At 65.9% G+C, this 111169-nt stretch carries 105 protein-coding genes and 1 pseudogene (2 of these 106 cut by a window edge); 39 read left to right on the top strand and 67 right to left on the bottom strand.

The window, feature by feature from the left end:
- The 3 genes from IB274_RS13545 to IB274_RS13535 all read left to right on the top strand — a co-directional run.
- Positions 1-380, top strand: partial view of a gamma carbonic anhydrase family protein gene (locus tag IB274_RS13545; protein WP_151188917.1) — the 3' portion only. 163 nt of this gene lie to the left of the window's left edge; 380 of the gene's 543 nt are visible here — the last part of the coding sequence; its start codon lies off the left edge, out of view; the stop codon is at positions 378-380.
- A 217-nt stretch (positions 381-597) separates the two neighbouring features.
- The gene (locus IB274_RS13540; protein WP_192432451.1) at positions 598-1737 is read left to right on the top strand and encodes a hypothetical protein; all 1140 of its coding nucleotides are present in this window, start codon (positions 598-600) and stop codon (positions 1735-1737) included.
- Between the two features lie 85 nt (positions 1738-1822).
- Complete coding sequence (locus IB274_RS13535; RefSeq protein WP_192432450.1) at positions 1823-2467, top strand: HAD family hydrolase; 645 nt, start codon at positions 1823-1825, stop codon at positions 2465-2467.
- Between the two features lie 281 nt (positions 2468-2748).
- On the opposite strand, the gene argE is transcribed toward IB274_RS13535, so the two are convergent.
- The 5 genes from argE to IB274_RS13510 form a co-directional block, all read right to left on the bottom strand.
- Positions 2749-3900: an acetylornithine deacetylase gene (gene argE, locus IB274_RS13530; protein WP_192432449.1), complete on the bottom strand. Its 1152-nt coding sequence runs from the start codon at positions 3898-3900 to the stop codon at positions 2749-2751.
- A 98-nt stretch (positions 3901-3998) separates the two neighbouring features.
- Complete coding sequence (locus IB274_RS13525) at positions 3999-4673, bottom strand: DUF1028 domain-containing protein (RefSeq protein WP_192432448.1); 675 nt, start codon at positions 4671-4673, stop codon at positions 3999-4001.
- Positions 4674-4772: 99 nt separating this feature from the next.
- A complete protein-coding gene (locus IB274_RS13520) occupies positions 4773-5183 on the bottom strand; it encodes a RidA family protein (RefSeq protein WP_015474916.1) in 411 nt (136 codons plus the stop codon).
- A gap of 3 nt (positions 5184-5186) precedes the next feature.
- A complete protein-coding gene (locus IB274_RS13515; protein ID WP_192432447.1) occupies positions 5187-6515 on the bottom strand; it encodes a flavin-containing monooxygenase in 1329 nt (442 codons plus the stop codon).
- 391 nt (positions 6516-6906) lie between these two features.
- Entirely contained in the window at positions 6907-7827 is a 921-nt protein-coding gene (locus IB274_RS13510) for a LysR family transcriptional regulator (protein ID WP_192432446.1), read from the bottom strand.
- A gap of 152 nt (positions 7828-7979) precedes the next feature.
- On the opposite strand from IB274_RS13510, the gene IB274_RS13505 reads away from it, so the two are divergent.
- The 3 genes from IB274_RS13505 to IB274_RS13495 all read left to right on the top strand — a co-directional run bounded on the left by IB274_RS13505 (position 7980) and on the right by IB274_RS13495 (position 11311).
- A complete protein-coding gene (locus IB274_RS13505; protein ID WP_081518871.1) occupies positions 7980-9326 on the top strand; it encodes an aspartate aminotransferase family protein in 1347 nt (448 codons plus the stop codon).
- Positions 9327-9638, top strand: coding sequence for a cupin domain-containing protein (locus IB274_RS13500; protein WP_192432445.1), 312 nt, complete (start codon positions 9327-9329; stop codon positions 9636-9638).
- A gap of 176 nt (positions 9639-9814) precedes the next feature.
- Positions 9815-11311 carry a CoA-acylating methylmalonate-semialdehyde dehydrogenase gene (locus IB274_RS13495; protein WP_024766243.1) on the top strand — a complete coding sequence of 499 codons (1497 nt, stop codon included), beginning with the start codon at positions 9815-9817 and terminating at the stop codon, positions 11309-11311.
- A 107-nt stretch (positions 11312-11418) separates the two neighbouring features.
- Here the strand turns inward: IB274_RS13495 and IB274_RS13490 are convergent, their stop codons facing one another.
- The 21 genes from IB274_RS13490 to IB274_RS13390 form a co-directional block, all read right to left on the bottom strand.
- Complete coding sequence (locus IB274_RS13490; RefSeq protein ID WP_192432444.1) at positions 11419-11844, bottom strand: GNAT family N-acetyltransferase; 426 nt, start codon at positions 11842-11844, stop codon at positions 11419-11421.
- Positions 11845-11949: 105 nt separating this feature from the next.
- Positions 11950-12264, bottom strand: a complete 315-nt coding sequence (locus IB274_RS13485) for a DUF2845 domain-containing protein (protein ID WP_192432443.1) — start codon at positions 12262-12264, stop codon at positions 11950-11952.
- Between the two features lie 72 nt (positions 12265-12336).
- Complete coding sequence (locus tag IB274_RS13480; protein WP_192432442.1) at positions 12337-13143, bottom strand: NYN domain-containing protein; 807 nt, start codon at positions 13141-13143, stop codon at positions 12337-12339.
- Between the two features lie 89 nt (positions 13144-13232).
- A complete protein-coding gene (gene siaD, locus IB274_RS13475; RefSeq protein WP_225614844.1) occupies positions 13233-14021 on the bottom strand; it encodes a biofilm regulation diguanylate cyclase SiaD in 789 nt (262 codons plus the stop codon).
- A 5-nt stretch (positions 14022-14026) separates the two neighbouring features.
- Positions 14027-14407 carry a biofilm regulation phosphoprotein SiaC gene (gene siaC, locus IB274_RS13470; RefSeq protein WP_192432441.1) on the bottom strand — a complete coding sequence of 127 codons (381 nt, stop codon included), beginning with the start codon at positions 14405-14407 and terminating at the stop codon, positions 14027-14029.
- Positions 14408-14432: 25 nt separating this feature from the next.
- Positions 14433-14975: a biofilm regulation protein kinase SiaB gene (siaB, locus tag IB274_RS13465; RefSeq protein WP_192432440.1), complete on the bottom strand. Its 543-nt coding sequence runs from the start codon at positions 14973-14975 to the stop codon at positions 14433-14435.
- 10 nt (positions 14976-14985) lie between these two features.
- Positions 14986-16974: a biofilm regulation protein phosphatase SiaA gene (siaA, locus tag IB274_RS13460; protein WP_192432439.1), complete on the bottom strand. Its 1989-nt coding sequence runs from the start codon at positions 16972-16974 to the stop codon at positions 14986-14988.
- 188 nt (positions 16975-17162) lie between these two features.
- Positions 17163-18218, bottom strand: a complete 1056-nt coding sequence (locus IB274_RS13455) for a protein-glutamate methylesterase/protein-glutamine glutaminase (RefSeq protein WP_192432438.1) — start codon at positions 18216-18218, stop codon at positions 17163-17165.
- Positions 18219-18233: 15 nt separating this feature from the next.
- On the bottom strand, positions 18234-18827 hold the full coding sequence (cheD, locus tag IB274_RS13450; protein ID WP_192432437.1) for a chemoreceptor glutamine deamidase CheD: 594 nt from the start codon (positions 18825-18827) through the stop codon (positions 18234-18236).
- Positions 18827-19669 (bottom strand): CheR family methyltransferase, encoded by an 843-nt coding sequence (locus IB274_RS13445; protein WP_192432436.1) that lies wholly within the window; start codon positions 19667-19669, stop codon positions 18827-18829. Before IB274_RS13445 ends, cheD begins: the two co-directional genes overlap by 1 nt.
- Before the next feature lie 286 nt (positions 19670-19955).
- Positions 19956-21980 (bottom strand): methyl-accepting chemotaxis protein, encoded by a 2025-nt coding sequence (locus tag IB274_RS13440; protein WP_192432435.1) that lies wholly within the window; start codon positions 21978-21980, stop codon positions 19956-19958.
- A 21-nt stretch (positions 21981-22001) separates the two neighbouring features.
- Positions 22002-22487, bottom strand: coding sequence for a chemotaxis protein CheW (locus tag IB274_RS13435; protein WP_192432434.1), 486 nt, complete (start codon positions 22485-22487; stop codon positions 22002-22004).
- Positions 22474-24369, bottom strand: a complete 1896-nt coding sequence (locus IB274_RS13430) for a chemotaxis protein CheA (protein WP_192432433.1) — start codon at positions 24367-24369, stop codon at positions 22474-22476. The genes IB274_RS13435 and IB274_RS13430 overlap by 14 nt, the downstream gene beginning before the upstream one ends.
- An 11-nt stretch (positions 24370-24380) precedes the next feature.
- Positions 24381-24746, bottom strand: a complete 366-nt coding sequence (locus IB274_RS13425; RefSeq protein ID WP_192432432.1) for a response regulator — start codon at positions 24744-24746, stop codon at positions 24381-24383.
- A gap of 170 nt (positions 24747-24916) precedes the next feature.
- Complete coding sequence (locus IB274_RS30135) at positions 24917-25669, bottom strand: methyl-accepting chemotaxis protein (RefSeq protein ID WP_401087813.1); 753 nt, start codon at positions 25667-25669, stop codon at positions 24917-24919.
- Positions 25670-26524: 855 nt separating this feature from the next.
- Positions 26525-27883 (bottom strand): 8-oxoguanine deaminase, encoded by a 1359-nt coding sequence (locus IB274_RS13415; protein ID WP_192432430.1) that lies wholly within the window; start codon positions 27881-27883, stop codon positions 26525-26527.
- 152 nt (positions 27884-28035) lie between these two features.
- On the bottom strand, positions 28036-28719 hold the full coding sequence (locus tag IB274_RS13410) for an SDR family oxidoreductase (protein ID WP_192432429.1): 684 nt from the start codon (positions 28717-28719) through the stop codon (positions 28036-28038).
- Between the two features lie 41 nt (positions 28720-28760).
- A complete protein-coding gene (locus IB274_RS13405; protein WP_192432428.1) occupies positions 28761-29561 on the bottom strand; it encodes an ABC transporter permease in 801 nt (266 codons plus the stop codon).
- Complete coding sequence (locus IB274_RS13400; RefSeq protein ID WP_192432427.1) at positions 29558-30175, bottom strand: ATP-binding cassette domain-containing protein; 618 nt, start codon at positions 30173-30175, stop codon at positions 29558-29560. The genes IB274_RS13405 and IB274_RS13400 overlap by 4 nt, the downstream gene beginning before the upstream one ends.
- A gap of 190 nt (positions 30176-30365) precedes the next feature.
- Positions 30366-31673 (bottom strand): MFS transporter, encoded by a 1308-nt coding sequence (locus IB274_RS13395; RefSeq protein ID WP_192432426.1) that lies wholly within the window; start codon positions 31671-31673, stop codon positions 30366-30368.
- Positions 31674-32023: 350 nt separating this feature from the next.
- Entirely contained in the window at positions 32024-32815 is a 792-nt protein-coding gene (locus IB274_RS13390; protein WP_192432425.1) for an AraC family transcriptional regulator, read from the bottom strand.
- A gap of 578 nt (positions 32816-33393) precedes the next feature.
- On the opposite strand from IB274_RS13390, the gene IB274_RS13385 reads away from it, so the two are divergent.
- The 4 genes from IB274_RS13385 (at position 33394) to IB274_RS13370 (ending at position 36220) form a co-directional block, all read left to right on the top strand.
- A complete protein-coding gene (locus IB274_RS13385) occupies positions 33394-34230 on the top strand; it encodes an outer membrane protein OmpK (protein WP_192294201.1) in 837 nt (278 codons plus the stop codon).
- Positions 34231-34419: 189 nt separating this feature from the next.
- The gene (locus tag IB274_RS13380; RefSeq protein ID WP_225614843.1) at positions 34420-34803 is read left to right on the top strand and encodes a hypothetical protein; all 384 of its coding nucleotides are present in this window, start codon (positions 34420-34422) and stop codon (positions 34801-34803) included.
- 158 nt (positions 34804-34961) lie between these two features.
- Positions 34962-35633, top strand: a complete 672-nt coding sequence (locus tag IB274_RS13375) for a TetR/AcrR family transcriptional regulator (RefSeq protein ID WP_192432424.1) — start codon at positions 34962-34964, stop codon at positions 35631-35633.
- Positions 35630-36220, top strand: coding sequence for an IMPACT family protein (locus IB274_RS13370; protein WP_192432423.1), 591 nt, complete (start codon positions 35630-35632; stop codon positions 36218-36220). Before IB274_RS13375 ends, IB274_RS13370 begins: the two co-directional genes overlap by 4 nt.
- A gap of 475 nt (positions 36221-36695) precedes the next feature.
- Here IB274_RS13370 and IB274_RS30130 read toward each other — a convergent pair whose 3' ends face one another.
- The 5 genes and pseudogenes from IB274_RS30130 to xdhA all read right to left on the bottom strand — a co-directional run bounded on the left by IB274_RS30130 (position 36696) and on the right by xdhA (position 43345).
- On the bottom strand, positions 36696-37424 hold the full coding sequence (locus IB274_RS30130) for a methyl-accepting chemotaxis protein (RefSeq protein WP_412548425.1): 729 nt from the start codon (positions 37422-37424) through the stop codon (positions 36696-36698).
- Positions 37425-37562: 138 nt separating this feature from the next.
- Positions 37563-38585: pseudogene (locus IB274_RS30125) on the bottom strand (cache domain-containing protein); the annotation flags it as partial.
- A gap of 146 nt (positions 38586-38731) precedes the next feature.
- On the bottom strand, positions 38732-39592 hold the full coding sequence (gene xdhC / locus IB274_RS13360) for a xanthine dehydrogenase accessory protein XdhC (protein ID WP_192432421.1): 861 nt from the start codon (positions 39590-39592) through the stop codon (positions 38732-38734).
- The gene (gene xdhB / locus IB274_RS13355) at positions 39589-41928 is read right to left on the bottom strand and encodes a xanthine dehydrogenase molybdopterin binding subunit (RefSeq protein WP_192432420.1); all 2340 of its coding nucleotides are present in this window, start codon (positions 41926-41928) and stop codon (positions 39589-39591) included. Before xdhB ends, xdhC begins: the two co-directional genes overlap by 4 nt.
- A complete protein-coding gene (xdhA, locus tag IB274_RS13350; RefSeq protein ID WP_192432419.1) occupies positions 41921-43345 on the bottom strand; it encodes a xanthine dehydrogenase small subunit in 1425 nt (474 codons plus the stop codon). Before xdhA ends, xdhB begins: the two co-directional genes overlap by 8 nt.
- 466 nt (positions 43346-43811) lie before the next feature.
- Between xdhA and ahpC the strand changes: the two genes are divergently transcribed.
- Positions 43812-44375 carry an alkyl hydroperoxide reductase subunit C gene (ahpC, locus tag IB274_RS13345; RefSeq protein WP_017517843.1) on the top strand — a complete coding sequence of 188 codons (564 nt, stop codon included), beginning with the start codon at positions 43812-43814 and terminating at the stop codon, positions 44373-44375.
- A gap of 260 nt (positions 44376-44635) precedes the next feature.
- Positions 44636-46201 carry an alkyl hydroperoxide reductase subunit F gene (gene ahpF / locus IB274_RS13340; RefSeq protein WP_192432418.1) on the top strand — a complete coding sequence of 522 codons (1566 nt, stop codon included), beginning with the start codon at positions 44636-44638 and terminating at the stop codon, positions 46199-46201.
- 162 nt (positions 46202-46363) lie between these two features.
- Here ahpF and cls read toward each other — a convergent pair whose 3' ends face one another.
- The 14 genes from cls to zur form a co-directional block, all read right to left on the bottom strand.
- Positions 46364-47797 (bottom strand): cardiolipin synthase, encoded by a 1434-nt coding sequence (gene cls, locus IB274_RS13335; RefSeq protein WP_192432417.1) that lies wholly within the window; start codon positions 47795-47797, stop codon positions 46364-46366.
- Positions 47798-47839: 42 nt separating this feature from the next.
- Complete coding sequence (locus IB274_RS13330; RefSeq protein ID WP_192432416.1) at positions 47840-49237, bottom strand: amidase; 1398 nt, start codon at positions 49235-49237, stop codon at positions 47840-47842.
- A gap of 106 nt (positions 49238-49343) precedes the next feature.
- Entirely contained in the window at positions 49344-49925 is a 582-nt protein-coding gene (locus tag IB274_RS13325) for an alpha/beta hydrolase (protein ID WP_192432415.1), read from the bottom strand.
- A 118-nt stretch (positions 49926-50043) separates the two neighbouring features.
- The gene (locus IB274_RS13320) at positions 50044-50697 is read right to left on the bottom strand and encodes a gamma-glutamylcyclotransferase (protein WP_192432414.1); all 654 of its coding nucleotides are present in this window, start codon (positions 50695-50697) and stop codon (positions 50044-50046) included.
- Positions 50698-51066: 369 nt separating this feature from the next.
- Positions 51067-51468 carry an ExbD/TolR family protein gene (locus IB274_RS13315; RefSeq protein ID WP_024766994.1) on the bottom strand — a complete coding sequence of 134 codons (402 nt, stop codon included), beginning with the start codon at positions 51466-51468 and terminating at the stop codon, positions 51067-51069.
- Between the two features lies 1 nt (position 51469).
- Positions 51470-52186, bottom strand: a complete 717-nt coding sequence (locus IB274_RS13310; RefSeq protein ID WP_192432413.1) for a MotA/TolQ/ExbB proton channel family protein — start codon at positions 52184-52186, stop codon at positions 51470-51472.
- Positions 52187-52235: 49 nt separating this feature from the next.
- Positions 52236-53057 carry an energy transducer TonB gene (locus IB274_RS13305; RefSeq protein ID WP_192432412.1) on the bottom strand — a complete coding sequence of 274 codons (822 nt, stop codon included), beginning with the start codon at positions 53055-53057 and terminating at the stop codon, positions 52236-52238.
- Positions 53058-53384: 327 nt separating this feature from the next.
- Positions 53385-54167 carry a MetQ/NlpA family ABC transporter substrate-binding protein gene (locus IB274_RS13300; RefSeq protein WP_192432411.1) on the bottom strand — a complete coding sequence of 261 codons (783 nt, stop codon included), beginning with the start codon at positions 54165-54167 and terminating at the stop codon, positions 53385-53387.
- Between the two features lie 41 nt (positions 54168-54208).
- Positions 54209-54874, bottom strand: a complete 666-nt coding sequence (locus IB274_RS13295) for a methionine ABC transporter permease (protein ID WP_192432410.1) — start codon at positions 54872-54874, stop codon at positions 54209-54211.
- Complete coding sequence (locus IB274_RS13290; protein WP_192432409.1) at positions 54871-55881, bottom strand: methionine ABC transporter ATP-binding protein; 1011 nt, start codon at positions 55879-55881, stop codon at positions 54871-54873. Before IB274_RS13290 ends, IB274_RS13295 begins: the two co-directional genes overlap by 4 nt.
- Before the next feature lie 194 nt (positions 55882-56075).
- A complete protein-coding gene (locus tag IB274_RS13285) occupies positions 56076-56462 on the bottom strand; it encodes a hypothetical protein (protein WP_081518833.1) in 387 nt (128 codons plus the stop codon).
- 37 nt (positions 56463-56499) lie between these two features.
- Positions 56500-57288: a zinc ABC transporter permease subunit ZnuB gene (znuB, locus tag IB274_RS13280; RefSeq protein ID WP_017521234.1), complete on the bottom strand. Its 789-nt coding sequence runs from the start codon at positions 57286-57288 to the stop codon at positions 56500-56502.
- The gene (gene znuC / locus IB274_RS13275) at positions 57281-58081 is read right to left on the bottom strand and encodes a zinc ABC transporter ATP-binding protein ZnuC (RefSeq protein ID WP_192432408.1); all 801 of its coding nucleotides are present in this window, start codon (positions 58079-58081) and stop codon (positions 57281-57283) included. Before znuC ends, znuB begins: the two co-directional genes overlap by 8 nt.
- Entirely contained in the window at positions 58081-58587 is a 507-nt protein-coding gene (zur, locus tag IB274_RS13270; protein ID WP_015474971.1) for a zinc uptake transcriptional repressor Zur, read from the bottom strand. Before zur ends, znuC begins: the two co-directional genes overlap by 1 nt.
- Before the next feature lie 70 nt (positions 58588-58657).
- On the opposite strand from zur, the gene IB274_RS13265 reads away from it, so the two are divergent.
- The 3 genes from IB274_RS13265 (at position 58658) to IB274_RS13255 (ending at position 62927) form a co-directional block, all read left to right on the top strand.
- Entirely contained in the window at positions 58658-59587 is a 930-nt protein-coding gene (locus IB274_RS13265; RefSeq protein ID WP_192432407.1) for a zinc ABC transporter substrate-binding protein, read from the top strand.
- 488 nt (positions 59588-60075) lie between these two features.
- The gene (locus IB274_RS13260) at positions 60076-62223 is read left to right on the top strand and encodes an adenosylcobalamin-dependent ribonucleoside-diphosphate reductase (RefSeq protein WP_192432406.1); all 2148 of its coding nucleotides are present in this window, start codon (positions 60076-60078) and stop codon (positions 62221-62223) included.
- Positions 62224-62240: 17 nt separating this feature from the next.
- Complete coding sequence (locus IB274_RS13255; protein ID WP_017521239.1) at positions 62241-62927, top strand: NrdJb; 687 nt, start codon at positions 62241-62243, stop codon at positions 62925-62927.
- A gap of 254 nt (positions 62928-63181) precedes the next feature.
- Here the strand turns inward: IB274_RS13255 and IB274_RS13250 are convergent, their stop codons facing one another.
- Together IB274_RS13250 and IB274_RS13245 are read right to left on the bottom strand one after the other, a co-directional pair.
- Positions 63182-64132 carry a homoserine kinase gene (locus tag IB274_RS13250; RefSeq protein WP_192432405.1) on the bottom strand — a complete coding sequence of 317 codons (951 nt, stop codon included), beginning with the start codon at positions 64130-64132 and terminating at the stop codon, positions 63182-63184.
- A gap of 34 nt (positions 64133-64166) precedes the next feature.
- Positions 64167-64454 (bottom strand): DUF2782 domain-containing protein, encoded by a 288-nt coding sequence (locus IB274_RS13245; protein ID WP_192432404.1) that lies wholly within the window; start codon positions 64452-64454, stop codon positions 64167-64169.
- Positions 64455-64528: 74 nt separating this feature from the next.
- Between IB274_RS13245 and polA the strand changes: the two genes are divergently transcribed.
- On the top strand, positions 64529-67279 hold the full coding sequence (gene polA / locus IB274_RS13240) for a DNA polymerase I (RefSeq protein ID WP_192432403.1): 2751 nt from the start codon (positions 64529-64531) through the stop codon (positions 67277-67279).
- 277 nt (positions 67280-67556) lie between these two features.
- Here polA and yihA read toward each other — a convergent pair whose 3' ends face one another.
- Positions 67557-68219 carry a ribosome biogenesis GTP-binding protein YihA/YsxC gene (yihA, locus tag IB274_RS13235; RefSeq protein WP_045213409.1) on the bottom strand — a complete coding sequence of 221 codons (663 nt, stop codon included), beginning with the start codon at positions 68217-68219 and terminating at the stop codon, positions 67557-67559.
- 180 nt (positions 68220-68399) lie between these two features.
- Between yihA and IB274_RS13230 the strand changes: the two genes are divergently transcribed.
- From IB274_RS13230 to IB274_RS13195, 8 genes are all read left to right on the top strand, one after another.
- Positions 68400-68690, top strand: a complete 291-nt coding sequence (locus tag IB274_RS13230; RefSeq protein WP_017521244.1) for a c-type cytochrome — start codon at positions 68400-68402, stop codon at positions 68688-68690.
- Between the two features lie 46 nt (positions 68691-68736).
- Positions 68737-69342 (top strand): c-type cytochrome, encoded by a 606-nt coding sequence (locus tag IB274_RS13225; protein ID WP_192432402.1) that lies wholly within the window; start codon positions 68737-68739, stop codon positions 69340-69342.
- A gap of 179 nt (positions 69343-69521) precedes the next feature.
- A complete protein-coding gene (locus IB274_RS13220) occupies positions 69522-70163 on the top strand; it encodes a thiol:disulfide interchange protein DsbA/DsbL (RefSeq protein WP_081518825.1) in 642 nt (213 codons plus the stop codon).
- Between the two features lie 12 nt (positions 70164-70175).
- Positions 70176-71048 carry an endonuclease/exonuclease/phosphatase family protein gene (locus IB274_RS13215; RefSeq protein ID WP_192432401.1) on the top strand — a complete coding sequence of 291 codons (873 nt, stop codon included), beginning with the start codon at positions 70176-70178 and terminating at the stop codon, positions 71046-71048.
- Positions 71045-73087, top strand: coding sequence for a GGDEF domain-containing protein (locus IB274_RS13210; RefSeq protein ID WP_192432400.1), 2043 nt, complete (start codon positions 71045-71047; stop codon positions 73085-73087). Before IB274_RS13215 ends, IB274_RS13210 begins: the two co-directional genes overlap by 4 nt.
- Before the next feature lie 138 nt (positions 73088-73225).
- On the top strand, positions 73226-73996 hold the full coding sequence (locus IB274_RS13205) for a DeoR/GlpR family DNA-binding transcription regulator (protein ID WP_192432399.1): 771 nt from the start codon (positions 73226-73228) through the stop codon (positions 73994-73996).
- A gap of 15 nt (positions 73997-74011) precedes the next feature.
- Positions 74012-75847: a glutamine--fructose-6-phosphate transaminase (isomerizing) gene (glmS, locus tag IB274_RS13200; protein WP_192432398.1), complete on the top strand. Its 1836-nt coding sequence runs from the start codon at positions 74012-74014 to the stop codon at positions 75845-75847.
- 503 nt (positions 75848-76350) lie between these two features.
- A complete protein-coding gene (locus tag IB274_RS13195; RefSeq protein WP_192432397.1) occupies positions 76351-77655 on the top strand; it encodes an MFS family transporter in 1305 nt (434 codons plus the stop codon).
- Between the two features lie 15 nt (positions 77656-77670).
- Here the strand turns inward: IB274_RS13195 and IB274_RS13190 are convergent, their stop codons facing one another.
- The gene (locus tag IB274_RS13190) at positions 77671-79143 is read right to left on the bottom strand and encodes an MDR family MFS transporter (protein ID WP_263866336.1); all 1473 of its coding nucleotides are present in this window, start codon (positions 79141-79143) and stop codon (positions 77671-77673) included.
- Positions 79144-79484: 341 nt separating this feature from the next.
- Here IB274_RS13190 and cfaB point away from each other — a divergent pair, with 341 nt between their 5' ends.
- Together cfaB and IB274_RS13180 are read left to right on the top strand one after the other, a co-directional pair.
- A complete protein-coding gene (gene cfaB / locus IB274_RS13185; protein ID WP_192432396.1) occupies positions 79485-80669 on the top strand; it encodes a C17 cyclopropane fatty acid synthase CfaB in 1185 nt (394 codons plus the stop codon).
- Positions 80670-80799: 130 nt separating this feature from the next.
- A complete protein-coding gene (locus IB274_RS13180) occupies positions 80800-81276 on the top strand; it encodes a GNAT family N-acetyltransferase (protein ID WP_192432395.1) in 477 nt (158 codons plus the stop codon).
- Here IB274_RS13180 and folE2 read toward each other — a convergent pair.
- A complete protein-coding gene (gene folE2 / locus IB274_RS13175; RefSeq protein ID WP_192432394.1) occupies positions 81273-82160 on the bottom strand; it encodes a GTP cyclohydrolase FolE2 in 888 nt (295 codons plus the stop codon). The two genes, IB274_RS13180 and folE2, sit on opposite strands and share 4 nt — an antisense overlap.
- A 69-nt stretch (positions 82161-82229) precedes the next feature.
- Positions 82230-82631 (bottom strand): hypothetical protein, encoded by a 402-nt coding sequence (locus tag IB274_RS13170; protein ID WP_192432393.1) that lies wholly within the window; start codon positions 82629-82631, stop codon positions 82230-82232.
- Between the two features lie 116 nt (positions 82632-82747).
- Between IB274_RS13170 and dksA the strand changes: the two genes are divergently transcribed.
- From dksA to IB274_RS13155, 3 genes are read left to right on the top strand one after another with little or no spacing between them, the layout of a single operon-like run.
- A complete protein-coding gene (dksA, locus tag IB274_RS13165; RefSeq protein ID WP_192432392.1) occupies positions 82748-83152 on the top strand; it encodes an RNA polymerase-binding protein DksA in 405 nt (134 codons plus the stop codon).
- Between the two features lie 29 nt (positions 83153-83181).
- On the top strand, positions 83182-84396 hold the full coding sequence (gene zigA / locus IB274_RS13160) for a zinc metallochaperone GTPase ZigA (protein WP_192432496.1): 1215 nt from the start codon (positions 83182-83184) through the stop codon (positions 84394-84396).
- Positions 84396-85028 (top strand): DUF1826 domain-containing protein, encoded by a 633-nt coding sequence (locus IB274_RS13155; protein WP_151188959.1) that lies wholly within the window; start codon positions 84396-84398, stop codon positions 85026-85028. Before zigA ends, IB274_RS13155 begins: the two co-directional genes overlap by 1 nt.
- A 137-nt stretch (positions 85029-85165) precedes the next feature.
- On the opposite strand, the gene IB274_RS13150 is transcribed toward IB274_RS13155, so the two are convergent.
- Complete coding sequence (locus IB274_RS13150; RefSeq protein WP_192294118.1) at positions 85166-85522, bottom strand: NADH:ubiquinone oxidoreductase; 357 nt, start codon at positions 85520-85522, stop codon at positions 85166-85168.
- A 77-nt stretch (positions 85523-85599) separates the two neighbouring features.
- Here IB274_RS13150 and IB274_RS13145 point away from each other — a divergent pair, with 77 nt between their 5' ends.
- Positions 85600-86562 (top strand): CobW family GTP-binding protein, encoded by a 963-nt coding sequence (locus tag IB274_RS13145; protein WP_192432391.1) that lies wholly within the window; start codon positions 85600-85602, stop codon positions 86560-86562.
- An 85-nt stretch (positions 86563-86647) separates the two neighbouring features.
- Entirely contained in the window at positions 86648-87679 is a 1032-nt protein-coding gene (locus tag IB274_RS13140; protein WP_192432390.1) for an energy transducer TonB, read from the top strand.
- A 142-nt stretch (positions 87680-87821) separates the two neighbouring features.
- Here the strand turns inward: IB274_RS13140 and IB274_RS13135 are convergent, their stop codons facing one another.
- Positions 87822-88331 carry a nucleoside 2-deoxyribosyltransferase gene (locus IB274_RS13135; protein WP_192432389.1) on the bottom strand — a complete coding sequence of 170 codons (510 nt, stop codon included), beginning with the start codon at positions 88329-88331 and terminating at the stop codon, positions 87822-87824.
- 2 nt (positions 88332-88333) lie between these two features.
- Positions 88334-89416, bottom strand: coding sequence for a calcium:proton antiporter (locus IB274_RS13130; protein ID WP_192432388.1), 1083 nt, complete (start codon positions 89414-89416; stop codon positions 88334-88336).
- Between the two features lie 191 nt (positions 89417-89607).
- Here IB274_RS13130 and IB274_RS13125 point away from each other — a divergent pair, with 191 nt between their 5' ends.
- From IB274_RS13125 to IB274_RS13115, 3 genes are all read left to right on the top strand, one after another.
- The gene (locus tag IB274_RS13125) at positions 89608-90558 is read left to right on the top strand and encodes an adenosine deaminase (RefSeq protein ID WP_192432387.1); all 951 of its coding nucleotides are present in this window, start codon (positions 89608-89610) and stop codon (positions 90556-90558) included.
- A gap of 189 nt (positions 90559-90747) precedes the next feature.
- Positions 90748-91428, top strand: coding sequence for an SDR family NAD(P)-dependent oxidoreductase (locus IB274_RS13120; protein ID WP_192432386.1), 681 nt, complete (start codon positions 90748-90750; stop codon positions 91426-91428).
- A gap of 79 nt (positions 91429-91507) precedes the next feature.
- Positions 91508-92437, top strand: a complete 930-nt coding sequence (locus IB274_RS13115; RefSeq protein ID WP_192432385.1) for an AEC family transporter — start codon at positions 91508-91510, stop codon at positions 92435-92437.
- A gap of 204 nt (positions 92438-92641) precedes the next feature.
- Here IB274_RS13115 and IB274_RS13110 read toward each other — a convergent pair whose 3' ends face one another.
- The 6 genes from IB274_RS13110 to IB274_RS13085 all read right to left on the bottom strand — a co-directional run bounded on the left by IB274_RS13110 (position 92642) and on the right by IB274_RS13085 (position 100010).
- Positions 92642-94171, bottom strand: a complete 1530-nt coding sequence (locus tag IB274_RS13110; protein ID WP_192432384.1) for an APC family permease — start codon at positions 94169-94171, stop codon at positions 92642-92644.
- Positions 94172-94280: 109 nt separating this feature from the next.
- Positions 94281-95297: a heme-dependent oxidative N-demethylase family protein gene (locus tag IB274_RS13105; RefSeq protein WP_192432383.1), complete on the bottom strand. Its 1017-nt coding sequence runs from the start codon at positions 95295-95297 to the stop codon at positions 94281-94283.
- A gap of 14 nt (positions 95298-95311) precedes the next feature.
- Complete coding sequence (locus IB274_RS13100) at positions 95312-96280, bottom strand: PDR/VanB family oxidoreductase (protein WP_192432382.1); 969 nt, start codon at positions 96278-96280, stop codon at positions 95312-95314.
- A complete protein-coding gene (locus IB274_RS13095; protein WP_192432381.1) occupies positions 96277-96876 on the bottom strand; it encodes a dimethylamine monooxygenase subunit DmmA family protein in 600 nt (199 codons plus the stop codon). Before IB274_RS13095 ends, IB274_RS13100 begins: the two co-directional genes overlap by 4 nt.
- 579 nt (positions 96877-97455) lie before the next feature.
- The gene (locus IB274_RS13090; RefSeq protein ID WP_192432380.1) at positions 97456-98892 is read right to left on the bottom strand and encodes a sigma-54 interaction domain-containing protein; all 1437 of its coding nucleotides are present in this window, start codon (positions 98890-98892) and stop codon (positions 97456-97458) included.
- Positions 98889-100010: a PAS domain-containing protein gene (locus tag IB274_RS13085; protein ID WP_192294094.1), complete on the bottom strand. Its 1122-nt coding sequence runs from the start codon at positions 100008-100010 to the stop codon at positions 98889-98891. Before IB274_RS13085 ends, IB274_RS13090 begins: the two co-directional genes overlap by 4 nt.
- A gap of 372 nt (positions 100011-100382) precedes the next feature.
- Between IB274_RS13085 and IB274_RS13080 the strand changes: the two genes are divergently transcribed.
- Positions 100383-100745 carry a PilZ domain-containing protein gene (locus IB274_RS13080; RefSeq protein WP_192432379.1) on the top strand — a complete coding sequence of 121 codons (363 nt, stop codon included), beginning with the start codon at positions 100383-100385 and terminating at the stop codon, positions 100743-100745.
- A 48-nt stretch (positions 100746-100793) separates the two neighbouring features.
- Here the strand turns inward: IB274_RS13080 and IB274_RS13075 are convergent, their stop codons facing one another.
- Genes IB274_RS13075 through IB274_RS13045 form a run of 7 tightly spaced genes read right to left on the bottom strand, consistent with a single transcriptional unit; the run spans position 100794 to position 107066 of the window.
- A complete protein-coding gene (locus IB274_RS13075; RefSeq protein WP_192432378.1) occupies positions 100794-102890 on the bottom strand; it encodes a flagellar biosynthesis protein FlhA in 2097 nt (698 codons plus the stop codon).
- 2 nt (positions 102891-102892) lie between these two features.
- Entirely contained in the window at positions 102893-104026 is a 1134-nt protein-coding gene (flhB, locus tag IB274_RS13070) for a flagellar biosynthesis protein FlhB (RefSeq protein WP_192432377.1), read from the bottom strand.
- Positions 104019-104819: a flagellar biosynthetic protein FliR gene (gene fliR / locus IB274_RS13065; RefSeq protein WP_192432376.1), complete on the bottom strand. Its 801-nt coding sequence runs from the start codon at positions 104817-104819 to the stop codon at positions 104019-104021. Before fliR ends, flhB begins: the two co-directional genes overlap by 8 nt.
- Positions 104820-104823: 4 nt before the next feature.
- Positions 104824-105096, bottom strand: coding sequence for a flagellar biosynthetic protein FliQ (locus tag IB274_RS13060; RefSeq protein ID WP_138519859.1), 273 nt, complete (start codon positions 105094-105096; stop codon positions 104824-104826).
- Between the two features lie 10 nt (positions 105097-105106).
- Positions 105107-105859: a flagellar type III secretion system pore protein FliP gene (gene fliP / locus IB274_RS13055; RefSeq protein WP_192432375.1), complete on the bottom strand. Its 753-nt coding sequence runs from the start codon at positions 105857-105859 to the stop codon at positions 105107-105109.
- The gene (locus IB274_RS13050; RefSeq protein WP_192432374.1) at positions 105859-106230 is read right to left on the bottom strand and encodes a FliM/FliN family flagellar motor switch protein; all 372 of its coding nucleotides are present in this window, start codon (positions 106228-106230) and stop codon (positions 105859-105861) included. Before IB274_RS13050 ends, fliP begins: the two co-directional genes overlap by 1 nt.
- Entirely contained in the window at positions 106227-107066 is an 840-nt protein-coding gene (locus IB274_RS13045; protein WP_192432373.1) for a FliM/FliN family flagellar motor switch protein, read from the bottom strand. Before IB274_RS13045 ends, IB274_RS13050 begins: the two co-directional genes overlap by 4 nt.
- A 474-nt stretch (positions 107067-107540) precedes the next feature.
- On the opposite strand from IB274_RS13045, the gene IB274_RS13040 reads away from it, so the two are divergent.
- The 4 genes in view from IB274_RS13040 to IB274_RS13025 are tightly spaced (at most 23 nt apart) and all read left to right on the top strand, a layout consistent with a single transcriptional unit that may run on beyond the window.
- Positions 107541-108920, top strand: a complete 1380-nt coding sequence (locus IB274_RS13040) for a sigma-54-dependent transcriptional regulator (protein WP_192432495.1) — start codon at positions 107541-107543, stop codon at positions 108918-108920.
- A 23-nt stretch (positions 108921-108943) separates the two neighbouring features.
- Entirely contained in the window at positions 108944-109279 is a 336-nt protein-coding gene (locus IB274_RS13035) for a flagellar hook-basal body complex protein FliE (RefSeq protein WP_192432372.1), read from the top strand.
- A 9-nt stretch (positions 109280-109288) separates the two neighbouring features.
- Positions 109289-110989 carry a flagellar basal-body MS-ring/collar protein FliF gene (gene fliF, locus IB274_RS13030; RefSeq protein ID WP_192432371.1) on the top strand — a complete coding sequence of 567 codons (1701 nt, stop codon included), beginning with the start codon at positions 109289-109291 and terminating at the stop codon, positions 110987-110989.
- Positions 110967-111169 carry the 5' end (the start) of a FliG C-terminal domain-containing protein gene (locus tag IB274_RS13025; RefSeq protein WP_045213334.1) on the top strand. 838 nt of this gene lie beyond the right edge of the window, so the window shows 203 of its 1041 coding nt (coding positions 1-203); it begins with the start codon at positions 110967-110969; its stop codon lies beyond the right edge, outside the window. Before fliF ends, IB274_RS13025 begins: the two co-directional genes overlap by 23 nt.

The raw sequence follows: 111169 nt of genomic DNA, 5'->3' as shown, positions 1-111169 counted from the left end.
GCACCAGCGTGCAGGACGGCAGCGTGCTGCACATTACCCACGCCGGCCCCTTCAATCCGGACGGCTTCCCGCTGACCATCGGCGACGAAGTGACCATCGGCCACAAGGTGCTGCTGCATGGCTGCACCATCGGCAGCCGCATCCTGGTGGGCATGGGCTCGATCGTCATGGACGGCGCGGTGATCGAGGACGAGGTGATCCTCGGCGCCGGCAGCCTGGTGCCGCCGGGCAAGACACTGGAGAGCGGCTTCCTCTATGTCGGCAGCCCGGTGAAGAAGGCCCGGCCGTTGACCGACAAGGAGCGGGCGTTCTTCAGCTATACCGCCGGGAACTACGTGAAGTTGAAGGACCAGCATATTGCCGAGGGCTATGCGGGCTGACCGCGCCCGCCCTGTCGTGGGCGGTTCGCCGATGCTCCAATGGCGGATAACGCCCGAGGCGTTATGCGCCCTACAACCAGGTCGTCCCGCCAGACGGCCGGCCATGCAGGGTCTGGCGCCCTATACTGACCGGAGGTGACCGGACGCCAGCGCGTGCCCGGCCGGGTTCAGCAGCAGGCGGCCAGCCATCGTGGCGCCGCCGAGCCGGCGAGCGGCCATGAACAGTCTGTGCTCTCCCAGCGCCACCGTTTCGTCCTGGTGGCGCGGCGGTGTCATTGCCCTGCTCCTGATGGCGCTGAGCGCTTGCGCCCATCATCCTGCCCAGCCTGCCGCGCCACTCACCGAAGCCACCTGGCACCAGGTCGACGCCGATATCGGCGCCGCTTCGCTGGCCGCCACGTCCCAGGCCCGCGCCTATGCCGAACAGGCCATGCAGCAGTGGATGGACCTGGTCTACCAGCGCACCGACGAGAAATTCCTCCCCTGGTTCTCCAGCTACTGGACCCAGGAATGGCTGAGCATGAAGGTCGCCTGGTACAAGATGGGCTCCCACGGCGACCTCGATCCCACCGTCGACAAACTGGCCGTCTACCTGCAGGAGCAGTACCGCAAGCAGGTGCTGATACCGGTCGCGAAACAGGTCGACCCTGACGCGGTGATGGAAAAGGCCACCCGGCATTACATCGAGCTGCTGAGCGTGGCGGTGAAGGAAATCCCCCAGCGTCGCGGCATCCCGCAGAAGGCTTTCGACGAGCACCTGATGGGCATCCCGGCGATCTCCCTCGGCACGCCCTCCAGCCGCGATGCTTCGCTGTACGACGTGGTGTACGCCAAGGACATCGGCAAGCTGCCGGCCTTCGCTGCGCTGATGCAGGACATCCGCACGGCGGCGGGCAAGGCGGGCGCCGGCACAAAGGTCAGCGGCGTCTCGCCAGTGGCCCAGCGCACCAGCGCCAAGCTGGTGAATGAGCTGCGCAATCGCAGCATCGCCGGGGTGGTGGCGAGCGCGGCGGGCAAGGTTGCCGGCTCGGTCATCTCGGTGGCCTTCACCCTGTTCAGCATGGCCGGCAACGACCACGAACGGCCCGAAGTGGAGACTCAGTTGCGCAAGGAAATCAACGCCGCCTTCGACGAACAGTGGCTGGCGCTGATGCGCGATCCGGACGGCGGGGTGATGTCCGGTGTCGATCATCTCGGTGCCCGCGTGCAGCAGAGCCTGACCGGTCGGCTGGCGCAGCCGCAGGATGTACCTGAAGACGACTCCACCGCCCGGACCTACGGTGCCGGCGAGGCCGAGCCGGTGGGCGTCAGCGGCGGTTTCCGCGTGCTCAAACAGGGGCAGGGCGCGGCGCCCTGAGGTGTCGTTCGGCGATCCGCGCTTCGCGCGGGCGGCCCTGCGCAGTATCCTTCCCGCCCGACTTTCGCGGCCGGACGCTGATCCCATGCATTACCAGAACATCCTTTTCGACCTCGACGGCACCCTCACCGACCCGCGCGAGGGCATCACCCGCTCGATCCAGTACGCCCTCGCCCAACTGGGCATCGACGAGCCCGACCTGCGCCAGCTCGAACACTTCATCGGCCCGCCGCTGCTGCAGTGCTTCATGAGCACCTACGACTTCGACGAGGCGCGCGCCTGGGAAGCGGTGAACCACTACCGCGTGCGCTTCAAGGACACCGGGCTGTACGAGAACAAGGTGTTCGACGGCGTCGCCGAGCTGCTGCACATGCTCGGCGGCCAGGGCCGCACGCTGTTCATCTGCACCAGCAAACCGACGGTGTTCGCCGCGGAAATTGCCCGCCACTTCGACTTCGCCAGGCACTTCAAGGTGATCTACGGCAGCGAGCTGGACGGCACCCGCACCAACAAGGTCGAGCTGATCGAGCACCTGCTGGGCATCGAGCAACTGGACCTGAAACAGACGCTGATGATCGGCGACCGCAAGCACGACCTCATCGGCGCGCACCGCAATGGCCTGTCCGCTGCGGGCGTCGGCTATGGCTTCGGCAGCCGCGAGGAGCTGATGGCGGAAAGCCCGGCGCATTACTTCGCGAGCCTGGATGAGCTGCGGGCGGCGTTTGCCTGAGGTTCCTCGACCGGGGGTGGTTCGCGAGCAAGCTCGCTCCTACAGGGTGCATGCGCTCTTCGTAGGCGAGCCTGATCTGAAAGCACATGCCCTCATCCCGGGATCGTAGGGCGGATAACGCGCCAGCGTTATCCGCCGCGAGGGATTCGGCGGATAACCCGTTCCGGGTTATGCGCCCTACGAGCGGATTCATCCGCGATCGATTTCCGGCCGCTCCGAGCGAGCCGGATGCATCGCGGACAACGTCCGCTCCTGCGCAGCGGGGTAAGCCGCGCTGTGAATCAGCCGCGCAACCACTCCGTCAGCCGCCCCATCATTTCATCGCACTTCGCCAACTGCTCCAGGCTGACGAACTCGTCCGGCTTGTGGCCCTGATCCATGCTGCCCGGCCCGCAGACCACGGTGGGGATGCCGGCCTGGTGGAACAGCCCGCCCTCGGTGCCATAGGCGACAGTGGTGAAATCGCGTGAGCCAGTCAGCTGCGCAATCAGCTCGGCAGCCTGGGCCTGCTGGTCGGTGACCAGCGCCGGGTAGGCGGAAATTTCGCTGAAGCGGATGTCCGTCTCGGCCTTCACCGCACGCATCTTCGGCAGCAGCTCGGCTTCGGCGAAGGCGCGCAGGTCGTCGGCGACCTGTTGCGGATCGTCGCTGGGCAGCGCGCGCACCTCGAAATCGAACTGGCATTCGGCAGGCACGATGTTCAGCGCGCGGCCGCCGCTGATCACGCCGGTCTGCACGGTGGAGTAAGGTGGATCGAAGCGCGGGTCATGGCGCTCGGGTGCAGCCAGGCGGGTACCGATCTCGCCGAGGCGGCCGATCAGTTTCGCCGCGTACTCGATGGCGTTCACACCCTGCGGTGCATAGGCCGAGTGGCACGGCGCGCCATGCACCTGGCAGCGCATGGCGAGCTTGCCCTTGTGGCCGAGCACCGGCTTGAGTTCGGTGGGTTCGCCGATGATGCACAGCATCGGCTTGTGTTCGCGATGCTCCAGCGCGGCGAGCAGCGAGCGCACGCCGAGGCAGCCGACTTCCTCGTCGTAGGAGAAGGCCAGGTGCACCGGCAGGCGCAGCGGTTGGGCGAGGAACGCGGGCACCGCCGCCAGCACGCAGGCGATGTAGCCCTTCATGTCCGCGGTACCGCGCCCGTAGAGGCGGCCATCGCGTTCGGTCAGCTCGAACGGCGGGACCGTCCACGGCTGGCCATCGGTGGGCACCACATCGGTGTGGCCGGACAGGCACACGCCGCCGCGATCCTGCGGACCCAGCGTGGCGTAGAGGTTGGCCTTGCCGCCTTCGGCATCGTGGAACAGCTCGCAGGCGATGCCGAAGCCTGCGAGGTAGTCGCGGATGTAGTGGATCAGCGCCAGGTTGGAGTTGCGGCTGACGGTGTCGAAGGCGATCAGGTCGGCGAGGATTTCACGGCTGGAAGGCATGGTCGGGTCCTGCATGAAAGCTTTTGTAGGAGCGGGCCATGCCCGCGATCGGCGAAAGAGCGCTTCGCGGGCATGGCCCGCTCCTACAGGAGAGTCACTTACTCGTCGCCCGGCACACCGTAGCTGGGTGCCTTGGTCGGGTCGAGGGCGCGCACGAGGTAGTCTTCCAGCTGCGGCTTGTAGGCCACCCAGAGTTGCTCCAGCTCATCGATGGGCGCTTCGTCCGCCCAATCCACACGCAGGTCGACGATCGGCCAGACGAGGTCGCCGACCACCTTCAGCGCGGCCGAATGCACCGGACCGGCTTCGCCACCGGCGGCCATCGCTGCCTGCATCGCGGCCAGCAGGCGCTCGGCCAGGCAGCCGTTGGCGCCTTCGAAGGCCTGGGTCATGGCTTCGATCACGGCCGGGGACGACAGCAGGTTGCCCGCTGCCACGCAGTTTTCCCCGGCCACGGCGTTGTACACGCCCAGCGCTTCGCTGCCGGTGAACAGCGCGACCTTGCCGTGCTGGTCGATCACCGTCACCTGGCGGTACTGGCTGTAGCCGTTGCTGGAGAGCGCCTTGTCCAGCGCCGCACCCGGCTCAAGGCCGGCTTCGAGCTGGTCGAGGATCTGCGGGCCGAGGGCGGGCAGGGTGATGTTCTGTGTCGAGACGGCGCCGACGCCAGCGCGTACCCAGGGGCAGCGGGCGCCCACGGCGATGCTCGAGGAGCTGATGGCGATACCCAGTTGTCCGGTTTCGGCGCAGCGGCCGACGATGGAAAAGGTCATGGTGGCTCCTTTGCTTGTTCTAGTCGCGCAAACCTGCACAAACGACGAAGCGGCGAGGCAGGAAGTCCCGCGTCGCCGCACCGTCTTTCAGTTCATCGATCAGTCCGGAATGACCGCGATGACGTCGATTTCCATCAGCCACTGCGGCTGGCCGAGGGCCGAGACCACCAGGCCGGTGGAGATCGGGAACACGCCCTTCAGCCACTTGCCGACTTCCTGGTACACCGGCTCGCGGTAGCGCGGGTCGATCAGGTAGGTGGTGGTCTTGACGATGTGCGACAGGTCGCTGCCGGCTTCTTCCAGCAGTTGCTTGACGTTCTTCATCGCCTGCTCGGCCTGAGCACGCGGGTCACCCAGCCCTACCAGGTTGCCCTCGAAGTCGGTACCGACCTGGCCGCGCACGTACACGGTGTTGCCGGCACGCACGGCCTGGCAGAGGTCGTTGTCCAGGGTCTGGTTCGGGTAGGTGTCCTTGGTGTTGAACATGCGAATGCGAGTATGGGTAGGCATCTCTTACTCCCAGGATGCGGCTTTGGGTACGGAGCCTTCGCGCTGCGAGGCGTCCTGATATTCGACGTAACGGCGCTGGGTGGCGATGTGGCCGGCCACGTGCTTGGCGTCATGCCAGACGCCCCAGATGAAGGTGGAGCCGCGGCGGGACAGCCACGGCAGGCCGACGAAGTACACGCCCGGCTCGCGGGACACGCCGCGCTGGTGCTTGGGCTTGCCCTTGTCGTCGAAGGCATCGACCTGCAGCCAGTTGAAGTCCACGGCGTAGCCGGTGGCCCAGATGATCGCGGTGATGCCGGCGTCGGCGAGGTCCAGCTCCTGGATCGGATTGCGGATGCACTCGGCATCGGCGAAGACCTTGCGGGCCTCCGGCTCCAGCGGCAGGTCCAGGCCGTTGCGCTCGATATAGGCGTCGGCGGCGTCGAGCAGGCCGAGGTAGTTGTCGTCGCCGGCTTTCAGGTTGGCCACCAGGTCGTCCTGGAAGCTCACCTTGCCGTCGGCAAAGGACTTGGTGAGGCCGGTAAGGGTGATGCCCTCGTTGGCCAGGCGACGGAAGTCGATGGTCTCGCCACCACGGGCACCGCTCACGGCGATGGTCACGTGCTCGCGACCCGGTTGCACTTCCTCGGCGTCCCACAGGCCGAGCACGCCCAGCCACCAGACGAAGTCGCGGTTGCGGTAAGCGCGCGGCGGACGGTCATGGGCGCCCACGGACAGGTAGGTCTTCTTGCCCGCGCGGTTCAGCTCGTCGGCGATCTGCACGCCGGAAGAGCCGGCGCCGATCACCAGCACGGCGCCTTCGGGCAGTTGCTGCGGGTTGTAGTACTTGGCCGAGTGGATCTGGTACAGGCCTTCGTCCTTCGGCGCAATGGCCGGGATCACCGGGCGCTGGAACGGGCCGGTGGCGGAGACGACGCGCAGGGCCTGGATAGTGCCCTCGGAGGTTTCCACGGTGAAGCCGGGGCGGCCTTCGTTGCGGGTGACCTTCTTCACTTCCACGCCGGTGCGGATCGGCGCGTTGAACTGCTTGGCGTAGGCGACGAAGTAATCCGCCACCTGCTCCTTGTGCGGGAAATCGTCCGGGCCGACCGGGAATTCCATGTTCGGGAAGCGGTCGTGCCAGGCCGGGCCGTTGGCGACCAGCGAGTCCCAGCGACCGGTGCGCCAGGCTTCGGCGATGCGGCTCTTTTCCAGCACGATGTGCGGCACGCCCTGCTGGGTCAGGTGCTCGCTCATGGCCACGCCGGCTTGTCCGGCGCCAACGACCAGCGTGTCGATTTCCAGGTTATCAAGCGACTTCTTGCCGAAGGCGCCTGGATTCAGGTCGGTCATGGCTTGCTTCCTCAGACTCTGATCACGTTTGTTCTTGTTGCGGCTAGCGATGAGGTGTTGGCCGCATTCTGTTCAGAGGCTGGGATTAGCGAAATTATGTTTTTTGTAGTCGCAGGCTAGGGAAAAGCTGCACCCACGCAAACCCCGCGGCCCGCGGGCTGCAGGGCAGGGGCTATAGGATTTTTGGTGGCTGGGGCGACAAATTGGATAGGCAGGATGTGGTTTCTGCGCGTCGGATCAAATCGTAGGGCGTACAACCGTTCGCGGTTGTACGCCGTTGCGCCGTGACTTGCTGCTGATGCCCAGGCAGAGCGCGGAGTGCCTTGTAGCACCGGTGTAACGGCGGATAACGTCGAACGTTATCCCCCCTACGCCGGCCTTCTCGATTGGCTCAACGGCTCTGGGCCACCGCCTCGAGGAACCGCTCCAGCACCAGGTTCGGCCGGCGGCCCTTGCGGGTCACCACGGTCAGCGGGATGTCGTAGTGGAAGCGCTCCGGCCGCAGCGCGCGCAGGCGACCCTGGGCGACCCAGTCGGCGGCGTAGTGGTCGGGCAGGTAGCCGATATAACTGCCCGTGAGAATCAGGAAAGCCATGCCCTCGCGGTCGGAGGCGGCGGCGTTGCCGGAGAGCTCCTGATGCCGCTCCTGCGCCTCGGCCGGGATGCGGTAGCTCGGCGCCACCGCGTCGCAGGCATGGATCTCCTGCACGGTGATGCCCGCATCTTCACGCCCGAACAGCGGGTGTTCCTGGCTGCAGAACAGCAGCGAACGCTCCTCATAGAGAGCGGAATACTCCAGCCCCGACAGCGGACTGATGAGCGGTACCACGCCCACATGCAACCGTCCGTCGAGAACTCCCAGCTCGATCTCGTTGGGCGTGGTCATGCCGATGTTGATCCGCACGCCCGGCCCGCTGGCCTTGAGCGCACGCAGGGCGTGGGTGATGCGCATCTGCGGCAGGGTCACCAGGTTGTTGATGATGCCGATGTTCAGCTCGCCGCGCAGGTGCTGGTGCAGCTCGTTCACTTCGGCGCGGAAGCCCTCCAGCGCCGCCAGCAGCGACTGGGTCGCGCGGTACACCTCGCGGCCCTCGTCGGTCAGCGCGAAGCCTGCACGGCCGCGCTGGCACAGGCGCATGCCCAGGCGCTTTTCCAGGTCGCCCATGTGCAGGCTGATCGCCGAGCGGCTGATGCCCAGCGTGCTCTCGGCGGCCGAGAAGCTGCCGCACTCGACTATGGTTTTGAAGATGCGCAGCAGGCGGATCTCGAAGTCGCTGACCTGGCCCAGGGAAGGCGCTCGTTGTTTCGCCATTTTAGTTTTACCAATCCGAAACTGAACGTAAGAAGAATAAGCTTTAACTCACGTTAAGTCAGGCCCACTCTTAATCCACAAGAGCAGCTCCCATCGCACCAAAAACGATGCGGCCTGCAAGCCCAACAAGACTGTCTTCGAGGACAAGCTGCATGAACCAGCAAGTGAACGTCACCCCGTCGGTGGCCAGCGAACTGAACCTGAAGGCCCACTGGATGCCCTTCAGCGCCAACCGCAACTTCCATAAAGACCCGCGCATCATCGTCGCCGCCGAAGGCAGCTGGCTGGTGGACGACCAGGGCCGCAAGATCTACGACAGCCTGTCGGGCTTGTGGACCTGTGGCGCCGGTCACTCGCGCAAGGAAATCGCCGACGCGGTCGCCAAACAGCTGACCACCCTCGACTACTCCCCGGCCTTCCAGTACGGCCACCCGCTGTCCTTCAAGCTGGCCGAGAAGATCACCCAGCTGACCCCGGCCGGTCTCGACCACGTGTTCTTCACCGGTTCCGGCTCCGAGTGCGCCGACACCTCGATCAAGATGGCCCGCGCCTACTGGCGCCTGAAAGGCCAGGCACAGAAGACCAAGCTGATCGGCCGCGCCCGTGGCTACCACGGCGTGAACGTCGCCGGCACAGCTCTGGGCGGCATCGGTGGCAACCGCAAGATGTTCGGCCAACTGATGGATGTCGACCACCTGCCGCATACCCTGCAACCGGGCATGGCCTTCACCAAGGGCATGGCCGAAACCGGCGGCGTCGAGCTGGCCAACGAACTGCTGAAGCTGATCGAGCTGCATGACGCGTCGAACATCGCTGCGGTCATCGTCGAGCCGATGTCCGGTTCCGCCGGCGTGCTGGTGCCGCCGAAGGGCTACCTGCAGCGCCTGCGCGAAATCTGCGACCAGCACAACATCCTGCTGATCTTCGACGAAGTGATCACCGCCTTCGGTCGTATGGGCAAGGCCACCGGCGCCGAGTTCTTCGGCGTGAAGCCGGACATCATGAACGTCGCCAAGCAGGTCACCAACGGTGCCATTCCCATGGGCGCGGTGATCGCCAGCAGCGAAATCTACGACACCTTCATGGGCCAGAACCTGCCGGAATACGCTGTCGAGTTCGGTCATGGCTACACCTACTCCGCGCATCCGGTCGCTTGCGCCGCCGGTATCGCCGCGCTGGACCTGCTGGAAAAAGAGAACCTGATTCAGCAATCGCTGGAGCTGGCTCCGTACTTCGAGAAGGCTCTGCACGGCCTGAAGGGCGCGAAGAACGTCATCGACATCCGCAACTGCGGCCTGGCCGGCGCGATTCAGATTGGCGCCCGTGACGGCGATGCCATCGTGCGTCCGTTCGAAGCCAGCATGAAGCTGTGGAAAGAAGGCTTCTACGTGCGCTTCGGCGGCGACACCCTGCAGTTCGGCCCGACCTTCAACGCCAAGCCCGAGGACCTGGACCGCCTGTTCAGCGCCGTGGGCGATGCCCTCAACGGGGTCGCGTAAGTGGGTGAGCGTCCGAAGGCCGTCCCGACGGTACAGATCGATAACGACAAGGTCCTGGTCACCGAGTGGCGCTTCGCCCCCGGCGCCGAGACTGGCTGGCACCGCCACGGCATGGAATACGTCGTGGTCCCGGTGACCAACGGCGAACTGCTGCTGGAAACCCCCGAGGGCGAGCGGCGCGCGCCGCTGGTCCTGGGTGCGAGCTACACCCGTCAGATCGGTACCGAGCACAACGTGATCAATCCCTGCGATCACGAAGTGGCGTTCATCGAGATCGAGCTCAAGAGCGACGACCACCCGCACAGCCCCTGAGTGCGCGGGCACGCGAGAAGGCGTAGCCGGGAAACTCCTTTTAAAGTGCAGTTCCCGGCGAGCCACGCGGCTTTGTCCACACTCCGAACAAGCCCCCTCTCCCCTTAGGGAGAGGGTTGGGGAGAGGGGCTCTTGAAGCCCTTCACCCGAACCACTCAAGCGAGAAGAGACTTCCCATGACCACCGTCAAGCACCTGATCGGCGGCGAGATGATCGCCGACACTGGCCGTACCGCCGACGTCTTCAACCCGTCCACCGGCGAAGCCATCCGCAAGGTCCCGCTGGCCAGCCGCGAAACCGTCCAGCAGGCCATCGACGCCGCCAAGGCCGCCTTCCCGGCCTGGCGCAACACCCCCCCGGCCAAGCGCGCCCAGGTGTTGTTCCGCTTCAAGCAACTGCTCGAAGCCAACGAAGCACGCATCAGCCAGCTGATCAGCGAAGAACACGGCAAGACCCTGGAAGACGCTGCCGGTGAGCTCAAGCGCGGCATCGAGAACGTCGAATACGCCAGCGCTGCCCCGGAAATCCTGAAAGGCGAATACAGCCGCAATGTCGGCCCGAACATCGACGCCTGGAGCGACTTCCAGCCGATCGGCGTGGTCGCCGGCATCACCCCGTTCAACTTCCCGGCCATGGTGCCGCTGTGGATGTACCCGCTGGCCATCGCCTGCGGCAACACCTTCATCCTCAAGCCGTCCGAGCGTGACCCGAGCTCCACCCTGCTGATCGCCGAACTCTTCGAAGAAGCCGGCCTGCCCAAAGGTGTGCTGAACGTGGTGCACGGCGATAAGACCGCCGTGGACGCGCTGATCGAAGCACCGGAAGTGAAGGCGCTGAGCTTCGTTGGCTCGACTCCGATCGCTGAATACATCTATTCCGAAGGCACCAAGCGCGGCAAGCGCGTACAGGCCCTGGGCGGCGCCAAAAACCACGCCGTTCTGATGCCCGACTGCGACCTGGACAACGCCGTCAGCGCCCTGATGGGTGCGGCCTATGGCTCCTGCGGCGAGCGCTGCATGGCCATCTCCGTGGCCGTTTGCGTGGGCGACCAGATCGGCGACGCGCTGGTCGAGAAGATCGTTCCGCAGATCAAGGCCCTGAAGATCGGCGCCGGCACTTCCTGCGGCCTGGACATGGGCCCGCTGGTTACCGGCGCAGCCCAGCAGAAAGTCACCGGCTACATCGACGCCGGCGTCGAGCAGGGTGCCCAGCTGCTGGTCGACGGCCGCAACTACAAGGTGGCCGGGCACGAGAACGGCTTCTTCGTCGGCGGTACCCTGTTCGACAAGGTCACCCCGGACATGACCATCTACCAGGAAGAAATCTTCGGCCCGGTGCTCTGCATCGTGCGCGTGAACAGCCTGGAAGAAGCCATGCAGCTGATCAACGACCACGAATACGGCAACGGCACCTGCATCTTCACCCGTGACGGTGAAGCGGCCCGCCTGTTCTGCGACGAGATCGAAGTCGGCATGGTCGGCGTCAACGTACCGCTGCCAGTACCGGTGGCCTACCACAGCTTCGGCGGCTGGAAGCGCTCGCTGTTCGGCGACCTGCACGCCTACGGCCCGGATGGTGTGCGCTTCTACACCAAGCGCAAAGCCATCACCCAGCGCTGGCCGCAGCGCAAGTCGCACGAAGCGGCGCAGTTCGCCTTCCCCAGCAATGGCTGATGGTGAATAAGCGATAAGAAAAAGGCCGGTCTGATGACCGGCCTTTTTCATTTCAGGGGAACGAAGGCGCGGTGCAAGAACAGCCTCGCCTGCGCAAAGCCTGGTAATCAGCCCAGGTGCTTCTTCAGGTAGATACGCTGATGCCCCGGCGGGCAGTCTTCCAGCACGCCCATGCGCTCGAAGCCCTGTTTCTCGTAGAAGCCGGGAGCCTGGAAGCTGTAGGTGTAGAGGAACAGGCCAACGCAGCCGCGGCGGCGGGCTTCGTCTTCGGCGAGGGCGATGAGCTGGCTGCCCAGGCCGCTGCCGCGCTGGTCGTCCTGCAGCCAGAGGTAGTCGATGTAGAGCCAGCCCATGCCGGATTGGCCGAACATGCCGCCGACCACTTCGCCGTCTTCGCTGCGGGCGTAGAGTTCGAAGTCGTCGTAGGTGTTGCTGCGGCCCATCTGGCCCAGGTTATAGGCGAGCAGCCCCTTGACCACGACGTCGCGTGCCTGTGGGTCGATGCCAAGGGTGAAATCGAATTGGCTTTGCATGGTGCCCTCCGGATTGGCGAAGGCGACCAGTCTAGGGAGATGCCGCCACGATGGGTAGGCACCTTTGGTAGCGGCGGGCGTACAGGTACGAATAGCGCGGCGCGCTCAGAGCAGTTCCTTGCGCGTGGTGTTGATCAATTGCAGTTGCGTGTCGCGGAAGAAAAGGTAGCGATAGGCACCGTTGTTCGGGCCGTACATCCAGGTTTCCAGCTGCGGCTGGCCGGGGATGAATTTGCCGTCCGGTCCGCGCCTTGGCTTTGTGGGCGGTGTGACGACACGCTTGTCCGGCTGCCCGCACTTGGCGAGCACTTCGTCCATCGGGTCGCCTTCGTTGATCAGGCTGGTGCCGCAGCGCAGCGTGCCGGCGTGGGCAGCACCGGCAGCGAGGGTCAGGAGCAGGGCTATCAGCCAGGGACGCATGGGCGGCTCCGTTGCAGGTTCAAGGTCAACCCTAACGACTGGGAAGTGACGCTGCATTGAGCTGACGCAGGCTTAACGCACCGGGCCGGCATTGCGCACGTACAAGTCCTTGCCGCCGGTGTTGCCGATGCCCCGCGCCTGCAGTTCGAAGCGCTTGGGGTGGCCCTTGATCAGGTCGCTGAGCTTCTTGAAGCCGTACAGGCGCGGATCGAACGCCGGCTGCAGCTTGCTGATGTTCTGTCCCAGGGCGCCCAGTTGCACCCAGTCATCATCGTCGCCGTCGATGTCGTCGAGCACCTTGGCGATAAAGTCCAGCGGGACTTTCTGCGACTTGGGTTTGCTGGCGGACCTGGGCGCTTCGGCGGTGCTCGGGGCGACGGCCTTGTCGGTGCTCGGTGCGGGTTCGGCGACGTGCTCTGGCGCTGCGCGCAGGATCTCGGTGTAGATGAATTTGTCGCAGGCGGAGACGAAGGGCTTGGGCGTCTTTTCCTCGCCGAAGCCGTAGACGGTCAGGCCCTCCTCGCGCAGGCGCGCGGCCAGGCGGGTGAAGTCGCTGTCGCTGGAAACCAGGCAGAAGCCGTCGAAGCGGCGGGTGTAGAGCAGGTCCATGGCGTCGATGATCAACGCGCTGTCGGTGGCATTCTTGCCGCTGGTGTAGGCGAACTGCTGCATGGGCTGGATGGAGTGGTCCAGCAGCACCTGCTTCCATTTGCCCAGGTTGGGCTTGGTCCAGTCGCCGTAGATGCGTTTGACGCTGGCGACGCCGTACTTGGCGATCTCCTCGAACAGGCCTTCGACGATGGCGGCGGGGGCGTTGTCGGCGTCGATCAGGACGGCGAGATGGGTCTGCTGGCGAGGGGAGGGAGACTTGTTGGCCATGCTGCATCCTTTCCATGCGGTCCATGGACCTTAATCGGCTTCGCCGCGGGATGCTAGCCGTGGGGATGTCGCGGTGCCCGCGCGAGGGCTTATGCCGTGGCGAACTCGCACTTGTCGCGCCCGCTGCGCTTGGCGTCCAGCAGGGCGGCGTCGGCGCGGCTGAGGGTCTGGGAATAGCTTTCGCCCGGCTGGTGCTCGGCTACGCCGAAGCTGGCGGTGACGGACAGGGCGTTGGTGCCCACGCGTACAGCCAGGCAGCGGATGTCGTTGCGTACGCGCTCGATGATGGCGGCGGCGTCCGCCAGGCGGGTATCGGGGAGGATCAGCAGGAATTCCTCGCCACCCCAGCGACCGCAGAGGTCGTACTGGCGCAGGGCGGATTCCATGGCGCGGCCGATTTCCACCAGCACGCGGTCGCCCACTTCGTGGCCCCAGGTGTCGTTGACCTGCTTGAAGCGGTCGACGTCGAGCATGGCCAGCACGTAGGACTCGCCGTGGCGCTGGGCGCGTTCGCTTTCTTCGCGCAGGCGTTCCATCAGCAGGCGGCGATTGGCGATGCCGGTGAGGGTGTCGTGGGTCGAGGCTTCCTTCAGCGCGATGTTCAGATCGCGCATCATGTCCTGGTAGCGGTCGGAGATGCGGGCGACCTTTTCCAGCTGGCGCAGCTGCTTGTGGTAGCGCTCGGACAGCGTGCTGTTCTGCGCCCGGGCCATGGACTGGAAACCGTCGGAAATCCGTGCGATGCGCTCCAGGCGCGCGAGCTGGTCGAGGGATTGCTGGTGCTTCTGGTACAGGGCCTCGCGCAGGGGGTGGCCTTCGTACTGGGGGTCGGCCAGCAGCTCTTCGATTAGCAGGTCCAGCTCGCGCTCGCTAGTCATGGCTCTTACTCGTCGTAGGCTTGGATGACGAACGGGAAGGTACAGTCCTCGCGGAATTCCTCGGCCAGTTCGGCGACGCGCTCGTTGCGTCGGTCGTAGTGCCACGCCACGCGGGTGACACGGCCCTGGCCGTGGGCTTCTTCGAGCAGGTCGAAGATGTCCATCATGGCCTTGATCGAGCTGGTGTTGAGGTACAGCAGGCGCAGGTCGAGTTCCAGCGGGCGCTGTTCCTGGGTGAGGAAGCGTTCGACCCACTCGATGACCTGGCCGAACAGCTCGAAGGAGTTCTCCGGGTAGGAGTCGCCTTGCATCGCGAGGATGCCGGCCTGCCAGTCGCCGTGGATCTGTGGGGTGGATTGGGTTCCGGTGACGTTGAGATCGCTCATGTCGGGTCTTCCTGAATTTCGCGGTTCAGATCACGGCGCGCAGGCTGAAGAAGGCGCGGCCGTCGGGTTGTTCGGTGAGGGAGGTCTTGAGCGGCGCGCTGGACTTGCGGGCGATGTCCAGCAGGCCGAGACCTGCGCCGGTGGAGGCTTCGGCGTCGCGTGGGCGGCGCAGCTGTTCCTTGTAGGCCGCCTTGAGCTGGACCTTGTCGAGCCCGGCGATGCCTTCGATGCTGCGCACCAGGCCCTGCCCGTCAGCCAGTTCCACCAGGTTGCCTGCGGAGACCACATAGTGGCCTTCGTCATTGCGGGCAATCGCCACAGTGGCCGAGGCCTCCTGCTCGTTGTAGCCGCGCTGGGTGGCGTAGTGGCGTATGTTCTGGGTCATCTCGATATAGACGGCGAACACGTCCATCGCTTCGCTGGGGTGCGCCTGCTCGGCCTGCAGGTAGTTGCGCAGCGCGTGGCCGATTTCCTCGATCAGGCTGCGCGAGATGGGCCCGTTGAAGCAGAGCAAGATACGTTGCCGGGTGAAACTCTCGCGCATGGCCAACAGATCTAGCGATTCCATGGATTAACCCCTAGTCGAAGCGGAAAGAGAGAATGGTGATGTCGTCGCGCTGCGGCTGCTCACCCTGGTAATGGGCGAGGGTAGCGGCGAACACATCGGCCTGCTCGGCCAATGGTCGGCGCGCGTGGTTGAGCAACAGATCGGCGAAGCGGCTGTTGCCGAAGCCGAAGCCGTGCTCGCCGCCTGCCTGGTCGAGGAAGCCGTCGGTGCACAGGTAATAGGTCCAGCCGGCTTCCATCGGGATTTCCACGTCCTGATAGTCGCCCTGGCGCTTGTCGCCGATGGCGCGGCGCGCGCCCTTGTACTCGCGCACGTCTTTGCCGTCGCTGGCGAACAGGGAAATCTTCGCCCCGGAGAAGTGCAGCAGCTTGCGCTGGTGGTCGACGCGCACCAGGCCGGCGTCCATGTTGGTCGCCAGCGAGTGGGTGAATTCTTCCTGGCCGAGCATGCCGCGCATCACGTGGTCGGTCTCGCGCAGGATGGCCGCCGGGTCGTGGCTCTTCACACTGTCGATGGCGTGGTCGATGGCAGCCAGGGCGAGCATGGTCATCAGCGCGCCGGGCACGCCGTGGCCGGCGCAGTCGACCACGCCGATCAGGCTGTCTCGCGGGCCTTCGCGATAGATGTAGAAGTCGCCGCCGACCACGTCGCGCGGTTTCCACAGGACGAAATGGTGCTCGCCCAGAGAGGCCTGCAACTGGCGGTCGGGAAGGATGGCGCGCTGGATCAGGCTGGCGTAGTCGATGGAGTCGCCGATCTTTTTCTGCGCGGCGGCCATCTCGCGGTTGGCCGCCTCCAGCGCCTGGGTGCGCTGCTGGACCTTGTCTTCCAACTCCTCGGTGTGCCGGCGGACCTGGTCGGCCATGCTGGCGAAGGCGCTGGACAGCTCGCCGATCTCGTCCAGGCGGGTGCGTGGCAGCGGGCTGTCGTATTGCCCGGCGGCGATGGCCTTGGCCGACTGCTTGAGGCCGCGCAGCGGGCGCAGCACCAGCAGATCGACGGTGTAGGCGAAGCCGATCAGCAGGATCGCCAGCAGCCCGGCGAGGGTGCCCACCAGCGGCCAGATCCAGCGGCTGTCCAGAACCTGCGCGGCATGCAGGTCGATGGCGCTGAGTACGTGCCAGCGCAACTGCGGAATGTAGGCGGTGGCGATCAGCTGTTCCTTGCCGTCGATGGTGCCCCACATGGTTTCGACTTCGCCGGGGTTGGTCTCTGCCTGGCGCAGGGTCTGGCGCAGCGCGGTGCGTTCCTGGTCATTGGCCAGCAGGTCGTAGACGTGATGCTTGGCCTGACCGCTGGAGCCGGAGTTGTAGGCGATCAGGCGGGTGTCCGGGTGCGCCTGGATGGCGCCCTCGGGATCGACGATCATCGGCGTCACCCCGGCCTCACGGCGCGAGATGAACTGGTCGAGGAACTCGGTGAGATCGAGGCCGCCGCCGGCCAGGCCGACTTTCTCGTTGCCGGCGCGCACCACCATGTTGAACCAGACCTTGGTGACCTTCAGTTTCTCGTTGTAGTCGACGTTGATGTTGTACGGCTCATCGCGCGCGAGGGTGTCGAAATACCAGGAGTCCTTGGGGTCGTCCCGGCTCAGGGTGTAGCGCGGGGAATTGGAGAGCGGGGAATTGGAGTCGTTGAAGTAGTAGTGGTGCGAGGAGTCCACCACGACGAAGTAGGAGTAGTTGTGCTGGTCCGCGCGGAAGCCTTCGGCTTCACGGAAGAACAGCGCACGGCGTGCCGGGTCGTTCTCGGACAGCAGCCAGTCCTGCGTTACCACTGACTCGGCCAGGCGCCGCGAGAGCGCCAGCTCGCGAATAACCGGAGCGATGATCTTCTGCTGGTTGAGCAGCGTGAAGTTTCTCGCGAAGGCGAGGCCGAAATGCGTGCGGATGTCCTCCATGGCCTTCCAGCCCAGCATGACTGCCGGTACCAGCGCCAGGAGACAGGCGATGAGCAATGCCACCACCGATTTGCCGCGCAACCCCCATCTTGCCGCCATGGCTATCTCAATTCCCCTACGCCCGCCGTGTGCCGGTCTTTTGGCGAAAGCTCAATTGTGCATTTTGTATACGGGCACAATCAAACCAAATTGATATCGAATCGCCATATTATTGGCGCCAGTCGATTGGCCGGAGTCTAGACGCTGTGGGAAAAGGCGCTCAGCGTATGGAGATGATTCCTGCAGAACTAGACTCTGTTCCCACTTCCGCTCTGGCGCGCCTGCTGTAGGAGCGAGCCTGCTATGCGTTCCAGCGGCAGGACTTCCTTCGCCGCGCCCAGCTCTACTGCCTCGCGGGGCATGCCGTAGACCACGCAGGTGGCCTCGTCCTGGGCGACGGTGTGGCCGCCGGCCTGGCGGATCGCTTGCAAGCCGCGGGCCCCATCCTTGCCCATGCCGGTGAGCAAGGCGGCGATGAGGTTGCGCCCGGCGCAGCGGGCGAGGGAGTTGAACATCACGTCCACCGCCGGCCTGTGTCCATTTACCGCAGCCTCGCGGTGCAGGCGCACGACGTAGTTGGCGCCGCTGCGCTGCACTTCCATGTGGAAGTCGCCGGGGGCGAGCAGCACGTGGCCGGGTAGGATGCGGTCGCCGTCGCGGGCTTCGCGCACTGAAAGGCGCGTCTGACGGTCCAGTCTGTCCGCGTAGGACTTGGTGAAACCCGGCGGCATGTGCAGCGTGATCACGGTGCCGGGGCAGTCCGGCGGCAGGCCCAGCAGGACTTCCTTGATCGCCTCGGTGCCGCCGGTAGAAGCGCCGATGGCGAAGATTTTCTCGGTGCTCAGCAGTGGCGCACTGCTCGTTGCCGGTGCGTCGGACGACACGATGGGACGGGCGCGGGGCAGGCGCGCGCGGGCGGCGGCCTTGAGCTTGGCGCAGATTTCCTCGGCGTAGGCTTGCATGCCCTCGGCGATGCCCAGGCGCGGCTTGGCGATGAAGTCGATGGCGCCCAACTCCAGCGCGCGCAGGGTGGCTTCGGAGCCCTTCTCGGTGAGCGAGGAGATCATCAGCACCGGCGTCGGCCGGCCCTTCATCAGCCTGTCGAGAAAGGTCAGGCCGTCCATGCGCGGCATTTCCACGTCGAGGGTGATGACATCCGGCGAGTGCTGCTTGATCAGGTCGCGGGCGACGAAGGCGTCAGGTGCGGCGCCCACCAGTTGCAGTTCCGGATCGTTCTGAATGATGTCCTTGAGCAGGCTGCGAATCAGCGCCGAGTCGTCGACGATCAGGACCTTGACGGCCATCGCTTGTCCCTCCGTTCAGAACAGGTCGATGCTCCCGCCGCGCTCCCGACGGGACAGTTGCTGGCAATACTGCCGCTCGCGCTGCAGCACCGTGTCGTTGGCCAGGGTGCGCAGCTTGCGCACCAGCACCCGGCCGCTGCCGGGGAAGAAGTAGACCTTGCGCGGGTGCACGTCGAGCAGGTCGTGGGCGGTCAGCGGGATGCCCTCGTCCTCCAGGTACTGCAGGACGAACTCGACGTTGCGCTGGCCGACGTCGGCGCTGAGGTTCTTCAGCACCGAGCCGCCGCCGAACACCTTGGCCTCGAAGTACCGGCGCTGGCCCCCGCGCCGCATCAGGCCGCTGATCAGCAGGTCCATGGCGTGTACGCCATAGCGCCCGGAATTGGACAGCAGGCCCTGCACACCGGTGTCGCCGGGCAGCATGAAATGGTTCATGCCGCCCAGACCGCTGTTGCGGTCGCGCAGGCAGACCGAGACACAGGAACCGAGCACCGTGACCAGCATCACCGGCTCTGCGGTGACGTAGCACTCGCCGGGCAGCAGCTTCACCGCCTCCATGCCGAAGCGCGGGTCGTAGTAGCGGTTGGGTTGGTCCAGGGCCGCGCCCATCACTGGCTCCCTACCGCCTGGTAGGTGGTGCGCCCCACCGAGCGCACCAGGTGGCTGGCATGGACGAAGTTTTCCGAGTGCCCGGCGAAGAACAGCCCGCCGGGGCGCAGCAGGCGCACCATGCGTTCGAGCAGGCGGGTCTGGGTCGGCTTGTCGAAATAGATCATCACGTTGCGGCAGAAGATCGCGTCCAGGCCTCCGGCAATGCCCCAGTCGCGGTCGAGCAGGTTGATCTGCCGGTAGTCGATCATCTGCCGGAGCTCGCGCACCACCCGCGCCTTGCCGGCGTTGCCGCCGGTGCCACGAAGGAAGAAGCGCTTCTTCTGCGCGGGGCTCAGCGCCTCGATGCGCTCCAGCGGGTAGATGCCCTGGCGCGCCTGGCCGAGCACGCCGGTGTCGATGTCCGAGGCGATCAGCTCGATGGGCGGGGCGAAGCTGCCCAGCGCGTCCACCAGGGTCATGGCCATGGAGTAGGGCTCCTCGCCGGTGCTCGAGGCGGTGGACCAGAAGCGCAGCGGCTGGTGGTCCTGCAACTGATCGGCGGCGAAGCGGCCCAGGTGCTCGAAGTGGTGCTTCTCGCGGAAGAAGGCGGTGAGGTTGGTGGTCAGCGCGTTGACGAACTGCTGCCACTCTTCCTCGTGGCTCTCCAGGTAGGCGAAGTACTCGGCGAAGCTGCCCAGGCGCAGGCTGCGCAGGCGCCGCGAGAGGCGGCTGTAGACCAGCTGCTGCTTGTTCTCCGAGAGGCTGATGCCGGCGTGCCGGTAGAGGCGCTCGCGCACCTGCTGGAAGTCCCGGCGGGTGTAGTGGAACTCGTGCTCGGGGGCGGGCAGGTTGATCGACATCGGGTGGTCTCGGTGGTGAGCAGGTTGCGTAGGGCGCATAACCCGGCACGGGTTATCCGCCGCGATGGCGGATAACGCCTGTGGCGTTATGCGGCCTCGTGGTATCGGGAAAGATCTGCGCGGGCACTACCCTCACCCTAACCCTCTCCCAGAGGGAGAGGGAGAGGGTTAGGGTGAGGGGCTCTTGGCGCCTACATCAACGTTCATCGCCTGACCATCCCTGGTCCGCGCGCGGCGGCCGACCCTCCCATTGCTCCGGCCGCCGCCATCCCTCAGCCCCGCCCGATCAGAACTCTTCCCAGTCGTCCTCTTTACCCTTGGCGCGCACCGCCTTGGCCACGCCGCGGGCGGCGCGCGAGGTGTGCGCGGTCGGCTCGGCGCGGGCCGGGCGGGCGGAAGCCAGCGGCACCACGGTGGCGGCGATGGATTCGAGCTTGAACACCCCGACCTGCTGGTTGAGCATGCCGGCCTGCTCCTGCAGGGCCTCGGCCGAGGCGGCGGCTTCTTCCACCAGCGCGGCGTTCTGCTGGGTCATCTCGTCCATCTGCGACACGGCGCCGTTCACTTCCTCGATGCCGCTGCTCTGCTCCGCGGACGCGGCGGCGATCTCGGCCATGATGTCGGTGACGCGCTTGATCGCGACCACGATGTCACTCATGGTCTGGCCGGCCTGGGCGACCAGGCTGTTGCCGCTCTCGACCTTGTCCACCGAGTCGTTGATCAGCGTCTTGATCTCCTTGGCGGCGGCGGCGGAGCGCTGCGCCAGGGTGCGCACCTCACCGGCCACCACCGCGAAGCCGCGGCCCTGCTCCCCGGCGCGCGCCGCTTCCACCGCGGCGTTGAGGGCGAGGATGTTGGTCTGGAAGGCGATGCCGTCGATCACCCCGATGATGTCGGCGATCTTGCGCGCCGAGTCGTTGATGGCCGACATGGTGCCCACCACCTTCTGCACCACGCTGCCGCCTTCGGTGGCGACTTCGGAGGCGTTCACCGCCAGCGAGTTGGCCTGGCGGGCGTTCTCGGCGTTGAGCTTCACGGTGCTGGTCAGCTCTTCCATGCTCGATGCGGTTTCTTCCAGGCTGGAGGCCTGCTGCTCGGTGCGGGTTGAGAGCTCGGCGTTGCCGCTGGCGATCTCGCTGGCGGCGGTGTGGATGGTGTCGGCTGCTTCGCGAATCTGTCCGAGCATCCGCGACAGGCTCTGCGCAGTTTCGTTGGCGTAGTCCTTGAGCTCGCCGAAGGTGCCCTGGTAGTCGGCATCGATGCGCTGGGTCAGGTCGCCCTGGGCCAGCGCGCCGAGCACGCGGGTGACGTCGCGCAGGCCCTTGTCGGCGGTGTCCACCAGGTTGTTCAGGCCGGTGGCGATCTTCAGGAAGAAGCCCTCTTTGTTCGCGGCCTCGATGCGCTTGGTGAAGTCGCCGGCGACGGCGGCGTCCACCAGTTGCGAGACTTCCTGCTCGGCGCGGAATTCCTCGGTGCGGTCGGTCCACTGCACGGCCGAGCCCAGGCGCTCGCCGGCGTCGTTGAACACCGGCACCACGTCCAGGGCGAAGCGGCGTCCGCCCAGGCTCAGCTCGGCCTTATGCCGCGCGGTGAGGTGCGCGAGCATGCCACGCTGATGCGCCGGGTTCTTGTGGAACATGTCGATGTTGGCGCCCATCAGGCGGCTGGCGTTGAAGTTCGGCAGCTGCTTGCGGATGTCGGCTTCGGCGTTGCCGAGCATCTCGGTCACCGTGCGGTTCATGTAGATGATCTCGAGGTCGTTGTTGGCGATCATCACGTTGGCCGAGACGTTATCCAGCGCGCTCTTGATCCGCGCGTTGTACTCGGCGGCATCCGCGTTGGCCTTGAGGCTGTCGCGCACGCCATCGATGGCTTCGGTGATGATGGCCTTCTTGCCGGGCAGGCGGTCCATGTCCACCGAGTAGTCGCCCTTGCCGTAGGCGGTGACGGTGGCGACGACGCGCATCTTCACCGCGATGTGCGCGGCGACCAGGTCGTTGATGCCCTTGGCGATGCGCGCCGGGCGGCCGGCGAACTTGTCCACCGGGATCACCTCGTCGATCCAGCCCAACTCGTGCTGGCGGGTCATCTCCACCAGGCCGGCTTCCAGGGCTTCCACCTGGGCCTGCTCGGCGCGCTGCTCGCGCAGGTTGCGCTGGACGCTGCGCAGTCCGTCGTAGAGGCGCTCATAACCAGCAGCCGGGGCTTCGCCGATGGCGACGTCGAGGTTGCCGTCCACCAGGCTGTGGAGGATGGCGGTGATGCGGTCGGCGCGTTGCTGCGCCACGGCGTGTGCGTTGAACAGACCCATGTTGATTATCCTCGGTCGCGATCAGGCGGCGGTTTCGTCGACCAGCGCCATTTCACGGCTGGTCATGAGTTTTTCGATGTCCACCAGGATGAGCATCCGCTCACCGGCGGTGGCCAGGCCCAGCAGGTACTCGGTGTCGAAGCTGGCGGCGAATTCCGGGCGCGGCTTGAGCTCCTCGCCGGCCAGGGCGATCACGTCGGAGACCGAGTCCACCACCGCACCGACGATGCGCCGGCCGACGTTGAGGATGATCACCACGGTGAACTGGTCATAGCTGATGTCGGCCAGGTTGAACTTGATACGCAGGTCGACGATGGGAACGATGGCCCCGCGCAGGTTGATCACGCCCTTGATGAAGGCGGGGGCGTTGGCGATCGCCGTGACCTGGTCGTAGCCACGGATCTCCTGCACCCGCAGGATGTCGATGGCATATTCCTCGCGGCCCAGGGTGAAGGTCAGGTATTCCTGCACCGGGCTCGTCACCGCGGTGGCTTCAGCTGCGCTCATGAGTGGATTCTCCTTGTGCTGCCAGACGCGGCAGGGCATCGACATCGAGGATCAGGGCGACGCTGCCGTCGCCCATGATGGTGGCGCCGGCGATCCCGTCGATCCGGCGGAAGTTCTGTTCCAGGCTCTTGATCACCACCTGCTGCTGGCCGACCAGCTCGTCCACTTGCAGGGCGAAGCTCTTGCCCTCGGATTCGAGGATCACCACGATCCCCTGCTCCGGCGGCACTGGCGCCGCGCCGATGCGCAGTAGCTGGTTGAGGGAGAACAGCGGCAGGTATTCGCCGCGCACGCGGATCACCGTCGACTCCTCGCCAGCCAGGCCGCGCACGTCGTCGGCGCGGGCCTGCAGCGACTCGACGATGTAGGTCAGCGGCACCACGTAGTTGACCTTCTCCACGGCGACGATCAGGCCGTCGAGGATGGCCAGGGTCAGCGGCAGGCGGATGCACATGCGCGTGCCCATGCCCGGCGCGGAATCGATGTCGATCCGCCCGCCCATGGCCTGGATGTTGCGCCGCACCACGTCCATGCCCACGCCCCGGCCGGACAGCTCGGTGACCGCTTCGGCGGTGGAGAAGCCGGGCATGAAGATCAGTTGCCAGACGTCAGCGTCGGTCATCCCGTCGTGCACGGCCAAGCCCTTTTCACGGGCCTTGGCGAGGATGCGCTCGCGGGACAGGCCGCGGCCGTCATCGGAGATTTCCACCACCACGCTGCCGCCCTGGTGGCTGGCGGCGAGCTTCACCGAACCCTGTGCCGGCTTGCCGGCGGCCAGGCGTTCGGCGGGCGTCTCGATGCCGTGGTCGATGCTGTTGCGGACGATGTGGGTGAGCGGGTCGCTGAGCTTCTCGATGACGCTCTTGTCCAGCTCGGTGTGCTCGCCCTGGAGGATCAGTTCGACCTGCTTGCCCAGGCGCGCGGAGGTGTCGTGCACCAGGCGCGGGAAGCGGCTGAAGATGAAGCTGATCGGCAGCATGCGGATCGACATCACCGATTCCTGCAGGTCGCGGGTGTTGTGCTCCAGCTGCGCCAGGGCCTGCTGCAGGCGCTCGAAGTGGGTGGGATCGAGATCCTCGCTGAGCTGGCTGAGCATGGCCTGGGTGATCACCAGCTCCCCCACCAGGTTGATCAGGCTGTCGATCTTCTCGACGCTGACGCGGATGGAGCTGGATTCGCTATCGGTGCGGGCAGCGGGCTTGGCAGCAATGGCGGGCGCGGCCTTGGGTTGCTCGCTTGGTGCTGTAACCACTGCGGCGGCCGCGGGGGCGCCGGGGGCCTTGTCGAAAATGCCGTAGGGCTCGACGGGTTTGACGTCCGGCGCGCCGGGGGCGTCGTCGAAGAAACCGAAGTCCTCGCTGCTGGCAGCGGTTTCAGGCATGCCGGGCGCATCGTCGAAGAAGCCGAACGTATCGTCGTCGCTGGCGCAGTTTTCAGCCGCTGCGGGGGCGCCGTCGAACAGGCCGAATCCGTCATCGGCGGCGACTGCGACAGGCTCTGCCAGCCAGGCGCGCAGGCGGTCCACGGTGGCCGATACCGGGACGTCCGGGTCGGGCACCTGGCTGCGGTGTGCGTCGAGCAGGCGCTGCAGGACGTCGCGGGCTTCCAGGAACACGCCGATCATGTCCGTGTGCAGGGCGGTCTGCCCGCAGCGGATGCGGTCGAGCAGGGTTTCCAGCTCGTGGGTCACCGCGGTCAGGTCGTCGAAACCGAACATGCCGCTGGAGCCCTTGATCGAGTGGGCCGCGCGGAAAATGCCATTGAGCGTCTCGGCGTCCGGCTGATCGAGGTCGAGCCCGATGAGCAGGAGTTCGAGGGTCGCCAGGTGCTCGTCGGTTTCCTCGAAGAACACCTGGAGGAACTGCTCCATTCCAGTGGCCATCGGCGATACCCCTAGGGCAGGACCTTGCGGGTGACTTCCAGCAGCTTCGGCGGGTCGAACGGCTTGACCAGCCAGCCGGTGGCGCCCGCACTCTTGCCCTGCTGCTTCATGGCGTCGCTGGATTCGGTGGTCAGCATGAGGATCGGCGTGACGCGGTAGCCGGCCATGTCGCGCAGGCTGCGGATCAGCGTCAGGCCGTCCATGTTCGGCATGTTCTGGTCGGTGAAGACCAGGTTGTAGGCCTTGCGCTGGGCCTTGCCCAGGCCGTCCTTGCCGTCCACGGCCTCGTCCACCTCGTAGCCGGCGGATTTGAGCGTGAAGCTCAGCATCTGCCGGATCGAGGCCGAGTCATCGACGATCAGAATCTGCTTTCCCATTGCGTTGGTTCTCCTCGGATTGCAATGCGTTTGCGTGTCGCCAGGCGCACAAGTGCTCGCGCCATCCCGGCGCGTGGAAATGGTGGGGTGGGCTCAGCCGATCAGAGCGAGGTTGGCCAAGTATTCGAAGACGGACTGCAGCATGTCGGGGCTCCTGCGTTGCCTTCAGGTCAGAACAGTTCCACCTCGCCAGCGCTCAGGCTGGTCTGGGCGACCGGGTTGCTCAGGGGGCGGCCGAGCTCGGAGACTTCGCCGCGCAGGCGTTCGCTCCACTCGCCGGGCGGGCGGCCTTCCAGCGCTCCCAGGCCGACGGCGAGCGCGCCAAGGCGGGCGCTGTGCTTGCCGATCTGGCCGAGCAGCTGGCTGCTCATGTCCTGGAACTGCAGGGCGGTGACAGCGGCGTTGACGCCGTCGCCAACTTCCAGAGAAATGCGGTCCAGCTCCTGCACCACCTTCACGGTGTGCTGGTTCATGGTGTCGAGCTCGTCAAGCATGCGCTGGATCTTCTGGCGCGAATCCAGGGCGAAGGTCATGTCCTTGTCGGCCAGCTGGCTGATCGCGCCTTCGGCGTCCTTGATCTCGCGATAGACCACGTCGACGTGCTCGCGGATGGCCTGGGAGAAGTGCGTGGAGCGGGTCGACAGCGCGCGCACCTCGTCGGCCACCACGGCGAATCCACGCCCGCTTTCACCGGCGCGGGCGGCCTCGATGGCGGCGTTGAGTGCCAGCAGGTTGGTCTGCTTGGCGATGGCGTCCATGTCCTGGGTGGACTGCAGGATCTCGGCGATCTTGTGCGTCACGCGGTCCATGCGCTCCACCAGTTGCTGCGAGGTGCGGCTGGTCTCCAGGGTGGCTTCTACGAACAGCCCGAGGGTTTCCTGGGTGGCGTGGATGAAGCGCTGGAAGTCGATATCGCCGTCCATGTGGCCGCGCCCGTCGTAGCGCTCGATCAGCGAGTGGGACAGGCCGCGCTGGATGTCGATGCGCTCGGCGAGAGCGTGAAAGCTGTCGGTGAGCTGGCGGATGGCCTGGTGCAGGAGGTTGTCGATCTGGTGAGTGTGGCCGTTGAGCGAGGCCAGGTGGCCTTCCACGGCTTCCTGCAGGGGGAGCCAGTGCGGCAGCTCGTCGTTCTGCAGGGTGGTGGCCTGGGCATCGACGGCGGTCTTGCTGGCGCCGCAGAGCAGGCTGCACAGCACCAGGCTGGAGACCCAGCCGATCGGCAGCATCCACCAGAACGGCACGCCGACCGCGCAGAGCCCGGCCACGACCGCCCAGGGCAAGGTCTGGATGACGAGGCGCCGCGGCCAATCCTGGCCGGCTTCTTGAACCGCCTGGGGGTTCAACTGTGAATCGCGCATTGAAGTGCACTCCATTGCCGGGCGCCGGTAACCGGGCCCAACGGCTGCTGACTACGTCTTGAGCAGGAATTCGGCCCGGCGATTTAAAACTAGAGGGCCTCTCTGTGATGTCAAATTGACGGCATTTTCCTGCCAACTCACAGCGGGCCTTGATTTAGAGAGGTTTTTGCTGGAATGACGGTCCGTCATGACTGTCTGGCGGGCGACGGGCGGTAGGGCGCAGACCTTGTGTGACGCGGGTTGTAGCGATTTTTCGATGGCAAAACGTGCCGGCTGGATTGGCATCCTGAGCCACGGTGAAGAGGTGAGACAGAGGTGGGTCGCAACCGCCTCCCGCTGAATCTCTCCCCCGCCCTCTCCCTGAAGGGAGAGGGCGGGGGAGAGGGGAGGCCCGAGCGCAGGATGCTCCCGGTCGGGGGCTTACAGCGTACCGAGCAGCTTGCGCGCCGCCTGGGTGTGGTCGGCGATCAGGCGCTTGAGGTCGAGGCCTTCGACTTCGCCGTCGATGACCCGCCAGGCGCCGCCGATCATGATCCGGTCGGCCTTGTCGGCACCGCACAGCAGCAGGGCCGAGAGCGGGTCGTGGCTGCCGGAGAAGCGCAGTTCGTCGAGCTTGAACAGGGCCAGGTCCGCCTGCTTGCCCACGGCCAGCTCGCCGATGTCGCTGCGGCCGATGAGCTTCGCTGAACCCTTCGTGGCCCAGCCCAGCGCGCGTTCCGGGGTGATCTGCTCGGCGCCGTAGCGCAGGCGTTGGATGTACAGCGCCTGGCGCGCTTCGAGGATCATGTTGGAGGCGTCGTTGGAGGCCGAACCATCCACGCCGATGCCCACCGGCGCGCCGGCGGCTTCCAGCGCCACGGTCGGGCAGATGCCCGAGGCGAGCCGCATGTTCGAGCTCGGGCAGTGGCAGACGCCGGTGCCGGCTTCGCCCAGGCGGCGGATTTCCTCGTCGTTGAAGTGGATGCCATGGGCCAGCCAGGTGCGCGGGCCGAGCCAGCCGACGCTGTCCAGGTAGTCCACGGTGCGCTGGCCGAAGCGCTGCAGGCAGAAGTCTTCCTCGTCGAGGGTTTCGGCGAGGTGGGTGTGCAGGCGCACGTCCTCGCGCTCGGCCAGTTCGGCGCTGGCGCGCATGATTTCTGGGGTGACCGAGAACGGTGAGCAGGGCGCCAGGGCGATCTGAACCTGGGCGCCTTCGCCGCGCTGGTGGTATTCGCGGATCAGGCGCTGGCTGTCTTCGAGGATGTCCTCGGCGCTCTGTACGGTCTGTTGCGGCGGCAGGCCGCCGTCGGCTTCGCCCAGGCTCATGGAGCCACGGGTGAGCATGGCGCGCATGCCCAGTTCCTGGACCACGCCGGCCTGCACGTCGATGGCCTGCTCCAGGCCGTCGGGGAACAGGTAGTGGTGGTCGGCGGCGGTGGTGCAGCCCGACAGCAGCAGTTCTGCCAGGGCGACCTTGGTGGCCACCCCGAGCTGCTCGGGAGTCAGGCGCGCCCACACCGGGTAGAGGGTCTTCAGCCAGGGGAACAACGGCTGGTTCACCACCGGCGCCCAGGCGCGTGTGAGGGTCTGGTAGAAGTGGTGATGGGTGTTGATCAGGCCGGGCGTCAGCACGTGCTGGCTGGCATCGAAGGTCTGCTGAACGGGAGCCGAGGGTTGCTGGCCGGCAGCGACCAGTTCGACGATGCGACCGTCTTGGACGACGATGCCGCCACGGGCGTCGAGGTCGTTGGCGGTGAAGATGGCCAGCGGGTTGCGCAGCCAGAGACGCGGGGAAGACATGGGTGAGTTCTCCAAACGGACGGAGCCGTTCGTAGCGAGCCGGCTCCATGGGGTCATGGGAAGCCAGCTCAGTGTTCACCCTGTCTGCTGATCCAGGTCCGCTGACCCGAGAGTCAGACGTGGGCGCATGGTAACGCCCACGGCGCGAGCCGTCACCAGACGATCGTCGTTCCCTGGTAGTCCAGGTAGAACTGCCCGCCGCGACCGGCGTGGCCTTCGACCTGATCGGCGAGGCCTTGCGCGCTGGTCTGCACGTCCAGCGGCGCGGACTCGCCGCCCATGTCGGTGCGCACCCAGCCCGGATGGAGGTTGAGCACGGTGATGCCGGTTCCGTCCAGTCCGGCGACGAAGCTGCGGGTCAGCGAATTGAGCGCCGCCTTACTCGCGCGATACAGCGCCATGCCGCCGGATTGGTTGCCGGCGACGCTGCCCAGCTCGGAAGTCATGAAGGCCAGTACGCCGTTGTCGGCATTCAGGCGCGGAAGCAGGCGCTCAGCCAGGCGCAGGGGGGCGACGGCGTTGATCATGAACAACTGGCCGACATCGCCGAGGCTGGCGTCGATGGTCGACTGGTGCGGCGGGCCGTAGATGCCGGCGTTGATGAAGACGAGGTCGAAGCTGGCGCCGGCCAAGGCTTCGGCGAGGCGGTCCTGGGACTGCGCATCGTCGAGCAGCAGGGACTCGACGCGCACCGGCAGAGCGGCCAGCTCACCGGCGTTGGCAGCGTCGCGCACGGTGGCGGTGACGTCCCAGCCGCGCGCCAGCATTTCACGCACCAGGCCCAGGCCGAGGCCGCGCGAGGCGCCGATGATCAGGGCGGATTTGGCAGTGCTCATGGCGTTCTCCGGTGCCGTTGAAAAGTCCTCAGCATACGCGCTCAGTTCTCCGCGCGCAGGCGGTCCAGGCGCAAGCGATCACGCTCGTCGGTGAGCCGCCAGGCTGACAGCCAGACCGCACCGAGGGCCGTGGCGAAGCCGGCGCCTGCGAGCAGGAACATCAGCAGAATCTGGTAGCGCGCGGCGTCCAGCGGGTCCATGCCGGCAAGTATCTGGCCGGTCATGATCCCCGGCAGGGTGATGATCCCGGCGGCGGCCATCTGGTTCAGCGTCGGGATCATCCCGGTGTACAGCGCGTGGCGCAGCACACCGCCCAGCGCCGTGTAACGGTCGGCGCCCAGCGCCAGGCGCGCTTCGATGGCGGCGCGCTCGCGGGTGACGCTGGCAAAGACCTGGTTGAGCGCCAGGCTCGCGGCGTTCATCGCGGTGCCGAGGATGATGCCCACCAGCGGGATGGCATGGCGTGCGTCGTACCAGGGTTGCGGACGCAGGCTGCTGGCCAGGGCGAACAGGGCGATACCTAGGGTGGCGACGCCCACCGTGCCGCCGCCGATGCCCAGATGCCAGAAGCCGGCGAGGCGCCGCCGCTGCCGCGAGCCGACCTCGAAGGTGGCAGCGGTGAGCATGCCCGCCACGACCAGGGCGGTCAGCCAGGGCGAGGACAGGGCGAACACCTGGCGCAGGAACAATCCCACCAGCACAAGCTGCACCACCAGGCGCACGGCAGAGACCAGCAGCGTGCGTTGCAGGCCCAGGCGCAGCGCCCAGGAAAGCGCGGCGGCGACGACGATCAGCAGGGCGGCGACGGCCAGTTCAGGAAGACTCAGCTGGATCGGCGTCATTGGGCGACCTCGCGTAGGCCCTGGCTGTCCAGCTGTAGCCGCGCATCCGCCAGGCGCCGAGCCTGTTCGGGATCGTGGCTCACCAGCAAAAGACCCGTGCCTTGCGCCTGCAGGCGCTTGAGCAGTTGTTCGACGCCGTCGCGGCTGGCTGGATCGAGCGCCGCCGTCGGTTCGTCCAGGAGCAGAAAGCGAGGGTTCTGTACGACTGCCCGGAGCAATGCCAGGCGCTGGCGTTCGCCGGTGGAGAGTTGCAGGACCTGGGCGTGCAGAAGCGCCGGGTCGAGGTTCACCTGTGGCAGCAACGGGCGCGCGGCATCGAGGTCGGTGAAGTGCGCGGCGACGTCGTCCTCCCACCAGCCGGACTCGGCTGCCAGGTAGGTCACCAGGCGCCGCCAGCTGGAGGCTGGCACGCTTTCGCGGCTGATCCCGGCAAGGCTGACGCGGCCCTGGTTCGGGTCGAGGTCGGCGAGCATGCGCAGCAGAAGGCTCTTGCCGATGCCCGAGGGCCCGCTGAGCACTGTGCAGCAGCCGGGAGGCAGGTCGAGATCGAAGGGGCCGCTGTGAGCGCCGCGCAGCTCGCGGGCCTGTAGCGGGCCTTGAGGAATCTGCTTCATGGACAGGTTTCAACGCAGAAGATGATGGCGAGCATAACGTAGGCGCACAACCGTTCGCGGTTATACGCCGACACTTCTCTGCCTGGTGGCGAACCGTCTATCGCCTGAAGCGACAAGGCCCGGCATCTGCCGGGCCTTGTGGATAAAAAGCCCCGCAGAGTGTGCGGCGGGGCCTGGGCAAGCAGCCCAATCAGTCGGTGGTGATCTTCGAGTGCTTCTGGGTGTCCTTCATGGTCACGTACACCAGCAGCGAGCAGGCGATGCACGCGGTGACGTACCAGTAGAAGCCGCTCTCCATGCCGATGCTCTTGAACCACAGCGCCACGTACTCGGCGGTGCCGCCGAAGATGGACACGGTCAGCGCGTACGGCAGGCCTACGCCCAGGGCGCGGATCTCGGTGGGGAACAGCTCGGCCTTCACCACGGCGTTGATCGAGGTGTAGCCGCTGACGATGATCAGCGCGGCCATGATCAGGAAGAACGCGCCCCACCAGGTATCGATGGTGTGCAGGGTGCTGAGGATCGGGTAGGTGAAGATCGTGCCCAGCACGCCGAAGGCGATCAGGATCGGGCGACGGCCGATCTTGTCCGACAGCGCGCCGACCAGGGGTTGCAGCAGCATGAACAGGAACAGCGTGGCCGCTGAAATCATGGTGGAGTCGTTCTTGCTCATCCCCACCGTGTTCACCAGGTACTTCTGCATGTAGGTGGTGTAGGTGTAGAAGGCCAGTGTGCCGCCCATGGTCAGGCCGACCACGGTCAGGACTTCCTTGGGATGGCGCATCAGCGAGCGCATCAGGCTTTCCTTGGGCTCTTCCTTCTTGGTGGTGAAGGACTCGGTCTCTTCCATGCCGCGACGCAGGAACATGGCGACGACCGCGCACAGCGCGCCAATGAAGAACGGCACACGCCAGCCCCAGCTTTCCAGCTGCTCGGTGGTCAGGGTCTGCTGCAGCACGATCAGCACCGCCAGGGCGATGAGCTGGCCGGAGATCAGGGTCACGTACTGGAAGCTGGAGAAGAAGCCGCGTTGCTCCTTGTTGGCCATCTCACTCAGGTAGGTAGCGGAAGTGCCGTATTCGCCGCCGACCGACAGGCCCTGCAGCAGGCGCGCGAGCACCAGCAGGATGGGGGCGCCGACGCCGATGGCTTCATAGCTGGGGGTCAGGGCGATGATCAGTGAGCCGAAGCACATCAGCAGGACCGAGGCCAGCAGCGCCGCCTTGCGGCCCTTGCGGTCGGCATAGATACCCATCAGCCAGCCGCCGATCGGGCGCATCAGGAAGCCCACGGCGAAGATTGCGGCGGTGTTCAGCAACTGGGCGGTCATGTCGCCCTGGGGAAAGAACGCCTTGGCGAAGTACAGCGAGAAGGCGGCGTAGACGTACCAGTCGTACCACTCGACCAGGTTGCCGACCGAACCACTGAAAATCGACTTGATGCGCTGGGAAGTCGTGCGGGGTGCGGCAGAAGCGGAGACGGCGCTTGCGCTATCCATGGGTATTCCTCTTGTCGTTGTTGTCGTCAGGCGTACGGACTGCGGAACAGCACGCCGGCGCGCCGCGAGGGCGGCGCAGTGTCGAGGCGATAGCAGGCAACGTGCCAAGGCTCGAAAGCCACGTGGCAGAAGGGTTTTAGCCATTTTGAGAGAGACGCCGGCAGGCGAAGCGGCGCCGATTGTGGTGGGTGTTGAGCGGAAATCCGCCGATTGCTGGGCTGCCTGTAGGAACGAGGGGGGCGCCTAGCTCTTGCTCGCGAACGAATTTCCCGGTTGCACCGGCGTTGGGCGGTTCGCGAGCAAGCTCGCTCCTACAAAAGGCGCCTCGGCGTGGCTTGTGCCCGCACGGTCTACCGCTGGCGGAAGAGATCTCCCGGCGTAAACCCGAACAACCCCTTGAACGACGCGATGTATGCCGAGGTCGAGTCATACCCGCAATCCAGCGCCGCCGCCGTCACGCTGTCGCCGGCCTCGAGTGAACCGAGGGAGGCGAGCAGGCGCTGGCGCTGGCGCCACAGGCGGAAGGTCATGCCGGTCTCGCGCTGGAACAGCCGCGACAAGGTCTTCTCCGAGGTGCCGATGCGCTGCGCCCAGTCGCCCAGGGTATGGCTGTCGGTAGGGTGGTCGATCAGTGTCTGGCACAACTGCAGCAGCCGGCCCTCCTGCGGCATCGGCAGGGAGAAGGCGACCTCCGGCAGATCGCGCAGTTGGTCCAGCAGCACTTCCACCAGCCGTGATTCGGCGCTGTCGCCCTGTGGATAATCCACCGGCATCTCGCAGAAGCTCTTGATCAGCTCGCGCGCCAGCGGCGTCACCTCCAGCACCCGGCAGCGGTCGGGCGCCCATCGGCAGGCGTCGTCGCGGATGTACAGGCTGCGCATTTCCGCCTGAGTCGAGGTCACCACTTCATGGTCGAGGAAGGCTGGAATCCAGATCGCCCGCTGCGGTGGTGCGAAGAAGCTGCCTTCGGCCGTGTGTACACCCAGCACCCCGGTGATGGCGTAGGACAGCTGCACCCAGGCGTGATGGTGCTTGCTGGTCCACGAACCCGCGCGCAACCGCTCGGCGCGCGCATAGACCGGTCGCGGCAGGCGATCGAGCACCGGGATAAGGCGTTGCAGTTCGGGAGCTTGTACTTTCATCGCTATAACTTTGGAAAGTATCGCTGGAGAATCAGAGTCTGGCAGGCTGCTCCGTCTGCCTCAAGCCGGATCAGAGCTGTTGCCGACCCGAACGGCGGCGTTCGAGCCATGAAGCAGGCATCCGACAGACCGACCGCCGGGCGGTCCGAGGCACTTTGGCAGGTGTGGTGAAGGCCCTTGTCTGGCATCATCCGCGCCCGGAAAAACGCGTGGTGTGTTCCGACGGCTGTTGTGTAGATTTCCCACAAGATAGTTGTATACAGAATCTGCGTTGATTCGTTTCAACACAAAGAGGTCATGTATCCAATCTTCTGGTCGGCGATCGCCATTGCGGTGCCTCCTGTTGGGGCCGATGCCCTCCAATCAGGCGAAGTTGTCCTGTGAGTCAGGAAATGGCCCGTCCCGTGCACCTGCGTCTTCCCTGCCAAAGGAGCGGACCTGAAGGGGTTCGTCATAAAAGTGGAACATCTGGTCAGGATTGGCGCCAATCTTGCTTTTCCTCGCCAGGCCTGACCGACCGGACAGGTTCCACCGACAATTAAAAAACGCAACACGACTGCACTGATTAGGAGCAACGCATGACTCGCACTCTCGCATCCCTGCTGCTCGCCGGCGGGCTGCTCGCGGCCGGGCAGGCCATGGCTGGCGGTGAAGACCTGACACCGGCGCCGGCTTCCAACGACGGCCCGCTGATCTGGCACAACGAAAGCCTGACCTACCTGTGGGGCAAGAACTTCAAGGTAGACCCGCCGATCCAGCAGACCTTCACCTTCGAGAGCGCGAGCGCCTGGACCTGGGGCGACATCTGGTTCTTCGTCGACCAGATCAACTACAACGGCAAGGAAAGCGCCACCAACGGCAAGAACACCTACTACGGTGAGTTCAGCCCGCGCCTGTCGTTCGGCAAGATCACCGGCACCGATCTGTCCTTCGGCCCGGTCAAGGACGTGCTGCTGGCGACCACCTACGAATTCGGCGAAGGCGACGTCGAGTCCTACCTGGTCGGTCCGGGCTTCGACCTGGCGCTGCCGGGCTTCGATTACTTCCAGCTGAACTTCTACTACCGCAAGCCCGACGGCAACCGCGTGCCGTCCGGCGCCTGGCAGATCACTCCGGCCTGGGCCATGACTTTCCCGGTGGGTAATTCCGACATTCTGTTCGATGGCTTCATGGACTGGGTCGTCAACAACAAGGACGCCAGCTCCAGCCACCGCAACCAGTCGGACTACCACGCCAACCTGCACTTCAACCCGCAGCTGAAGTACGACCTGGGCAAGTCCCTGGGCTACGAAGCCAAGCACCTGTATGTGGGTATCGAGTACGACTACTGGTCCGACAAGTACGGCATCAAGGATTCGCAGTACTTCACCACCGACCAGAACACCGTCAGCGCGCTGGTCAAGTACCACTTCTGATGTTCCCGACGACCCCGCCGCCTGGCGGGGTTGTTCTTTCCCGCGGTCTTCGCCTGATTCGCTTCCCTCTGTTTTTCCCGCAAGACTTTCAGAAATGGCTGACACTTGACCCGGTCCCCGGCCAATTGGTCTCGCGGGAGCGAGGCACTAGCGTTGCATCTCTTTAGCTTCACCAAGGAGATGTGAGCCATGAAGAAACTGTTGATCGCGGCCGTCGTCGCGAGTATTTGCACCCCGGTGCTGGCGGCGGAGCCCGGCGCGATCCAGCCGCTGGAGAGCTACCGGCACAAGCAGGGCTTCTACCAGAGCACCGAGATGCGCCCGATTCTCAAGCCCGCCGTGGCTGAAACGGGCACCAATACCGATGCTGCCGCTGTGGGTGGTGGCGCTGCTGCCGCTGCCGTTCCGGCCGCTGGCGCATCGTTGGGCCTGGCCACGCCGCTGGTGGGTTCGCTCACCGTCGGCGCAGCCGTGGGTATCGGTGCTGCGGTGGTTGCCGTTGGCGCGGCCGTTGGCAACCATGGCGGTGGTGGTCACCACAGCACTTCCGGCACCACCGGCACCACTCGCTGACGTTGACGCCCGGCCGGCGCCGGGACGTTACCGCCGATGGCAGGAACCGGCCTCCGTGAGGGAGCCGGTTCCTGCCATTTTTCACGCATCGCGCTTGAATCCCGCTACCCGCCTGGGTTATCCATGCAGCGCCCCCGCTCAATGCACGGACATCCCGCATGACCCTCCAGGTACCCGCCCATACCGCGCCCCACGGCGAAAAGCCCGCCGGCCGCATTCGCCAGAAGAACGAGGAAGCCATCCTCGCCGCCGCCGAGGAGGAGTTCGCCCGCCACGGCTTCAAGGGCACCAGCATGAACACCATCGCCCAGCGCGTCGGCCTGCCCAAGGCCAACCTGCATTACTACTTCAGCAACAAGCTGGGGCTGTATGTGGCGGTGCTGAGCAACATCCTCGAGCTGTGGGACAGCACCTTCAACCACCTGACCGTGGACGATGATCCGGCCGTTGCGCTGGCCACCTACATTCGCGCCAAGATGGAATTCTCCCGCCGTTACCCGCGGGCCTCCCGGGTGTTCGCCATGGAGATTATCAGTGGCGGCGAATGCCTGTCCGAGCACTTCAGCCAGGATTACCGCGCCTGGTTCGCCGGCCGCGCCGCGGTGTTTCAGGCCTGGATCGACGCCGGCAAGATGGACGCGGTGGACCCGGTGAACCTGATCTTCCTGATCTGGAGCAGCACCCAGCACTACGCCGACTTCGCCACCCAGATCGGCTTCGTCACCGGCCGCAAGCGAATGTCCAGGCAGGACTTCAGCGATGCCAGCGACAACCTGATCCGCATCATCCTCAAGGGTTGCGGGCTGACGCCGCCGCCAGCCTCGGCATGAGTTTCACCCTCGCCGGCCCCGCGGTTTACCACGAAGACATCCGCAAGAGCCGCTTCCACTGCGTCGCCGCACCCATTGCCAGCGAGGCCGAGGCCCAGGCCTTCCTCGCCGCCCACCGGGACCCCAGCGCCGGGCACAACTGCTGGGCCTGGAAGCTGGGCAACCAGTACCGCTTCAGCGACGACGGCGAGCCCGGCGGCACCGCCGGCCGGCCTATGCTGGTCGCCATCGAGGGGCAGGACATGGACCGCGTGGTGGTTGTGGTCAGTCGCTGGTTCGGTGGCATCAAGCTCGGCACCGGCGGCCTGGCCCGCGCCTATGGCGGCTGCGCGGCGAAGTGCCTGCAGGACGCCGAACGCATCGAACTGGTGCCCAGCCGCCGCCTGGCATTCGACTGCAGCTTCGCCGAGCACGCGCTGTTCAAGGTGCGAGTGCTGGCGCTCGGCGCCAGCGTCGAAGACGAAGCCTTTGGCGCGCAAGGCGTGCGCATGACGCTGAACCTGCCGACCACCCAGGTCGAGCCGCTACAGAAGCTGCTGGGCGACCTCAGCCGTGGTCGCGTGCGGGCGCAGTTGCTGGACGCCTGATTCTTCTCCCCAAACACCGTGGAACCGCCTGTGGATAACCTGTGGCAGGACCTCTGCTGCCCACGTACTTCGCAGTCTTCAGCGCTTCGCTTATTTTTTGATCAATTGCTGTCAGGCCTGTTGAGCAAAATATGAACAAGCTGTGGAAAAGGTGTGGGTGAAACTCCCCCTGAATGTCGTCAGACGCCACTTCTGACCACTCGGTGAATTATTCATTGGATTGATGCAGGGCTTGCAGGGCCTGGGCTCGGGCTTGTTGACGGATTCGCGGGCGGCGTCCGGAGGGGTGGGGGCAACTCTCTGGACAATCTGTGGGCAACTTGTGGGCAAGGTGTCTCGCTGGCGAGACACCTCGTGCGCTGATCGGTCGTCATCACCCGCCAGGCATAGCGAAAAGCCCGCCGCTTCGCTTGGAAAATCTGTGGGTAACTCTGGGGAAAAGGCGCCGGCACGAGGCCGGCGCCAGAGCCGCCGTTCAAAGGCGGAACTGCGCCATCTGCCGTGCCAGGTCATCGGCCAGGTTGCGCAGCTCGCGGCACTGTTCTCGGCCGTGCTGCACTTCGCGGGTAGTGGCGTGGGCGAGGTCGGCGATGCCCTGCACGTTGCGGTTGATCTCCTCGGTCACCGCCGACTGTTCCTCGGTGGCCGTGGCAACCTGGTGGTTGATGTCGCTGATGCGCTCCACCTGGTCGGCGATGGCGCCCAGAGAGGCACCGGCCTGTTCGCTGGCGGCCAGGCTCTGCCCGGTGGTCTGCTGGCTGGACTGCATCGAGCGCACCGCGGCCTCCGCGCCGCCCTTCAGGCGCTGGATGATGGTGAGGATTTCGTCGGTTGAGCCCTGTGTGCGGCTCGCCAGCGTGCGGACCTCATCGGCCACCACGGCGAAGCCACGGCCCAGTTCCCCCGCGCGCGCCGCCTCGATGGCGGCGTTGAGGGCGAGCAGGTTGGTCTGCTCGGACACGCCACGGATCACCGCCAGCACCTGGTCGATGCTCGCCACCTGCCCCGCCAGCTCGCCCACGGCGCTAGCCGCTTCGCCGATCTCCCCGGACATGCGCTGGCCGACTTGCAGCGAGCCGCCGACCACGCGCCGTGCTTCGCCGGCTTCCTCACGCGCCTGCTGCGAGGCGCTGGCGGCCTGCTCGGCGTTGCGGGCGATTTCCTGCACCGTGCTGCCCATTTCGTTCACCGCCGTGGCGACCATGTCGGTCATCTCCTGCTGGCGGCCGGCGCGGTCGGCGGTGTTGTCCACCACCTGCGCCACTTCGCTGACAGTGCGCAGCAGTTGCTGGCTGGTGCCGAGTACGGCGCTGATCAGCGCGCGCTGGCCTTCGAGGAAGCGGTTAAAGCCACGGGCCAGGTCGCCCAGTTCGTCCGCGCGGCTGTCGTCCAGTCGGCGGGTGAGATCACCGCCGCCTCCGCCGATTTCCAGCAACGCGCGGGTGACCTGGCGGATCGGCCGGGCCAGGCTGCGCGCCATCAGCACCACCAGCGCCAGGCAGAGCAGGGCGACCAGGGCTCCGGCGAGGCCGGAGAAGGCCAGCGCCTCGCGGGCGTCGGCGTAGATTTCCGCTTCCGGTACTTCGCTCACCAGGGTCCAGCCCAGGTCATGCAGCGGCAGGCTGGCGGCCAGGTAGTCCTCGCCGTCGCGCTCGAAGCGGGCGCTGTGGAAGCCCTGCTGGCCGAGCAGCGCGCCAGCGGCGCTGGCGCCGATCAGGTCGCCGAGGCTGCGTCCCTTGGGCAGCGAGACGTCGGGATGGATCTGCACCTGGCCGTCGTTCTTCACCAGGTACACGCGCCCGGACTGGCCGAAGCGGAAGTCACGGATCAGCGTCGACAGTTCGCGCATCTCCAGGCCCAGCCCGGCGATGCCCAGCAGCTTGCCGTCACGCTCCACGCGCTGGTCGATGAACAGCGCCAGTTCGCCGGTGCTGCCGTCGGTGTCGATGTTCCACATGCGTGGTTTGCCGCTGTCGATGAACTGGAAGTACCAACTGTCCTTCGGCTCGCTGCGGCTCAGCGTGCGCTCCATGCCCTTGTCGCTGTAGTAGGCGCCGCTGGCGTTGGAGGTGATCAGCGCCGAGAAGGCCTTCTGCGACGCGCGGATGCCGCCCAGGTAGCGAGTGAATTCGGCCAGTTTCTCCGGGCTTTCGCCCGCGGCCAGCCAGTCCTGCACCAGGGTGTTGTCGGCGATGCCAGCTGCTGCGGTGATGGGGCCGGTTAGGCGTTTTTCGAAGTCGTTGGCGATCGCCCGGATGCTTGCCGGAAGCGCCTGGTCGAGCAGGTAGCGCTCACTGAGGCGGTTGACCAGCACGGCGTAGAGACCGAGAACGATGAGAAGGCTGATGAGCAGGGCGGCGCCCATGCTGAGGATGAGCTGGGTCTGGATACTTCGCAGGCGCATTTTCTTGTTGTCCTCCGAACGCACAACGAAACGCCCGCCAGTGGCGGGCGAAGAGACGGGGTCGTTGAGTGTATCGGCGGCAGCGGGGAAAACTGTTGTCCCACTGGTCAGGTTTTTGCGTCTTCTGATTCGTCGCTGCGCGCGCCCGGACTACAAAGCGCTGCCCATTCCACGCCTTCGCGCATCTTCCGGGCAGGAGCGTCCTGGTGATAGCGGGCGATGACCTGGGCGGCTACCGAGATGGCCACTTCCAGCGGGCGCTTGCCGGGGACTTCGGAGAGACCGATGGGACAATGCATCTGACCGATCACCTCCTGTGGATAACCATGCTGTTCCAGCCGCATCTGGAAGCGCCGGGCCTTGGTGCGCGAGCCGATCATGCCGAGGAAGCCGGCGTCGCCGCGCTTGAGCACCGCCTCGGCGATGGCGTAATCCAACGGGTGATTGTGGGTCATGACCAGGAAGTAGCTGCCCGGCGGTGCCTCGTGTACGGCGTCTTCCGGCTCTTCCAGCAGGCGCATGCGTACGCCCTCGGGAAGGGCCTGGGGAAACTCTGCCGCCCGACTGTCCACCCATTCCAGGCGCAGTGGCAGCCCCGCCAGCAGCGGTGCGAGGGCGCGGCCCACATGGCCGGCACCGAACAGCACGACCTGCGGCCCGCGCGCGGCGAAGCATTCGAACAGCAGGCTGGCGCGCCCGCCGCAGCATTGGCCCAGTCGTGCGCCGAGGGGGAAGTGTTCCAGTGCCTGGCTGTTCTTGCCGGCCAGCAGCAGCTGGCGCGCGTGCTCGATGGCGGCGAATTCCAGATGGCCGCCGCCGATGGTGTCGAAGGTTTCCCCGGCGGTGACCAGCATCTTGCTGCCGGACTCGCGGGGCGTGGAGCCCTGCACGCCGATCACAGTGATCAGCACGTAGGGCTCGGCGCTGTCGCGCAGGCGGGCGATGGCTTCCATCCAGTGGCGGGTCATGCTGGGTTCTCCTGGCGCATCGCCTCACAGGCCCAGAGTACCCGCTCCGGCGTCGCCGGCGTATCGAGGTCGGGGCTCAGGCGATAATCCGCGAGGCTGGCGATGGCGTCGCGCAGCGCCGACCACACCGAGATCGCCAGCATGAACGGCGGCTCGCCCACGGCCTTGGACAGGTACACGCTGTCTTCCTCGTTGGGCCGCTCGAACAGTGTCACGCGGAAGTCTTCCGGTACGTCGCTCACCGCCGGGATCTTGTAGGTCGCCGGCCCCACGGTGAGCAGCTTGCCGGTGTCGTCCCAACGCAGCTCCTCAGTGGTCAGCCAGCCCATGCCCTGGACGAAGCCACCCTCGATCTGGCCGATGTCGATGGCTGGGTTCACGCTGCGGCCGACGTCGTGGAGGATGTCCACCCGCCGCACACGGTATTCGCCGGTCAGCGTGTCCACTTCCACCTCGGACACCGCCGCGCCATAGGCGAAGTAGAAGAACGGGTGGCCCTGGCTCTTCTCGCGGTCGTAGAAGATCTTTGGCGTGCGGTAGAAACCGGTGGCGGAGAGCTGGATGCGCGCGAAGTAGGCCGCCTGGATGACTTCGGTAAAGCTCAGGAACTGCGCGCCGACGGTGACGCCGCCGTGCTCGAAGCGTATCTCCTGCAGCTTCACCCCGTCGCGTTCGGCGAGGAAGTCGATCAGGCGCTTCTTCAGCGTGCGGGCGGCATCGCGGGCGGCCATGCCGTTCAGGTCGGTGCCGCTGGAGGCGGCGGTGGGCGAGGTGTTGGGTACCTTGTCGGTGCGCGTGGCGGTGATTACTACGCGCTCCAGCGGCAGCTGGAATTCCTCGGCGACGATCTGCGCGACCTTGGTGTTCAGGCCCTGGCCCATCTCGGTGCCGCCGTGGTTCAGCTGGATGCTGCCGTCGGTGTAGAGGTGGACCAGCGCGCCCGCCTGGTTGAGGTGCTGCGCGGTGAAGGAGATGCCGAACTTCACCGGCGTCAGCGCCAGGCCTTTCTTCAACACCGGGCTCCGCGCATTGAATTCATGGATCGCCAAGCGGCGCGCGGCGTAGTCGCTGCTCTGTTCCAGCCGCACGATCAGTTCACCCAGCAGGTTGTGCTCGACCTTCTGGTGGTAGGGCGTCAACTCCCGGCCCATTCCCCCGTAGAGATTGAGCTTGCGCACTTCGAGCGGGTCCTTGCCGACCGCGCGGGCGATGTCGTCTATCGCGCGCTCGATGATCATCATTCCCTGCGGCCCGCCGAAGCCGCGAAAGGCGGTGTGCGAGACGATGTTGGTGAAGCTGCGGTAGCCGGAGATAGTGACGTCGGGGATGAAGTAAGCGTTGTCGGCATGGAACATCGCGCGGTCGACGATGGCGTCGGAGAGGTCCGGCGAATGGCCGCAATCACCCACAACCTCAAGCTGCGCGGCGAGCAGCCGGCCGTCGTCGTCGAAGCCGATGCGGTAGCGGTTGTGGAAGGGATGGCGCTTGCCGGTCAGGCGCATGTCGTCGGCGCGGGGCAGGCGCAGCTTCACCGCGCGGCCGGTCTTGCGTGCCAGCAGCGCGGCGAGGCAGGCGAAAGGCGCGGCCTGGGTCTCCTTGCCGCCGAAGCCGCCGCCCATGCGCCGCACTTCCACCGTGACCTTGGCCAGCGGGATCGCCAGCACTTCGGCGACCAGTTTCTGCACTTCGCTCGGGTGCTGGCTGGAGGTGTGCACCAGCATGCCGCCGTCGTCGCCGGGCAGTGCGAGCGAGGCCTGGCCTTCGAGGTAGAAATGCTCCTGGCCGCCGATGAACTGGCGGGCTTCCAGCACCTGGGGAGCGCTCTCCAGCGCTGCTTGCGCATCGCCCCGGCGCATGTGGTGCGGCGGGCGCACGAAGCGTTCTTCGGCCTTGGCCTGCAGAGGGTCGATCAGCGGGTCTTCCTTCGCGTATTCGACTTTCGCCAGACGCACCGCGCGGCGCGCCTGGAGCAGGGTTTGCGCGGCTACTGCGAACAGCGCCTGGCCGTGGTATTTCACCCGCTCGCCGGCCAGCAGCGGGTCGCCGGGGAACACCGGGCCGATGTCGGTGTGGCCGAGCACGTCGTCCAATGTCAGAACCGCCACAACGCCAGGAGCGCTACGCACGGCGTCGAGGTCGAGGGAGAGCACCGCGCCGCAGGCGATTTCAGTCAGGCCGACGGCGGCGTGCAGCAGGTCGCGCGGTTCCTTCAGGTCGTCCACGTAGCGCGCGGCGCCGCTCACGTGCAGCGCAGCGCTGTCGTGCTCGCGGGGCTTGCCCGCGCTGTGGATGGCGACCGCGACGCCATTGCTGGCCAGCGGTGGCAGGCTACGCATGGCGCACCTCCGCGGGGCTTGGGGTCCATTCCAGTAGTGCGCGCTGCAACAGGTTCTGCGCCACCTTCAGGCGATAGGCGGCGCTGGCGCGCAGGTCGTCGATGGGCTGGAAATCTTCCGGGATCGCGGCTTGGGCGGCGGCCACGGCTGCGGCGTCGAAAGGCCGGCCGCGCAGGGCTGTTTCGGTCTTTGCGCCGCGCAAGGGGGTAGCCGCCATGCCGCCGCAGGCAAGGCGCGCGTCAGTGACGATGCCGGCATCGTCGAAGTCCAGACGCAGGGCCAGGCAGACGGCGGAAATATCGTCGTCGCGGCGCTTGGAAATCTTGTCGACGCGGAACCGCTGGTTACCGCGCAGGCGCGGAATCAGCAGCGCTTCGATGTACTCGCCGGGTTGCAGCAATGTCTGGCGGTAGCCGGTGAAAAAGCTGTCGATGGCCACTTCGCGCACGGCTCCCGCCTTGCGCAGGCGTAGCCGGGCATCCAGCGCCAGCAGCACCGGCGGCATATCGCCAATGGGCGAGGCGTTGGCGATATTGCCGCCCAGGCTGCCGCGCTGGCGAATCTGCAGCGAGCCCAAGCGTTCGAGCAGGGCGGCGACGCCGGGGAATTCCTGCAGCGCTTCGAGGCAGTCGGTGTAGGTCCGCGCTGCGCCGATCAGCAGATGTTCGGAATGGAATTCCAGGCGCTGCAGTTCGCTCACCCGGTCGAGGTGGATCAGCGCGGGAAAGGCCTTCAGGTTCTGCGTGGCTTCCAGCGCCAGGTCGGTGCCGCCGGCGATCAGCCGTGCCTGCGGATGACTTTGCAGCAGGGCGTCCAGTTCCTCCAGCGAGGCAGGTAGCCAAGCCTGTGCCTCGCCGTCGTGAAGCGCGCCGGCTGTGGGTATCTCCTGAAGACGGGCTACGGTCAGGGCGGTGTCCTGCTCGAAGCGGTCGTGGCAGGGCTGCCCGGCGATCTGTGTGGCAGCGTCGAGGATCGGCCGGTAGCCGGTGCAACGACAGAGGTTGCCAGAGAGCGCGGTCAGTGCCGTCTCGCGGTCGTGCGGCAGCGGCGAGTGGCGCCAGGCGAACAACGACATGACGATGCCCGGCGTGCAGAAACCGCACTGCGAACCGTGGCAGTCCACCATCGCCTGCTGCACCGGGTGCAGTGCGCCGGGCTCGCCAAGATGCTCCACGGTCAGCACCTGGCGCCCGTGAACCGCACCCAGCAGCGTGATGCAGGCGTTCACCGCGCGGTAGCGCAGCGCTTCGCCCTCGGGCTCCGCGAGTACCACGGTGCAGGCCCCGCAGTCGCCGGAGGCGCAGCCCTCCTTGGTGCCGGTGCGTGCGCGGTGGATGCGCAGGTAGTCGAGCAGGCTGGTTTCCGGAGCGAAGCCGTCGGCCTGGACCGTTTCGTCGCCGAGTAGGAACTGGATCATCGGGAGTCCTCGTCGTCATGCGTGCGGCCGTGCCGCTTCGCGAAGGCTGTCCGTAAACATCGAGAGCCGCGTGGCGAAGGGCTCTCTGGCACTAGCATAGGCTTGTGGGCAGGCTTGACCAGTGAGGCAGGAATCCACCGCTCTCGACAATCTTCGAAGCGCCGTACGTCGCGAGTGGCGTTGTCCTCGCGACGCTTTCGGGCGAAGGTGATTTGATCGGTGCGTCAGAGGATGGCTGAAAACCCACGGGCCAGACACCTCTTGCGACGCGTCCTGGCGTAGGAGGACGGGATTCGCCTGATAGGAAACTTCTTCCTTTTATAGTTCTCTCCATAGAGAGACTCAATTTCCGTGATGCCCTAAATCAATGGGCATTCATTGTCATCAGGCGATAATCTTGCCCCTGTCGAATTTCAACCGATCGACCACTCGATTAAACGACAAACTCTCATTGAGGAATTGCCTAATGTCCCTGATCAACACCCCCGTTCAACCGTTCAAGGTCAACGCTTTCCATAACGGCAAGTTCATCGAAGTCACCGAAGAATCCCTCAAGGGCAAGTGGTCCGTTCTGATCTTCATGCCGGCAGCCTTCACCTTCAACTGCCCGACCGAGATCGAAGACGCCGCCAACAACTACGCCGAGTTCCAGAAGGCCGGTACCGAGGTCTACATCGTGACCACCGATACCCACTTCTCCCACAAGGTGTGGCACGAAACTTCCCCGGCCGTTGGCAAAGCCCAGTTCCCGCTGATCGGCGACCCGACCCACCAGCTGACCAACGCCTTCGGCGTACACATTCCGGAAGAAGGCCTGGCTCTGCGCGGCACCTTCGTGATCAACCCGGAAGGCATCATCAAGACCGTCGAAATCCACTCCAACGAGATCGCTCGTGACGTCGGCGAAACCCTGCGCAAGCTGAAAGCTGCCCAGTACACCGCCGCTCACCCGGGCGAAGTCTGCCCGGCCAAGTGGAAAGAAGGCGAGAAGACCCTGGCTCCCTCCCTGGACCTGGTCGGCAAGATCTAAAAACGGCCGGGAAGCTGTTGCGCAGCGCTCATGCTGCGTTGAAATCAGGCGCGGGCTTTGTCTTTACAACTTGTAAACTCCGCGCCCACGCCTGATTTCGCCTTGCCTGAGCGCTTGCTCACGACGCTTCCCAATCCGTTTTACGCAGTACCCCCGAGGATGCCTACCGGCATCCTCCCTACCAAAGCCAAAAGCGTGCGTAGGGTGGGCTGAAAAGCCTGCCGGGGAACCCCTTTGCTCAAATTCCGAGGATTTGAATCATGTTGGACGCCACTCTTAAAACCCAGTTGAAGGCCTACCTGGAAAAGGTCCAGCAGCCGTTCGAGATCGTCGCGTCCCTCGATGACAGCGACAAATCCCGCGAGATGAGCGAGCTGCTGCACGAAATCGTCGGCCTCACCGACAAGATCACCCTGCGTGAAGACGGTAGCGATGCTCGCAAGCCCTCCTTCGCGCTGAATCGCCCGGGGGCGAACATCGGCCTGGCTTTCGCCGGCATCCCCATGGGCCACGAATTCACCTCTCTGGTGCTGGCGCTGCTGCAGGTCGGCGGCCACCCGTCCAAGCTCGAAGCCGAAGTGATCGAGCAGATCAAGGGCATCCAGGGTTCGTTCGAGTTCGAAACCTACTTCTCGCTGTCCTGCCAGAACTGCCCGGACGTGGTCCAGGCGCTGAACCTGATGGCCGTGCTCAACCCGAACATCCGCCACGTCGCCATCGACGGCGCGCTGTTCCAGGAAGAAGTCGAGCGCCGCCAGGTGATGGCTGTCCCGAGCATCTACCTCAACGGTGAAGTGTTCGGCCAGGGCCGCATGGGCGTGGAAGAAATCCTCGCCAAGATCGACACTGGCGCCGCTGCCCGCGAAGCCGAGAAGCTGTCTGCGAAAGAAGAGTTCGACGTACTGGTCGTCGGCGGTGGCCCGGCTGGCGCTGCGGCGGCCATCTACGCCGCTCGCAAGGGCATCCGCACCGGCGTTGCAGCCGAGCGCTTCGGCGGCCAGGTGCTGGACACCATGGCGATCGAGAACTTCATCTCGGTGACCGAGACCGAAGGCCCGAAACTGGCCCGCCAGTTGGAGGAGCACGTCAAGCACTACGACGTCGACATCATGAACCTGCAGCGCGCCAGCGCCCTGATTCCGGCGAAGACCCCCGGCGGCCTGCACGAAGTGCAGTTCGAGGGCGGCGGCAGCCTGAAGGCCAAGTCGCTGATCCTGGCCACCGGCGCCCGCTGGCGTGAAATGGGAGTGCCGGGCGAGAAGGAATACAAGGCCAAGGGCGTTTGCTTCTGCCCGCACTGCGACGGCCCGCTGTTCAAGGGCAAGCGCGTGGCGGTGATCGGCGGCGGCAACTCCGGCGTCGAAGCGGCCATCGACCTGGCCGGCATCGTGTCCCACGTGACCTTGCTGGAGTTCGACAGCAAGCTGCGCGCCGATGCTGTGCTGCAACGCAAGCTGTTCAGCCTGCCGAACGTGGACGTGATCACCAGCGCGCTGACCAGTGAAGTGAAAGGCGATGGCCAGAAGGTCACCGGCCTGGTCTACAAGGACCGCAACTCGGAAGAGTTCAAGTCCATCGACCTGGAAGGCATCTTCGTGCAGATCGGCCTGCTGCCCAACAGCGAATGGCTCAAGGGCACCATCGAGCTGACCCCGCGTGGCGAGATCATCGTCGATGCTCGCGGCGAGACTTCGCTGCCGGGCATCTTCGCCGCCGGTGACGTGACCACTGTTCCGTACAAGCAGATCGTGATTGCGGTCGGCGAAGGCGCCAAGGCGTCGCTCTCCGCCTTCGATCACCTGATCCGCTCCTCCGCGCCAGCCTGATGACCTCGCGCTAGAGAAAGAAACGCCCGGTTCACGCGAGTGAACCGGGCGTTTTCTTTGGTGCGGGAAAAGCGTTCGCGAGCAAGCTCGCTCCTACAAAGAGCGATTGCTCGGATTCCCTGTAGGAGCGAGCTTGCTCGCGAACATCGTCGCTCCGAATCTTCAGAGAATCGGCGACACCAGCCGCGCCACGCGCATCCCCAGTTGCTGCAGGCGATGCACACGCTTGCGGTCGTCCAGGGTCATCTCCACCGACTGCGCAAAATCCTCTTCCAGCATGTCCTCCACGTCGCGGGCGAAGCCTTCGTCGACGGTGATCACCATGATCTCGAAGTTCAGGCGGAAGGAGCGGTTGTCCAGGTTGGCGCTGCCCACGGCGGCACTGTCATGGTCGATCAGCACTACCTTCTGATGCAGGAACCCCGGCTGGTAGCGGAACACCCGCACGCCGGCGCGCACGGCTTCCAGCGCGTAGAGGCTGGAAGCGGCGTAGACCGTCTTGTGGTCAGGCCGCGAGGGCAACAGGATGCGCACGTCCACGCCGCGCAGCACTGCCAGGCGCAGGGCAGCGGCAACGGCTTCGTCCGGGACGAAATACGGCGTGGTAATCCACACTCGCTCCACCGCTGCGTTGATCGATTCGACGAAGAACAGCGAGCAGGTTTCCTGGGTGTCCGCCGGGCCGCTGGGCACCACCTGGCAGAGCATCCCGGCGTCGTCATAGCCGTCGGGCAGGATCAGCGTCGGCAGCGTATGGGTGGCCCAGAACCAGTCCTCGGCGAAGCACTCCTGCAGGCACGCTACCGCCGGACCGTGCAGTTCGATGTGGGTGTCGCGCCAAGGTGCCAGCGGCGGCTTCTCGCCCAGGTATTCGACGCCGACGTTGTGCCCGCCGACGAAACCGCGCACGCCGTCGACCACCACGATCTTGCGGTGGTTGCGGAAGTTCACCTGGAAGCGGTTGATCATCCCGCTGCCGGTGCTGAAGGCGTGCACCTGCACGCCGCCCTGGCGCAGGCGTTCGATGTAGCGTCTCGACAGCGCATGGCTGCCGATGCCGTCATACAGCAGGAACACGTCGACACCGTTGGCCGCGCGCTCCAGCAGCAGTTGAGCGAGGCGCTGGCCGAGGGCGTCGTCGCGGATGATGAAGAACTGCACGAGGATGACTTTCTTCGCGCTGGAGATGGCCTCGAAGATCGCGTCGAAGGAGGCCTTGCCGTTCACCAGTAGGCGCACCTTGTTGTTGGCCAGCGTCGGCATGCGCGCCAGAGCGACCATGGCCTTGAGCGACTTGTATGCGTGGTACTGGCGGGCGGCGAGGGCTTCTTCGACCCAGGGGCGCCAGTCCAGTTCGGCGGCCGCCACGTGCATTTCCTCGTTGGCTTGCCGGCGTGCGCCAATGTAAGCGTCGAAGCGGCTACGGCCGAAAACGAGGTAGGGCACCAGCGTCAGCAGCGGCATGAACACCAGCGAGGTCGCCCAGGCGATGGCGCCCTGGGCGGTGCGCACGCTGAGCACGGCGTGGATCGCGGCGATGATCCCCAGCAACTGGATGACGACCAGGAAGTGGGCGATGTAGGTGGTGTACTGCATGGGCGCGCGATCAGTTCCTTGTGGTCGGCGGTGCGTCTGAGCCTAGTTGACTCTCGGCGGCTGCGGCCAGCGGCTGACGGGGCCGCGCCAGTGTTCGTAGGTCTTGCCCAGGCGCAGCACCTGGATGTCGGCGAAGCGCGGGCCGACGATCTGCAGGCCGATGGGCATGCCGGCGCTGGTGAAGCCGCAGTTGATTGAGAGTGCCGGTTGCTCGGACATGTTCCAGGGCACAGTGAAGCCGATGTGCTCGAAGGGCAGCGCCGGGTCGTTGGTGGGCGATGCCCATTCGGCCGGGAAGGCGGCGACCTGGTTGGTCGGCGAGAGCAGGAAGTCTAACTCGTGGAATTGCTCGGCCGCCCGTCGACGCATGTCGAATGTGCGGTTGTAGCCGCGCACCGCATCGGCGCCGCTGACCGAAGCGCCGCCTTCGGCCCACTGGTAGATGTACGGCAGTACCTTGGCCTGGCGTTCGCGCGGTAGGTTTTCCAGCTCGGCCCACAGGCGCGCGCGCCAGAACTTGTCGAGGCCGTCGAGCAGTTCGCGATCAAGGATCGGCTGTACCTCGACTATCTCCGCGCCGGCGTTGGAGAAGCGCCGCGCCACCGCCTCGACGGCAGCGCGGACTTCCTCGTCCGGTTGCAGGCCGCAGCCGGGGTCGAGTTGCAGGCCGATGCGCAAACCCTGCACGTCCAGCTCCTCGATGCGCCAGTCCAGATCCGCCGGCGGCAGCGCCGTAGCGTCGCGCCAGTCGGGGCGGGACAGGTGCTTCATCATAAGCGCCGCATCATCCAGCGTGCGGGTCATGGGCCCGGCGCAACGCCCGGTGTAGTAAGGGTCGATAGGAATACGCCCGAAGCTCGGCTTGAAGCCGACCAGGCCGCACCACCCCGCCGGCAGGCGTACCGAGCCGCCGATGTCAGTGCCGATGTGCAGCGGCCCGTAGCCGGCGGCGGCGGCCGAGGCGGCTCCGGCGCTGGAGCCGCCGGGGTTCATGCGCAGGTCCCAGGGGTTGCGCGCCAGTTCGTGGAAGCTGGAGAGCCCGGAGGAGAGCATGCCGAAGTCCGGCACCGTGGTCTTGCCCAGCAGGATCGCGCCGGCCTCGAACATCCGCGCGGCAGGCGGTGCGTCGCCGGTTGAAGGTTGCAGCAAGGTGGCGGCGCTGCCCTGGGGAATCGGGTCGCCGCGAGTGGCGATCAGCTCCTTGATGGTCACCGGCACGCCATCCAGTTCGCCGCAGGGCGCGCAGCGGATCCAGCGCGCCTCGGAGCGCCGCGCCTGCTCCATAGCCCGCTGCGGATCGAAGGCGAACAGCGCGCAGAGCTGCGGCTCCCAGCGGTCGATGTGAGCGATCAGGTGCTCCAGGTATTCGACGGGGGAAAGCTGGTGCGAGCGGTAAAGGGCCAGCAGTTCGACGGCGGACAGGTCGTGCAGCGGGGGCATGGCGGTCTCCGGCGTGGGCTATGCCTCACCCTAGCCGAATCCGCGCTGCGATGGGATAGGCGCGGACGTCACACCGCGCTCCATACTCCGGTAATCAGGAGTCGGATCAGGCGCGCTGGCGCGATTGCTGGTCGATCAGGTACTGCAGGCGATACAGATGACGGTAGCCCGATTCCCACGCGCCGTGGCCGGATTTCACGTTGATGTGCCCGGCGGAGGGCAGGATCACCGTCTCGGCGCCCCAGGCGCGGCCGAGGATCAGCGCGCGTTGCGGACTGCAGGCGGCGTCGTTGTCCGAACCCACCAGCACGGCGGGGAAAGGCAGCGTCTGTGCGGCGATGGGGGCGAAGTTGCGCAGGGCTTCGTGGCAGGTCTCGCGCTCCACATCGGCCGGGGCGACCAGCAGGGCGCCGGCGACCTGGGCGAGGGCGCGGCGGTCGGCACGGGCCGCCCAGGAGGCGACGGTGACGCAGCCGAGACTGTGGGCGATCAGTACCACGCGGCCCGGCTCGCGGCGGATTTCGCGGTCCAGTTCGGCGACCCAGTCGTTGTGCTGCGGGATGATCCAGTCCTGCTGCTGCACCCGCGCGGCGTTCGGCAGGGCGCGCTGCCAGTGGCTCTGCCAATGGGCGTCGTCGGAACCGTGCCAGCCCGGCACGATCAGGTAGCGGATGCGTTCATTGCGCATGGGGCGGCCCTCTCGAATCGTCATGAGAAGGCATTCTAGGGAGGGTTTTAATATTCGTTAAGGAATAAGAAATTCTTTGCTTATGCAGTATTTCTAGCTAACGAACAGCGATAAGGCGTTAGTCCTGCGCCCGGCGCAGCGGGCAGCAGCGTGCCAGGATACCTTCCAGGTTGAGGTCGGGCATGGCGTATGCGCGCAGCGCCCTGGCGGTCTGCTCGACGTAGTCACGGGTGGTGCCGAAGTGGCCCTGGGCGCTGTCGAGCACGTGCTGGACGATGTTGTCGGGCAGGGAACCGGCGTAGCTGGGCAGGTGGCGTTCGAGGACGAAGCCCAGGGCGCGCACGCGGCTGCCGTCGTCGAGGCGGCAGTTCAGCCATTCCGGGCGGTAGGAGGCGTAGGGCATCTCCCGTTCCCAGAGCGCGTAGAGGTTGGCGTCGAGGTTGTCGTCGGGCAGGCGGAAGGCGAAGCCGGCGCAGGAGCCGCCCCGGTCCAGGCCGAGCACCAGGCCCGGCGCTTCCGGGGTGCCGCGGTGGGTGAGGGACCACAGGTAGAGCCCGCGATGGTAGCCGTGCACCCGCGCGCGGCGAGCCTCGGCCACCGGGAATTCCGGGCGCCAGATCAGCGAGCCATAGGCGAACAGCCATACCGGGCCGGCGCCGTGTTCGCTCATGGTGATGTCGAGCGAGGCGCGCAGCTGATCGGGTGTGAAGCGTTCCGGCACCCCCAGTGTCGGTGGATAGAACGGGCCTTCCGAAGCGGGAGACGATGTCATGCGGTACCCCTCAGGTCTCCTAACTGTCATCAACTTAGTAGAACTGCGGCGGCCACGGAAGGGCCTGAAAGGCATAGGTTTATTGCCAGGGCGGGGATGACGACGAACGGCGGGTGATCTGGCAGGCGCAGGAGTCGCTGGCGCTCAGGTAGGGCGGATAACGCGTCAGCGTTATCCACCGCGGGGCCTGTGGCGCATAACCCGTTCCGGGTTATGCGCCCTACGCGATCAACCGTCATCGGCGCGAAACGCGCGAATAAAAAAAGGCCGCTCACCCCTGCCTGAGTATTGGGAGAGCGGCCTTGAAGCTCGGTACGTTGTGGAGGTCCCTTTCTACACCCGCTCTGTTTCAGGTGTCTTACAGGTGCCTCAGCGCGCGGTGATCACCGCCAGCTTGGTAATCCCCGCCTTCTCGATGGAGGCCATGGCCTTGGCCACCTGGCCGTAGTTCACGGTCTCGTCGGCCTGCAGTTGCACGCGGACTTCGGCGTCCTTGGCCTTCGCGGCCGCCAGGTTGCTCTGCAGCAGGTCCGGCTGGATCTCGTCCTTGTTGATGAACCACTTGCCGGCGCCGTCGATGCTCACCACCAGCGGGTCCTTCTGCTCCGGCGGGGCGACGGCCTCGGTCTTGGGCAGGTTGATCGGAATGGCGTTGGTCAAGAGCGGCGCGGTGACGATGAACACCACCAGCAGCACCAGCATCACGTCCACCAGCGGGGTGACGTTGATCTCGGAGAGAACTTCGTCGCTGTCCTGGGTCGAGAAGGCCATGTCAGCTCGCCTCCTTCACGCTGTTGCCGGCAGCCGGTTTGCGCGCGGCGGTGGGCAGGGTGACGACGCGGAAGGCACTCTTCTGCGCGAGGCTGTAGAAGTCGTGGGCGAAGTCGTCGAGGTCGGCCGCGGTGAGCTTCAGGCGACGGAGGAAGTAGTTGTAGACCAGCACCGCCGGCACGGCGACGGCGATACCCACGCCGGTGGCGATCAGCGCGCTGCCGATGGGGCCAGCGACGGTTTCCAGGCTGGCGGAGCCCGCCGCGCTGATGCCCTTGAGCGCTTCCATGATGCCCCACACGGTGCCGAACAGGCCGATGAAGGGCGAGGTGGAACCGATCGAGGCAAGCACTGCCAGGCCCGATTCCAGGGAGCGGCGTTCACGCTGAATCTGCTGGCGCAGGGCGCGTTCGAGGCGGTCCTGATGGTTGATCGACTGGGTGAGGTCCGGCTGGCCGTTGTCCTGTACCTGGATGGCAGCGAAACCGGCCTGGGCCACGCGGGCCCCGGCACCAGGCTTGCCGGCGGCCTGGTCACCGGCCGATTCGAGGCTGGTGGCGCTCCAGAACTGCTTCTGGAAGCGCTTGTCCTGGGACTTCTGGCGGGTGAACTGGACGCCTTTCACCAGGGCCAGCGCCCAAGTGACGACGGAGAAGCCGACCAGCAGCCAGATGACTGCGCCTTCGACGGATTCCAGGGGGTTCAGGGGCAGACTCATGGGTGTTCTCCTTCCGCGTTTCTCGTGCGGCTGATCTGGGCAAGTTGAATCAATGCAATTTGAAATCGATGGGTACGCTGACCCAGCCGTCCTGGGCCACGTCGCCGCGCTTGGCGGGGACGAAGCTCCAGCGTTTCACCGCACGCACCGCGGCATCGTCCAGGGCATCGCGGCCGCTGCTCTTCTGCACCTGGATCTCGCTCGGGCTGCCGCTGGCGAGTACATGCACACGCAGCAGCACGGTGCCTTCCCAGCCACGGCGCTGTGCCAGTGGCGGGTATTCCGGCGCCGGGTTCTTCAGGTAACCGGCGCTGGCCGAAGGCGGCGTCAGCGGTGCCGGAGCCGGTGCCGCCGGTGCCGCCGGGGCGGGCGGTGCCGGGGGCGGCGGGGTCTCTGCCTTGGGCGGTGCGGGTTGCTCGACCGGCTTGGGCACGGGTTTGGGCTTGGCCACCGGTTTCGGCTTGGGTTTGGGGACCGGCTTGGGCGGCGGCGGTTTCACCGCGTTCTCGTCCACCACCGGGGGCGGCGGTTCCTGCACCACCGGTTCGGGAATCGGCTCGGGCGGCGGCGGTTCGACTACCGGCGGCGTCGGCGCGGTGAATTCGATGGTCATCGGCGGCACCTGCGGCGGCACCTCCGGCAGTTGCGGGGTGGGCTGCTGGCTCAGCCAGTAGACCACCGCGCCATGCAGTGTCAGGGCGAACAGACCGAGCAGGACGGCTTCGCGACGGCTCAGCGCGCGGGCTTTCGCCGGCACGTGGCGGCCCAGCTCCAGTGCGTGGCGCAGCGGGCGGCCGAGATCGACCAGGTCGCCGCCGGGCACGTGGCGCAGGAAGGCATCCGGCGCGAGGGCATGCTGGGGTTGAGCCATGAGCGATCTCCTTGCAGGTCTGCGCGGCTCTAAGTCGCGCTTGGAACGGACCTGCATGATTGGCGGAGCGCCTTAGCTCTTGAAGTGATTGTTTCTCTTATTTAAATAACTTTCTGTGCTATAGATTTTTGGCGAATCGCTGTAGGCCTCACCATTCGTGGGTTTCAGCGGATCGGCAAAAATCCGATGCCTTTGCGGCATGGAAAATATGCAGGAAAGGTTGGTGTTTTTTTGAGCAAAGGCCCTGGCGCGCGGCTTTGCGGGGTGCTGAAACGAAAAAGCCCGGTCATTCGACCGGGCTTTTTCAGAGCGACAGCTTCGCGGCGATCAGAACGCCGGAATGACGGCGCCCTTGTACTTCTCGAGGATGAACTGCTTGACCTCGGGGCTGTGCAGGGCGGCGGCCAGTTTCTGCATGGCGGCGCTGTCCTTGTTGTCCGGGCGGGCTACCAGGATGTTCACGTAAGGCGAGTCGGCGCCTTCGATGGCCAGCGCGTCCTTGGTGGGGTTCAGCTTGGCTTCCAGGGCGTAGTTGGTGTTGATCAGGGCGAGGTCGACCTGGGTCAGCACTCGCGGCAGGGTGGCCGCTTCCAGCTCACGCACCTTGATGTTCTTCGGGTTCTCGACGATGTCTTTCGGGGTGGCGGTGATGGACTTGTTGTCCTTGAGCTTGATCACGCCGGCCTTGTCCAGCAGCAGCAGCGCGCGGCCGCCGTTGGTTGCGTCGTTGGGGATCACCACGGTGGCGCCCGAGGGCAGCTCGTCGAGCTTCTTGTACTTGGTGGAGTAGGCGCCCAGCGGCTCGATGTGCACGCCGGTGACGGCGATCAGGCTGGTGCCCTTGGTCTTGTTGAACTCATCCAGGTACGGCTGGTGCTGGAAGAAGTTGGCGTCCAGGCGCTTCTCGGCGACCTGGGTGTTGGGCTGCACGTAGTCGGTGAATTCCTTCACCTTCAGCTCAACCCCTTCCTTCGCCAGGATGGGTTTGACGAAGTTGAGGATCTCGGCGTGCGGCACCGGGGTGGCGGCGACGGTCAGGCTGTCGGCGGCCTGGGCCAGCGGGGCGGCGATGACTGCGGCGGCAGCGAACGCGGCGAACAGTTTCTTCATGGTTGGCTCCTTGGTCGGCCCGCATCCGGCGGGCCTTGTGGTTATTTGCGCGAGTAGTGGACCACCAGCTTGTCGCCGACGGTCTGCAGGATCTGGACGAGGACCACCAGCATCACCACGGTGAGCAGCATCACGTCGTCCTGGAAGCGTTGGTAGCCGTAGCGGATCGCCAAGTCGCCGAGGCCGCCGGCGCCGACCACGCCGGCCATCGCGGTGTAGGACACCAGGGTGATGGCAGTGACGGTGATGGCGGCGATGATGCCCGGACGGGCCTCGGGCAGCAGGGCATTCCAGATGATCTGGCGGGTGCTGGCGCCCATGGCCTGGGTGGCTTCGATGATGCCCTTGTCCACCTCGCGCAGCGCGGTTTCCACCAGGCGCGCGAAGAACGGCGTGGCACCCACCACCAGCGGCGGGATGGCTCCGGCGACGCCCAGCGAGGTGCCGACCAGGATCACCGTGAGCGGGATCAGCACGATCAGCAGAATGATGAACGGCAGCGAGCGCAGCACGTTGACGATGAACGCCAGCACGCCGTAAATGCCGCGGTTGGCGAACAACTGCTTGGGCCCGGTGAGGAACAGCAGCACGCCCAGCGGCAGGCCGAGGATGACGGTGAACAGCAGCGAGCCGCCGAGCATCCAGAAGGTGTCGAGGCTGGCCTGGAGGATTTCCGACCAGTCGATATTCACAAAGAAGTCGTTCATGCGCGCAGCACCTCCACATGGACATCGGCCGCGTTGAGCTGCGCCAGAGCGGCTTCGATGTCACCGCCCACCAGGGACAGGGTGAGCTGGCCGTAGGGCTGGTCCTTGATGCGGTCGATGCGCCCGGCAAGGATGCTGTAGTCCACGCCGGTCTGGCGCGCGACGGTGCCCAGCAGCGGCGCGTAGGTCGCCTCGCCGCGGAAGGTCAGGCGCAGGATGCGGCCCGGCACGTGGGCGAAGTCATCGTGCTGCTCGTCTTCGTCGACGCGCTCGGCTTCGAAGACGAAGCGGCGGGTGGTCTCGTGCTGCGGATGAAGGAACACGTCGGCGACCTCGCCCTGTTCGACGATGCGCCCGGCATCCATCACCGCGACCTGGTCGCAGACGCGGCGGATCACGTCCATCTCGTGGGTGATCAGGACGATGGTCAGCTTCAGCTCGCGGTTGATTTCCGCCAGCAACTGCAGGACCTGGCCGGTGGTCTGCGGGTCGAGGGCGCTGGTGGCCTCGTCGCAGAGCAGGATGGTCGGCCGGCAGGCCAGCGCGCGGGCAATGCCGACGCGCTGCTTCTGGCCGCCGGAGAGCTGCGCCGGGTACTTGCGGGCGTGGTCCTTGAGGCCGACGCGATCGAGCAGTTCGTCCACCCGCGCGGTGATTTCGGCGGCGCTGAAGGTGCCGGCGAGCTTCATCGGCATGGCGATGTTGTCGGCGACGGTCTTGGAGGCCAGCAGGTTGAAGTGCTGGAAGATCATCCCGACACGCTGGCGGAAGCGGCGCAGGCCGTCGGCGTCCAGGGCGGTGATGTCTTCGCCGTCGATGACGATGCGTCCGCCGCTGGGCTCTTCCAGGCGGTTGATCAGGCGCAACAGCGTGCTCTTGCCGGCGCCGGAATGGCCGATCAGGCCGAACACCTGGCCGCCCTCGATGGACAGGTGGGTCGGCTGCAGGGCCGGGATATCGCGTCCGGCGACGCGATAGGTCTTGTGGACGTCGTGGAATTCGATCACTTAGCGAACCTTGTGGGTACGGGGAGGCGCCGCTCGCTGCCAGGGCCGTCGGATGAACAGGCGTAGGAAACGAGCGTAGGCGGTCAGCCAAAACCGCGCATTTTAACCTGCTTTTTTATGGCTGATTAATCTTTGTTCAGCTAAGCACGGAACAAAAGGAAATAACGGGCGCCGCGAACGGGCGCCCGTGGGGCTCAGGGCGTGCAGTTCGGCTGGACGGCCGGGGCGACCGGAACGGCGGGCTTCTGCAGGCCGCTGACGTCGGCGGCGACGCCAGGGGCGCGAGGCATCAGCGAGCGGGCGCGGGTCAGAGCGGTGGTGGCGCCATTGACGTCGCCCTTGGCCAGCGCTTCGCGGCTGCGCTCAAGGTACGCGTCGGCCAGGCGCTTGCGGCGCTCGGCGAGCTGGGTGGCGTCTTCCTGTTCGGAACCCAGCGCGAGCTGCGCGGATTCCAGACGGCCGGCGGCCAGTTCGGTCTCGAAGCCACTGCTGCTGGGCGGATTGCTCGCGGTGCTCTGGCAGGCCGCGAGGGCCAGCGCCATGGCCATCAGCGCGAACAGGCGGATGACGAACGACTTCATGCGTCAGGGTCTCTTTTGATCAAAAAATCGCCAAATTCTACACCGTCCGGCGCGGCAGGACAAAACTCAGCAGGAACAGGGCCGCCGCGCTGACCACGATGGAGGGGCCGGCGGGGGTGTCCTTGAACCAGGACAGCGAGAGCCCGGCACACACCGCCACCAGGCCGATCAGACTCGCGCCGAAGGCCATCTGTTCCGGGCTGCGCGCATGCCGCTGGGCGGCAGCGGCGGGGATTATCAGCAGCGAGGTGATCAGCAGCACGCCGACGATCTTCATGGCCACGGCGATGACGATGGCGATCAGCAGCATCAGCGCGAGACGGATGGCGGTGACCGGCAGGCCTTCGACCCGCGCCAGTTCCTCATGCACGGTGATCGCCAGCAGCGGTCGCCACAGCCAGCAGATCAGGCCGAGCACCAGGGCGCTGCCGGCGACTATCCACAGGAGGTCGGTCTGGCTGACGGCGAGCAGGTCGCCAAACAGGTAGGCCATCAGGTCGACGCGCACTTCCTTCATGAAGCTCAGGGTCACCAGGCCCAGTGACAGCGTGCTGTGCGCGAGGATGCCGAGCAGGGTGTCGGCGGCCAGCGGCTGACGCTGTTGCAGGGTGACCAGCAGCACGGCGAGCAGCACGCAGCCGACGGTCACGGCCAGCGTCGGACTGACATCCAGCAGAAAGCCTAAGGCCACGCCGAGCAGGGCGGCGTGGGACAGGGTGTCGCCGAAATAGGCCATGCGTCGCCAGACGACGAACGAACCCAGGGGCCCGGCGACCACCGCCAGGGCCAGCCCGGCGAGGAGGGCGTTGAGCAGGAAATCAGCCATGGTTGCAGTCGGGGCCGTGCTGGTGGACCGGAGTGAAGCGGGTGCCGGCCGGGAAGGCGGGTTTCACCACCTCGCCGTGCAGGTCATGGGAATGGTCGTGGTGATGGTGATAGACCGCCAGGCTGCGGGCGTCCTGGCCGAACAGCTCGACGAAGGCCGGGTCGCCGCTGACCTGTTCCGGGTGCCCGGAGCAGCAGACGTGGCGGTTCAGGCAGACCACCTTGTCGGTGGCGCTCATCACCAGGTGCAGGTCGTGGGACACCATCAGCACGCCGCAGCCGAGGCGGTCGCGCAGACGGCCGATCAGACGGTACAACTCGGCTTGCCCGGCGACATCGACGCCCTGCACGGGTTCGTCGAGCACCAGCAGCTCCGGCTTGCGCAGCAGGGCGCGGGCCAGCAGCACGCGCTGCAGCTCGCCGCCGGAGACACTTTGCAGCGGCTTGTCGATCACATGCGCTGCGCCGACTTCCTTCAGCGCATCCAGCGCATGGGTGCGCTGCACGCCGGGGACCAGGCGCAGGAAACGGAACACCGTCAGCGGCAGGGTCGGGTCGACGTGGAGCTTCTGCGGCATGTAGCCGATGGACAGCTTCGGCTGGCGCCAGACGCTGCCGGTATCGGGCTTGAGCAGGCCGAGCACGCTGCGCACCAGGGTCGTCTTGCCGGCGCCGTTGGGGCCGATCAGGGTGACGATCTCGCCGGGGGCGATGGTCAGGTCGACGTTCTGCAGCACCGCCTGGCCGGCGTAGCTGACGCCGACGCCTTGCAGGCGGATCAGGGCGTCGCTCATCACGCCTCCCGCTGGCCGGGAGCGCAGGCGCCGCAGAGGCCGACGATTTCGACGGTCTGGCTTTCCACGGCGAAGCCGACGCCCTTGGCGCCGGCGACGATGGCCTCGCTGATGGCTGGTTGCTCCAGCTCGATGGCGGTGTGGCAGGCGCGGCAGATCAGGAACTGGCCCTCATGGGCATGTTCAGGGTGGGCGCAGCCGATGAAGGCGTTGAGCGAGGCGATGCGGTGCACAAGGCCGTTTTCCAGGAGGAAGTCGAGGGCGCGGTAGACCGTCGGCGGCGCTGCCTTGCGGCCGTCCTCCTCGCTCAGCACGGCGAGGATGTCGTAGGCGCCCAGTGGCTTGTGGCTCGCCCAGACCAGCTCCAGCACGCGTCGGCGCAGTTCGGTCAGACGAACTCCCTGCCGGGCGCACAGCGCATCGGCATCCGCCAGAGCGCTTGCCACGCAGTTGGCGTGGTCGTGCGGACGGCAGGCGAGGGGTGTCTTGGGGGCGATCTTGTACATGCGCGGCGACGCTCGGGTTCAGAGACGTTATTATATTACTCTTTCATGTCTCCCCTGTGTGAGTGCCGCCGTGTCCTTCCGTCCCGTCGCCCTGCTGACCGCTGCCTGCGCGCTGCTGCTCAGCCTCCCCGTGCGCGCCGAGGTCAGCGTGCTGACCAGCATCAAGCCGCTGCAACTGATCGCCGCCGCCATCCAGGATGGCGAAGGCACGCCGGACGTGTTGTTGCCGCCGGGCGCCTCGCCGCACAGCTACTCGCTGCGCCCCTCGGACATCCGCCGCGTGCGTGATGCCCAGTTGTTCTACTGGGTCGGCCAGGGCCTGGAAAACTTCCTGCCCAAGGTGCTGGAAAGCCGCAAGGGCCCGAGCGTGGCCGTACAGGACCAGGCCGGCATGCACCTGCGCAAGTTCGCCGACTTCAGCGAGTCGAACCATCCGGACCATGACGACGAGACCGGCCATGATCATGATCACCGGCCCGGCATGATCGACGCGCATTTGTGGCTATTGCCCGCCAATGCCCAGGTGATCGCCGCACGCATGGCCGAGGACCTGGCCATCGCCGACCCGGCCAACGCCACTCGCTATCAGGCCAACCTGAAGGCCTTCGATGAGCGCATGGAAACTCTCGACGCGCGCCTGAAACAGCGCATCGAACCGCTCAAGGGCAAGCCCTTCTTCGTCTTCCACGAGGCCTTCGACTACTTCGAGGAAGCCTATGGCCTCCGCCATGCCGGGGTGTTCGCAGTCTCCGCCGATGTGCAGCCGGGCGCCCGCCACGTGGCGGCCATGCGCACACAGCTGCAGAAGGCCGGCCCGTCATGCATCTTCAGCGAACCGCCGATTCGCCCGCGCCTGGCAGATACCCTGAGCCAGGGCCTGCCGGTGCGCCTGGCCGAACTGGATGACCTGGGCGTGGGCGTGAAGGTGGATGCCCAGGGTTACGAAAAGCTGCTGGGCAACCTGGCGGATGAGTTCGCGGGGTGCCTGGAGAAGCTCTGAGTCGAGCTGCTGCCGGAGTTTCCCGATCGCAGGGCGAATAACGCCTCGGGCGTTATTCGCCGATGGGCTTCGGATGGCGGATAAAGCGTTCCGCCTTATCCGCCCTACGTTGCTGCCTTTCGTAGGAGCGAGCTTGCTCGCGAATCAGGGCGACCTGATGCTCCGCTGCAAGGCGGGTTCGCGAGCAAGCTCGCTCCTACAAGGTTCGATGCTTGCGTGATGCATCGAGCGCTCAAGTAATCGCTTCTGCCGCGCCTGATCGTCGCACCCTCCTTGCCTGAAATTTCCCGTAATTTCCTCCCCTGATTCCCCACCAATCGTCGGCTTTCCGCATCTTTGACGGCGTTCGCCGTTCAATTGTCTATGGTGTCTACTTGAGGTTGCCTGACACAAGATGTTGATGGTGATCAGGAATCCATGCCTATATATGGGGTCTACTCGCGCTCCATTTGCGACTGCCACCCAACCGACAGGAGGTTCTTTCCCGGATGGCCAAGACCGATGCGCGCCAACGCGGCGCCAACCCAGGAGTTCTCGCCCTGCAGCCTGCCTCGCAGGATATCTGGGACAGCAAGTACCGCTTGAAGCACAAGAGCGGTGACCCCATCGACGGCAGCGTCGACGAGACCTGGCAGCGCGTCGCCCGCGCCCTGGCCGACGTCGAGGCCAACAAGGCCCTGCGCGAGCACTGGTACGAGCGCTTCCTCTGGGCCCTGCGCAACGGCGCCATCCCGGCCGGGCGGATCATTTCCAACGCCGGCGCCCAGGGGCACAAGCCGGCCACCTCGACCATCAACTGCACCGTCTCGGGGATCATCCGCGACTCCATGGACGATATCCTGGAGAAGGTCCACGAGGCCGGGCTGACGCTCAAGGCCGGCTGCGGCATCGGCTACGAATTCAGCACCCTGCGCCCGCGTGGCGCCTACGTCTCCGGCGCCGGCGCGCACACCAGCGGGCCGCTGTCGTTCATGGATATCTACGACAAGATGTGCTTCACCGTCAGCTCCGCCGGGGGGCGGCGTGGCGCGCAGATGGGCACCTTCGACGTCAGCCATCCGGACGTGCGCGAGTTCATCCGCGCCAAGCGCGAAGACGGCCGCCTGCGCCAGTTCAACCTCAGCCTGCTGATCACCGACGGCTTCATGAACGCCGTGGAGGATGACGAGGACTGGCCGCTGGTGTTCCCGATCCACCAGAAGGAGCGCGACGAAGTCGACCTGAAGAACGCCGAGGAAGTGGTCTGGCGCGACTGGCCGCTGCATGACGACTACCTGGTAGGCGATGACGGCCGCGTCGCCTGCAAGGTCTACGGGCGGGTCAAGGCGCGGCACCTGTGGGACATGATCATGGTGTCCACCTATGACTACGCCGAGCCCGGCTTCATCCTCATTGACCGGGTCAACGAGATGAACAACAACTGGTGGTGCGAGGCGATCCGCGCCACCAACCCCTGCGGCGAGCAGCCGCTGCCGCCCTATGGCTCGTGCCTGCTGGGCTCGGTAAACCTGACGACCTTCGTGGTCGACGCCTTCGGCGACAACGCGCGCTTCGACTGGGAACGCTACCGCGAAGTGGTCCGCGTGTTCACCCGCATGCTCGACAACGTCGTGGAGATCAACGGCCTGCCGCTGGAGCAGCAGCGCGCGGAAATTCTCGGCAAGCGTCGCCACGGCATGGGCTTCCTCGGCCTGGGCTCGGCGCTGACGCTGCTCAAGCTGCGCTACGGCAGCCCGGAAGCCTGCGTGTTCACCGAGGAAGTGGCGCGTGAGATGGCCCTGGTTGGCTGGGAAGTGGCCCTGGAGCTGTCCCGCGAGAAAGGTCCGGCACCGGCCCTGGTGAAGGAATACGAAGTCACCGCCGAGATGCTGCGCAAGCGTCCGGAAATGAAGGCCGATGGCCTCAAGGTCGGCGACAAGGTGGCCGGCCGCGTGCTGCACGCCAAATACTCGCGCTACATGCAGCGCGTTGCCGAGCATGCGCCGCAGTTGATCGAGGAACTGGCCGAGCACGGCGCGCGCTTCACCCACCACAGCTCCATCGCGCCCACCGGTACCATCAGCCTGAGCCTGGCCAACAACGCCTCCAATGGCATCGAGCCGAGCTTCGCCCACCATTATTCGCGCAACCTGATCCGCCCCGGACGCAAGACCAAGGAAAAGATCTCGGTCTTCAGCTACGAGCTGCTGGCCTACCGTGACCAGGTGGATAACCACGCGGTGCCGGGCGCCGAGGAAGAGAAGCACCGTCTGCCGGACTACTTCATCACCGCCGACGACATCACCCCGCAGCAGCATGTGGATATCCAGGCCGCCGCGCAGAAGTGGATCGATTCGTCGATCTCCAAGACCGCCAACGTCCCCACCGACTACCCGTTCGAGGACTTCAAGGACATCTACCGCTATGCCTGGCGCCAGGGCCTGAAGGGTTGCACCACCTTCCGCTTCAACCCGGCGGCCTTCCAGGGCGTGCTGGTGAAGGAGTCGGACCTGGAGAAGACGCTGTACCGCTTCGAGCTGGAAGACGGTAGCGTGGTGGAGCTCAAGGGCAACGAGGAAGTGGAATACGACGGCGAGATCCATACCGCCGCCAACCTCTTCGACGCCCTGAAAGAAGGCTATTACGGCAAGTACTGATACCCCTGGAGAAAGCTATGAGCGTCAAGATCAACCAGAAGATCAAAGGCTTCCAGGTGGTGGACGTGGCCGAGGAAAAGGCCCGTGTGGAAGCCGCCGCGGCCGCCGCCGTGGTGAAGATGGATGAAACCCTGCAACGGCCGGAGCTGCTGGTCGGTGCGACTTACAAGATCAAGTCGCCGCTGTTCGAGCATGCGCTCTACGTGACCATCAATGACGTGGTGCTCAACCCGGACACCCCGTATGAACAGCGCCGGCCCTTCGAGATCTTCATCAACTCCAAGAACATGGACCACTTCCAGTGGATCGTTGCGCTCACCCGGATCATGTCCGCGGTGTTCCGCAAGGGCGGTGACTGCACCTTCCTGGTCGAAGAAATGAAGGCGGTGTTCGACCCGCGTGGCGGCTACCTGAAGCGCGGCGGCATCTATATGCCATCGATCGTCGCCGAGATCGGCGCCGTGGTGGAGCGCCACCTGGTCGCCATCGGCCTGATGGAAGGCCCGCAGCTGGACGAGGAACAGCGCCTGTACCTCGCCGAGAAACGCGCCGCCTACGAAGCCGCCCAAGGCACCAACAAGGCCGAGCCCGGCGAAGGCTTCCCCGCTGGCGCCCAGCTGTGCGGCAAGTGCAACACCATGGCGGTGGTGCAGATGGATGGCTGCGCGACCTGCCTGAACTGTGGGCATTCGAAGTGCGGGTGAGCTCGCTCAAAACGCATGCGTTTTGAAGGGCGAACGACTGGCCATGGATGGCCGGGCCGGGGCTGACCCTGGGCAGAGGAGCCGCGGCAGGGATGCCGGCTTCCCGTTCGATCTTCACCCTACCCGCCTCACACCGGCCTGCCTTTCTGTAGGAGCGAGCATGCTCGCGAACAAACTCCGCAGCGGGGCTGTTCGCGAGCAATAACGATGGCGTCCCCCTCGCTCCTACAGGTTCAGCATTTGCGTTGCGCCAATCACAACGCAAACGGCAAATGAATCCCCACCTTCTGCCGCTGCGCCAGGCGGCGCTCGAACTCGCTCGGGTCGTGGATCAGCACGTCCTGCCCGGCGAATGCCTCGGCGGCGATCAGTCGCGACAGCCAGAAGCGCACGCAAGCCACCCGCAGCATCTCCGGCCAAAGCTCAGCTTCCAGCGCGGTGAACGGCCGCTTGGCCGCATAGGCCGCCAGCAGGGCGCGGGCACGCGGGCCGTCGAGGGCGCCGTCGTCTGTCGAGCACCAGTCGTTCACGGTGATTGCCAGGTCGTAGAGCATCCAGCCGGAGCTGGCGTTGTAGAAGTCGATCACCCCGGCCAGGTGCGGGCCGTCGAACAGCACGTTGTCGCGGAACAGGTCGGCGTGCAAGTTGGCGCGCGGCAGCGCCGGTTGCTCGGCGAGCAGGCGGGCGATTTCTTCCAGCGCATCGCCCAGCAAGCTCGCGGCGTTGCCGGACAGGTGCGACTGCATCGCCTCGCCTTCATGCAGCATCCAGCTCAAGCCACGGTCGCTGGGGCGCTCGATGATGCGCTCGCGGGTCGCCTGGTGCAGGCGTGCCAGCAGGTTGCCGACCTCCTGGCAGTGATGGTTGTTCGGCGAGCGTTCGTGACGGCCGGCAAGGCGCGGTTGCAGCAGCGCCGGCTTGCCTTCGAGCTGGCGCAGCGCCTCGCCATCCTTGGTGCGCAGGGCGTAGGGCACGGGCAAGTCGGCCTTGTGCAGGACGTCGAGGAGTTCGATGAAGAACGGCATCTCCTGCACCGGGCCGCGCTCCACCAGGGTCAGGACGAATTCGCCCTGCTCCAGGCTGACGAAGAAGTTGCTGTTCTCAGAGCCTTCCGCAATGCCGCGGAAGTCCCGCAGGCGGCCGAGGCCGTAGGGGGCGAGGAAGTCTTCCAGGACCGGACGTTCCAGAGGTGTGAATACCGACATGCTCAATCCTCTGGAGCGTCGTGGAGGGGAAGGTTTACCAGCTGAAGATCTGCCACTGCGGAATCAGCTTGTCGGGCTGGTCCGAGCGGATGAAGTTGCCGTCGCTGCCGTCCTGGCGCACCAGGAAGTACGGCTTGCCGTGCTTGGGCACGACCTTGATGGCGTAGAGGAATCCGTTCACGCGGTATTCCTGGATGGTCTTGTCGCCTTCCTGGCGGATGGTCACATCCGGTTCCGGCGTCGGGGCATCGTCCGCCGCCATGACGGAGCTTGCGCCAAGACCCAGCAGCGCGGCGAGCAACAGGCGGTTCAACGTACGCATGATAACCTTGTCCCTTTGTCGAATTGGCTACGGACATTTTAGCCCGAGCCCTTCTGAAAAGGTTGATTCCCCTCATGAGCCAAGCACCCCTCGTCCTCGTGGACGGCTCGTCCTACCTGTATCGCGCTTTCCATGCCCTGCCGCCGCTGATGACCTCCACCGGCATGCCCACGGGAGCGGTGAAGGGCGTGCTGAACATGCTCAAGAGTTTGCGCAAGCAATACCCGGATAGCCCCTTCGCAGTGGTATTCGATGCCAAGGGCGGGACCTTCCGCGATGAGATGTTCGCCGAGTACAAGGCCAATCGCCCCTCGATGCCGGACGACCTGCGCGTGCAGGTGGAGCCGCTGCACGCTACCGTGCGCGCCCTCGGCCTGCCCTTGCTCTGCGTGGAGGGCGTGGAAGCGGACGACGTGATCGGCACTCTGGCCCGACAGAGCGCGGCCGGCGGCCGGGCGGTAGTGATCTCCACCGGCGACAAGGACATGGCGCAGCTGGTCGACGGGCACATTACGCTGGTCAACACGATGACCGGTAGCTCGCTCGACGTGGATGGCGTTAAGGAGAAATTCGGTGTCGGTCCTGAGCTGATCATCGATTACCTGGCGCTGATGGGCGACAAGGTCGACAACATCCCCGGCGTGCCCGGAGTCGGCGAAAAGACCGCCCTTGGCCTGCTCACCGGCGTCGGTGGCGGCCTGGATGTGCTCTACGCCAGCCTGAACAAGGTGCCCGAACTGCCGATTCGCGGCGCCAAGGGCCTGCCGGCCAAGCTCGAAGAGCACAAGGACATGGCCTACCTGTCCTACCAGCTCGCCACGATCAAGTGCGATGTCGAACTGAACATCGAGATCGATGCCTTGCACCCCGGCGAGCCGGACCGCGAGGCCCTGGCCGAGCTGTATCGCACCCTGGAGTTCAAGACCGGGCTGGATGAACTGCAGCGCGAGGCAGCCAAGGCCGGCAGCCCGCAGCTGGCGCTGGAGGAGGCTCCGGCGGCGGCAGCGCAGAAGAACTACGAGATCGTCCTGGAGCAAGCGCAGTTCGACGCCTGGATGAAGAAGCTGGAAGCCGCCGAACTGATCGCCTTCGACACCGAGACCACCAGCCTCGACCCGCAGCAGGCTCAGGTGGTGGGCGTGTCCTTCGCGGTCAAGGAGGGCGAAGCCGCCTACGTGCCGCTGGCCCACAGTTACATGGGCGTGCCGGCGCAGCTGGACCGCGACGCGGTACTCCAGGCTCTCAAGCCGCTGCTGGAGGATCCGAAGAAGCGCAAGGTCGGCCAGCACGCCAAGTACGACATGAACGTCCTGGCCAACGCCTCGACGCCCATCGCCGTGCAGGGCGTCGCCTTCGACACCATGCTCGAATCCTACGTGCTGGACTCCACCGCGACCCGTCACGACATGGACAGCCTGGCGCTCAAGTACCTGGGCCACAGCACCATCCGCTTCGAGGACATCGCCGGCAAGGGTGCCAAGCAACTGACCTTCGACCAGATCGCCCTCGAACAGGCCGGCCCCTACGCCGCCGAAGACGCCGACGTGACCCTGCGCCTGCACCAGACCCTGTGGCAGAAGCTGGAGGCTATCCCGTCGCTGGCGAAAGTCCTCACCGAAATCGAGATGCCACTGGTACCGGTGCTGGCGCGCATCGAGCGCAACGGCGCGCTGGTCGATGCCAATCTGCTGGGCAAGCAGAGCGTCGAACTGGGCGAGAAGATGGTTGAGCTGCAGCGCCAGGCCTTCGAGCTGGCGGGCGAGGAGTTCAACCTCGGCTCGCCCAAGCAGCTGGGCGCCATCCTTTATGAAAAGCTCGGCCTGCCGGTGCTGTCCAAGACCGCCACCGGCCAGCCGTCCACCGCCGAGGCCGTCCTCGCCGAGCTGGCCGAGCAGGATTACGAGCTGCCCAAGGTGATCATGCAGTACCGCTCGCTGAGCAAGCTCAAGAGCACCTACACCGACAAGCTGCCGGAGCAGATCAACCCGCGCACCGGGCGCATCCACACCAGCTACCACCAGGCTGTGGCGGCGACCGGTCGACTGTCCTCCAGCGACCCGAACCTGCAGAACATCCCGATCCGCACCGCCGAAGGCCGGCGCATCCGCCAGGCCTTCGTTGCGCCCAAGGGCTACAAGCTGCTGGCGGCGGACTACTCGCAGATCGAACTGCGCATCATGGCCCACCTGGCCAAGGACGAAGGCCTGCTGGACGCCTTCCGCCACGACCGCGACGTGCACCGTGCCACCGCCGCCGAAGTCTTCGGCGTGCCGCTGGATGAGGTGACCGGCGATCAGCGCCGCAGCGCCAAGGCGATCAACTTCGGCCTGATCTACGGCATGAGCGCCTTCGGCCTGGCCAAGCAGATCGGCGTCGAGCGCAAGGAGGCCCAGGCCTACATCGACCGCTATTTTGCCCGCTACCCGGGCGTGCTGGCCTATATGGAGCGCACCCGCGCCCAGGCCGCCGAGCAGGGCTTCGTCGAAACCCTCTTTGGCCGTCGCCTGTACCTGCCGGAAATCGCCTCGAAGAACGGCGCCATGCGCAAGGCCGCCGAGCGCACGGCGATCAACGCGCCGATGCAGGGCACGGCCGCGGACATTATGAAGCGCGCGATGGTGGCTGTGGATAACTGGCTGCAGGAAAGCGCCATCGATGCCCGCGTCATCCTCCAGGTACACGACGAACTGGTCCTGGAAGTGCGCGAGGACCTGGTGGATCAGGTCCGTGATGGCATTCGGCCGCTGATGAGTGGCGCGGCGGAACTGGACGTACCGCTGGTCGTCGAAGCCGGTGTCGGGGTGAACTGGGACGAGGCACACTGACGACTGGACGAACGGTCACAAGGCCCGTCAGCCGGGCCTTCTGGCACGATTGTTCAGGCCCTTGGGGGCCGGCCCGAAAAAATCTTTTGTGACCCGCTGAACTTTCCCGCGAAGAGCCGAGTCAGAACTCGTGAATGGCTGGTGAAGCCCTTCGATGCTCCTTTGCAGTGTTTAGTGTTGGCAGATTACTGGACCCCGCCCTAGCGGTCCGGACTTAAACCCCGAACTTCCCCCTCCCCATACGAAGCTCGGGGTTTTTTTTGCCTGCGATTCGGCCTCAGGCCTCCTCGCCGGCCTCCTCTTCTTCCTCATCCAGCAGCCCCAGCCAGCCGGCCAGGACCAGCTGCGCCTCTTCCACGCCCTGGCGCTTGGGCGCCGAGAACAGCTGCAGGGTGGCGACATCGCCCCAGCCATCGAGGATTTCCTTGCGGGTCTTGAGCAGCGCATTCTTCGCCGCGCCGTAGGCGAGCTTGTCGGCCTTGGTCAGCAGCACGTGGATCGGCAGCTGGCTGGCCTGCGCCCAGTCGAGCATCAGGCGGTCGAAGTCGGTCAGCGGGTGGCGGATATCCATCATCAGCACCACGCCGGCTAGCGCATTGCGGCTGGAGAGATAAGCTTCCAGATGCTGCTGCCAGTGCAGCTTCAGCGGGATCGGCACCTTGGCGTAGCCGTAGCCGGGCAGGTCGACCAGGCGGCGTTCGTCATCCAGGCGGAAGAAGTTCAGTAACTGGGTGCGGCCGGGGGTCTTGGAGGTTCGCGCCAGGTTCGCGTGGGTCAGCGCGTTCAGCGCGCTGGACTTGCCCGCGTTGGAGCGGCCGGCGAAGGCGACTTCCAGGCCGGAGTCTTCCGGGCACTGGTTCACCTTGGCGGCGGAAATGAGGAAAGTGGCCTGTTGGCAGAGGCCGAGAATCGGGTTTTTCGTAGCGTTATTCGAGGACATGGGTAACTTCGCGGCGGGTGCGACGCGGTGTCGCGGGGGGCGGTTTCGTTTCCGTTTGGGCATCTGAAGTATATAATGCCGCGGATTTTGTGTGCGCTTTATCCCCCAGGGTCGAGCCACACGGGAACGTTGGAGTCCGCGCAATCAAGAACGCGGATGTTCCCTGCGATGAGGATAATCATGAAGAAACTGCTGTTCGCAGCCATCGTTGCCGCGCTGGCATCCAGCGCCCTGGCGGCCCAGGATCCGGAAGCCGTTTTCAACAGAGCCTGTGGCGCCTGCCACAATGGTCAGTTGCCAATGGCGCCGAAAAAGGGCGACGCCGCCGCTTGGAAGCCACGCCTGGACAAGGGCATGGACACGCTGGTGCAACATGTGACCAACGGTTTCAACGCGATGCCGCCTCGCGGCCTGTGCACCGACTGCAGCGCCGAGGATTACCAGACAATTATCCAGTGGATGTCGAAGTAACTCCCAGGCCTTACTCTTTCACCCTTAGCCGTTATTGGATTAGCTGATGAACAAATTGATCGTGAGTCTGCTGTTGACCCTGGGTCTTGTCGGTGTGGCGAACGCCGCTGGCGATGCCAAGGCCGGTCAGGCGAAAGCTGCTGTTTGTGGTGCCTGCCACGGCGCCGATGGCAACAGCATGGCGCCCAACTTCCCGAAACTGGCCGGGCAGGGTGAGCGTTACCTGCTCAAGCAGATGCACGACATCAAGGACGGCAAGCGTACCGTGCTGGAAATGACCGGCCTGCTGACCAACCTCAGCGATGAGGACCTGGCAGATATCGCCGCCTACTTCTCCAGCCAGAACGGCAGCGTCGGCGCCGCCGATCCCAAGCTGGTCGCGCAGGGTGAAGCCCTGTTCCGTGGCGGCAAGCTCGCCGAAGGCATGCCGGCCTGCACCGGTTGCCACAACCCGGCTGGTCAGGGCAACGCTGAAGCCGGCTTCCCGCACCTGGGTGGCCAGCATGCGGCGTACACCGTCAAGCAGCTGACCGCCTTCCGCGAAGGCGAGCGCACCAACGACGGCGACGCCATGATCATGCGCAGCATCGCCGCCAAACTGTCCAACAAGGACATTGCCGCGATCTCCAGCTACATCGAAGGCCTGCACTAAGCAGCCCTCGTGGCGGAAACGCCAGATCGAAAATCTGCTTCGAAAAAAAGGGTGGCTCAGGCCGCCCTTTTTTGCATCCGCCCCCACTACAATGCTGGAACCGTGTCTGGCCCCTCCGGTCAAACCGCTTCATCCCGCCGCGTGCAGCGTGGCGGTTCCGCTCAGCCAAGGAGTGAACCATGCGTAACCTGATTTTCACCGCCGCTCTTGCCTTCGCCGGCCTGTTCGCCGTCAACGCGAACGCCGCCGACTTCGAAGCTGGCAAGAACTACACCGAGCTGAACCAGGCCGTTCCGGTCTCCCAGCCCGGCAAGATCGAGGTGGTGGAGCTGTTCTGGTACGGCTGCCCGCACTGCTACGCGTTCGAGCCGACCATCAACCCGTGGGTCGAGAAGCTGCCGGCCGACGTTCACTTCGTGCGTATTCCGGCCATGTTCGGCGGCCTGTGGAACATCCACGGCCAGCTGTTCCTGACCCTGGAATCCATGGGCGTGGAGAAGAAGGTGCACCACTCGATCTTCGAGAAGCTGCACAACAACCCCAAAGCCCTGACCACCCCGGAAGAAATGGCTGACTTCGTCGCCGAACAGGGTGTGGACAAGGACAAGTTCCTGAGCACCTACAACTCCTTCGCCATCAAGGGCCAGATCGAAAAGGCCAAGAAACTGGCGATGGCCTACCAGATCAGCGGCGTGCCGACCCTGGTGGTCAATGGCAAGTACCGCTTCGACATCGGCTCGGCCGGTGGCCCGGACGAGGCGCTGCAGCTGGCTGACCAGCTGATCGCCAAGGAACGCGCCGACGCCAAGGCCGCTCAGTAAGGGCCGAAGACGATGCTGCGCCGGCGGACTCGTGATCGTGTCGCGGGGGCCTGCGCCCCGCGGGTGAATGCCGCCCATGGGACATCCGCCGGTCTGCCCGACGACGGCCGGCTTCGCCTGCTCAGCTTCAACATCCAGGTCGGCATCAGTACCGAAAGGTACCGCCACTACCTGACCCGCGGCTGGCAGCACCTGCTGCCGACCGCCGGGCGCGCCAGCAATCTCCAGCGCATCGGCGATCTGCTGCTTGACTACGATGTGGTCGCGCTGCAGGAAGCTGATGGCGGCAGCATCCGCTCCGGCAACATCAACCAGGTCGAACACCTGGCTCAGCTCGGTGCCTTCCCCTACTGGTACCAGCAGCTCAACCGCAATCTCGGGCGCATCGCCCAGCACAGCAACGGCCTGCTCAGCCGCCTGCAGCCCACCGCGCTGGAGGACCACCCGCTGCCCGGCCCGCCCGGACGCGGTGCGATCCTCATGCGCTTCGGCGAAGGCAAGGACGCGCTGGCCGTGGTGATGATGCACCTGGCCCTCGGCGCGCGGACCCGCACCCGCCAGCTCGCCTACATTCGCGAGCTGCTGCAGGACTACCGCCACCACGTGCTGATGGGCGACATGAACACCCATGCCACCGACCTGCTGGAAAGCTCGCCATTGCGCGACCTCCAGCTCATCGCCCCGCAGGTCGAGGCTACATTCCCCAGTTGGCGCCCGCAGCGCTGCCTGGACCACATCCTGCTCAGTTCCGAGCTGGCGCTGGAACGCGTCAGTGTCCTCCCGCACCCGATTTCCGACCACCTGCCCGTGGCCGTAGAAATCCGCCTGCCGGATGCCCTGCGTTCGTCCTCGTCGCTCGCCTTGCGCGGCGAGGCCCCTGAATGAGTCGCGACGACGACCAACGCTGGAAACAGAAATACCTGGACAACCTCGAGCAGCAGGAAAAGCTCGAGCGCCGCTGGGATGCCCGTCTCGACCTGCTGCGCCGCGGCCTGGTGCGCAGCAGCCTGGCGGCCGAGGGCAGCGACAAGGCAGTGGACGCCTGCATGAAGGAGCTGCGCGAAGTGTTGCGCCGCGACGATATGGACGCCGGCCTGTCGCGCCTGATCCCGCAGCTGGAAAAGGCCGTGCTCGACTCCGAGCAGCGCCGCCAGCAGCGCGTCGAGCAGAACATCGCCGCGCTCAGCCAGCTGTCGCAACAACTGTTGTCACTGGACATGCCGGGCGACGTACGCAAGCCACTCAAGCGCCTGTCCAAGGACATTCCCAGCCGCGGCAGTTCCTCCCGCGAACTTCCTGCGCTTCTGGCCGAACTCAGCCGCCTGCAGCGGCAGGTGCTGGACCATTTTGGCAATGGCGGCGGCGAGCAACGCCCCGGCTTCCTCCAACGGCTGTTCGGCAGCCGGGACAACGACGACGCAGACTTACCGGAATCGGTGGCCACTGCGCCCGCAGCAACGCTAGAAGCCACGCCCATCGACGAAGCAGCGATGGTTGAGCCGTTGCCCGCTGTCGCCCAACCTGCTGCACCTGCACCTGCACCTGCACCTGCACCTGCACCTGCACCTGCACCTGCACCTGCACCTGCACGCGCCGAGCAGGTGGGCGCTGAAGCGGTTGCCGAGCCCGTCTTGGAACGGGCCGACGCCGTGGCTTCGACTCTCGCGCCAGAATCCGTCGCCGCACCATCTGCGACCTCGCTGCCCGAACCTGTTGCCATGGCAGAGGCAATGGTTCCGGCGCCCGCAGCGAAGTCTGCCGTCCACGACGATTCCAACTTGCTCGACAGCCTGCCGGTGCCGCCCGGCCTGTTCGGCACGCCGGAAGACGCGCGCCAGGCCAACGATCCCTACGCTCTGCCGCCACGCCCGGAGCCCGGTTACAGCGCCGTAGCGCCGCACATCGAGGCGAGCCTGCTGCGCCTGCTGGACGAGATGCACCTGCCGGCCGCCCAGCAGATCCAGGCCGAGGAGCTGCGCTCGCGCATCCATGGCAGCCTCAACTGGTACGAACTGGTGCCGGTGCTGGATGACCTGGGCGTCCTGGTGCTGTCGCTCAATGACAGCGGCCAGCGCGAGTTCGAAGGCTATCTGCACCAGCTCAATGAACGCCTGGGCACCTTCCTCGACGGCCTGCAGGTGGTCCAGGAGAACCACAGTGGCTCCAGCTCCAGCGCCCGCGACCTGGACGATACCCTGCGTGAACAGGTCAGCGGCCTGAAGGAAAGCGTGCTGGAGGCAACCGACCTGGAAGGCCTCAAGCGCAATGTCGAGTCGCGCCTGCAGGGCTTGGTCGGCACCATGGACCGCTTCCGCGAGGAGCGCGAAGTCCGTGAGCGCGAAGTGGGCGAGCGCATCCAGTCGCTGGTGACCCGCGTCACCAGCATGGAAGAGGAGGCCCGCAACTTCCAGGCGAACATCGAGGACCAGCGCCAGAAGGCCATGACCGATGCCCTGACCGGCCTGCCTAACCGTGCCGCATTGAGCGAGCGGCTGGAGCTGGAGGTCTCGCGCTGGGAGCGCTACGGCGGTGACCTGCTGCTGGCGGTGCTCGACGTCGACCACTTCAAGCGCATCAACGACGACTTCGGCCACCTCGCGGGTGACAAGGTGCTGAAGATCATCGCCAACGAACTGGCCAAGCGCGTGCGCAAGACCGACTTCATCGCACGATACGGCGGCGAGGAGTTCGTCGTGCTGCTGCCCGCCACGCCGCTGGACGGCGGACAACAACTGCTCGACGTGCTGCGCGGCGCCATCGAAGCCTGCCCGTTCCACTTCAAGGGCGAACGCCTGAGCATCACCTGCTCGGCGGGTCTGACGGCGTTCCGCGACGGCGAGCGCGCCGAGGCCGTGTTCGAACGCGCCGACCAGGCGCTGTACCGCGCCAAGCGCGGCGGGCGCAATCGCCTCGAAGTCGACTGATCGCATCCCTTCCCTGTAGGAGCGAGCAAGCTCGCTCCTACAGGGAAGCACTTCCGTTCATGCGGGAAAATCTTGACGAACGAAAGAACATAGGTTTTGATTCGATCTATTATCTTTCTAATCGAAACTTAATCGTTCATGTCGAAACGCAACACACCTCAACGCCGCCACGACATCCTGGCGCTGCTCGCCGAACAGGGCGAAGTCAGCGTGGACGATCTCGCGCGCCGCTTCGCCACCTCCGAGGTGACCATCCGCAAGGACTTGGCCGCCCTGGAAGGCAACGGCCTGCTGCTGCGCCGCTACGGTGGCGCCGTGCCGATGCCCCACGAGCTGATCGCCGAGCCGAGCCAGCCGCTGTCGCGCTACAAGCAGGCCATTGGTCGCGCCGCGGCCGCCTGCATCCGTGAGCACGCGCGGATCATCATCGACAGCGGCAGCACTACCGCCGCGCTGATCCCGGAGCTTGGCCGCAAGCCCGGCCTTGTGGTGATGACCAACTCCCTGAGTGTGGCCAATGCCCTGCGTGAGCTGGAGCGCGAACCGGTGCTGCTGATGACCGGGGGTACCTGGGACCCGCACTCGGAGTCGTTCCAGGGCCAGGTGGCCGAACAGGTGCTGCGCTCCTACGATTTCGATCAGCTGTTCATTGGCGCCACCGGGCTGGACCTTGAGCGTGGCACGACGACCTTCAACGAACTGCTGGGCCTGAGCCGGGTCATGGCCGAGGTCGCCCGTGAGGTGATCGTCATGGCCGAGTCCGACAAGCTGGGCCGGCGCATTCCCAACCTGGAGCTGCCCTGGAGCAGCGTCCAGACCCTGATTACCGACGAACGCCTGAGCGATGAAGCGTTCGAACTGATCCAGGCGCGCGGCGTGAAAGTGATCCGCGCGCGCTGCGAAGACTGACAGGAGAGCCAAGCCATGTGTGGAATCGTAGGCGCCATCGCCGAGCGCAATATCACCCCGATCCTCGTCGAAGGCCTCAAGCGCCTGGAATACCGTGGCTACGACAGCGCCGGTGTGGCGGTGATCCAGGCTGACGGTGCGCTGGACCGCCGCCGCCGCGCCGGCAAGGTTTCCAGCCTGGAGCAGGCCCTCGAGGAGCAGCCGCTGCTCGGTCGCCTGGGGATCGCCCACGTTCGCTGGGCCACCCACGGCGCGCCCACCGAGGCCAACGCCCACCCGCACTTCTCCCATGGCGAAGTGGCAGTGGTGCACAACGGCATCATCGAGAACTTCGAACCCCTGCGTGAAATGCTCAAGGCGCGCGGCTACGAGTTCACCTCACAGACCGACACCGAGGTCATCGCCCACCTGCTACACCTGCGCCTGGGTGAGCTGGGCGACCTGACCGTCGCGCTCAAGGCCGTGGTCAAGGAACTGCACGGTGCCTATGGCCTGGCGGTGATCAGCAGCAAGCAGCCCGACCGCATCCTCGCCGCCCGCAGCGGCAGCCCGCTGGTGGTGGGCCTGGGGCATGGCGAGAACTTCCTCGCTTCCGACCAGCTGGCGCTGCGTCAGGTCACCGACCGCTTCATCTACCTGGAAGAAGGCGACATCGCCGAAATCCGCCGCGACGGACTGCAATTGTGGGACGTGAAAGGCAACCCGGTGCAGCGTGAGGAAGTGCGCTACCACGAGGGCGCCGAGGCGGCCGACAAGGGCGGTTACCGCCACTTCATGCTCAAGGAGATCCACGAGCAGCCGGCCGTGGTGCAGCGCACCCTGGAAGGTCGCCTGGGTGCTCAGCAGGTACTGGTGGACAACTTTGGCCCGCAGGCCCGCGAGCTGTTGGCCAAGGTGCGCACCGTGCAGATCGTCGCCTGCGGCACCAGCTACCACGCCGGCATGGTCGCCCGTTACTGGCTGGAGAGCCTGACCGGCATTCCCTGCCAGGTCGAAGTTGCCAGCGAGTTCCGCTACCGCAAGGTGGCGGTACACCCGGACTCCCTGTTCGTCACGATTTCACAGTCCGGCGAGACCGCCGACACCCTGGCCGCACTGCGCTACGCCAAGGAACTGGGCTTCCTGTCCAGCCTGGCGATCTGCAACGTCGCCACCAGTTCGCTGGTGCGCGAGTCGGACATGACCCTGCTGACCAACGCCGGCCCGGAAATCGGCGTGGCCTCCACCAAGGCCTTCACCACTCAGCTGGTCGCCCTGCTGCTGCTGACCCTGGGCATCGGCCAGGTGCAGAAGCGCCTGGGCGACGGCGTCGAGGCCGAGCTGGTGAACGAGCTGCGCCGCCTGCCGACCCACCTGGAAGAAGCCCTGTCCATGGACAAAGTGGTGGAGAAGATCAGCGAACTGTTCGCCGAGAAGCACCACACCCTCTTCCTCGGCCGTGGCGCCCAGTACCCGGTGGCGATGGAAGGCGCGCTGAAGCTCAAGGAAATCTCCTATATCCACGCCGAGGCCTACCCGGCCGGCGAGCTCAAGCACGGCCCGCTGGCGCTGGTCGATGCCGATATGCCGGTGGTTACCGTGGCACCGAACAACGAGCTGCTGGAGAAGCTCAAGTCCAACCTGCAGGAAGTCCGCGCCCGTGGCGGCGAGCTGGTGGTCTTCGCCGAAGGCGGCAGCGGCATCAGCGATGGCGAAGGCACCCATGTGGTGGGCATGCCGGCAATCCACGACTGCCTGGCGCCGATCCTCTACACCGTGCCGCTGCAGCTGCTGTCCTACTACGTCGCCGTGCTCAAGGGCACCGACGTGGACCAGCCGCGTAACCTGGCCAAGTCTGTAACCGTGGAATAAGCGCGCAGGTGTCAGGAGAAAGGTCCCTTCGGGGGCCTTTTTTCGTTTCAGGGCGTGGGAACTCAGGGGGAAAGGCGAGGGGGCGGATCAACATTCCCCCGGTGCCTGCACGTCCGGGGGTATGGACGGGGCACCGAGGCCAGGCGGCTTGAGCCGCTACACGAGGGGAATGGAAATCGACCTTGTCTTGTGGACAAGGTCGGACTCCGGCCCTGCGAGGGGTACCTGACAAGTCTCCCGCAGGGCCGGGAGCGGGGCCAACGATAGAAGCTGGCTAGTGGCCGGTCAATCGGAAACGACAAACGCGCGTTCGCCGGTGTCCGATATTCGAACCAAAAGGGCTGGTCGACCCGCGGATTTCGTTAGCTGGCTATCGGAGGTGTCTATACTGTTTCTGATTGTGTCCGGGAAACTTCGCATCTGGAGCGAGGTGCGGGCACGGACGGCAGAAGGATTTCCGTCCATCAAGACGGGACGCTGTTCCAACTGACAAGAGAATCCCCATGAACACACCTGCCGCACCGCAATATTCCGCCCACGAGCGCCGCTCGCGCATCCTTGCCATCGTCGGCGCTTCGTCGGGCAACCTGGTGGAGTGGTTCGACTTCTACGTCTACGCCTTCACCGCGCTGTACTTCGCCCACGCCTTCTTCCCCTCCGACGACCCGACGGTGCAACTGCTCAACACCGCCGGGGTATTCGCCGCAGGCTTTTTGATGCGCCCGATCGGCGGCTGGCTGTTCGGCCGCATCGCCGACAAGAAGGGCCGCAAGACCGCGATGATGATCTCGGTGCTGATGATGTGCGGCGGCTCGCTGGCGATTGCGGTGATGCCGACCTACGCCACCATCGGCGTCGCAGCGCCCGCTCTGCTGCTGTTGGCGCGGCTGTTCCAGGGCCTCTCCGTGGGCGGCGAGTACGGCACCAGCGCGACCTACATGAGCGAAGTGGCGCTCAAGGGCCAGCGCGGCTTCTTCGCCTCCTTCCAGTACGTGACCCTGATCGGCGGGCAACTGCTGGCCGTGCTGGTGGTGGTCGTCCTGCAGCAACTGCTGACCACCGACGAGCTGAAGGAATGGGGCTGGCGGATTCCCTTCGTGGTCGGCGCCATCACCGCGGTGATCGCCTTCTACCTGCGCCGTTCGCTGCACGAGACGGCCAAGGAGTCGAACCTCAACCGCAAGGAGTCGGGCACGCTCGCCGAGCTGTTCACCCACCACAAGCGCGCCTTCTTCACCGTGCTCGGCTTCACCGCCGGCGGCTCGCTGATCTTCTACACCTTCACCACCTACATGCAGAAATACCTGGTGAATACCGCCGGCATGGACCCGAAGGTGGCCAGCGGCGTGATGACCTTCGCGCTGTTCTGCTACATGTGCATGCAGCCGCTGTTCGGCGCGCTGTCCGACCGCATCGGCCGCAAGACCTCGATGCTCTGGTTCGGCGCCCTGGGGATGATCTTCACCTGGCCGATCCTCTCCGCGCTGAAGGCGGTGAGCAGCCCGTACCTGGCCTTCGTGCTGATCATCGCGGCCATGGCCATCGTCAGCCTGTACACCTCGATCAGCGGCCTGATCAAGGCGGAGATGTTCCCGCCGCAGATTCGCGCCCTGGGCGTGGGCCTGTCCTACGCGGTGGGCAACGCGATCTTCGGCGGCTCCGCCGAATACGCCGCGCTGGGCCTGAAGACCATGGGCATGGAAGAGGTGTTCTACATCTACGTTTCGGTCATGTGCGGCGTGGCGCTGCTGGTCTGCCTGCTGCTGCCTGACCTGCGCAAGGTCAGCTATCTCAACGACGAGGACTGACCTGCGCCGGCAGCGCTAGTCGTTGCCCCGGCCGCGCAGGGCGTGGTCGGGCAGCGACAGGGCGATCAGCAGGGCCAGGGCGCCGAAGCCTGCGTTGATCAGGAACAGGTGCCCGAAAACTCCATCCAGCGTGAGCCGCTGCGCCTGGTGGCCGGCCCCACTGAGGCTGGCCAGCAGCGCGCTGGCCGACAGCCCGTGACCCGCTTCGCCTGCCAGCGGCTGCAACATCGCCAGCAGCAGCGCGGACATCAGCGCAATCCCTACCGCCCCGCCCAGTGAGCGGAACAGCGTGATATTGCTGGTCGCCACTCCGAGGTGTTTCGTCTCCACCGCGCTCTGAGCCGCCACCAGGCTGGTGGGGAACTGCGTCCCGGCGGCAATGCCGGTGAGCAGCATGCACACGCCCGAGAGGAGGTACGAGTTGGGCGGCGTCAGCGCGAGACCGGCAATCGCCAGCGGCATCAGCAGCGCGCCACCGACGATCTGCGGCTTGTAGCGGCCGATGATCGCGGTGAGACGGCCGCAGCAGTACGCGCCGATCGGCACGCCCATGGCCAGCGGCAGCAGGTGCAGTGCGGCGCTGTCTGCGCCGGCGCCAGTCACCGACTGGAAGCGCAGCGGCACCAGCACCGACAGCGAGATGACCTGGAAACTGGCGAAGAAGCTGATCAGCCAGCTCAGGGTGGCCGCTCGAATACCGAACAGGTGCATCGGCACCAGCGGTTCCGGCGCGCGGCGTTCCTGCAGCACAAACAGGGTGATCAGCACCAGCGCGGCGACGAACAGCGCAAGCATCTGCGGGTCGTTCCAGCGCGCGCCCTGGCCGACCTCGGTGATTGCCAGCAGCAGGCTGCCCAGGCCTGCGATCATCAGCATCGTGCCGAGGTAGTCGATCACCGGCTTGCGCCCCGGCACCGGCAGGCCGCGTAGGGTCTGGCGCGACACCGCGAGGGCGACCAGGCCCACCGGCAGGTTGATCAGGAACACCCAGCGCCACGACAGGTACTCGGTGAGCAATCCGCCCAGCACCGGACCGGCGATGCTCGCCACCGCGTACATGCTGCTGAAGTAACCTTGGTAGCGGCCGCGCTCTCGGGGCGGGACGATGTCGCCGATGATCGCCTGGCTCACCGACATCATGCCGCCGGCGCCGATACCCTGCAGGACGCGGGCGAGCACCAGCTGCTCCATGCTCTGTGCGGCGCCGCAGAGCAATGAGGCGACGGTGAACAGGCCGATGGCGAAGAGCATCAGCACGCGGCGGCCGTAGAGGTCGCCGAGCTTGCCATAGATCGGCATGGAGATGGTCATCGCCACCATGTAGCCGGAGATGACCCAGGCCAGCAGGTCGAAATCGCCGAAGCCTGATGAGATCGCCGGCAGGGATACGGCGACGATGGTCTGGTCGAGCGCACCGAGGAAGATCGCCAGCATCAGCCCCACCAGTACGGTGCGGACCGCCGGGCGAGGCGCGGAGAAGGTAGTCAAGACAGCCCCCTTGGACGGCAGAGGTCCTCCGCGCGGAATGCACGCGGAGGGGGCGTCAGTGTAGTGCAATCGGCTGACGATCTGTCACGCCGGTGTCATCGTTGCCGGTTAGTAAAGGCTCTATCTCGGGGCTGGCAACGATGCGCGGCATTTCGGCTGCTACGCTTGCGTAGCGAACTATCGTTCGACGCATTCTTTTTGGAACGTCCCGCCAATCGCCGGACTCCACTGCAAGGGTGCTGGCGGGGTGGAGCCCGATAGTTTTTTGCGGACCGGACCATAGGGGAAGACTATGGAGTAGCTGGTCTATAGTTTTTCAGCCCCGTGACCAGGAGGTTTGCATGAAAGCCAATCTGCCCTCTGAGTTGCTGTCCCTGCAGTTGCCGCTGCGTATCCGCATCGGCGAGGCCCAGGCCTTCGACCTCGGCCCCGACCCGCAGGTAACTCTGGTTGTCCGCGATCCCACGCTGCTGACCGAGATCACCCACCCCAGCCTCGATATCCTCGGTCGTGCCTATGTCGAGAACCGCATGGACATCGAGGGGCCGATGCAGGAAGTGATCGCCACTGCCGACGCCCTGAGCGCTGCGCTGGGCGATGAAGACGACGATGCCGAATACGTGCGCGAAAGCCACGACAAGGCCACCGACGCCGAAGCCATCCATTACCACTACGACTTGTCCAACGCGTTCTACCAACTCTGGCTCGATCCGGAGATGGTGTACTCCTGCGCCTACTACGAAACCGGCAACGAAAACCTGGCCGCCGCCCAGTTGGCCAAGCTGCGCCACCTGTGCCGCAAGCTGCGACTCAAGCCTGGCGAGAAGCTGCTCGACGTCGGCTGCGGCTGGGGCGGGCTGGCGCGCCTGGCGGCGCGGGAGTTCGGCGTCGAGGTGCACGGCATAACCCTGAGTGAGGAGCAGCTCAAGCTCGGCCGCGAGCGGGTCAAGGCGGACGGGCTGGAAGGCAAGGTGAACCTGGAACTACGCGATTACCGCGACCTGCCGCGCGACGGCCGCTACGACAAGGTGGTCAGCGTCGGCATGTTCGAACACGTCGGCCACGCGAACCTGGGCCTCTATTTCCAGCACCTGTACGACGCGGTGCGGCCGGGCGGGCTGGTGATGAACCACGGCATCACTTCCAGTAATACCGACGGCCGTCCGGTCGGGCGCGGCGCGGGTGACTTCATCGACCGCTACGTATTCCCTCACGGCGAGCTGCCGCACCTGTCCCTGGCTATTGCGCGTATGAGCGAGGCGGGACTGGAGGTGGTCGACGTCGAAGGGCTGCGCCTGCACTACGCGCGCACCCTGGACTTCTGGAGCGCCAACCTCGAAGCGAGGCTGGACGAGGCGGCAAAACTGGTACCCGACCAGGCCCTGCGCATCTGGCGCCTGTACCTCGCCGGCTGCGCCTATGGTTTCAAGAAGGGCTGGATCAACCTGCACCAGATTCTCGCCAGCAAGCCGCACACTGATGGCGGCCACGAAGTGCCCTGGAGTCGCCGCGACATCTACGCCTGAGCCTGTTCGGGGATTGCTATCGGGCCGGCTTGCCGCGCCCGATGCCTTTCCGGTGCGGAGCAAAAGTCTTGCATCCAGGGGCGAGGGAAGATAAACCCCCTGTCCCCACTGACTCTTTGGTAGATGAATCATGGTGAATTTCTTTCCGGACCTGACTCTCGTCGAACTCTCGCCCACGCAGGCGCCCTGGTCGCTGCTGCTCAAGGCCGATCCCAGTCGCGAGCAGATCGAGAGCTACCTGCCCGACTCCCGACTGCTGGCGCTGAACGAGGCGGACTCCGTACGCGGCGTACTAACGCTGACTCCCCGCGAGCCCGGCGTCGCCGAGATCACCAGCCTGGCGGTCGAGGACGAATGGCAGGAGCGCGGCCTGGGCCGACGCCTGCTGCTGGCGGCCATCGAGCAGGCCCGCGAGGCCGGCCTGCAGCGCCTGACCATCGCCACCGGCAACTCCAGCCTGGCGCAGCTCGGCCTGTATCAGCGCCTGGGCTTCCGCATCGTTGGTATCGAGGCGGATCACTTCGTACGGCATTATCCCGAGCCGATCTACGAGAACGGCATCCAGTGCCGCGACCAGATTCGTCTGGCGCTCGACCTGAACGCTTAGTCGCGCCCCCAGCGACTCACCGCCACTGCATCGTGGGCGTGCAGGCTTTCCGCATGCACTACGCGTACCTCGAAGCCCGACACCTCTTCGCGCTGCAACAGCGCCTGGTGCAACCGGCGTGCGGCGTCCTCGCAGAACATCAGGTTCTGCCCATTGGCCAAGGCGAAAGCCTGTTCATCGGCGCGCTTCACTGCCGTCTGCACGGCGGTGCCGAGGGCGTCTTCGGCGTGGTCGATCAGCGCGCTGAAAGCGAATGCCTGCGCGGCCGGGTCGAGCCGCAGGTTCAGCTGTGCCTCGCTGCGCTGGCTGTGCGGCGTGGCGACTATGCCCTGCGGGCTGCCGAGCCAGGCGCGAACCTCGCTGGCCTTCAGTGGGCGGCCGGTGAAGTCGGCGTCGAAGCGCTCCTGGATCAGTTGGCGCGCCAGGGCTGCCGAGCACGGGCAGGTCGATGAATAGGACAGGCTCAGGCACAACTCCAGTTGCAGCGCATCGCCCTCCAACTGCGCGTGGATCTCGCAGGGGTAACGCTTCCAGCCACTCAGCGGGCTGACCAGCGCCGGGCGCCGCAACAGCAGTTCGAAACGCAGCGTCAGGCTGGCGCGCCGGGAAAGCTGCGCGTGGCTCCTGAGGAACTGCCGGAGCAGGTCGCGTAGCAGCGCAGGTGAGAGCTCCGTGTCTGCCAGCGCCTCCAGCGCCAGGTACAGCCGCGACATGTGGATGCCGCGCGCTTCGGCTTCGTCGAGGCTGACCCCGGCGTCGGCATGGGCGGCAACGCGCTCGCCCGCGATACGCAGCGGCACGGCGATGCCTTGCATGCCGACCCAGTCGAGCGGGATGGGCAGGCGGGCGGATTGGCAGGCGATATCGGGGAGCAGGGCGGTCATGGGCGGGTCACGGTCGGCAATTGTTATAATATAACGTATTTACTTCCCGGCGATCCCGCAATGGGCTCGTCAGCGTTCGTGCTGTTTGCAGCCACTGACCCGGCCGCAGGTCAGGCGCGCGCTGTCACCCGATGAGCTGCTGAAGCGGCTGATGTTGGTCCAGCCGATGCCGCGGCTGGTGCCGACCCACACCTGACCATCGCTGGTCACTCCGCTGAAGAAGGTCAGGCTGCCGTAGCGCGTGCCGGTCTGCGCCCAGCGTCGTCCGCTGCTCGCCTCGAAGCCGCGCAGGTAGGTGTCGTGGCCCTGGGTGGCGACGCTGTAGAGATTCCCCGAATCGTCCATGCAGGCCAGCACCGAAGCCGACCAGGCGCAGCGCGCCGGTTCCTCGCCGGGGAAAGGCAGTGGCGCGGACCCGCTGGCTTGGGCGAAAGGAGCGAACAGGCAGAGCAGCAGGGCGAGGCGCAGCATCGGAGGTCTCGGGAGGTGGGTGCAGCAGGGTTTCGATATCTCACGTCGGCAGGGTATTGTCGAGTGCGAAAGGTTATAATATAACATAAAAGATCACTCCCCACCCGGAGACGGTCATGACCGAACAGGAACTGCTCGCCCAGCCCGCCGAGGCCTACATGAGCGAGGCGCAACAGGGCTATTTCCGCGCACTGCTGCTAGGCCAGCGCGACGAGTTGCAGGGGCGTATCGAGGAGGAATTCCAGGCGCTGCAGGACACCGAGCGGGCCAGCGACGAAGCCGATGTCGCCAGCCGCGAAGAGTCGCGCCAGTGGCAACTGCGCCTGCTGGAGCGCGAGAAGAAGCTGCTCGACAAGATTGACCAGGCGCTGGAGCGCCTGGCGCGGGGCGGCTACGGCTGGTGCGAGGAAACCGGCGAACCTATCGGTCTGCGCCGCCTGCTGCTGCGCCCCACCGCCTCGCTGTGCATCGAGGCCAAGGAGCGCCAGGAACGGCGCGAACTGCACGTCCGCGTAGCCTGAATTTCTGGAGCCCACCCGTGAACAGCCCCCTGAATACATCCGCCAGAGCGCCACTACCCGTTACCGTGCTGTCCGGCTTCCTCGGCGCCGGCAAGAGCACGTTGCTCAACCATGTGCTGAAGAGCCGCGAGAACCTCAAGGTCGCGGTCATCGTCAATGACATGAGCGAAATCAACATCGACGGCCGCGAGGTGCAGCGCGATGTCAGCCTCAATCGTGGCCAGGAACGCCTGGTGGAGATGAGTAACGGCTGCATCTGCTGCACCCTGCGCGAGGACCTGCTGGAAGAGGTCAGCCGCCTCGCCAGCGAAGGTCGCTTTGACTACCTGCTGATCGAATCCACCGGCATCTCCGAACCGCTGCCGGTGGCCGAGACCTTCACCTTCCGCGACGAGCAGGGCCGCAGCCTGTCCGACCTGGCGCGGCTGGACACGCTGGTCACGGTGGTCGACGGGCTGAACTTCCTTGCCGATTACCAGGGCGCCGACAGCCTCGCCGAGCGCGGCGAAACCCTCGGCGAGGACGACGAGCGCTCGCTCAGCGACTTGCTGGTGGAACAGGTGGAGTTCGCCGACGTGATCCTGGTGAGCAAGATCGACCTGATCGGCAGCGCCGAGCGTGATGAGCTGCTGGCGATCCTGCGCCGGCTCAACCCGGACGCCGATATCCGGCCGATGGTGATGGGCCAGGTGCCGCTGGCGAGCATCCTCGACACCGGCCGTTTCGACTTCCAGCGCGCCGAGCGGGCGCCGGGCTGGCTCAAGGAGCTGCGCGGCGAGCACCTGCCGGAGACCGAAGCCTATGGCATCTCCTCGGATGTCTACCGGGCGCGCCGGCCCTTCCACCCGCAGCGCTTCCACGACTTCCTCGCCCAGCCCTGGAGCAATGGCCGTCTGCTGCGCTCCAAGGGCTTCTTCTGGCTCGCCAGCCGCTACCGCGAGGCCGGCAGCTGGTCCCAGGCCGGCGGCCTGATGCGCCACGGCCTGGCCGGGCGCTGGTGGCGCTTCGTCCCGCGCGAGCACTGGCCGCAGGACACCACCGAGCTGCAGGGTGTGCTGCGCCACTGGCGCGAAGACAGCGGCGACTGCCGTCAGGAACTGGTGTTCATCGGCCAGAACCTGGACTTCCCGCAGCTGTTCGCCGAGCTGGACCATTGCCTGCTGGACGATGAAGAGATGGCCGCCGGTACCACCGCCTGGAAGCGTCTGCCCGATCCCTTCGAACCTTGGGAGGCCGGCGCCTGATGCTCGCCCTCGAAACCCCGGTCTGGCCGCGCCAGGTGCTCAGCGACGATCCGCAGGTGCTCGCCGAAGTGCTCAAGGAAGACGTCAACCTGGCCGTCTGGCAACGCACGCTGTACCCGGAAATCAGCAGCTTCGCCGGTTGGCTGGGGACCCAGGCGCTGGACCTCACGCAGAGCCTCGAGGTGGTCGATGAGCGCGTCGAACTGGGCGACCTACTGCGCCAGTACGCCATGCTCGACGGCTGCACACTGTTTCGCAGCGACCTGCAATGGCTGGCCGAAGCCTTCGCCTGCCTGACCGGTGCGCAGCGTATCGGCTTGCGCCTGCGCAGCCTGGACAAGGCCATGTGTCCGCGCTTCCACGTCGATCACGTGCCGCTGCGCCTGGTCACCACCTACTCGGGCCCTGCCAGCCAATGGCTGGAGGAGTGGGCCATGGCCCGCGCGCGGCTGGGCGATGCGGCCGCCGAACCGGTCAGCCGGGCCGAGATCCGCGAGATGGCCGCCGGCGACGTGGGGTTGTTCAAGGGCGAGAAATGGGCCGGCAATCTCGGCGGCGGCATCGTCCACCGCTCGCCGCTGCCGGCGCCGGGTGAGCGACGCCTGCTGCTCACGCTCGACTGGCTCGGCTGAGGTTTCGCGCGGGCAAAAAAATGGGCCACCCGGGGAGAGCGGCCCAATTCACCAAGATCATGTCCGGCGTGGGGGGCCGGGAGGGTGTGAGGTACCCGACGTCAGTAAGCCCGAGCCGTGTGACAGGGCGATGACCGCTACTGCGGTTTGCGCCAGTGGCCGTTGCTCTGCTGTTCGCAGAAGGGCTGGAGGATGCGCGCGTCGCTGGCCACCCCGTAGTAGTGGATGTCCTGGCGGTAGGGCACGCCCTGGGTCTGGGCGTTCTCACAGACACCGAAGGCGCCGCTGGGGCAGTTTTCGGCGTAGGTCACCTCGACCTTCTGGTCCTTGAGCTGCGGCTGGCAGAAGCCCTCGCGGAAGAGCTTTTCCGGGATGGTGCGGTTCTGCTGGCAGACCTTTACGTCGACGTCCTTGCCCTGGGTGTGCACCACGCAGGCTTCGCCGTGGGCGAGCAGGGGCAGGCAGGCGAGGGCTAGGGGCAGCAACAGGCGCATGATCGATCCGGGGTTGGCGAAAGAAAGCCGCGACTCTAGCGCTTTTCCCGGCGAGCGTCAGGCGGCACCATGGGCGAATGTTGAAGCAGATCCCGACTCATCTCATCGCCGGCCCCCTCGGGGCGGGCAAGACCAGCCTGCTGCAGGACCTGCTGGCGCAACGCCCGGCGGGTGAGCGCTGGGCCGTGCTGGTCAACGAATTCGGCCAGGTCGGCCTGGACGCCGCGCTGTTGTCCCGCGACGAAGACGGCATCGCCCTGGGCGAAGTCGCTGGCGGCTGCCTGTGCTGCGTGAATGGCGCGCCGTTCCAGGTCGGCCTCGGCCGGCTGCTGCGCAAGGCCAGGCCGCATCGCGTGTTCATCGAGCCTTCCGGTCTGGGCCATCCCGCGCAACTGCTGGCGCAACTGCGCGGCGCGCCATGGGAGGGTGTACTGGCGGTGCAGCCACTGGTGATGGTGCTCGATGCCGCCGCACTGGCTGCCGGGCAGCCGCTGCCCGAGGCGCAGCGCCTGGCGCTGGGCGAAGCATCGCTGCTGCTGATGAACAAGTCCGAAGCGCTGGATGACGGAGCGCGTGCGGTCTTGGCGGCGCGTTTGCCGGAGGTGCCGTTGCGCTGGACGACCCGCGGCCGCCTGCCGCTGGGCGAGCTGCCGAGTACGCCGATTGAAGCGGCGAGTGCTGATTTGCCGCAGCGCGCTTCGTCCACCGAACCGGCGATGCTGTTGCGCCGTGACTCGCCGCTGCGCCAGGTACGCGTCGAAGAGGGCCGACAGGCGGTCGGCTGGCGCTTCCACCGTGACTGGCGCTTCCGCACGGCCGAGATTGACGCCTGGCTGGCCGGGCTTCCCGGCCTGTTGCGGGCCAAGGCGGTGCTGCACGGCGAGGACGCCTGGCTGGCCTGCAACCGTACCGTTGGTCCGGCGCCGTGGACGCCAAGCGCGTGGCGCAAGGACAGCCGTATAGAGCTGATCCTGGCCACTGAACTTGATCCACAGGTGCTGCAGGACGGTCTTTTTCGCTGCGCGATTGCACCCATCTGACAGATAAGGTTGCCCTCCCGGAGCGAGTGAATGATAATAATTATCAGAAGATATTGCTTCGTGAACTCTTCCCGCAGGCTTTTTCATGTCGTTACCCCAACCGCGCAAAGCGGCGGACGCAAGTCCTGCCGTGGACGCTGAGGAACAGCTGTTCACTTCCGCCACGGCGGATGACGGCGCCCATTTGCCCAGCGTGAACGCCCAGCGCGCCAATGAGGCCAGCCTGAGACTCGTCAGCTGTGCGGGTCCTCGCCGTGACGAGGAAGTGGCGACCGAAGAAGTCCTGATTCCCTACGCCGCGCCGGTCGAAGGCGTGGAAGACGGCGACCAGCCGCCGCCTCCCGGTGGCTGGTGGAAGTCCTCCGGTCTGGCCATCGGCCTGCATCTGGCGATCGTCGCCGCGCTGATCTGGGTGGTGCCCACGCCGGCTGAACTGAATCTGGGCGCTGGCGAGATGCCCAAGGCCATGCAGGTCAGTGTCGTCACCCTGCCGCCCAAGCCTGAGCCGGTGCAGCAGCCGCCCGCCGCCGCGCCGACTCCCCCGCCGCCGGAACCCGAGCCCCCCAAGCCCATCGAGCCGCCCAAGCCGGTAGAGAAGCCCAAGCCCAAACCAAAGCCGGTCGAGAAGGCCGTGCCCAAGGTGTCGCCCAAGCCCAAGCCCAAGCCGAAACCCAAGCCCGAGCCTGACCCGGAGCCCGCCGAGGAAGCTGCCGCGCCGCCGACCCCGGCCGCCCCGCCGCCGCCCGCTGCGCCTACCGTTGGCCAGTTCACCGAGGGCGCCCAGGCCGCACCAGCCGGCTCGCAAGGCCCCGCCGGCCTGCCCACTGGCAGCCTCAACGACAGCGACATCAAGCCGCTGCGCATGGACCCGCCGGTCTACCCGCGCATGGCCCTGAACCGTGGCATCGAAGGTCGGGTGAAGGTGCTGTTCACCATCACCAGCGATGGTCGCATCGCCGACATCCAGGTGCTGGAGTCCACGCCACCGCGCATGTTCGACAACGCCGTGCGCGATGCCATGGACAAGTGGCGCTTTGAGCCCCGCGTCAGCGGCGGCCGGATCGTCGCCCGCCAGGCGACCAAGGTGTTCTTCTTCAAGCTCGAGGGGCGTCGCTAACGGTCCTTGCGAGCCAATGAAAAACGCGCCCGAGGGCGCGTTTTTTGTTTCCGGCGATTGGCTCTTGGTAGGAGCGAGCTTGCTCGCGAAGCGCCCCCGCAGCGGAGTCGCCGAGGAATCCGTTCGCGAGCGATAACCGCTCCTAAAGGTGACCCGTCAGCTCCTTGCGCAGCAACTCCAGCGCTTCCCGCGCCCCGCCCACGGCAATCTTCGCCGGCACGCCGAGCATCAGGTTCAGCGGCAGGCCGAAGCCCTCGATCTGGTTGCCGTCGCGGTCGCGGCCGGGCTCTTCGCCGTGCCATTCACAGGGCAGGCGTTCCGCGCAGTTGCCGCCTTCGTCGATGTAGCCGAACAGGGGTTTGCCCAGTGCGGCCGCGTAACCCAGTTCGAACGCCGTGCCGCTGTCCGGCTCGGCGCCGCGGAAGGGGTTGAGGTTGGCCAGCACCGCGTCGGCCTGGCGGATCAGGTCGAGGTTCGCCTGGTAGATCCAGCGCGCCTGCGCCACTGGCTCGACGATGCCCGCCGGCACCGAATGATCCAGCGGGTAGAGCCCCTGCACGCCGAATTCGGCGCACAGGGCCTTGAGCCGCTCGCCCTGCTCGAAGGCATCGGGGAGGAATACGTCGGGGCCGGCGAGGTACAGCTTGAGCATGCTCAGAGTCCCATGAACGACAGCATCAGGAAGGTGGCGAACAGCACGAAGTGGGTCATGCCTTCGATGGCGTTGGTCTTGCCGTCATGCAGGTTGTAGCCGGCGACCATCAGGGTGATGAACATCATGCCGGTCTGCAGCGGGGTCATCGCCATCTGGATCGGCTGGCCCTTGAACAGCGCGAGGGCCTCGATCACCGGCACGGTGAGGATCACGGTGGACAGCGAGGCGCCCAGGGCAATGTTGACCACCGGCTGCATACGGTTGGCCATGGCGGCGCGCAGGGCGGTGAGGATTTCCGGGCTGGCGGAGATCGCCGCCACCAGCAGCGCCGGCACGATGGGCGGCACGCCGCTGCCTTCCAGGCCGACGTCCAGGGCCTTGGACATCACCTCGGCCAGCGCGCCGATCAGCACCACGCCAACCACCAGCAGGCCCATGGACTGCTTGCTGCTGCCGGGGGCCTCGTGGCCTTCGCCGTGCTCGCCGTGGGTGGCGTAGTTGTAGCTGAAGAAGTAGCTGTGCTGGCCGGTCTGCATGCGCAGAAACAGCGCGTAGAGCATGACCATGCAGCCGATGGTGAAGAATGAGTAGAGCTTCCACTGCTCGGCTGGGATCAGCTCCGGCACCACCATGGAGATGCCCACGGCGGTGAGGATCATGGTCACGTAGGTCTTGCCCGAGTCGTCGTTGTACGACTGCTCGCCGTGCTTGAGGCCGCCCAGCAGTGCGGCGAGGCCGAGGATGCCGTTCATGTCGAGCATCACCGCGGCGTAGATGGTGTCGCGGGCCAGCGTCGGCGAGTGGTTGTGGTTCATCATGATCGCCAGGATCACCACCTCCACCAGCACCGCCGCCAGGGTCAGGATCATCGTGCCGTAGGGTTCGCCGACCTTCTCCGCGAGGATCTCGGCGTGATGCGCCACGCGCAGCGAAACGCCGATGATCACCGCCAGCAAGGCCGTGGCCGTGATCCCCGCGAGCATCTTGCCGCCGCCCAGCAGGCTGTGCTCCAGCGGGTAGACCGCAATCGCCACCAGTAGGGCGAGGAGGAGGAATTTTTCGTCTTTGAGCGCGCGCAACATTGAGGGGGATGTCCATTCCGTAAGAGGCGAGTGCGCCATCTTAGGCAATGCCCGATGACCGCACCAGCCGCCGCCGGACCACAGCGGGACGCGGCCCACGTGGGTTGTGCTGCCCATCATCGGCAAGTTCGCCTGCATCCTCGCCGGGCCGTGCGATAATTTGCCGATTGCCTGGATAACGAGAACTCACCATGTACGACTGGCTCAATGCCCTGCCCAAGGCCGAATTGCACCTGCACCTGGAGGGTTCGCTGGAGCCCGAGCTGCTTTTCGCCCTGGCCGAGCGCAACAAGGTCGCCCTGCCCTGGGGCGACGTCGAGAGCCTGCGCAAGGCCTATGCGTTCAACAACCTGCAGGAATTCCTCGACCTCTACTACGCTGGCGCCGATGTGCTGCGCACCGAGCAGGATTTCTACGACCTGACCTGGGCGTACCTTCAGAAGTGCAAGGCGCAGAACGTCATCCACGTCGAGCCGTTCTTCGACCCGCAGACCCACACCGACCGCGGCGTGTCCTTCGAGGTGGTGCTGCGTGGCATCCAGGGCGCGCTCAAGGATGGCGAGAAACAACTGGGCATCAGCCATGGCCTGATCCTCAGCTTCCTGCGCCACCTGTCCGAGGAAGAGGCGTTCAAGACCCTCGACCAGGCCATGCCGTTCCGCGACGCTTTCGTCGCAGTCGGCCTGGACAGCTCCGAAGTCGGTCACCCGCCGAGCAAGTTCCAGCGCGTGTTCGACCGCGCCCGCAGCGAAGGCTTCCTCACCGTCGCCCACGCTGGCGAGGAAGGCCCGCCGGAGTACATCTGGGAAGCCCTGGACCTGCTCAAGATCGAGCGCATCGACCACGGCGTGCGCGCCATCGAGGACGAGCGGCTGATGCAGCGCATCATCGACGAGCAGATCCCGCTGACCGTCTGCCCACTGTCCAACACCAAGCTCTGCGTGTTCGACCACATGCGCGAGCACAACATCCTCGACATGCTCGAACGCGGCGTGAAGGTGACGGTGAACTCGGACGACCCAGCCTACTTCGGCGGCTACGTCACCGAGAACTTCCAGGCCCTGCACGAGCACCTGGGGATGACGCGGGAGCAGGCGCAGCGGCTGGCGCAGAACAGCCTGGATGCGCGGTTGGTGAAGTAATGAGGTCCGGCGTCGGCTTGTAACACCCTCTCCCTTCAGGGAGAGGGTTGGGGAGAGGGCATCGCCCAGCGCCAGATTCTGACCTGGAAACCCCGTCCCGATCCGTCCCCTCATCTGGCGCCTGCGACCTTTCGCGCAACCCCTGCTACCCCTATAAGAACGCCTCTCCCACCGTCACGAGGTAGCAGCATGAACAGGATCGTCGCCATCACCGGCGGCTTCGGCCATCTGGGCAGCGTGGTCGGCCAGGCATTCGCCGAGGCTGGCTGGCAGGTCGCGTTGCTCGACCGCGCGGTCGGCCCGCGTTATCCACAGGCCGGCGCGTTGTCCATCGGCGGCATCGATCTCACCGATCCCGTCGCGGCCCGTGCCGCGCTGGAGCAGGTCAACGAGCATTTCGGCGGCCTGGACGCGCTGATCAACGTGGCTGGCGGCTTCCACTGGGAAACCCTGGGCGATGGCGACGTCGATACCTGGGACCTGATGTACCGCATCAACCTGCGCACCGCCGTGGTCTCCAGCCAGGCCGCGCTGGCGCACCTGAAGGCACGCGGGCACGGGCGCATCCTCAACATCGCTGCCGCGGCCGCCACCCGCGCGGCGCTGGGCATGGGTGCCTATGCGGCGTCCAAGGCCGGCGTCATGCGCCTGACCGAGGCGCTGGCTGAGGAACTGAAGGACGCGCGCATCACCGTCAACGCGCTCATGCCGAGCATCATCGACACCCCGCAGAACCGCGCCGACATGCCCACTGCGGAATTCGACCGCTGGGTGAAGCCGGAGCAGTTGGCGGCAACGCTGCTGTTCCTCGCCTCGGATTCGGCGGCGGCGATCACCGGCGCCTGCATTCCGGTGACCGGGCGGGTCTGAATTCAGACTTAGGCCGTATTGGACGACGGCGGCCTCGGCCCCTATCCTCGCCTGCTGTCTTGCTGTCCGGTTCCCCGTCATGTCCCACGTCCTGACCGTCGTCCTGCCGATCTTCGCGCTGATCCTGGTCGGCTGGCTGTGCCGGCGCAGCAATCGCCTCGGCCCGCAGGCGGCCGCGGAGATCAACAAGCTGGTGGTCTGGCTGTGCCTGCCGGCGTTGCTGTTCAAGGTCACCGCCACCGCGACCTGGGAGGAAATCTGGCAGCCGGGCTTCCTCGCCGCCTTCACCGGCGGCTGCCTGCTGGTGTTCTTCGCCACTCTTGTCTGGCGGCTGATGCAGGGCCGCGCGCTGCCGGCGGCGAGCATCGACGGCCTCAGCGCGTCCTACGCCAATACCGGCTACATGGGCATTCCGCTGTGCCTGCTGGTGTTCGGCCAGGACGGCCTGGAGCCGGCGCTGATCGCCTCGCTGCTGGTGGTCTGCGTGCTGTTCGCCATCGCCGTGGTGTGCATCGAGATCGGCCTGCAGGAGGAGAAGCACATCGGCCGCGCCGTCTGGGTGGTGAGCAAGGCGCTGGGCAAGAACCCGCTGGTGGTGTCGCCGATCATTGGCGGTCTGTGGGCGGTGACCGGCATGGGCCTACCGGCGCCTTTGCTGCATTTCCTCGACATGCTTGCCGCCGCCACCACGCCTTGTGCGCTGGTGTCGCTGGGCCTGTTCCTGGCGCAGAAGCAGGACGGCGAGCAGGTCGGAGCCTGGCCGCTGGTGGCGATCAAACTGATCGGCCAGCCGCTGCTCACCGGCTTCCTCGCCTACAAGGTGTTCGACCTGCCGCCGCTTTGGGCGGACTCGGCGCTGCTGCTCAGCGCACTGCCCACCGGCACCGGGCCGTTCATGCTCGCCGAGTACTACCAGCGCGAGGCGGCGGTGGTGTCGCGGAGCATCCTGGTGTCGACGCTGGGGTCGCTGGTCACGCTGTCCATGTGCCTGCTGTGGATCGCTCGATAAGGCTGTCGTCACTCGGGACACCCGTGCCGCCGCTTGCCCTCACCCCAGCCCCCTCGCTCCTACAAAACCGGGCATAAAAAAACGGACCGGCCATCGCGGGGATGGCGGGTCCGTTGCGCAAACGCAGGGGACCGTCACCGGGGAAAGGTGACGATCCAGACGCAGCCCCTCAGGCGTATGGCCCGAATTGCGTCAACGTTGCGATCAAGCCGGTTCGGTCAGCGCGCCCGCAGCGCGCGCGGGTAGTTGGCGGCTGGAGATCCGGTGGGCGTCGCCCGCCGGTGCCGTGCCCTTGTCGTAGGGTTTGGCCAGCAGCATGTAGACCAGGCCCGCGCCGATCACCACGACGGTGGTGAGGATCATCGAGTAGTTCATGTACCAGGGCGCGTCCGGGGTGCGCGGCCAGACCATGTTGGTAATAGCCGCCACGCCGTAGATCAGCGCCGCGATGTTCACCGGCACGCCCCACTTGCCCAGGCTGAAGTGGCCGCCGGGCACCCAGCCCTTGGCGCGGGCGATCAGCGAGGCGATGACGATCAGCTGGAAGGACACGTAGATGCCGATCGCGGCGAAGCCGACGATGGTGGCCACGGCGTCGCCCATGAACAGGCCCAGGCAGACGATGGCCGCCGGCATCACGCCTGCTACCACCAGCGCAACGGCCGGCACGTGGTTGGTGTTGAGCTTGGACAGGGCCTTGCTGCCAACGATCATCTCGTCGCGGGCATAGGCGAACAGCAGGCGGCTGGCGGCGGCCTGCAGGCTCAGTACGCAGGACACGAACGACACCATCACCACCGCCATCACCAGCTTCGAGCCGACCGGGCCGAAGGCATTGGCGAGAATAGTGGTCACCGGGTCGGTGTCTTCGCCGTTGATCACGCGCTGGATGTCCGGCACCGAGAGGATCAGCGCCAGGCACGCGAACATCGCGGCGGCGCCGCCGATGTAGATGGTCATGCGCATGGTCTTGGGGATCATCTTGCCGGGGTTCGGGGTCTCCTCGGCGACGTCACCGCAGGCTTCGAAGCCGTAGTACTGGAACAGCCCCGCCAGGGACGCGGCGAGGAAGGCCGGCCAGTAGCTGCCGTCGATGCGGATGTCGAAGGTGTTGAACAGCACGCTGAAGGGTTGATGACGCTCGAAGATCAGCAGGTAGCCGCCCACCAGCAACGCACCACCGAGTTCGCAGATGAAGCCGAACATGGCGACGCGGGCCAGCAGCTTGGTGCCGGACAGGTTGAGCACCGTGGACAGCGCGATCAGTGCCAGGGCGATGCCGATTGCGGCGTTGCCGTGCATCTCGAAGCCGAGCATGGCGGCCATGTAGGGGCTGGCGCCCACGGCGATGCCGGCGATGGATGTGCACAGGGCCCAGGCATATACCCAGCCCACCATCCACGCCCAGCGCTTGCCCACCAGGCGGCGCGCCCAGGGGTAGACGCCGCCGGAGATCGGGAATTGCGAGACCACTTCGCAGAACACCAGGCACACCAGCATCTGGCCCAGGCCGATCAGCAGGTAGGTCCAGAACATCGGCGGACCACCGGCGGCCAGGCACAGGCCGAACAGGGTGTAGACGCCGACCACCGGCGACAGGTAGGTGAAGCCCAGGGAGAAGTTCTCCCACAGGCTCATGCTGCGTTCGAAGTTGGAGCTGTAGCCGAGGGCAGCGAGCTGCTCGGCGTCGGAATCGGTTACGCCAGCGGCACGCTTGGCAGGAGACCCACTCATCGTTGTTTCCTCTCAGGGGTTGATGGGCAGAAGGCAATCGGCCGGCGGGCCTCACGACGCCCGCCGGTTCCCTTTTCGGGTTTTTAGTTGTGTGCTGTTGCGAGGTTTCTTATTGGCCGTCGTCGAACTGCGAGAGCCACTGCACCGCCTGCTGGTGGTAGCGGGTGAAGCCCTTGTAGTCGACGAGCTGCTGGTCGAGGGTCTTGAGCACGCGGTGCATGCGCTTGGCCCACGCCGGGTTGGTGGCGATGTCTTCCAGGCTCAGCAGGTAGGTGCGGATCGGGAACACGATGGCGTTGCTGCGCGGCAGACGGTGCAGCGGCTGCAGCTCGATGCGCAAGTAGACCTTTTTACCGGCGTTCTCGGCGGTCACCGTGGTGCGGTCCGGCGCCCACTCGGGCAGGGACTCGGCGGACACGTCCAGGCGCGGGTTGACGGTCAGCGACCAGTTCAGGCGGCGCACCGGGTGGCCGTTGCGCAGGCGCAGGAGGAACTTCAGCGCGCGGTCGAGCATGCCGGTTTCCTTGACCAGCGGCACCGGGCCGTGGAACTCGTGCCAGGCCATGCCCAGGTTGAAGCGCAGCGAGTAGTCGGCGCGCTGGGTGGCGATGCCCGCGCCCCAGTACAGGGTGCCGTCGCGCTCTTCCTGCAGGACCCAGTCGCCTTGGGCCTGGCGGGTGACGTATTCCATCGGCTCAAAGGGCAGGGTCGACGGATCACCGAAGGTGAAGGTGTCGTCGATGTTCAGCAGCTTGTTGGTCCAGTGCCAGCGAGTGCCGTCCTTCTCCAGGGAGAAGTACTCCGGGTAATCCTTGGCATAGGACTCCATGATCAGTTCGAGCAGGTCCCACTGCGCCTCCATCATGTGCGGCGCGGAGACGTAGTGCATGCCCGGGTCCTTCTCCAGGGTGATCGCACGGTCGCGGCACTCGCTGATGTAATGCTCGTCGATGTCGAACACCGCGCGGAAGGCGTCGTTGCCCACCGAAACGTGCGGCTCCAGGTTCATCGAGTACATGTACTCGTCGTCCGGGAAGGGCCAGGGCGCGCGGTCGATGCAGGCCTGGCTGTTGGCGTAGGTGTAGTCGTCGCGGTAGGTTTCGTCGGGGCGGAATTGGATGGTCATGGTCGTTCTCCGGCTCAGCAGTCGATGACCAGGCGCGAGCATTTGGCACGCGACACGCAGGGCATGATTTTCTGGTTGGCGGCCTTGTCCTCGTCGGACAGCCAGTCGTCGGTGTGGAGGATTTCTCCGTCCAGCTCGAGGACGCGGGTCTCGCACATGCCGCAGGCGCCGCCGCGGCACAGGTACGGGATCTCGTGGCCGGCGGCCTCGGCGGCTTCCAGCAGGCTCTGGTCGGGCGACACCTCGATGGTCGCGCCGCTGCGCGCCAGGGTGACCTGGAACGCCTCTCCGACGCTGCCCTGTTCGAGGAAGCGCTCGTAGTGGATATGGCTGTCGGTCCAGCCGTGGGCGTGGGCGGCGTCGATGGTCGCCTGGATCATGCCCTCGGGACCGCAGACGTAGACGTCGCTGCCCAGCGGCCGGTCGGCCAGCACGGCGCTGATGTTCAGGCGCTCGCCACGCTCGTCGCGGTACAGGCGCACGGCGTCGCCGTATTCCTGCAGCAGTTCCTCACCCAGGCGCGCATGGGCGTCGCCGCGCACCGCCAGGTGGACTTCGAAGGGCGTGCCGCGCAGGCGCAGCTCGGCCAGTTGCGAGCACACCGGGGTGATGCCCACGCCGCCGGCGATGAACAGGTGCAGGCGCGCGTGCTTGCTCAGCGGGAACAGGTTCACCGGGCGGAGGATTTCCAGCTCGTCGCCTTCGCGCACCACGTCATGCATGTGTTTGGAGCCGCCACGGCCCTCTTCCACGCGGCGCACGGCGATCTGGTAGGCGCTGGCGTCGTAGGGCGAACTCATCAGCGAGTAGGCGTTGCGGTAGGTGCCGCTGGCGTGGGGCATCAGCACCACGACGTTGCTGCCGCCGGAAAACGGCGTCAGGTGCGCGCCGTCGGTGGAGGCCAGGGTGAAGCGCTTGATCTCCGGGGTCACCTGCTCGATGCGGGTGACGCGGACCTTCAGGGTTCCGTTGGACAGGCTCATGTGTCGAGCTCCTCGGCTTCAGGCAGTTCGCCGGGGACTTCGGCGTCGGCCTTCACCGCCTGGAAGGCGGCGAGGCGGCGGGAGTAGTGGTCGCGGACCACCAGGGTGCGGGCGCAGTGCGGGCACTCGAAGACGCGCTGGGTGACGTTCTCGGTGTAGCCGTCGCAGTGCACGCACCAGACGCGGCGCACGAAGGAGCCGGCATGCTCGCGCAGCACCTCGTCCTTGTTCAGGTTGATCGCATCGGCGGCCTGCATGGCGGTGCCGATGAAGCTCTCGGAACCGGCCAGGTACAGGCGGGTGCCCATGCGGGACTGGCCCAGCAGCGCGTGCAGGTCATCGACCAGCGCGCGGTTGCTCGGGTAGATCGCAAGCTCGACGTCGGTGATGTCGCGCAGCGCGGCGAGGTGATCCTGGCCGGAGAAGGATTCGGTGGAATACAGCACGCGGATGGGCGCGGTGCGCGGCATCTCGCCGAGCAGGCGGAGCATGGCGGCGCCGCCGCTGCCCTGGCCGGCGATGATGTGGTGGTGGCCACCGGCGAGCGGGCGCAACTGGTCGTAGACCGGCCGGCTCTTGATACCTGTGATGAGCATTGTTCTTGTGCCTCCAGAACTGCCGCGGCCCTGAGTCAGAAGCGGCGGCGCGATTCGAGGACCCGTGCACGGTCACGGGTCGGAGGTACACAGAGCATAGGCTGTGCCAAATGGTTAACTAATTGAAATTTAAGGAAAAAATAAAAATCGGAAAACGCAGGTGTAAGCAGAAATGACAACGCCTGTAGGCAGCCTTGCAGCGGTGGATTGTCGCAGGGGGCGTTTTTGAAGCGGCGGGAAGGCGGCGTGATCGGGTGCTGAGGAAATGCTGTCTGTAGGAGCGAGCTTGCTCGCGAACCTTGCCGTAACTCGGGGCCTGCGGCCGCCCTCACCCTAACCCTCTCCCAGAGGGAGAGGGGACTGATCGGCATGAGCTTCACCTTGCGGGCTCGCCGGCTGACTCCCAATCATCCGCGCGCTCCAGACGGCCCCCTCTCCCTCTGGGAGAGGGCTGGGGTGAGGGGCTTTTCGGAAAACAGCGCGGTAGGGCGGATAACCCGGAACGGGTTATCCGCCACCACGGCGGATAACGCCGTGGGGCGTTATGCGCCCTACGTCAGGTGACTTTTGCGGGAGCGCTCAATCATCCCGCTGCAACTTGCGGATCAGCGTGCCGACATCGATACCCAGGTGGATCGCCGCCTTGCGCTTGCTGCCGCACAGGCGCACCGCGCGCAGGATCACCTGGCGTTCGTAGCGCTGCACCTGCGCCTTGAGCGGCTGGTCGTCGATGGCCGCCGCCGGTTCGTCGAGGGCGACGGGGCTACCGGCCGGCGGCGCGCCGAGCAGTTCCGGCGGCAGGTGCAGTTCTTCCGCCACGTCGTCGGCCAGCACGGCGAGGCGCTCGAAGATGTTCACCAGCTCGCGGATGTTGCCGGGGTAGTCGTAGCCCAGCAGACGTTCGCGGCAACTTGATGCCAGCCGAAGCGGCGGCTGGCGGTCGCGGTTGATGCGCGCCAGGAGGATGTCCATCAGCACCGGCAGGTCGTCGCGGTGGGCGCGCAGCGGCGGGATTTCCACCGGCAGCACGGCCAGGCGGTAGTAGAGGTCGGCGCGGAATTCGCCGGCCGCCACCTGGGCGCGCAAATCCTTGTTGGTCGCGGCGATCACCTGTACCTGAACCTGCTTGGACAATGGCGAACCCACCGGCTGGATGGTGCCGTCCTCGAGGAACTTGAGCAGCTTGGCCTGCACCTGCAGCGGGATTTCGCCGATCTCGTCGAGGAACAGCGTGCCGCCCGAGGCGCTCTCGATATAGCCGCGCTTGCCCGACTGCAACGCGCCGGTGAAGGCGCCGCGCTCGTAACCGAACATCTCCGACTCGAACAGGGTTTCCGGAATGCTCGCGCAGTTCACGTCGATGAAGGGCCGGTCGCCCCAGCCGGCGGCGCGGTGGATATGCCGGGCGATGGCGGTCTTGCCCACGCCGGGCTCGCCGAGAAGCAGCAGGCGCGCGCGGCGGCGGAAGGCGCGCACGCCCATGTCGGCGATGGAGGACAGCAGCGGCGACATGTGCAGCGCGTTGTCCTGCGGGTCGCCCAGGCCCTGCAGGTCGGTGGTCGAGGCGCGCCCGGAAGGGCTGCGCAGGCTGCCCGCCGTGCCCGGCTCGTATTCGCGCTGGATCAGCAAGGTGTAGGGCTTCTCATAGGCCGTGGTGGGCACCGCCTGGGCGCGGGTGAGGAACACCCTGCCATCGCGCGAGCGGGTCAGCGCGCTTTTGCCGCCACGCTGCAGGGCCTGTTGGAAGTCGTCGAACTGCAGCGCCGAACGCTGGAAGAAGTCCACGTCCGGCAGGCCCAGCACGTCGACGCGGGTGACGCGGTTGACCCGTTCCGCTGCGAGGTTGATGAAGCGCACCCGCGAGTCGCCGTCGCAGACGATCAGCGCCTCGCTGAAACTGTCCAGCAGGGCGTGCAGCGCCGGCGTTTCCAGCAGGGCGGAGAGCATCTCGCCCGACGCGCTGACCGACGAGCGCATGCCCATGCGCAGCGGTGCGAAGAAGCCTTCTTCGCTCATGGATGCAGCTCCGTCGCGTTGTTTGCCTGGCGCAGCACGAAGACGCGCCAGGCCACGCCCTCGCGGATGAGGATGCGCGAGCAGTGGCTGTTGAAGGACTGGTAGTTGCCGAACTGGTCCGGCAGGTCGAGTACCTGCCAGGTTCGTTCGGGCAGCGGCATGCGGTTCAGCGTCGAGGCCAGGCCGGCGGCGCGGGTGATGCCGAAGGTTTGCTCGAAGGCCGCGTTGCGCCATTGCGGCTGGGCCTGCTCGTCGATCACCAGCACGGCGTCGGGCACCGCGTCGAACACCCGGCGCAGCGCTTCGATGCGCTGCTCGGCGTCATGTTGCATGCGTAGCTCCTGGCTGACGTCGCGCAGGCTGCCCCACATGCGCAGCATGCGGCCGTTGTGGATGCTGGCGCGCACGTCGTTCTCCACGTAGGCCGGCGAGCCGTCGTGGCGGCGGTCCACCGACAGCGCGCCGTCGACGTGGAATTCCGCCTCGATCAGGCGCCGCACGAACTCTTCGTTGGCCGGGCTGCGCGGCCAGTACAGGCGCACCGGCTGCTCGCTGAAATCGACGTCGGCGGGCATCTCGTAGATGTTGGCCATGGCGCGGTTGCACATGCGCCAGTAGGAGCGGTTCTCGAATACCTGGCGGACGATCTCGTCGGGCGTCTCGCGCACGTCCACCGACTCGGCAAACTCGATGCACCAGTAGGCCACCCGCGCGCTGAAGAGCATCTGGCTCATCACTTCGTTGGCGCTCTGCAGCTCGCCCAGGCGGCGGCTGATCGGCCCCAGCGGCATCTTCACCAGGTGCAGGCGCGCGGGCTCGCCGTCGCGCCATTGCAGCACGCCGCTGGCGAGCACCGGCAGCAGGCCGCCGTTGTGGCGGATCAGGGTCAGTTCGAGGTCCTGCACGCGCTCATCGGCCGGCGGGCTGGCGAACAGCTGCATCAGCGCGTTCAGCGAGTCGGCGGTGTAGATCAGCTCGGCGCCCTGGCCATCCAGCGAGCCGGGCGCGTAGCCGAGCTGGTCGGTCTGCTCGGCGGAGACTTCGATGAAGCGTCCTTGGGACGTCAGGCTGTCGGACAGCAGCAGGCCTCTGTCCAGCAGCAGTTTCAGTGGGTCCATTTCTCCCTCCAAGGCAGATCTCCAAGGCAAATTCCCAACACGGCGATGCGGCCGCACGGCCGCGAACAAGCGGCACTCAAGGAGACCAAGGCATGTTGCATGCCAGCCTGAAACCCCGTGTGCCGTGGGGTTGCGTGCACGGATGTATGCAAAAACGCAGCACTGAGCGCAGACCTGCAGCGCAGATTGCAGAGTATCCGCTGCACGCCTGCAGCGCCGCGCCGCGCGATGGAAGGCGCAGCGATTCCCGCGGCAAATACTGGCCAGTTGATAGCTTTTGAGTTCGTTTGAGGTACTGGCGCTGCTAGGATGCGCGCGCGTTTCGCTCCCTGAAGCGCCCGTCCCAGAGCCCGCTCCCTACAAGAGGCCGCCATGCGCAAACACCGCCGTTTGACCTTCCGCCACATCGGCCAGATCAACGTGACCAACCGCCTGAGCGGCGACCCCATGGGGGTGGTCCTGGACGTCTCGATGGGCGGCCTGCGGCTGGTGACGGACGACCCGCTGGCGCCGGGCAGCTGCTACGACATGCGCCTTGAGATTCCGGTGCGCGAGGACCACACCCGCTCGGTGGATATCACCGCGATCTGCCAGTGGTCGAAGAAGGACGCCAAGAACGCGCGCTTCGAGCAGGGCTTCAAGCTGGACCGGCCGAGCGCGGCGTTCACTGAGTTGGTGACGTCGATGTCGGTGAGTTTCAACCGCAGTCTGTTGGGGCGGGCGCGGTTGTCGTGATGGGGTTGGTTTGGGTGCGGGCTGATGCACCCTCTCCCAAAATACTCCCTACCCCAACGTCCCCATAATCTGCACCCCCACCCGCTCCGGAATCTCGTTCTGCGACAGCACGTGCAGCCCCGGGCTGAACACCCGCGCATAACGCGCCAGCAGCGGTCGCAGTTGCGGCATCACGGTGAGGATCGGCGGGTGGCCTTCCTTGCGCAGTTTTTCCTTCACCACCGGCATGCTGTGCTGCAGCTGGTTGAGCAGGCTGGGCTCCACCGGGATGTTGTCCAGGCTCACCGGGCCGGCCTGCTGGGCGATGCTCAGGGCGCCGAGCAGGGTGTTCTCCAGGGCGTTCTCCAGGACGAACACGGTCAGCTCCGGGCGGTCGCCGGCAATCGAGGAAACGATGCTGCGGCGCAGCGCATAGCGCACGTCGGAAGCCAGCAGTACCGGGTCCTTGGTGGTCTCGCTGCCTTCGAGCAGGGCGCTGGCGATGGTGACGATGTCCTTGAGCGCCACCTCCTCCTGCAGCAGCTGGCGGAACACCCGGTGCTGCTGCGAATAGGTCAGCTGCGCCTTCAGTGATTCGGCCAGCTTGGGCGCCTGCAGGGTCAGGCGCTGCATCAGGTGCTCGACATCGTCGTGCTTGAAGATGTCCGGCAGGTGCTCGCGCACCACCTTGTTCAGGTGCGTGGCGACCACGCTGGCGCAGTCGATCACCTGGTAGCCCAGGTTGAGCGCGCGGGACTTGTCCGCCGGGAGAATCCACACCACCTGCATGCGGTACGCCGGGTCAACGCCGAGGATGCCGTCGATCTCGCCGTAGAGTTCCGGCGAGGGAATCGCCATCAGCCGGTCGGCATGGATTTCCGCGCCGTCGATGCGCTCGCCGTTGATGTGGATGGCGTACTGCGAGGCCTTCAGGCGCAGGCTGTCACGAATCTGCACTTCCGGCAGGAGGAAGCCCAGGCTCTCCGACAACGTCTGGCGCACCCCGCGAATCCGCTGCGGCAGCGGCGCGCCGCTGGCCTCGTTGACCAGGCTGACCAGCTTGTAGCCCAGCGAGATCGACAGCCGCTCCACCAGCGGGATGTCTTCCCAGCCCAGCTGCTGGGCGCGCTCCTGGTCCATGGCATGCGTCAGCGCCTGGGTCTGCTCCAGGGTCTGTGCCTCGATCGGCGGGCCGGCCAGCGCCAGGCGCCAGGCAATGAAGGCCACCAGCGCGGCGAAGGCGAAGAACGCCACGTGCGGCATGCCCGGTACCAGGCCGAGCACCACGAGTATGCCGGCGACGGTATAGAGCAGCGACGGCGAGGCGAGCATCTGCTTGCGCACCAGGCTGGTGATTTCCGCCGATTCGTTGACCCGCGTGACGATGATCGCCGCTGCGGTGGACAGCAGCAGCGCCGGGATCTGCGCCACCAGGCCGTCGCCGATGGTCAGCAGGGCGTAGCGCTGGAAGGCTGCGCCCGCCGGCAGGTCGTAGACGAACACGCCGATGGCCAGGCCGCCGAACAGGTTGATCAGCAGGATCAGGATGCCGGCGATGGCGTCGCCGCGGACGAACTTCGAGGCACCATCCATCGCGCCGTAGAAGTCGGCTTCCTTGGCCACTTCCGAGCGCCGGCGCTTGGCTTCGTTCTGGTCGATCAGGCCGGCGTTGAGGTCGGCGTCGATGGCCATCTGCTTGCCGGGCAGGGCGTCCAGGGTGAAGCGTGCGGTCACCTCGGAGATGCGCTCGCCACCCTTGGTGATGACCATGAAGTTGATGATCATCAGGATCACGAAGACGATCAGGCCGACGATGAAGTTGCCGCCGATTACCACGTGGCCGAAGGCCTCGATCACCTTGCCCGCCGCGCCCGTGCCGGTGTGGCCGTCGAGCAGCACCACGCGGGTGGAGGCGACGTTCAGGGTCAGGCGCAGCAGCGTGGTGACCAGGATCACCGTGGGCAGCAAGGAAAAGTCCAGCGGACTCTTCGACGACACGCTGACCAGCAGCACCAGGATCGCCACCACGATGTTGAAGGTGAACAGGGCGTCCAGCACCAGCGGCGGCAGTGGCAGGATGATCATCGAGAGGATCGACAGGATGATCAGCGGGATGCCGATGCGGCCGCTCTGGAAGGTCGGCAATAGTGACTGCAGTAGGCGCATGGTCAGACTCGGTTCAGCAGTTCTTCGGGGATGGGGACGTTACGGATCAGCTCCGGGCGGTCACGGCGCCCGGAGCGCCAGGCCTTGAGCTGGAGGATGTAGGTGAGGACGTGGGCCACGGCCTTGTACAGCTGCGCGGGGATCTGCTGGTTGACCTGGGTGGTGGCGTAGATGGCGCGCGCCAGTGGCGGCAGCTCCAGCACTTCCAGCTCGTGGGTCTTGGCCAGCTTGCGGATGTACAGGGCGGTTTCGTCCAGGCCCTTGGCGACCACGTAGGGCGCCTGGGCCTTCTTCGGGTCGTAGCGCAGCGCCACGGCGAAGTGCACCGGGTTGACGATCACCACGTCGGCGGTCTTGATGCTCTTGCTGATCTGCCGGTGCACCAGCTGGCGCTGCAACTGGCGGATGCGCGCCTTCACTTCCGGGCGGCCTTCCTGGTTCTTGTGCTCTTCCTTGCGCTCCTGCTTGGTCATGCGCAGCTTCTTCTTGAAGAAGAAATACTGGATCGGGATATCGATGACCGAGAACAGGATGAACACCACCAGCAGCGACAGGGTGATGTCGTAGAAGGTGCCGAAGGCCGTGGCGATCGCCGTGCGCACGTCGCCGCGCTGCAGGGCGAGCAGGCCGGGCAGGGCGCCGTGCAGCTGGTACAGCGCCACGACGATCAGCACGGCGATCTTCAGCAGCGACTTGGCCAGTTCGGTCCAGTTCTGCAGCGAGAAGATACGCCCCAAACCGGTGATGGGATTGAGCTTGGACAGCTTGGGCATGAAGTTCTTGCTGGAGAAGATCCAGCCGCCGGGGATCATCGAGAACAGCACCACCAGCAGTGGCGTGACCAGCAGCGGCAGCAGCGTGGTGATGAACAGCACCAGGTGATGGCCGAGCACCAGCGGCAGGTCGTCCAGGCCGATCTCGCTGTTCCTCAGGTCGATGAAGGACAGCGCGAAGCCTTCCTTGAGGCCATCGTAGAAGTGCTCCACACAGAACTTCAGGGCGATCAGCGTGGCCAGCAGCGAGAGGGTGGTGGAGAGGTCCTTGGAGCGGCTGACCTGGCCGTCCTCGCGGCTCTTCTTGAGTTTCTGCTGGGAAGCCTCTTCGGTCTTTTCCTGGGCGCTGTGCTGCTCAGCCATGGCGCCCCTCGCGGAAGATCACGCCGATGGCATCGAGCAACTGGCGGGTGAGTTTCAGGTAGTTCTCGGGGATGTCCGGCAGGGTCAGCCAGATGCACGCCAGGCCCGCCAGGATCGCCATGGGAAAGCCCAAGGAAAACAGGTTGAGCGCCGGCGAGATGCGGTTGAGCAGGCCGAAGCAGAACTGCACCAGGGTCATGCAGAACACCACCGGCAGGGTGATCAGCACGGCGGCGGCGAACACCCAGGCGAGGCTGCCCACCACCGATTCCAGCCCCAGGTAATGCAGCCCGCTGCCCACCGGCCAGTAGACGAAGCTCTGGTAGAGGATGCTCACCACCAGCAGGTGGCCGTCGATGGAGAGGAACAGGAACACCAGCAGGATGAAGTACAGCTGGTAGAGGATCGAGGACGACGACACGCCGTTCATGGGGTCGTTGTACACCGCCATGCTCAGGCCCAGCTGGGTGGAGATCACATCGCCGACCAGGGTGAACACGGTGAACACCAGCATCAGCGAAAGGCCCAGCATCAGGCCGAAGGCGATCTGCTCCAGCGCCACCAGCAGACCCTGCGCCGACAGCGGGTCGATGGCCGGCGGGCGCGGCAGTGCGGCGCCCAGGGCGACGGTCAGCGCCAGCCCGAGAAGGACCCGCAGGCGCATGGGGATCGCCTTGTGGCTGAAGATCGGCGCCAGGGCGAACACCGCCATGATCCGGCAGAAGGGCCACCACCAGGCCTGCAGTGTCTGCAGATAGTCGAAGGCCTGCAGGAAGGATGCGCCGTGCTGCATGGCATCAGCCGACCAGGCGGCCCGCCTGGTGGAACGACTGGATGAACAGCTCCGACAGCGTGCGCAGGATCCAGTGGCCGGCGAACACCAGCATCCCCAGGGTGATCAGCAGGCGTGGCAGGAAGCTGAGCATCTGCTCGTTGATCTGCGTGGCCGCCTGGAAAATGCTCACCAGCAGGCCACCGATCAGGCTCGGCACGATCAGCACGCAGACGATCAGCGCGGTGATGTGCACGGCGTTGGAAACAATATCGACGGCGCTTTCCGGAGTGAGCATGGCAGGGTCCCTAGAACGGCTGCACACTGCTGGTCAGCGTGCCCATCATCAGGGCCCAGCCGTCCACCAGCACGAAGATCATCAGCTTGAACGGCAGCGAAATCATCATCGGCGAGAGCATCATCATGCCCATCGCCATCAGCACGCTGGCGACCACCAGGTCGATCACCAGGAACGGGATGAAGATCATGAAGCCCAGCTGGAACGCGGTCTTCAGCTCGCTGAGCACGAACGACGGCAGCAGCAGGGAGAAGTCCAGGTCGTCGAGGTTCTCCGGCACCGTCTCGCCGGCCAGGCTGACCATGGTTTCCAGCGAGGTGCGGTTGGTCTGCGCGAGCATGAACCGGCTGAGGGTGTGCTTGGCGCGGCCCAGGCCGTCTTCCAGGCTGATCTGGTCGGCCTCGAAGGGCTGGTAGGCGTTGCTGTACACGTCCTGCCAGACCGGGCGCATGACCAGCAGGGTCATCACCAGGGCGATGCCCACCAGCACATTGTTCGGCGGGCTCTGCTGCAGGCCGATGGCTTGCCGGAGGATTGCCAGCACGATGACGAAGCGGGTGAAGCAGGTCATCAGCATGAGCATCGCCGGAAGGAAGCCCAGCAGGGTCATGACGATGAGGATCTGCAGCTTGACGCTGAAGGCCTGGCCGTCCGCCGTATCGTGCAGGTTGAACAGCGTGACCTCGCCGCCGGCCGCCTGCGCGTAGAGCGGGCAGAGCGCGGCGATGAGCAGGCCAAGCGTGGCCAGGCAGCGCGGCAGCATCACGCCGTCAGGGCGTCGAGGCTGGCGCCGCACAATTCGAGCACGCGCAGGCCGTAGTTGCCGTTCATCACCACCACCTCGGCCTTGGCGAACAGCGCGCCGTTGACCTTCACGTCCAGCGGCTCGCCGGCGAGCTTGTCGAGGATGATCACGCTGCTGGCATCGACGTCCATCAGCTCCTTCAGCGAGATTTCCACCGAGGCGACTTCCAGGGTGACGTTCACTGGGATCTTGCCGAAGAAGGCCAGGTCTTGCTGCGGCAGCGGCGCGCGCACGGGTTCGGCGGGGATGTCGGTGACATCCTGGGTGAGGCCCAGGTCGCCGTCGTTGATCAGCGACTCGAACTCGGAGTCGGAGAGAGAACCGGTCATGGGTTTTTCACGCTTTCCAGAGAGGAGAGGAAGAGGGTGCCGTCGTCTTCGAAGATGGCGCCGCGGAACAGCTTCTGCTGGTTGACCCGCACGTCGACGCGCTCCAGCGGGCGGATCGTCAGCACATCGCCCGGCTCCAGGGCCAGCACTTGCGACAGCGGCAGGCGCGCGGCGGCGACCACGCAGTCCAGGCGCAGCGGCAGGTGCTTGATGTGCTCCACCGGGTTGCCGGTGAGGCGCGGCGGCGGCGGGCCGGCGAGGCGGCGGGTCAGTTCGTCCGCCAGCGGGTTGTCCAGGTAGAGGTAGAGCGAGGAGCGCTCGCCCGTCAGGTGGCTGACGTAGCTGAACTCGGCGACGTACTCCCACTGCACTTCTTCATAGGTGGGGTCGATCTGCTGCAGACGGCCGACCGATTCGCCCATCAGCAGGGCGCGGCCGAACAGGTCCACCACGTCCAGGCCGAGGCGGTCGAGCATGCGCTGCTCGGAGCTGCTGATCGGCGGCGTGTCGCGATTGGCGACCACGGTGCCGCCGTAATAGCACTCGATGACTTCGGTGAGTAGGGCGCGGTCCATCGCGAAACCGAACTTGCCCAAGGGCGAGTCGAATAAACACTCCAGTTCACGGGGAAGTTCCTCGTGAATGGTCAGGTTATCCAGCTCGAGATTGATTCGATAATGCCGCAGGAAGTAGTCGCTGATAATCCTCGGATATTTTCCGGATATCTCTTTGATGTACTGCGGAATCTTGTGATAATGCCGGCCGAGTTTCTGCGGTTTCAGTCGAATCAGACTATCGGCGGGCACGCCATGGTGGACTTTTGATTTACCAGTCATGCTCAGCGTCGTACTTCCAGGTTCGATCTGCCATCTGCCCAAGGACACGGGAGGTGTCGTGACCGCCGGGGTCGGCTGATCGTTGCTCGCGGCATGCTCTGTATGTCGTAGTGCCCTGTGACTGAGGCGTCACGGCTGCTGACATGGCGGAATGATAGCGATCTGAGGTCGCCCGATTAAATCAATAGATATCAAATGATGTTTTTGACGGAACTTTTTTTCTATTGATCTTAATTAATCGGCGGGAAGCTATGGCGTAGTGCTGGCACTTGTTAGTGTGGGTGAGTTAGTTACAGGTTGCAGCGACTTTGAATATGACGAAGTTGTTGCAATGCCACCCGTGAGATACCCGGTCCATGAAGAAGTTCCGCAGTCGCCGAGAGAGTTTTCCGGCCGACGCTGGCGTTGAACGAGGACAGGGGTTTCGAACGCACTAGCGAATGGAAAGTTGCGGTGAACAGTTTAAGCCAGTCGATCGATCAATTATGTGAAACGCTGCTCGAAGAGCGGCCGGCGCAGAAAAAAGTTGCGATCATCGGGCCGTCCTCGGACGCCGCTCACGCCCTCCTTTTGCAGGCGCTGCTGGCCGAAGGCTGCCGCGTCGAACGCTTCTCCGGATTCGCCGAACTGGCCCGTGCGCGCAGCGACGCTGTCCTGCTGTTCATCCTCGCCGGCGCCTTCCCCGCCCCGGACCTTTATGCCCAGGTCGGCGCGCTGCTCAGCGATGGCCGCGAGCGTGACGTGGTGCCCATCGTCGGCTATGAAGAGCAGGACAAGGCCGCCACCCTGCTCGACCTGGGTTGCGTCGACTACCTGCTCTCGCCTTTCGGCGCCGGCCAGCTGGCCGCGCTGCTGCGTCGCCAGGAAGCCTCCAGCGCCGCCCAGGAACTGTTCGTCTCCCGCTCTCAGGCCGGCCGCCGCCTGCTGGCCATGGCGCAACGCGTCGCGCAGACCCGCGCACCGATCCTGATCACCGGCGAGACCGGCACCGGCAAGGAACTGCTGGCCCGTTATATCCATGGCATCGCCACCCCGGACGCGCCCTTCATCGCGGTGAACTGCGCGGCGATCCCCGAGGCGATGCTCGAATCCATCCTCTTCGGCCACGAGCGCGGCGCCTTCACCGGTGCGGTGACTGCCCAGCCGGGCAAGTTCGAACTGGCCAATGGCGGCACCCTGCTGCTGGACGAGATCGGCGAACTGCCGCTGGCCCTGCAGGCCAAGCTGCTGCGCGTGCTGCAGGAGCAGCGCGTGGAGCGCCTGGGCGGGCGCCGCGAGATCGAGCTGGACGTGCGCATCATCGCCGCCACCAACCGCGACCTGCAGGCTGAAGTCAGCGAAGGGCGCTTCCGCGCCGATCTGATGTTCCGCCTCGACGTGCTACCGCTGCACATCTCGCCCCTGCGCGAGCGCAAGGAAGACGTGCTGCCGCTGGCGCGACGCTTCATCCGCCAGTACGCCCCGCAGGACGCCGATCACGACTTGCTGACCGAATCCGCGAGCCGAGCGCTGCTGCAACACGACTGGCCGGGCAACGTGCGTGAGCTGGAGAACACCCTGCAACGCGCCCTGGTGCTGCGCAACGGCCTGTTCATCCAGCCCCGCGATCTCGGCCTGGCCGCGCCGGATGCGCCTGCCGGTACCGTCGCCGCGGTGATCCCACTGGCGGCCGAAGGCGGCCGTGCCGCCCTGCGCGCCAGCGGCAAGCTCGCCGAGTACCAGCACGTCATCGACACCATCCGCCGTTTCGGCGGGCACAAGACCAAGGCCGCACAGAGCCTGGGCATGACCACTCGCGCGCTGCGCTACCGGCTCAACGCGATGCGTGAGCAGGGCGTGCAGGTGCAGTTCTGATTTCGTTTCCGGGGGAAACTTCCATGAGTTCGATCATGCAGGTGCAGCAGGACATGCTGGACCGGATGAACCGTTACGCCGACCTGGCCAGCGGCCCGGCCGTGCGCCCCGCCGCGCCGCTCTCGGGCAATGCGCCGGCGCAGGGCATCGGCGCCAGCTTCGAGCAGGCACTGCGCTCGGTGGACGCCGAGCAGCACAAGTCCAGCGCCGCCATGGCCGCGGTGGACAGCGGCCAGAGCGAAGACCTGGTCGGCGCCATGATCCAGAGCCAGAAGGCCAGCGTGTCGTTCTCCGCGCTGCTGCAGGTGCGCAACAAGCTCACCGGCGCTTTCGACGAAATCATCCGCATGCCGCTGTAAGGACTGACAGTGCTGCAGAATCTCAAGGGGCGCCTGCCGCTCGACAAACTCAAGCTCGACCCGCGCCTGGGCCTGCTCGGCATCGCCCTGGGCGCCGCCCTGCTGGCCGCTGCCGTGGTCTTCTATCTGTGGCGCGACCAGGGCGCCTACCGCCCGCTGTATGGCGCCGGCGAAGCCTACCCGGCCGCCGACGTGATGCAGGTGCTGGACGCCGAGGCCTTCGACTACCGCCTGCATCCGCAGAGCGGCCAGGTGCTGGTGCGCGAGGAAGACCTGGCGCGCGCCCGCATGCTGCTCGCAGCCAAGGGCGTGAAGGTGTCCATGCCGGCCGGCTACGAGCTGTTCGACAAGGACGAGCCGCTGGGCACCAGTCACTTCCTCCAGGACGTGCGCCTGAAGCGCAGCCTGGAAGGCGAGCTGGCGCGCACCATCATGGGCCTGAAAGGCATCGAGCAGGCGCGCGTGCACGTCGCCCGTGAGGACAGCAATTCCTTCGTGGTCGGCCGGCGTGACCCGGCCAAGGCTTCGGTGCTGCTGCAACTGGCGCCCGGCCAGCGGCTTAGCCCGGAGCAGGTCGGCGCCATCGTCAACCTGGTCGCCGGCAGCGTGCCGCAGTTGAAGCCCGAAGACGTCAGCGTGGTCGACCAGAACGGCGTGCTGCTGTCGCGCGGCATCAGCGGCGTCGGCGGTCCCTCTCAGAACTGGCAGGCGGTGGACGAGTACCAGCGCAAGGCCGTGGGCAATGTCGAGGAAGTGCTGGCGCCGGTGCTCGGCCTGGGCAACTACCGTATCAGCGTGTCCGCCGACATCGACTTCAGCCAGAAGGAAGAAACCCTGCAGGCCTACGGCGAAGCGCCGCGCCTGCGCAGCGAAGTGCTGCGCAACGAGAGCACGCTGGACCAGCTTGCCCTCGGCGTGCCCGGCTCGCTGAGCAACCGTCCGCCGGAGCCGCCGCCGCAACAGCAGCAGGGTCAGAACAATGCCCAGGGCAATAACCAGGCTACTCCGGGTAACGGCAAGGTCGCCAGTACCGACAACAAGGCCGCGACCTCGACCCGCGAGGAAGCCACTCGGCAGAACGACTTCGACCAGAGCGTCACCCACATCAAGTACCCGGCCTTCGCCCTGCGCCAGCAGAGCGTCGCCGTGGTGATCAACGCCTCCACCGCGCCCGAGGGCGGCTGGACCGACAAGGCCCGTGCCGACCTCGAAACCATGGTGAAAAGCGCCGTGGGCTTCAATGCCCAGCGCGGCGACCTGATCACCGTCAGCGTGTTTCCCTTCGCCGCCACCGCGGTGGAAGAGTCCACCGCCAGCTGGTGGGAGAGCAGCGCCCTGCAGTCGCTGGTGCGCTATACCGTGCTCGGCCTGATTGCGCTGCTGTTCCTGCTGTTCGGTGTGCGCCCGGCCGTGCGCAGCCTGACCCAGCGCGTGCAGCCGACGGCCACCGCCGAGCTGCCTGAAGGCGCCGCCGAGTATCCATTGGCGCTGGATGCCGAGCGGCGTCTGTCGCTGGGCAGCGAAAGCGTCGGCGGGCTCAACGTGCTCGGCGAGTTGAACCCGCTCTCGGAAATCCGCCTGCCGGCGCCGGGTTCGGGCCTGGAGCACCAGATCGAGCATCTGCAGATGCTGGCGAAGAACGACCCGGAACGGGTCTCGGAAGTGATCAAGCACTGGATTGGCCGCAATGACCGACACGAGCCTGCCTGAAGAAACGAAAAAGCGCGGCCCGCAGATGCGCGCCGTGAGCTCCCTGGAACAGGCGGCGATCCTCATGCTGAGCATGGGTGACGAAGCCTCTTCCGGCATCCTGCGCAATTTCAGCCGCGAGGAGATCGTCAGCATCAGCCAGGCGATGGCGCGGCTGTCGAACGTCAAGCAGAACACCGT

It is taken from the genome of Pseudomonas sp. PDM18, assembly GCF_014852585.1.
GTDB lineage: Bacteria > Pseudomonadota > Gammaproteobacteria > Pseudomonadales > Pseudomonadaceae > Pseudomonas.
The sequence above is the reverse complement of the archived record's forward strand: the minus strand, read 5'-3'. Positions and strand labels throughout refer to the sequence as shown.

Excerpts from the sequence above, each read along its gene's own strand:
- IB274_RS13150 (WP_192294118.1), bottom strand. The coding sequence starts at position 85,522 with ATGCGCCTGTTGCTGCCCCTAGCCCTCGCCTGCCTGCCCCTGCTCGCC.
- IB274_RS13485 (WP_192432443.1), bottom strand. The coding sequence starts at position 12,264 with ATGCGTCCCTGGCTGATAGCCCTGCTCCTGACCCTCGCTGCCGGTGCT.
- IB274_RS13180 (WP_192432395.1), top strand. The coding sequence starts at position 80,800 with ATGGTGAATTTCTTTCCGGACCTGACTCTCGTCGAACTCTCGCCCACG.
- IB274_RS13095 (WP_192432381.1), bottom strand. The coding sequence starts at position 96,876 with ATGCTCATCACAGGTATCAAGAGCCGGCCGGTCTACGACCAGTTGCGC.
- IB274_RS13195 (WP_192432397.1), top strand. The coding sequence starts at position 76,351 with ATGAACACACCTGCCGCACCGCAATATTCCGCCCACGAGCGCCGCTCG.
- IB274_RS13170 (WP_192432393.1), bottom strand. The coding sequence starts at position 82,631 with ATGCTGCGCCTCGCCCTGCTGCTCTGCCTGTTCGCTCCTTTCGCCCAA.
- IB274_RS13130 (WP_192432388.1), bottom strand. The coding sequence starts at position 89,416 with ATGTTGCGCGCGCTCAAAGACGAAAAATTCCTCCTCCTCGCCCTACTG.
- IB274_RS13370 (WP_192432423.1), top strand. The coding sequence starts at position 35,630 with ATGAGTTTCACCCTCGCCGGCCCCGCGGTTTACCACGAAGACATCCGC.
- IB274_RS13445 (WP_192432436.1), bottom strand. The coding sequence starts at position 19,669 with ATGTCGATCAACCTGCCCGCCCCCGAGCACGAGTTCCACTACACCCGC.
- IB274_RS13100 (WP_192432382.1), bottom strand. The coding sequence starts at position 96,280 with ATGAGCCTGTCCAACGGAACCCTGAAGGTCCGCGTCACCCGCATCGAG.
- IB274_RS13225 (WP_192432402.1), top strand. The coding sequence starts at position 68,737 with ATGAACAAATTGATCGTGAGTCTGCTGTTGACCCTGGGTCTTGTCGGT.
- IB274_RS13145 (WP_192432391.1), top strand. The coding sequence starts at position 85,600 with ATGTTGAAGCAGATCCCGACTCATCTCATCGCCGGCCCCCTCGGGGCG.
- cls (WP_192432417.1), bottom strand. The coding sequence starts at position 47,797 with ATGCAGTACACCACCTACATCGCCCACTTCCTGGTCGTCATCCAGTTG.
- IB274_RS13400 (WP_192432427.1), bottom strand. The coding sequence starts at position 30,175 with ATGAAGCAGATTCCTCAAGGCCCGCTACAGGCCCGCGAGCTGCGCGGC.
- IB274_RS13125 (WP_192432387.1), top strand. The coding sequence starts at position 89,608 with ATGTACGACTGGCTCAATGCCCTGCCCAAGGCCGAATTGCACCTGCAC.
- IB274_RS13535 (WP_192432450.1), top strand. The coding sequence starts at position 1,823 with ATGCATTACCAGAACATCCTTTTCGACCTCGACGGCACCCTCACCGAC.
- IB274_RS13105 (WP_192432383.1), bottom strand. The coding sequence starts at position 95,297 with ATGACCATCCAATTCCGCCCCGACGAAACCTACCGCGACGACTACACC.
- IB274_RS13295 (WP_192432410.1), bottom strand. The coding sequence starts at position 54,874 with ATGAACGACTTCTTTGTGAATATCGACTGGTCGGAAATCCTCCAGGCC.
- IB274_RS13380 (WP_225614843.1), top strand. The coding sequence starts at position 34,420 with ATGAAGAAACTGTTGATCGCGGCCGTCGTCGCGAGTATTTGCACCCCG.
- IB274_RS13405 (WP_192432428.1), bottom strand. The coding sequence starts at position 29,561 with ATGACGCCGATCCAGCTGAGTCTTCCTGAACTGGCCGTCGCCGCCCTG.
- IB274_RS13255 (WP_017521239.1), top strand. The coding sequence starts at position 62,241 with ATGAGCGTCAAGATCAACCAGAAGATCAAAGGCTTCCAGGTGGTGGAC.
- IB274_RS13330 (WP_192432416.1), bottom strand. The coding sequence starts at position 49,237 with ATGCCCCCGCTGCACGACCTGTCCGCCGTCGAACTGCTGGCCCTTTAC.
- IB274_RS13250 (WP_192432405.1), bottom strand. The coding sequence starts at position 64,132 with ATGTCGGTATTCACACCTCTGGAACGTCCGGTCCTGGAAGACTTCCTC.
- xdhB (WP_192432420.1), bottom strand. The coding sequence starts at position 41,928 with ATGCGTAGCCTGCCACCGCTGGCCAGCAATGGCGTCGCGGTCGCCATC.
- folE2 (WP_192432394.1), bottom strand. The coding sequence starts at position 82,160 with ATGACCGCCCTGCTCCCCGATATCGCCTGCCAATCCGCCCGCCTGCCC.
- IB274_RS13430 (WP_192432433.1), bottom strand. The coding sequence starts at position 24,369 with ATGGCCACTGGAATGGAGCAGTTCCTCCAGGTGTTCTTCGAGGAAACC.
- IB274_RS13230 (WP_017521244.1), top strand. The coding sequence starts at position 68,400 with ATGAAGAAACTGCTGTTCGCAGCCATCGTTGCCGCGCTGGCATCCAGC.
- IB274_RS13245 (WP_192432404.1), bottom strand. The coding sequence starts at position 64,454 with ATGCGTACGTTGAACCGCCTGTTGCTCGCCGCGCTGCTGGGTCTTGGC.
- ahpC (WP_017517843.1), top strand. The coding sequence starts at position 43,812 with ATGTCCCTGATCAACACCCCCGTTCAACCGTTCAAGGTCAACGCTTTC.
- IB274_RS13480 (WP_192432442.1), bottom strand. The coding sequence starts at position 13,143 with ATGGCCAACAAGTCTCCCTCCCCTCGCCAGCAGACCCATCTCGCCGTC.
- siaC (WP_192432441.1), bottom strand. The coding sequence starts at position 14,407 with ATGAGCGATCTCAACGTCACCGGAACCCAATCCACCCCACAGATCCAC.
- IB274_RS13385 (WP_192294201.1), top strand. The coding sequence starts at position 33,394 with ATGACTCGCACTCTCGCATCCCTGCTGCTCGCCGGCGGGCTGCTCGCG.
- IB274_RS13155 (WP_151188959.1), top strand. The coding sequence starts at position 84,396 with ATGCTCGCCCTCGAAACCCCGGTCTGGCCGCGCCAGGTGCTCAGCGAC.
- IB274_RS13425 (WP_192432432.1), bottom strand. The coding sequence starts at position 24,746 with ATGGGAAAGCAGATTCTGATCGTCGATGACTCGGCCTCGATCCGGCAG.
- IB274_RS13410 (WP_192432429.1), bottom strand. The coding sequence starts at position 28,719 with ATGAGCACTGCCAAATCCGCCCTGATCATCGGCGCCTCGCGCGGCCTC.
- IB274_RS13205 (WP_192432399.1), top strand. The coding sequence starts at position 73,226 with ATGTCGAAACGCAACACACCTCAACGCCGCCACGACATCCTGGCGCTG.
- IB274_RS13320 (WP_192432414.1), bottom strand. The coding sequence starts at position 50,697 with ATGACATCGTCTCCCGCTTCGGAAGGCCCGTTCTATCCACCGACACTG.
- IB274_RS13495 (WP_024766243.1), top strand. The coding sequence starts at position 9,815 with ATGACCACCGTCAAGCACCTGATCGGCGGCGAGATGATCGCCGACACT.
- IB274_RS13080 (WP_192432379.1), top strand. The coding sequence starts at position 100,383 with ATGCGCAAACACCGCCGTTTGACCTTCCGCCACATCGGCCAGATCAAC.
- yihA (WP_045213409.1), bottom strand. The coding sequence starts at position 68,219 with ATGTCCTCGAATAACGCTACGAAAAACCCGATTCTCGGCCTCTGCCAA.
- IB274_RS13305 (WP_192432412.1), bottom strand. The coding sequence starts at position 53,057 with ATGGCTCAACCCCAGCATGCCCTCGCGCCGGATGCCTTCCTGCGCCAC.
- IB274_RS30130 (WP_412548425.1), bottom strand. The coding sequence starts at position 37,424 with ATGGTCGCCACGGCGGTGAACGAAATGGGCAGCACGGTGCAGGAAATC.
- IB274_RS13310 (WP_192432413.1), bottom strand. The coding sequence starts at position 52,186 with ATGAGTCTGCCCCTGAACCCCCTGGAATCCGTCGAAGGCGCAGTCATC.
- fliP (WP_192432375.1), bottom strand. The coding sequence starts at position 105,859 with ATGCTGCCGCGCTGCCTGGCCACGCTTGGCCTGCTCATCGCCGCGCTC.
- IB274_RS13060 (WP_138519859.1), bottom strand. The coding sequence starts at position 105,096 with ATGCTCACTCCGGAAAGCGCCGTCGATATTGTTTCCAACGCCGTGCAC.
- IB274_RS13415 (WP_192432430.1), bottom strand. The coding sequence starts at position 27,883 with ATGTCTTCCCCGCGTCTCTGGCTGCGCAACCCGCTGGCCATCTTCACC.
- IB274_RS13220 (WP_081518825.1), top strand. The coding sequence starts at position 69,522 with ATGCGTAACCTGATTTTCACCGCCGCTCTTGCCTTCGCCGGCCTGTTC.
- znuC (WP_192432408.1), bottom strand. The coding sequence starts at position 58,081 with ATGAGCGACGCCCTGATCCGCCTGCAAGGCGTCGGCGTCAGCTACGCC.
- cheD (WP_192432437.1), bottom strand. The coding sequence starts at position 18,827 with ATGGGCGCGGCCCTGGACCAACCCAACCGCTACTACGACCCGCGCTTC.
- IB274_RS13375 (WP_192432424.1), top strand. The coding sequence starts at position 34,962 with ATGACCCTCCAGGTACCCGCCCATACCGCGCCCCACGGCGAAAAGCCC.
- IB274_RS13035 (WP_192432372.1), top strand. The coding sequence starts at position 108,944 with ATGAGTTCGATCATGCAGGTGCAGCAGGACATGCTGGACCGGATGAAC.
- IB274_RS13525 (WP_192432448.1), bottom strand. The coding sequence starts at position 4,673 with ATGACCTTTTCCATCGTCGGCCGCTGCGCCGAAACCGGACAACTGGGT.
- IB274_RS13490 (WP_192432444.1), bottom strand. The coding sequence starts at position 11,844 with ATGCAAAGCCAATTCGATTTCACCCTTGGCATCGACCCACAGGCACGC.
- IB274_RS13285 (WP_081518833.1), bottom strand. The coding sequence starts at position 56,462 with ATGAAGTCGTTCGTCATCCGCCTGTTCGCGCTGATGGCCATGGCGCTG.
- IB274_RS13120 (WP_192432386.1), top strand. The coding sequence starts at position 90,748 with ATGAACAGGATCGTCGCCATCACCGGCGGCTTCGGCCATCTGGGCAGC.
- IB274_RS13140 (WP_192432390.1), top strand. The coding sequence starts at position 86,648 with ATGTCGTTACCCCAACCGCGCAAAGCGGCGGACGCAAGTCCTGCCGTG.
- siaA (WP_192432439.1), bottom strand. The coding sequence starts at position 16,974 with ATGGCGGCAAGATGGGGGTTGCGCGGCAAATCGGTGGTGGCATTGCTC.
- IB274_RS13110 (WP_192432384.1), bottom strand. The coding sequence starts at position 94,171 with ATGAGTGGGTCTCCTGCCAAGCGTGCCGCTGGCGTAACCGATTCCGAC.
- IB274_RS13540 (WP_192432451.1), top strand. The coding sequence starts at position 598 with ATGAACAGTCTGTGCTCTCCCAGCGCCACCGTTTCGTCCTGGTGGCGC.
- IB274_RS13505 (WP_081518871.1), top strand. The coding sequence starts at position 7,980 with ATGAACCAGCAAGTGAACGTCACCCCGTCGGTGGCCAGCGAACTGAAC.
- IB274_RS13090 (WP_192432380.1), bottom strand. The coding sequence starts at position 98,892 with ATGAGCGAAGAAGGCTTCTTCGCACCGCTGCGCATGGGCATGCGCTCG.
- ahpF (WP_192432418.1), top strand. The coding sequence starts at position 44,636 with ATGTTGGACGCCACTCTTAAAACCCAGTTGAAGGCCTACCTGGAAAAG.
- siaD (WP_225614844.1), bottom strand. The coding sequence starts at position 14,021 with ATGACTAGCGAGCGCGAGCTGGACCTGCTAATCGAAGAGCTGCTGGCC.
- argE (WP_192432449.1), bottom strand. The coding sequence starts at position 3,900 with ATGCCTTCCAGCCGTGAAATCCTCGCCGACCTGATCGCCTTCGACACC.
- IB274_RS13395 (WP_192432426.1), bottom strand. The coding sequence starts at position 31,673 with ATGGATAGCGCAAGCGCCGTCTCCGCTTCTGCCGCACCCCGCACGACT.
- IB274_RS13510 (WP_192432446.1), bottom strand. The coding sequence starts at position 7,827 with ATGGCGAAACAACGAGCGCCTTCCCTGGGCCAGGTCAGCGACTTCGAG.
- IB274_RS13300 (WP_192432411.1), bottom strand. The coding sequence starts at position 54,167 with ATGAAGAAACTGTTCGCCGCGTTCGCTGCCGCCGCAGTCATCGCCGCC.
- IB274_RS13390 (WP_192432425.1), bottom strand. The coding sequence starts at position 32,815 with ATGAAAGTACAAGCTCCCGAACTGCAACGCCTTATCCCGGTGCTCGAT.
- xdhC (WP_192432421.1), bottom strand. The coding sequence starts at position 39,592 with ATGACCCGCCACTGGATGGAAGCCATCGCCCGCCTGCGCGACAGCGCC.
- IB274_RS13050 (WP_192432374.1), bottom strand. The coding sequence starts at position 106,230 with ATGACCGGTTCTCTCTCCGACTCCGAGTTCGAGTCGCTGATCAACGAC.
- flhB (WP_192432377.1), bottom strand. The coding sequence starts at position 104,026 with ATGGCTGAGCAGCACAGCGCCCAGGAAAAGACCGAAGAGGCTTCCCAG.
- IB274_RS13435 (WP_192432434.1), bottom strand. The coding sequence starts at position 22,487 with ATGAGCGCAGCTGAAGCCACCGCGGTGACGAGCCCGGTGCAGGAATAC.
- znuB (WP_017521234.1), bottom strand. The coding sequence starts at position 57,288 with ATGGCTGATTTCCTGCTCAACGCCCTCCTCGCCGGGCTGGCCCTGGCG.
- glmS (WP_192432398.1), top strand. The coding sequence starts at position 74,012 with ATGTGTGGAATCGTAGGCGCCATCGCCGAGCGCAATATCACCCCGATC.
- zur (WP_015474971.1), bottom strand. The coding sequence starts at position 58,587 with ATGTACAAGATCGCCCCCAAGACACCCCTCGCCTGCCGTCCGCACGAC.
- IB274_RS13045 (WP_192432373.1), bottom strand. The coding sequence starts at position 107,066 with ATGACTGGTAAATCAAAAGTCCACCATGGCGTGCCCGCCGATAGTCTG.
- IB274_RS13210 (WP_192432400.1), top strand. The coding sequence starts at position 71,045 with ATGAGTCGCGACGACGACCAACGCTGGAAACAGAAATACCTGGACAAC.
- polA (WP_192432403.1), top strand. The coding sequence starts at position 64,529 with ATGAGCCAAGCACCCCTCGTCCTCGTGGACGGCTCGTCCTACCTGTAT.
- IB274_RS13315 (WP_024766994.1), bottom strand. The coding sequence starts at position 51,468 with ATGGCCTTCTCGACCCAGGACAGCGACGAAGTTCTCTCCGAGATCAAC.
- IB274_RS13515 (WP_192432447.1), bottom strand. The coding sequence starts at position 6,515 with ATGACCGACCTGAATCCAGGCGCCTTCGGCAAGAAGTCGCTTGATAAC.
- IB274_RS13520 (WP_015474916.1), bottom strand. The coding sequence starts at position 5,183 with ATGCCTACCCATACTCGCATTCGCATGTTCAACACCAAGGACACCTAC.
- cfaB (WP_192432396.1), top strand. The coding sequence starts at position 79,485 with ATGAAAGCCAATCTGCCCTCTGAGTTGCTGTCCCTGCAGTTGCCGCTG.
- IB274_RS13325 (WP_192432415.1), bottom strand. The coding sequence starts at position 49,925 with ATGCGCAATGAACGCATCCGCTACCTGATCGTGCCGGGCTGGCACGGT.
- siaB (WP_192432440.1), bottom strand. The coding sequence starts at position 14,975 with ATGGAATCGCTAGATCTGTTGGCCATGCGCGAGAGTTTCACCCGGCAA.
- IB274_RS13440 (WP_192432435.1), bottom strand. The coding sequence starts at position 21,980 with ATGGGTCTGTTCAACGCACACGCCGTGGCGCAGCAACGCGCCGACCGC.
- IB274_RS13215 (WP_192432401.1), top strand. The coding sequence starts at position 70,176 with ATGCTGCGCCGGCGGACTCGTGATCGTGTCGCGGGGGCCTGCGCCCCG.
- IB274_RS13260 (WP_192432406.1), top strand. The coding sequence starts at position 60,076 with ATGGCCAAGACCGATGCGCGCCAACGCGGCGCCAACCCAGGAGTTCTC.
- dksA (WP_192432392.1), top strand. The coding sequence starts at position 82,748 with ATGACCGAACAGGAACTGCTCGCCCAGCCCGCCGAGGCCTACATGAGC.
- IB274_RS13135 (WP_192432389.1), bottom strand. The coding sequence starts at position 88,331 with ATGCTCAAGCTGTACCTCGCCGGCCCCGACGTATTCCTCCCCGATGCC.
- IB274_RS13115 (WP_192432385.1), top strand. The coding sequence starts at position 91,508 with ATGTCCCACGTCCTGACCGTCGTCCTGCCGATCTTCGCGCTGATCCTG.
- IB274_RS13455 (WP_192432438.1), bottom strand. The coding sequence starts at position 18,218 with ATGGCCGTCAAGGTCCTGATCGTCGACGACTCGGCGCTGATTCGCAGC.
- fliR (WP_192432376.1), bottom strand. The coding sequence starts at position 104,819 with ATGCAGCACGGCGCATCCTTCCTGCAGGCCTTCGACTATCTGCAGACA.
- IB274_RS13085 (WP_192294094.1), bottom strand. The coding sequence starts at position 100,010 with ATGGACCCACTGAAACTGCTGCTGGACAGAGGCCTGCTGCTGTCCGAC.
- xdhA (WP_192432419.1), bottom strand. The coding sequence starts at position 43,345 with ATGATCCAGTTCCTACTCGGCGACGAAACGGTCCAGGCCGACGGCTTC.
- IB274_RS30135 (WP_401087813.1), bottom strand. The coding sequence starts at position 25,669 with ATGGACGGCGATATCGACTTCCAGCGCTTCATCCACGCCACCCAGGAA.
- IB274_RS13075 (WP_192432378.1), bottom strand. The coding sequence starts at position 102,890 with ATGCGCCTACTGCAGTCACTATTGCCGACCTTCCAGAGCGGCCGCATC.